This window comes from Candidatus Gastranaerophilales bacterium (assembly GCA_028693235.1).
GTDB lineage: Bacteria > Cyanobacteriota > Vampirovibrionia > Gastranaerophilales > Gastranaerophilaceae > JAQUVW01.
This window is the reverse complement of record JAQUVW010000001.1, coordinates 515,302-630,644: the sequence shown is the minus strand read 5'-3', so window position 1 is coordinate 630,644 and position 115,343 is coordinate 515,302. Positions and strand designations below refer to the sequence as shown.

103 protein-coding genes and 5 tRNA genes (2 of these 108 only partly in view) are annotated in these 115,343 nt (G+C 33.7%); 61 read left to right on the top strand and 47 right to left on the bottom strand.

Annotated elements, in window-relative coordinates; translation table 11 throughout:
- Nucleotides 1–678: the 3' portion of an FkbM family methyltransferase gene (locus tag PHV37_03060; GenBank protein MDD3237058.1), read on the top strand. 405 nt of this gene lie to the left of the window's left edge; only the last 678 of its 1,083 coding nucleotides appear in the window; its start codon lies off the left edge, out of view; the stop codon is at nt 676–678.
- Nucleotides 679–680: 2 nt separating this feature from the next.
- On the opposite strand, the gene PHV37_03055 is transcribed toward PHV37_03060, so the two are convergent.
- On the bottom strand, nt 681–1,673 hold the full coding sequence (locus PHV37_03055) for a radical SAM/SPASM domain-containing protein (protein ID MDD3237057.1): 993 nt from the start codon (nt 1,671–1,673) through the stop codon (nt 681–683).
- A gap of 132 nt (nt 1,674–1,805) precedes the next feature.
- Between PHV37_03055 and PHV37_03050 the strand changes: the two genes are divergently transcribed.
- Together PHV37_03050 and PHV37_03045 are read left to right on the top strand one after the other, a co-directional pair.
- Nucleotides 1,806–2,927 carry a DegT/DnrJ/EryC1/StrS family aminotransferase gene (locus PHV37_03050; GenBank protein ID MDD3237056.1) on the top strand — a complete coding sequence of 374 codons (1,122 nt, stop codon included), beginning with the start codon at nt 1,806–1,808 and terminating at the stop codon, nt 2,925–2,927.
- Entirely contained in the window at nt 2,927–4,093 is a 1,167-nt protein-coding gene (locus tag PHV37_03045) for a hypothetical protein (protein MDD3237055.1), read from the top strand. Before PHV37_03050 ends, PHV37_03045 begins: the two co-directional genes overlap by 1 nt.
- Before the next feature lie 41 nt (nt 4,094–4,134).
- Here PHV37_03045 and PHV37_03040 read toward each other — a convergent pair whose 3' ends face one another.
- Nucleotides 4,135–4,953 carry a glycosyltransferase gene (locus tag PHV37_03040; protein MDD3237054.1) on the bottom strand — a complete coding sequence of 273 codons (819 nt, stop codon included), beginning with the start codon at nt 4,951–4,953 and terminating at the stop codon, nt 4,135–4,137.
- A gap of 954 nt (nt 4,954–5,907) precedes the next feature.
- Between PHV37_03040 and PHV37_03035 the strand changes: the two genes are divergently transcribed.
- Both PHV37_03035 and PHV37_03030 read left to right on the top strand, forming a co-directional pair.
- A complete protein-coding gene (locus PHV37_03035) occupies nt 5,908–6,075 on the top strand; it encodes a hypothetical protein (protein MDD3237053.1) in 168 nt (55 codons plus the stop codon).
- Entirely contained in the window at nt 6,075–7,331 is a 1,257-nt protein-coding gene (locus tag PHV37_03030; protein MDD3237052.1) for an FAD-dependent oxidoreductase, read from the top strand. The genes PHV37_03035 and PHV37_03030 overlap by 1 nt, the downstream gene beginning before the upstream one ends.
- 36 nt (nt 7,332–7,367) lie before the next feature.
- On the opposite strand, the gene PHV37_03025 is transcribed toward PHV37_03030, so the two are convergent.
- Entirely contained in the window at nt 7,368–7,928 is a 561-nt protein-coding gene (locus PHV37_03025; GenBank protein MDD3237051.1) for a DNA-processing protein DprA, read from the bottom strand.
- A 93-nt stretch (nt 7,929–8,021) separates the two neighbouring features.
- Between PHV37_03025 and PHV37_03020 the strand changes: the two genes are divergently transcribed.
- Complete coding sequence (locus PHV37_03020) at nt 8,022–10,478, top strand: 3'-5' exonuclease (protein MDD3237050.1); 2,457 nt, start codon at nt 8,022–8,024, stop codon at nt 10,476–10,478.
- On the opposite strand, the gene PHV37_03015 is transcribed toward PHV37_03020, so the two are convergent.
- Genes PHV37_03015 through PHV37_03005 form a run of 3 tightly spaced genes read right to left on the bottom strand, consistent with a single transcriptional unit; the run spans nt 10,465 to nt 13,148 of the window.
- A complete protein-coding gene (locus PHV37_03015; GenBank protein ID MDD3237049.1) occupies nt 10,465–11,232 on the bottom strand; it encodes an RNA methyltransferase in 768 nt (255 codons plus the stop codon). The two genes, PHV37_03020 and PHV37_03015, sit on opposite strands and share 14 nt — an antisense overlap.
- Nucleotides 11,217–12,863: a M24 family metallopeptidase gene (locus PHV37_03010; GenBank protein MDD3237048.1), complete on the bottom strand. Its 1,647-nt coding sequence runs from the start codon at nt 12,861–12,863 to the stop codon at nt 11,217–11,219. Before PHV37_03010 ends, PHV37_03015 begins: the two co-directional genes overlap by 16 nt.
- Nucleotides 12,864–13,148, bottom strand: a complete 285-nt coding sequence (locus PHV37_03005; GenBank protein MDD3237047.1) for a peptidylprolyl isomerase — start codon at nt 13,146–13,148, stop codon at nt 12,864–12,866.
- Between the two features lie 71 nt (nt 13,149–13,219).
- Here PHV37_03005 and miaB point away from each other — a divergent pair, with 71 nt between their 5' ends.
- Both miaB and PHV37_02995 read left to right on the top strand, forming a co-directional pair.
- Nucleotides 13,220–14,539: a tRNA (N6-isopentenyl adenosine(37)-C2)-methylthiotransferase MiaB gene (gene miaB / locus PHV37_03000; protein ID MDD3237046.1), complete on the top strand. Its 1,320-nt coding sequence runs from the start codon at nt 13,220–13,222 to the stop codon at nt 14,537–14,539.
- 96 nt (nt 14,540–14,635) lie between these two features.
- Entirely contained in the window at nt 14,636–15,556 is a 921-nt protein-coding gene (locus tag PHV37_02995) for a hypothetical protein (protein MDD3237045.1), read from the top strand.
- 80 nt (nt 15,557–15,636) lie between these two features.
- Here the strand turns inward: PHV37_02995 and PHV37_02990 are convergent, their stop codons facing one another.
- Together PHV37_02990 and PHV37_02985 are read right to left on the bottom strand one after the other, a co-directional pair.
- Nucleotides 15,637–16,611 carry an SPFH/Band 7/PHB domain protein gene (locus tag PHV37_02990; GenBank protein ID MDD3237044.1) on the bottom strand — a complete coding sequence of 325 codons (975 nt, stop codon included), beginning with the start codon at nt 16,609–16,611 and terminating at the stop codon, nt 15,637–15,639.
- Complete coding sequence (locus tag PHV37_02985; protein ID MDD3237043.1) at nt 16,598–17,056, bottom strand: NfeD family protein; 459 nt, start codon at nt 17,054–17,056, stop codon at nt 16,598–16,600. The genes PHV37_02990 and PHV37_02985 overlap by 14 nt, the downstream gene beginning before the upstream one ends.
- A gap of 142 nt (nt 17,057–17,198) precedes the next feature.
- On the opposite strand from PHV37_02985, the gene PHV37_02980 reads away from it, so the two are divergent.
- Complete coding sequence (locus PHV37_02980; GenBank protein ID MDD3237042.1) at nt 17,199–19,043, top strand: ABC transporter substrate-binding protein; 1,845 nt, start codon at nt 17,199–17,201, stop codon at nt 19,041–19,043.
- Here PHV37_02980 and PHV37_02975 read toward each other — a convergent pair.
- The 4 genes from PHV37_02975 to PHV37_02960 form a co-directional block, all read right to left on the bottom strand.
- Entirely contained in the window at nt 19,036–20,091 is a 1,056-nt protein-coding gene (locus PHV37_02975) for an ATP-dependent endonuclease (protein MDD3237041.1), read from the bottom strand. The genes PHV37_02980 and PHV37_02975 overlap by 8 nt on opposite strands.
- 74 nt (nt 20,092–20,165) lie before the next feature.
- Nucleotides 20,166–20,930, bottom strand: a complete 765-nt coding sequence (locus tag PHV37_02970) for a DUF561 domain-containing protein (protein ID MDD3237040.1) — start codon at nt 20,928–20,930, stop codon at nt 20,166–20,168.
- Between the two features lie 117 nt (nt 20,931–21,047).
- Nucleotides 21,048–21,503, bottom strand: coding sequence for a hypothetical protein (locus tag PHV37_02965; GenBank protein ID MDD3237039.1), 456 nt, complete (start codon nt 21,501–21,503; stop codon nt 21,048–21,050).
- Nucleotides 21,504–21,602: 99 nt separating this feature from the next.
- The gene (locus PHV37_02960; protein MDD3237038.1) at nt 21,603–22,313 is read right to left on the bottom strand and encodes a pyridoxine 5'-phosphate synthase; all 711 of its coding nucleotides are present in this window, start codon (nt 22,311–22,313) and stop codon (nt 21,603–21,605) included.
- 113 nt (nt 22,314–22,426) lie between these two features.
- On the opposite strand from PHV37_02960, the gene PHV37_02955 reads away from it, so the two are divergent.
- Nucleotides 22,427–22,501, top strand: a tRNA-Asn gene (locus PHV37_02955).
- 243 nt (nt 22,502–22,744) lie between these two features.
- Here PHV37_02955 and PHV37_02950 read toward each other — a convergent pair.
- A complete protein-coding gene (locus PHV37_02950) occupies nt 22,745–23,719 on the bottom strand; it encodes an NAD(P)-dependent oxidoreductase (GenBank protein ID MDD3237037.1) in 975 nt (324 codons plus the stop codon).
- Nucleotides 23,703–24,977 (bottom strand): aminotransferase class I/II-fold pyridoxal phosphate-dependent enzyme, encoded by a 1,275-nt coding sequence (locus tag PHV37_02945; protein MDD3237036.1) that lies wholly within the window; start codon nt 24,975–24,977, stop codon nt 23,703–23,705. Before PHV37_02945 ends, PHV37_02950 begins: the two co-directional genes overlap by 17 nt.
- A gap of 192 nt (nt 24,978–25,169) precedes the next feature.
- Here PHV37_02945 and PHV37_02940 point away from each other — a divergent pair.
- Nucleotides 25,170–25,245, top strand: a tRNA-Val gene (locus PHV37_02940).
- Between the two features lie 168 nt (nt 25,246–25,413).
- Nucleotides 25,414–26,943 (top strand): DEAD/DEAH box helicase, encoded by a 1,530-nt coding sequence (locus tag PHV37_02935; GenBank protein ID MDD3237035.1) that lies wholly within the window; start codon nt 25,414–25,416, stop codon nt 26,941–26,943.
- A gap of 2 nt (nt 26,944–26,945) precedes the next feature.
- Here the strand turns inward: PHV37_02935 and PHV37_02930 are convergent, their stop codons facing one another.
- Nucleotides 26,946–28,547, bottom strand: coding sequence for a hypothetical protein (locus PHV37_02930; GenBank protein ID MDD3237034.1), 1,602 nt, complete (start codon nt 28,545–28,547; stop codon nt 26,946–26,948).
- Nucleotides 28,548–28,620: 73 nt separating this feature from the next.
- Here PHV37_02930 and PHV37_02925 point away from each other — a divergent pair, with 73 nt between their 5' ends.
- Entirely contained in the window at nt 28,621–29,547 is a 927-nt protein-coding gene (locus PHV37_02925; GenBank protein MDD3237033.1) for a 2-dehydropantoate 2-reductase, read from the top strand.
- A gap of 1 nt (nt 29,548) precedes the next feature.
- Here PHV37_02925 and PHV37_02920 read toward each other — a convergent pair whose 3' ends face one another.
- Entirely contained in the window at nt 29,549–30,001 is a 453-nt protein-coding gene (locus PHV37_02920) for a hypothetical protein (GenBank protein MDD3237032.1), read from the bottom strand.
- 341 nt (nt 30,002–30,342) lie between these two features.
- Here PHV37_02920 and PHV37_02915 point away from each other — a divergent pair, with 341 nt between their 5' ends.
- The 3 genes from PHV37_02915 to PHV37_02905 all read left to right on the top strand — a co-directional run bounded on the left by PHV37_02915 (nt 30,343) and on the right by PHV37_02905 (nt 34,455).
- Entirely contained in the window at nt 30,343–31,701 is a 1,359-nt protein-coding gene (locus PHV37_02915) for a hypothetical protein (GenBank protein ID MDD3237031.1), read from the top strand.
- Nucleotides 31,702–31,758: 57 nt separating this feature from the next.
- A complete protein-coding gene (gene hydG / locus PHV37_02910) occupies nt 31,759–33,180 on the top strand; it encodes a [FeFe] hydrogenase H-cluster radical SAM maturase HydG (GenBank protein ID MDD3237030.1) in 1,422 nt (473 codons plus the stop codon).
- Between the two features lie 117 nt (nt 33,181–33,297).
- Complete coding sequence (locus PHV37_02905) at nt 33,298–34,455, top strand: hypothetical protein (protein ID MDD3237029.1); 1,158 nt, start codon at nt 33,298–33,300, stop codon at nt 34,453–34,455.
- 114 nt (nt 34,456–34,569) lie between these two features.
- Here PHV37_02905 and PHV37_02900 read toward each other — a convergent pair whose 3' ends face one another.
- Nucleotides 34,570–35,469, bottom strand: a complete 900-nt coding sequence (locus PHV37_02900; GenBank protein ID MDD3237028.1) for a putative manganese transporter — start codon at nt 35,467–35,469, stop codon at nt 34,570–34,572.
- 166 nt (nt 35,470–35,635) lie between these two features.
- On the opposite strand from PHV37_02900, the gene PHV37_02895 reads away from it, so the two are divergent.
- The 3 genes from PHV37_02895 to PHV37_02885 all read left to right on the top strand — a co-directional run bounded on the left by PHV37_02895 (nt 35,636) and on the right by PHV37_02885 (nt 39,791).
- The gene (locus PHV37_02895) at nt 35,636–37,678 is read left to right on the top strand and encodes an MlaA family lipoprotein (protein ID MDD3237027.1); all 2,043 of its coding nucleotides are present in this window, start codon (nt 35,636–35,638) and stop codon (nt 37,676–37,678) included.
- Nucleotides 37,679–37,689: 11 nt separating this feature from the next.
- Nucleotides 37,690–37,965: a TIGR03905 family TSCPD domain-containing protein gene (locus PHV37_02890; GenBank protein MDD3237026.1), complete on the top strand. Its 276-nt coding sequence runs from the start codon at nt 37,690–37,692 to the stop codon at nt 37,963–37,965.
- 104 nt (nt 37,966–38,069) lie between these two features.
- Nucleotides 38,070–39,791 (top strand): hypothetical protein, encoded by a 1,722-nt coding sequence (locus tag PHV37_02885; GenBank protein MDD3237025.1) that lies wholly within the window; start codon nt 38,070–38,072, stop codon nt 39,789–39,791.
- A 30-nt stretch (nt 39,792–39,821) separates the two neighbouring features.
- Here the strand turns inward: PHV37_02885 and PHV37_02880 are convergent, their stop codons facing one another.
- Nucleotides 39,822–40,274: a C-GCAxxG-C-C family protein gene (locus tag PHV37_02880; protein ID MDD3237024.1), complete on the bottom strand. Its 453-nt coding sequence runs from the start codon at nt 40,272–40,274 to the stop codon at nt 39,822–39,824.
- Between the two features lie 107 nt (nt 40,275–40,381).
- Here PHV37_02880 and PHV37_02875 point away from each other — a divergent pair, with 107 nt between their 5' ends.
- Complete coding sequence (locus PHV37_02875) at nt 40,382–41,182, top strand: Mrp/NBP35 family ATP-binding protein (protein MDD3237023.1); 801 nt, start codon at nt 40,382–40,384, stop codon at nt 41,180–41,182.
- A 13-nt stretch (nt 41,183–41,195) separates the two neighbouring features.
- Here the strand turns inward: PHV37_02875 and PHV37_02870 are convergent, their stop codons facing one another.
- From PHV37_02870 to PHV37_02860, 3 genes are all read right to left on the bottom strand, one after another.
- The gene (locus PHV37_02870; GenBank protein MDD3237022.1) at nt 41,196–41,807 is read right to left on the bottom strand and encodes a GNAT family N-acetyltransferase; all 612 of its coding nucleotides are present in this window, start codon (nt 41,805–41,807) and stop codon (nt 41,196–41,198) included.
- 51 nt (nt 41,808–41,858) lie between these two features.
- Nucleotides 41,859–41,932: transfer RNA gene (locus PHV37_02865), tRNA-Arg, on the bottom strand.
- Between the two features lie 69 nt (nt 41,933–42,001).
- The gene (locus PHV37_02860) at nt 42,002–43,153 is read right to left on the bottom strand and encodes an 8-amino-7-oxononanoate synthase (GenBank protein ID MDD3237021.1); all 1,152 of its coding nucleotides are present in this window, start codon (nt 43,151–43,153) and stop codon (nt 42,002–42,004) included.
- Nucleotides 43,154–43,258: 105 nt separating this feature from the next.
- On the opposite strand from PHV37_02860, the gene PHV37_02855 reads away from it, so the two are divergent.
- From PHV37_02855 to PHV37_02845, 3 genes are all read left to right on the top strand, one after another.
- Nucleotides 43,259–43,546 carry a hypothetical protein gene (locus PHV37_02855; GenBank protein MDD3237020.1) on the top strand — a complete coding sequence of 96 codons (288 nt, stop codon included), beginning with the start codon at nt 43,259–43,261 and terminating at the stop codon, nt 43,544–43,546.
- A gap of 63 nt (nt 43,547–43,609) precedes the next feature.
- Entirely contained in the window at nt 43,610–43,852 is a 243-nt protein-coding gene (locus PHV37_02850; GenBank protein MDD3237019.1) for a hypothetical protein, read from the top strand.
- Complete coding sequence (locus PHV37_02845; protein ID MDD3237018.1) at nt 43,845–44,705, top strand: metallophosphoesterase; 861 nt, start codon at nt 43,845–43,847, stop codon at nt 44,703–44,705. Before PHV37_02850 ends, PHV37_02845 begins: the two co-directional genes overlap by 8 nt.
- A gap of 29 nt (nt 44,706–44,734) precedes the next feature.
- Here the strand turns inward: PHV37_02845 and PHV37_02840 are convergent, their stop codons facing one another.
- On the bottom strand, nt 44,735–45,319 hold the full coding sequence (locus tag PHV37_02840; GenBank protein ID MDD3237017.1) for a hypothetical protein: 585 nt from the start codon (nt 45,317–45,319) through the stop codon (nt 44,735–44,737).
- 117 nt (nt 45,320–45,436) lie between these two features.
- Here PHV37_02840 and pth point away from each other — a divergent pair, with 117 nt between their 5' ends.
- On the top strand, nt 45,437–46,006 hold the full coding sequence (pth, locus tag PHV37_02835; GenBank protein ID MDD3237016.1) for an aminoacyl-tRNA hydrolase: 570 nt from the start codon (nt 45,437–45,439) through the stop codon (nt 46,004–46,006).
- Nucleotides 46,007–46,349: 343 nt separating this feature from the next.
- Nucleotides 46,350–46,628: a hypothetical protein gene (locus PHV37_02830; GenBank protein ID MDD3237015.1), complete on the top strand. Its 279-nt coding sequence runs from the start codon at nt 46,350–46,352 to the stop codon at nt 46,626–46,628.
- A 79-nt stretch (nt 46,629–46,707) separates the two neighbouring features.
- On the opposite strand, the gene PHV37_02825 is transcribed toward PHV37_02830, so the two are convergent.
- Nucleotides 46,708–47,589 (bottom strand): sugar ABC transporter permease, encoded by an 882-nt coding sequence (locus PHV37_02825; protein MDD3237014.1) that lies wholly within the window; start codon nt 47,587–47,589, stop codon nt 46,708–46,710.
- Nucleotides 47,590–47,675: 86 nt separating this feature from the next.
- Between PHV37_02825 and PHV37_02820 the strand changes: the two genes are divergently transcribed.
- The 4 genes from PHV37_02820 to PHV37_02805 are packed head-to-tail and all read left to right on the top strand — an operon-like array spanning nt 47,676 to nt 51,718.
- Nucleotides 47,676–49,151: a phosphomannomutase/phosphoglucomutase gene (locus PHV37_02820; protein ID MDD3237013.1), complete on the top strand. Its 1,476-nt coding sequence runs from the start codon at nt 47,676–47,678 to the stop codon at nt 49,149–49,151.
- 8 nt (nt 49,152–49,159) lie between these two features.
- Nucleotides 49,160–50,176, top strand: coding sequence for a signal peptide peptidase SppA (gene sppA, locus PHV37_02815; GenBank protein MDD3237012.1), 1,017 nt, complete (start codon nt 49,160–49,162; stop codon nt 50,174–50,176).
- Nucleotides 50,177–50,180: 4 nt separating this feature from the next.
- Nucleotides 50,181–50,753, top strand: coding sequence for a Yip1 family protein (locus PHV37_02810; GenBank protein ID MDD3237011.1), 573 nt, complete (start codon nt 50,181–50,183; stop codon nt 50,751–50,753).
- 23 nt (nt 50,754–50,776) lie between these two features.
- Nucleotides 50,777–51,718: a hypothetical protein gene (locus PHV37_02805; protein MDD3237010.1), complete on the top strand. Its 942-nt coding sequence runs from the start codon at nt 50,777–50,779 to the stop codon at nt 51,716–51,718.
- Here the strand turns inward: PHV37_02805 and PHV37_02800 are convergent.
- Nucleotides 51,705–52,409: a hypothetical protein gene (locus tag PHV37_02800; protein MDD3237009.1), complete on the bottom strand. Its 705-nt coding sequence runs from the start codon at nt 52,407–52,409 to the stop codon at nt 51,705–51,707. The genes PHV37_02805 and PHV37_02800 overlap by 14 nt on opposite strands.
- 156 nt (nt 52,410–52,565) lie before the next feature.
- Here PHV37_02800 and PHV37_02795 point away from each other — a divergent pair, with 156 nt between their 5' ends.
- Genes PHV37_02795 through serA form a run of 3 tightly spaced genes read left to right on the top strand, consistent with a single transcriptional unit; the run spans nt 52,566 to nt 56,972 of the window.
- Entirely contained in the window at nt 52,566–54,203 is a 1,638-nt protein-coding gene (locus tag PHV37_02795; GenBank protein ID MDD3237008.1) for a tetratricopeptide repeat protein, read from the top strand.
- 16 nt (nt 54,204–54,219) lie between these two features.
- The gene (locus tag PHV37_02790) at nt 54,220–55,371 is read left to right on the top strand and encodes an alanine--glyoxylate aminotransferase family protein (protein ID MDD3237007.1); all 1,152 of its coding nucleotides are present in this window, start codon (nt 54,220–54,222) and stop codon (nt 55,369–55,371) included.
- Nucleotides 55,372–55,379: 8 nt separating this feature from the next.
- Nucleotides 55,380–56,972 (top strand): phosphoglycerate dehydrogenase, encoded by a 1,593-nt coding sequence (gene serA, locus PHV37_02785; protein ID MDD3237006.1) that lies wholly within the window; start codon nt 55,380–55,382, stop codon nt 56,970–56,972.
- An 85-nt stretch (nt 56,973–57,057) separates the two neighbouring features.
- On the opposite strand, the gene PHV37_02780 is transcribed toward serA, so the two are convergent.
- The 3 genes from PHV37_02780 to PHV37_02770 all read right to left on the bottom strand — a co-directional run bounded on the left by PHV37_02780 (nt 57,058) and on the right by PHV37_02770 (nt 59,063).
- Entirely contained in the window at nt 57,058–57,243 is a 186-nt protein-coding gene (locus tag PHV37_02780) for a hypothetical protein (GenBank protein MDD3237005.1), read from the bottom strand.
- 53 nt (nt 57,244–57,296) lie between these two features.
- Nucleotides 57,297–57,698 carry a hypothetical protein gene (locus PHV37_02775; GenBank protein ID MDD3237004.1) on the bottom strand — a complete coding sequence of 134 codons (402 nt, stop codon included), beginning with the start codon at nt 57,696–57,698 and terminating at the stop codon, nt 57,297–57,299.
- A 135-nt stretch (nt 57,699–57,833) separates the two neighbouring features.
- Nucleotides 57,834–59,063, bottom strand: coding sequence for a replication-associated recombination protein A (locus PHV37_02770; GenBank protein ID MDD3237003.1), 1,230 nt, complete (start codon nt 59,061–59,063; stop codon nt 57,834–57,836).
- Between the two features lie 148 nt (nt 59,064–59,211).
- Here PHV37_02770 and PHV37_02765 point away from each other — a divergent pair, with 148 nt between their 5' ends.
- From PHV37_02765 to nifS, 5 genes are all read left to right on the top strand, one after another.
- Nucleotides 59,212–60,372 carry an extracellular solute-binding protein gene (locus PHV37_02765; protein ID MDD3237002.1) on the top strand — a complete coding sequence of 387 codons (1,161 nt, stop codon included), beginning with the start codon at nt 59,212–59,214 and terminating at the stop codon, nt 60,370–60,372.
- Between the two features lie 37 nt (nt 60,373–60,409).
- The gene (locus PHV37_02760; protein MDD3237001.1) at nt 60,410–61,531 is read left to right on the top strand and encodes an LptF/LptG family permease; all 1,122 of its coding nucleotides are present in this window, start codon (nt 60,410–60,412) and stop codon (nt 61,529–61,531) included.
- Between the two features lie 172 nt (nt 61,532–61,703).
- Nucleotides 61,704–62,183 carry a hypothetical protein gene (locus PHV37_02755; protein MDD3237000.1) on the top strand — a complete coding sequence of 160 codons (480 nt, stop codon included), beginning with the start codon at nt 61,704–61,706 and terminating at the stop codon, nt 62,181–62,183.
- A gap of 152 nt (nt 62,184–62,335) precedes the next feature.
- Nucleotides 62,336–63,142 carry a Fe-S cluster assembly protein NifU gene (gene nifU / locus PHV37_02750; protein MDD3236999.1) on the top strand — a complete coding sequence of 269 codons (807 nt, stop codon included), beginning with the start codon at nt 62,336–62,338 and terminating at the stop codon, nt 63,140–63,142.
- Between the two features lie 21 nt (nt 63,143–63,163).
- On the top strand, nt 63,164–64,378 hold the full coding sequence (gene nifS, locus PHV37_02745; protein MDD3236998.1) for a cysteine desulfurase NifS: 1,215 nt from the start codon (nt 63,164–63,166) through the stop codon (nt 64,376–64,378).
- Here the strand turns inward: nifS and PHV37_02740 are convergent.
- Entirely contained in the window at nt 64,375–64,980 is a 606-nt protein-coding gene (locus tag PHV37_02740; GenBank protein ID MDD3236997.1) for a hypothetical protein, read from the bottom strand. The two genes, nifS and PHV37_02740, sit on opposite strands and share 4 nt — an antisense overlap.
- Nucleotides 64,981–65,083: 103 nt before the next feature.
- Here PHV37_02740 and PHV37_02735 point away from each other — a divergent pair.
- The 4 genes from PHV37_02735 (at nt 65,084) to PHV37_02720 (ending at nt 69,512) form a co-directional block, all read left to right on the top strand.
- Nucleotides 65,084–65,160, top strand: a tRNA-Pro gene (locus PHV37_02735).
- 22 nt (nt 65,161–65,182) lie between these two features.
- A tRNA-Pro gene (locus PHV37_02730) sits at nt 65,183–65,256 on the top strand.
- A 107-nt stretch (nt 65,257–65,363) separates the two neighbouring features.
- Complete coding sequence (locus PHV37_02725; GenBank protein ID MDD3236996.1) at nt 65,364–69,077, top strand: AsmA-like C-terminal region-containing protein; 3,714 nt, start codon at nt 65,364–65,366, stop codon at nt 69,075–69,077.
- Nucleotides 69,078–69,092: 15 nt separating this feature from the next.
- A complete protein-coding gene (locus PHV37_02720; GenBank protein MDD3236995.1) occupies nt 69,093–69,512 on the top strand; it encodes a hypothetical protein in 420 nt (139 codons plus the stop codon).
- Between the two features lie 57 nt (nt 69,513–69,569).
- Here PHV37_02720 and PHV37_02715 read toward each other — a convergent pair whose 3' ends face one another.
- A complete protein-coding gene (locus PHV37_02715; protein ID MDD3236994.1) occupies nt 69,570–70,700 on the bottom strand; it encodes a hypothetical protein in 1,131 nt (376 codons plus the stop codon).
- 162 nt (nt 70,701–70,862) lie between these two features.
- Here PHV37_02715 and PHV37_02710 point away from each other — a divergent pair, with 162 nt between their 5' ends.
- Complete coding sequence (locus PHV37_02710; protein MDD3236993.1) at nt 70,863–71,621, top strand: hypothetical protein; 759 nt, start codon at nt 70,863–70,865, stop codon at nt 71,619–71,621.
- A gap of 127 nt (nt 71,622–71,748) precedes the next feature.
- Entirely contained in the window at nt 71,749–73,026 is a 1,278-nt protein-coding gene (locus tag PHV37_02705; protein ID MDD3236992.1) for a nucleoside transporter C-terminal domain-containing protein, read from the top strand.
- 28 nt (nt 73,027–73,054) lie between these two features.
- Here the strand turns inward: PHV37_02705 and tgt are convergent, their stop codons facing one another.
- Nucleotides 73,055–74,170, bottom strand: a complete 1,116-nt coding sequence (gene tgt / locus PHV37_02700) for a tRNA guanosine(34) transglycosylase Tgt (GenBank protein ID MDD3236991.1) — start codon at nt 74,168–74,170, stop codon at nt 73,055–73,057.
- On the bottom strand, nt 74,160–74,615 hold the full coding sequence (ndk, locus tag PHV37_02695) for a nucleoside-diphosphate kinase (GenBank protein ID MDD3236990.1): 456 nt from the start codon (nt 74,613–74,615) through the stop codon (nt 74,160–74,162). Before ndk ends, tgt begins: the two co-directional genes overlap by 11 nt.
- A 166-nt stretch (nt 74,616–74,781) precedes the next feature.
- On the opposite strand from ndk, the gene PHV37_02690 reads away from it, so the two are divergent.
- Genes PHV37_02690 through PHV37_02680 form a run of 3 tightly spaced genes read left to right on the top strand, consistent with a single transcriptional unit; the run spans nt 74,782 to nt 79,910 of the window.
- Nucleotides 74,782–76,560: a tetratricopeptide repeat protein gene (locus PHV37_02690; protein ID MDD3236989.1), complete on the top strand. Its 1,779-nt coding sequence runs from the start codon at nt 74,782–74,784 to the stop codon at nt 76,558–76,560.
- A 54-nt stretch (nt 76,561–76,614) separates the two neighbouring features.
- Nucleotides 76,615–79,494 carry a DNA polymerase I gene (gene polA / locus PHV37_02685; GenBank protein MDD3236988.1) on the top strand — a complete coding sequence of 960 codons (2,880 nt, stop codon included), beginning with the start codon at nt 76,615–76,617 and terminating at the stop codon, nt 79,492–79,494.
- Nucleotides 79,494–79,910, top strand: coding sequence for a hypothetical protein (locus PHV37_02680; GenBank protein ID MDD3236987.1), 417 nt, complete (start codon nt 79,494–79,496; stop codon nt 79,908–79,910). The genes polA and PHV37_02680 overlap by 1 nt, the downstream gene beginning before the upstream one ends.
- 52 nt (nt 79,911–79,962) lie before the next feature.
- On the opposite strand, the gene pyk is transcribed toward PHV37_02680, so the two are convergent.
- Complete coding sequence (gene pyk, locus PHV37_02675) at nt 79,963–81,408, bottom strand: pyruvate kinase (protein ID MDD3236986.1); 1,446 nt, start codon at nt 81,406–81,408, stop codon at nt 79,963–79,965.
- Nucleotides 81,409–81,589: 181 nt separating this feature from the next.
- On the opposite strand from pyk, the gene PHV37_02670 reads away from it, so the two are divergent.
- Together PHV37_02670 and ruvB are read left to right on the top strand one after the other, a co-directional pair.
- Nucleotides 81,590–82,915 carry an ArsB/NhaD family transporter gene (locus tag PHV37_02670; protein MDD3236985.1) on the top strand — a complete coding sequence of 442 codons (1,326 nt, stop codon included), beginning with the start codon at nt 81,590–81,592 and terminating at the stop codon, nt 82,913–82,915.
- A gap of 29 nt (nt 82,916–82,944) precedes the next feature.
- Nucleotides 82,945–84,015, top strand: a complete 1,071-nt coding sequence (gene ruvB, locus PHV37_02665) for a Holliday junction branch migration DNA helicase RuvB (protein MDD3236984.1) — start codon at nt 82,945–82,947, stop codon at nt 84,013–84,015.
- Here ruvB and PHV37_02660 read toward each other — a convergent pair.
- A complete protein-coding gene (locus tag PHV37_02660; GenBank protein ID MDD3236983.1) occupies nt 84,012–84,464 on the bottom strand; it encodes a YhcH/YjgK/YiaL family protein in 453 nt (150 codons plus the stop codon). The two genes, ruvB and PHV37_02660, sit on opposite strands and share 4 nt — an antisense overlap.
- 239 nt (nt 84,465–84,703) lie before the next feature.
- Here PHV37_02660 and PHV37_02655 point away from each other — a divergent pair, with 239 nt between their 5' ends.
- On the top strand, nt 84,704–84,907 hold the full coding sequence (locus PHV37_02655) for a hypothetical protein (protein MDD3236982.1): 204 nt from the start codon (nt 84,704–84,706) through the stop codon (nt 84,905–84,907).
- Here the strand turns inward: PHV37_02655 and PHV37_02650 are convergent.
- Genes PHV37_02650 through PHV37_02640 form a run of 3 tightly spaced genes read right to left on the bottom strand, consistent with a single transcriptional unit; the run spans nt 84,904 to nt 87,781 of the window.
- Nucleotides 84,904–85,893 (bottom strand): GNAT family N-acetyltransferase, encoded by a 990-nt coding sequence (locus PHV37_02650; protein ID MDD3236981.1) that lies wholly within the window; start codon nt 85,891–85,893, stop codon nt 84,904–84,906. The genes PHV37_02655 and PHV37_02650 overlap by 4 nt on opposite strands.
- Nucleotides 85,894–85,907: 14 nt before the next feature.
- Nucleotides 85,908–87,134 carry a bifunctional 3,4-dihydroxy-2-butanone-4-phosphate synthase/GTP cyclohydrolase II gene (locus PHV37_02645; GenBank protein MDD3236980.1) on the bottom strand — a complete coding sequence of 409 codons (1,227 nt, stop codon included), beginning with the start codon at nt 87,132–87,134 and terminating at the stop codon, nt 85,908–85,910.
- Nucleotides 87,134–87,781 carry a riboflavin synthase gene (locus PHV37_02640; protein MDD3236979.1) on the bottom strand — a complete coding sequence of 216 codons (648 nt, stop codon included), beginning with the start codon at nt 87,779–87,781 and terminating at the stop codon, nt 87,134–87,136. The genes PHV37_02645 and PHV37_02640 overlap by 1 nt, the downstream gene beginning before the upstream one ends.
- Before the next feature lie 74 nt (nt 87,782–87,855).
- Between PHV37_02640 and folK the strand changes: the two genes are divergently transcribed.
- Both folK and PHV37_02630 read left to right on the top strand, forming a co-directional pair.
- The gene (gene folK, locus PHV37_02635; GenBank protein MDD3236978.1) at nt 87,856–88,368 is read left to right on the top strand and encodes a 2-amino-4-hydroxy-6-hydroxymethyldihydropteridine diphosphokinase; all 513 of its coding nucleotides are present in this window, start codon (nt 87,856–87,858) and stop codon (nt 88,366–88,368) included.
- A complete protein-coding gene (locus tag PHV37_02630) occupies nt 88,361–89,569 on the top strand; it encodes an aminoacetone oxidase family FAD-binding enzyme (GenBank protein MDD3236977.1) in 1,209 nt (402 codons plus the stop codon). The genes folK and PHV37_02630 overlap by 8 nt, the downstream gene beginning before the upstream one ends.
- A gap of 101 nt (nt 89,570–89,670) precedes the next feature.
- Here PHV37_02630 and PHV37_02625 read toward each other — a convergent pair whose 3' ends face one another.
- Entirely contained in the window at nt 89,671–90,408 is a 738-nt protein-coding gene (locus tag PHV37_02625) for a Bax inhibitor-1/YccA family protein (GenBank protein MDD3236976.1), read from the bottom strand.
- A gap of 146 nt (nt 90,409–90,554) precedes the next feature.
- On the opposite strand from PHV37_02625, the gene eno reads away from it, so the two are divergent.
- The 5 genes from eno to PHV37_02600 all read left to right on the top strand — a co-directional run bounded on the left by eno (nt 90,555) and on the right by PHV37_02600 (nt 96,586).
- Nucleotides 90,555–91,886: a phosphopyruvate hydratase gene (gene eno / locus PHV37_02620; GenBank protein ID MDD3236975.1), complete on the top strand. Its 1,332-nt coding sequence runs from the start codon at nt 90,555–90,557 to the stop codon at nt 91,884–91,886.
- A gap of 71 nt (nt 91,887–91,957) precedes the next feature.
- Complete coding sequence (gene lpdA, locus PHV37_02615) at nt 91,958–93,295, top strand: dihydrolipoyl dehydrogenase (GenBank protein MDD3236974.1); 1,338 nt, start codon at nt 91,958–91,960, stop codon at nt 93,293–93,295.
- 75 nt (nt 93,296–93,370) lie between these two features.
- On the top strand, nt 93,371–94,849 hold the full coding sequence (gene gatA, locus PHV37_02610) for an Asp-tRNA(Asn)/Glu-tRNA(Gln) amidotransferase subunit GatA (protein MDD3236973.1): 1,479 nt from the start codon (nt 93,371–93,373) through the stop codon (nt 94,847–94,849).
- A gap of 1 nt (nt 94,850) precedes the next feature.
- Entirely contained in the window at nt 94,851–95,708 is an 858-nt protein-coding gene (locus PHV37_02605; GenBank protein ID MDD3236972.1) for a tetratricopeptide repeat protein, read from the top strand.
- A gap of 104 nt (nt 95,709–95,812) precedes the next feature.
- Nucleotides 95,813–96,586, top strand: coding sequence for a hypothetical protein (locus tag PHV37_02600; protein ID MDD3236971.1), 774 nt, complete (start codon nt 95,813–95,815; stop codon nt 96,584–96,586).
- A gap of 39 nt (nt 96,587–96,625) precedes the next feature.
- Here PHV37_02600 and PHV37_02595 read toward each other — a convergent pair whose 3' ends face one another.
- The 4 genes from PHV37_02595 to PHV37_02580 form a co-directional block, all read right to left on the bottom strand.
- Entirely contained in the window at nt 96,626–97,471 is an 846-nt protein-coding gene (locus PHV37_02595; GenBank protein ID MDD3236970.1) for a hypothetical protein, read from the bottom strand.
- Between the two features lie 253 nt (nt 97,472–97,724).
- Nucleotides 97,725–98,225, bottom strand: coding sequence for an HAD-IB family phosphatase (locus PHV37_02590; protein MDD3236969.1), 501 nt, complete (start codon nt 98,223–98,225; stop codon nt 97,725–97,727).
- Nucleotides 98,203–99,405: a patatin-like phospholipase family protein gene (locus PHV37_02585; GenBank protein ID MDD3236968.1), complete on the bottom strand. Its 1,203-nt coding sequence runs from the start codon at nt 99,403–99,405 to the stop codon at nt 98,203–98,205. The genes PHV37_02590 and PHV37_02585 overlap by 23 nt, the downstream gene beginning before the upstream one ends.
- Nucleotides 99,406–99,502: 97 nt before the next feature.
- Nucleotides 99,503–101,638: a polyribonucleotide nucleotidyltransferase gene (locus PHV37_02580; protein MDD3236967.1), complete on the bottom strand. Its 2,136-nt coding sequence runs from the start codon at nt 101,636–101,638 to the stop codon at nt 99,503–99,505.
- Between the two features lie 196 nt (nt 101,639–101,834).
- Between PHV37_02580 and rsgA the strand changes: the two genes are divergently transcribed.
- Genes rsgA through hisS form a run of 5 tightly spaced genes read left to right on the top strand, consistent with a single transcriptional unit; the run spans nt 101,835 to nt 107,127 of the window.
- Nucleotides 101,835–102,854: a ribosome small subunit-dependent GTPase A gene (rsgA, locus tag PHV37_02575; GenBank protein ID MDD3236966.1), complete on the top strand. Its 1,020-nt coding sequence runs from the start codon at nt 101,835–101,837 to the stop codon at nt 102,852–102,854.
- A complete protein-coding gene (locus tag PHV37_02570) occupies nt 102,844–103,725 on the top strand; it encodes a polyprenyl synthetase family protein (protein ID MDD3236965.1) in 882 nt (293 codons plus the stop codon). Before rsgA ends, PHV37_02570 begins: the two co-directional genes overlap by 11 nt.
- Nucleotides 103,725–104,183, top strand: a complete 459-nt coding sequence (locus tag PHV37_02565) for a divergent PAP2 family protein (protein ID MDD3236964.1) — start codon at nt 103,725–103,727, stop codon at nt 104,181–104,183. Before PHV37_02570 ends, PHV37_02565 begins: the two co-directional genes overlap by 1 nt.
- Nucleotides 104,184–104,187: 4 nt before the next feature.
- Nucleotides 104,188–105,867 (top strand): GAF domain-containing sensor histidine kinase, encoded by a 1,680-nt coding sequence (locus PHV37_02560; protein ID MDD3236963.1) that lies wholly within the window; start codon nt 104,188–104,190, stop codon nt 105,865–105,867.
- A gap of 39 nt (nt 105,868–105,906) precedes the next feature.
- Nucleotides 105,907–107,127 carry a histidine--tRNA ligase gene (gene hisS / locus PHV37_02555; protein ID MDD3236962.1) on the top strand — a complete coding sequence of 407 codons (1,221 nt, stop codon included), beginning with the start codon at nt 105,907–105,909 and terminating at the stop codon, nt 107,125–107,127.
- Between the two features lie 106 nt (nt 107,128–107,233).
- Here the strand turns inward: hisS and PHV37_02550 are convergent, their stop codons facing one another.
- From PHV37_02550 to PHV37_02525, 6 genes are all read right to left on the bottom strand, one after another.
- Nucleotides 107,234–109,981: a hypothetical protein gene (locus PHV37_02550; GenBank protein ID MDD3236961.1), complete on the bottom strand. Its 2,748-nt coding sequence runs from the start codon at nt 109,979–109,981 to the stop codon at nt 107,234–107,236.
- 206 nt (nt 109,982–110,187) lie between these two features.
- Nucleotides 110,188–111,051: a methylenetetrahydrofolate reductase [NAD(P)H] gene (gene metF, locus PHV37_02545; GenBank protein ID MDD3236960.1), complete on the bottom strand. Its 864-nt coding sequence runs from the start codon at nt 111,049–111,051 to the stop codon at nt 110,188–110,190.
- Between the two features lie 9 nt (nt 111,052–111,060).
- Nucleotides 111,061–111,927, bottom strand: coding sequence for a site-specific tyrosine recombinase XerD (gene xerD / locus PHV37_02540; protein MDD3236959.1), 867 nt, complete (start codon nt 111,925–111,927; stop codon nt 111,061–111,063).
- A 28-nt stretch (nt 111,928–111,955) separates the two neighbouring features.
- A complete protein-coding gene (locus PHV37_02535; protein ID MDD3236958.1) occupies nt 111,956–114,034 on the bottom strand; it encodes a hypothetical protein in 2,079 nt (692 codons plus the stop codon).
- Nucleotides 114,035–114,206: 172 nt separating this feature from the next.
- Nucleotides 114,207–115,010 carry a hypothetical protein gene (locus PHV37_02530; protein ID MDD3236957.1) on the bottom strand — a complete coding sequence of 268 codons (804 nt, stop codon included), beginning with the start codon at nt 115,008–115,010 and terminating at the stop codon, nt 114,207–114,209.
- Between the two features lie 322 nt (nt 115,011–115,332).
- Nucleotides 115,333–115,343, bottom strand: partial view of a glycosyltransferase family 2 protein gene (locus PHV37_02525; protein MDD3236956.1) — the end only. 1,558 nt of this gene lie beyond the right edge of the window; the window shows 11 of its 1,569 coding nt (coding positions 1,559–1,569); its start codon lies off the right edge, out of view; it ends in the stop codon at nt 115,333–115,335.

The following is a 115,343-nucleotide window of genomic DNA, read 5'->3' as shown; positions in this document are numbered from 1 at the left end:
AAACACATATTTGAAGACATTTTTAAAAAATTAAATGATGAAGAATCTAAAAAAGTATTGTCAGATGTTCTTTCTTACCGAATAGTTGCTGACAACAAATATCTTAAAAATTATAAATTTATCCGAAAAGAACAGTACTTTGAAGATTTTATTAAATTGGGTGATGACGAAGTATTTCTCGATTGTGGAGGTTTTGATGGCGATACGACTGAAGAATTTATTTCCCGTTGCCCTCAATTTAAAAAGGTATATTTCTTTGAGCCATGTCTAGCAAATATGACAAAGGCTAAGTTGAGATTAAACAATAATCCTAAAATCGACTTTATACAAAAGGGTGTTTCTGACGCTACAGAAACTTTATATTGTACGTTTAATTCTGCAGCAACAACTATCGCTGATTCTGGAAATGAAGAAGTCGAAACTGTAAAAATTGATGATGTTATTTCTGACATTCCAACTCTTATAAAAATGGATTTAGAAGGTTTTGAAATGAAAGCCCTGGAAGGGTGCAAAAATACGATAAAAAACTACAAACCAAAGTTGGCAATATCCGTTTATCATAAACCTGAGGATTTTTGTGAAATATATACTTATATTATGAGTCTTAATCCTAATTACAAGTTATACTGCAGACATTATACGGAAGCAATGTGTGACACTGACTTTTTCTTTGTATAAATTTATTGATATTTTGCTATTAATTCTTGCTTGTATTCATCTACAGAAACTGTACTGGCACAGGACGGATAATTACAGATAGAACATATCGGATATTGTTTAAGATTTTCATTCAAATGTGCCAATCTTAACTCTCTGAGTTCATTTGAATTCCATATTTCTTTTAAACTTTTATCCTTTACATTTCCCATATAAACTTTTTGTAGGTAGTCAACACAACAAACTCCAACATTTCCGTTAGAATTTATCATAAGTTTATAGAAGACATCCGGACATATTTTTGCAATTTTAGTGTCGTTTTTTCCGTAAACAGAGCTTGTTTCGGTTTTAATTTTATCGTTGAGGTCAATTCCGGGCCAAATGTTTGCGGCGTTGTCTATATGCATTGAATCGCAAGAATTTTCAAATATGTTTTTAAATAATTCTTTTTCTTCTTGTGTAAAATAATCCCCATTGATTTTTACATGAATATGGCAATTTTTTCTGTTATCAAACAAATATTTTATATTTTCAACAATTTTATCGAAATGCACGTTTTGGTGTGAAAATTCCATATACTTTTCATTGCTCATTCCATAAATTGAAATTTCAATTTTATCTAAGCCGGAAGCTATTATTCTATCAGAAATCTCATGGGTTAATAACGAAGCATTTGTTGTCATTCCGACTTTTTCTGCAACATTTGCATCTTTTATAGCCTTAACCATTTTTGGGAAATTCTTATTAATTAAAGGTTCACCATATCCATACATATGAATCATTTTGATTTTTTGTTCAAACTCTTTTAAATCCTCAACAATCTTGGTAAACAATTCCCAACTCATTATTTTAGCATCAACTTGTTTTTTAAATTCTGTATTATTATAACAAAATGCACAAGAAAAATTACAAATTGTTGATGGGTCTATATATACCGTAAGAGGTGTATTTAATGGCAATAACGTATGTAGTGGTTTTCTATCTTTGCTTATTGGCATTTCAAATTTAGCTGTCATATGAGTCCTAACCTTTTTAATAGTATAAAAAAAGTCTACCACAAAAATAAATTTGTATTAGCCTATTATTGTGATAAACTTGTACTGTTAGAGTGAATATACAATTACAGTTATTATTTAAGGTTAATTTCTATGACTGATAATTCAGAAAAGATATTTGTAACGCAACCTTTGCTACCAAAAATAGAAGATTACGAAATACAATTAAAAAAAATATGGGAGTCAAAGTGGCTCACAAATATGGGGGAGCAACATAATCTTTTAGAAAAATCATTGCAAAATGTGCTAAAAGTGTCTAATGTATCTCTGTTCAATAATGGGACAATTGCACTTCTATCTGCTATAAAATCTTTAGATTTACCATATCAGAGTGAAGTTATTACAACCCCTTTTACTTTCGCTGCAACGCCTCACTGTATTGCTTGGAATGGTCTAAAACCTGTGTTTTGTGATATTGAACCTAACACAATGACCATAGACGCTGATAAAATTGAAAAAATGATTACCCCGAATACATCTGCCATTGTTGCCGTACATGTTTACGGATTCCCTTGTGATATAGAAAAAATTGATAAAATTGCTAAAAAACATAATCTAAAAGTGATATATGACGCAGCTCATGCTTTTTCAACTGAAATCGATGGTGTTGGTATAGGAAATTTCGGCGATATTACAATGTTTTCATTCCATGCGACAAAGCTGTTTAATACTATAGAAGGCGGCTGCTTAACTTATAAAAATCCTGAAATGTCAAAAGTTATATACAATTTAAGAAATTTTGGCATTCAATCAGAAGAACTTGTGGAAGCTATCGGTATAAATGGAAAAATGAATGAATTTCAGGCTGCAATGGGACTTGAAAATTTAAAAATTTATAAAAAAGAACAAGAAAAAAGAAAAATTGTAAAAAACTTTTATGATAAAAATCTAACTGGCATCAAAGGCATCAGAATTCCCCAAATGCCTAATAATACAACTAATTCTTATCAATATTATCCAATCGTTATTGAAGATGATTATCCTCTCGATAGAGATATGTTATATGAAAATTTTAAGTCTATTAATATAATGACAAGAAAATATTTCTACCCTGCTTGTACTGATTATGAATGTTACAAACATGATTTATCGGTAAAATTAACGGATTTATCAGTTGTTAATGATTTGAAAAATAAAGTTCTTTGTTTGCCTTTTTATGGAGATTTAACCGAACCTATTTTAGCTATAATATGTGAGAAAATAAGGAATTATTGATGGTAAAATTATATACAAAAACAATTCAAGAAAAACATACTAAATATGAAGTATGTGGAATGAGATTTTCAATAAAAAATAAAGAATATTGTAATAAATTAGCTGCTGAATTAGAAAAAGAAAAGGAATTACAAAATAATTTCGATATTGATTCATTGAAAAATGCCAAAAAGCTTATTCTATTTTTGACTCCGGGTGGTATAAAGATTAATGGTGGAATCTTGAGCATTTTTTCTTTATGTACAACTTCTCGAGAATTAAATAAAGATGCTGTTTGTATTTTATCTACATATCCCAATGATAAATATACATATGCTTATAATGATAAGTTTCCAAATAATGAACAAATTTATAGATTTTCTCAAATAATTGAAAATTGTAAAAACTTAGAGGAAATTATTGTTCATATTCCTGATTATTATGCAATGTCATTTTATAAAGCATTAAACAAAAATGAGTTAATTTTTTTCAAATCAATTAAAAATGTTCAATTAAATATTATGAATCAGAATATTGAAAATATGCCGGAAGTTAAAAAACTTAAATCACTATATTTGATTTCCAATAACGTAACGCAAACAGTCGCACATGACAGATATGCAACTCAAGAAGTATGCAATAAATTCAAGATGCCTACTCATTTATTTTCTGTTGAGATTGACTATACTTTATATAAAAAATATCCATTTGAAAAAAAAGAGAAAATCATTGTGCTATCCCCTGACGACAATAAAAATAAGTCTAAAATTGTTCAATCGTTAGAAAAAGAATTCCCGGATTGGAAAATTATTACAGTAAATAATATGTCATTTTTTGAGTATATGGATTTAATTTCACGTGCATATTTTACAATAACTTTTGGTGAAGGAATGGATGGATATTTTAATCAACCAGCCTATGTAGATAGCCTTGGGTTTGCTGTGTATAATGACCATTTTTTCCCTAATAAAGAATGGAAAGACCTCAATAATGTATATTCTTCATATACAGATATGACTGAAAATCTGCCAAACGATTTGAAAAAATTATACGAAAACAAAGAATTGTATTATAAAACAATAAACGAGCATTTCGAAAAACTAAATATAACTTATCAAAAAGAGAAATTTGTTTCCAATTTAAGAAACTTTTATTTTAAGAAATACGATTTTTTACCACAAGATTAAAGACATTATGTTGTTTTAAAGCTTATTTTTAAATTAATCCTTCATTTAGTGAAGAACTTTTCCCAGAATTTCAAGAAGAAAAAGCGAATAAGACCGAGTTTGGCTTGTATAATTTTGTTGCTTTCTTTAATGAATAGTTCAGACTTTTTGGAATACTCAGCGGCATTAGCATCAGCGTTGTAGCTTTCGTGTATACGCCAGAATGAGATTTTTTCATTGATATAATAGGCTGGATACACTGCTAAAATTTGACGCCAGAGCCAAAAATCAAGCCATGCAGGAATAGGTGTGTCAAAATCACAACTCATCAATATATCCCTTTTAACCATAACAGCAGAAAATGTGGCTAACGGGTTAAAAACTTTATCTTGTAGTGCAGGTAGTTTTATCTTGTTTCTCCCCTCAAAAGTAATATTGCAAGCCGATATATAGGACTGTTTCAGGTCTGTATTACCTATCAGTTGAATATCATTGCCAATTATAGCAACATTTTTATTTTTCTCAATAAGGGCTATTTTCTTGTCTAAGTAGTCGTTACGCCAGTAATCGTCACTCTCGCAAAATGCAATATATTCCCCTTGAGCCTTTGATAACGCTAGTTTTAGGGTTGCAACAAGCCCTTTGTTGGCACCATTTTCGTGTGTGTAAATGTGAATATAGTCATATTTTGCTTCATATTTCTTAATAATATTAAGTGAGCTATCTTTAGAACCATCATCTACAACAATGACCTCGAAATCACGATAAGTCTGTGCAACCAAAGAGTCCAGCGTCTCTTTGATATAATTTTCATAGTTGTAACTTGCAACTATTATACTTGCTTTTGGTTTATTCCGTTCATTATTTTTTGTTTTTTTCATAAATAAATTTTATCATAAAATATAAATTATGTTTTGTAGATAAAGTTTCGAAACGGTATATATTGATAACATCAACGTGCAATATTTGATACGAATAGATACATATTGATAATATAAATTGAAATAAGCTGTGTAAATATTATAAAATTAATGAAGTAGAATACAAATACAAATTATACTCGAGTAAAAATTTATAATCGTATTTCGTAAATTTTCTCTTAAATATCAGTTATGTTTTATATTATTGAAATATTAGTTGTTTTGTAGTTAAATCTACTTTTTAATTTAGTGATTATGGGTGTAAATAAAATAATGTAATCAGATAAAATAGTCTTAATTTATTTCTTTTTTTCACGCATAATATAATAGAGTTATCTTGATTTATATTATAAAGCTGGTACATTTTTATTACCTTTTATACTAAAGGCTCCTTCTTACATAATATATATTATCAATATATATCTTTTAGAATTAAAATCCACTGTAAAGACAGGATTAGTATAGATATTGTAATTTGCTTTTGTTTTGCATTTTTAGTCTTTTTAAATACACGGGAATATATTTCTTAATTTAATTATTTAAGTAATCCTTATTGACGAATTTCTGCAAAATTTAGCGTATGAGCTTGTAGGCATACTGCATATATTTAATTAAAAATTAAAGAGGCTTCAGAATGGTTTTAAATCGATTTTATCCTTATCTGATGACTTAATGTACCCAGAGTATTTGTAACGCCCTTTAAAACGTGTCTGGCTTTTAGTAATACATTTGCAAATAATTTTTCGATATTGTATTTTCGTGGGCAATTATGTTTATATTTTAACTTGTTACTATTCGATACATAATGATAACATACTAAAAGGTTATCAATATATATCTAATCGAATTAAGTTGTAAAAAACTTGCCCTTTAGAATTTTTTTTTGTAAAATTATATAGATTGGATAAAATAAACATGAATTTTATAACAACTGCGGTTCTCACAAATAATTTAAAAAAGAAAAAAGTTTCTATATTAGACACTTTTGAAAAAAAACTTTTGAGCCTTGAAAAACGCTCGCATCGTCCTAACGCAAGTGTAATTATAAGCAGGTTGAAAATTCTTGCTAACAAGGACTCATAATGAAAAGCTACTACGATGTTATTGTTGTTGGAGGCGGTACAGCTGGGGTTGCAACTGCATATATGGCTGCAAAATTGGGTCTACATGTGTTATTGGTTGAAAAAAATATCCATCTAGGCGGAACAATCACCTCCGGGCTTGTTATTCCTGCAATGAAAACAAACGATTTAGGCATAAATTCTACTTTCTTCAATGATTTAATTGAATTTGCAAACTCCTACGGTGCTCAATATACTTATATTGATGGCAACAAAGGGTGGTTTAATCCAGAACTTTTAAAAATAGTTTTGGACAAAATGCTCAATTATGTTGGCGTAGACATTTATTTAGCAACAAGTTTTAACAAAGCTAAAGAAAAAAATGGACGATTTGTCCTACATTTTTCACAAGAAATGTTATCACTACATTCCGAAACGAAATATCTTGTAGATGCAACTTCAAATGGTAAAATTTTTCAAAGTTTAAATTGTGAATTTTTAAATAAAGATAAGAATGAAAATCAAGCTATTACGCTGCGTTTTACAATGGCTGGAGTCAATTTGAAAGATTTTTCAGACTGGATAATGAAATTCGATTCAGATAGGAATGTTACGACCTGTGTAGCAGATATTCAAATCCACTTGTCCACTGCTTATACTTGGGACACTAATATAAATTGGGCCCTTAGACCTCTATTTACTAAAGCTGTAGAAGATGGTGTTTTAAGAGAAGAAGATACCGCCTATTTTCAGCTATTCACAATCCCAGGCATGCCCTCATCCATAGCATTTAACTGTCCAAGAATTCAAATAAATGATTGCGAAGAAAATTATCTCTCAAAAGCCGCTATAAAAGGACGAGAGCAGATATTTAGGCTGGCTGAATTTTGTAAAATTTATTTAAAAGGATTTGAAAACGCATATATTTCAAATATTGCCGATATGCTTGGTATTAGGGAGTCTAACAGGGTAAAAGGCAAACATATTTACACTGAATTTGAGCTTCTTGATAAGAAAAAATTTGACAATGTTGCTTTATCTTCTGATTATCCAATAGATATACATTCTATAAAAAAAGACGACAGCACATTGCATTTTACAAAAGGAAATTATTTTTTACCTATAGAATCATTGATTTCAGACAAATATGATAATTTATTCATAGCGGGTAGAGCACTTAGTGCGACCTTTAAAGCACAAGCAGCACTAAGAGTTCAGACGTGTTGTTTTGCAATGGGTGAAGCCATTGCAAAATATATAAAACAAAAAGAGACTTAAAAATAAGCCCCTTTTAACAGTTTATATTAAACAACATTAATCAAGATAGAAAGCTGTAACAACCTTATGAGAATCTTCCGCATGTCCAATTGCTTTGTGCAAAGTGCCAGATGTATGTGATAAGAAGCAAATAAGTTGTTGACCTTCGTCAATAATTTCTCTGTTACAAATTCTGCTAGCGTCAGCAAGTGTCATCATTGCTCTATCGGGGTGCTCAATAATATTAGGAACACCAATCAATTGGTCTTGAACGTCAGAAGGTTGTTGTCCGATTGTTTGAGGCAAAATGACTCTTAATTTATCAGGGTTAGCTTTCATTGCACCTCTGATTGCAGCAGCGTTTGTACCTGATGAACCTCCGCTTGTAACAATTGTATTGCCTTGCATTACAAGTGCATAAGCTAAAATTTCAATTATTTGTTGGTGCGTGATAGGAAGATTTCTACTTCCGATAATAGCAATGTTCTTGGCTGATTGTTGGATTGTAGCGAGTTCAACAGCTAGCATATCCAGAGTATTTGCACTTTTTTCATCAATTTTATCTAAATCGTCAAGCGGTACCATTATCGATTGGTCATTTTTCTTTTCGTCTGTCATCTTCAAATCCTAATAAACTAACACTTTGTATAAATATTTGTTTTTTGTATAATGTAATCATATCACAAATTTCAAAAAATAAAAGATACTACAATGGGAAATATTTTAGACGGATTAAACAGGGAGCAGAAAGAGGCGGTTATTGAACCAGAGGGTACATTACTTGTACTCGCAGGTGCAGGCTGCGGAAAAACGAAAGTATTAACAACCAGAATTGCTCAACTTGTGCAATCTGGGGTTTCTCCATACGAGATATTAGCTGTAACTTTCACCAACAAGGCTGCCAAAGAAATGGTTGAACGTCTGTCAAAAATGGTTGGTGAAGAAAAAGCAAAAAAAATGTGGGTCGGTACTTTTCATAGTATTTGTGGACGAATTTTAAGGACTGATATCGACAAATATAAAGACCCTGATAGTGGTAAAAAATACGATAAATCTTTCGTTATTTACGATGAAACTGACTCAAATGCAATCATAAAAAATGCTTTGAAAAAACTAAATCTTGATGAAAAAGTTTACATTCCCAAAGTTGTTAAAGCTGCTATATCAAATGCTAAAAACAAAATGTGGGATTCCTATACTTATGCTAGTCGAGCTCGTGATTATCGATCTCAAAAATATTCTGAAATATATTCTGAGTATCAAAAGCAACTTCAATTAAATAACGCCTTGGATTTTGACGACATGTTAATGCTCGCCGTAAAACTATTTGAAGAATCTGATGAAGTAAGAGAAAAGTACCACAACAGATTTAAGCATATTTTGGTTGACGAGTTTCAAGATACAAACATTTCTCAATATCAAATGATTAACTCTATATATACAAATGCAAAAACTGAAGATGAGCTAAATGGTCGTAGTTTATGTGTCGTAGGAGATGTCGACCAATCCATATATAGTTGGCGTGGTGCTGATTTTAGGATTATTCTTAATTTTCAGTCTTCGTTTCCTAAAGCAAAACTTGTTAAATTAGAGCAAAATTACCGTTCTGTTGAAACTATATTAACTGCCGCAAACTCAATCATCACAAATAACACACAACGTGTCAGCAAAAACTTATATTCTAACCTTGGAAAAGGTGAGATGATTCAGCTGTTTGAGGCTCAAGATGAAGCAGATGAAGCCTCATACATTATGCAAAATATCAGAAGACTTTTAAATGAAACATCAATAGGGCATATTGCTCTTTTATACAGGACAAATTCTCAATCAAGAGCTCTTGAAGAAGCTTGTATTGCAAATGGCGTACCTTATAAAATAGTCGGCGGATTGAAATTCTATGATAGGAAAGAAATTAAAGACATAATCGCTTATTTAAAACTTATTTACAACTCTGACGATTCGCAAAGTTTGCGTAGGATTATCAATGTTCCAAAAAGAAGCATCGGCGACACAACTATGCAAAAACTGATTAAGATATCTATTGATTCGGATATGTCAATCTACAAAATATTAGCCGATATAGATGAATATGATGACTTTTCAAATGGCATCAAGACAAAATTGAAAGGCTTTTATGGTCTTATAGAAGATTTAAAATCAAAGTGGGAAATGCTCGCTTTGCCGGAATTTATAACTACAATTCTTGATGAAACCGGTTATTTATCTGAACTTAGAAGCGAAGACACACCTGAAAATGAAGCTCGAATCGACAATTTGCAAGAATTAATAAATGTCGCAAAAGACTTTGAGCCACTAGAAGAAGGCAATGATTTGGGGGAATTTTTATCACAGGTTTCTCTTGTTAGCGATATTGACTCCTATAACGATGAAGCTGAAACTTTAACATTGATGACCTTGCATAGTGCAAAAGGACTTGAGTTTGATTATGTGTTCTTAACTGGTTTAGAAGAAGGCATTTTCCCGCACAGTCGTTCTCAAAACAGCCTTACAGAAATGGAGGAAGAACGCAGGTTAATGTATGTTGGCGTCACTAGGGCTAAAAAAAGATTGTTCATAACTCATGCAAAAAGACGTCAAATGTGGGGGGAATATAGGTATTATAACCAAAGTAGGTTCTTAGAAGAAATTCCGCAATCTGTAATAGAAAGTAACATATCAGATGCTGTGTCAATGTCTGGTTCTCACAGAAAAACATTCAATGCTGCTGTTGATAAAATGCGTTCAATGCCACAAAGAGAAACTTCTTCTGGCAGTATTGCCCCAACAAACTCTTTCGGAAGAGGATTTGTTGCTCCACAAAAACGCAAAGCTATGGTTGTTAAAGCACAGGCTAATATAGCAAAAAAAGCCGAAAAACAGGCTCAAGATGAAGAAAAAATAAAAAAACTGCTTGATGATAATCCGATAAAAAGAATGCTTGAAGAAAAAAAAGCAAAAGAACGTGCATTAGAAGAAGAAAAAGCTAAAAAGCCTCAACCTGAGATAAAAGAATTTTTCCAAGGCGACAGAGTTTTTCATTCAAAATTCGGCATCGGGCATATTAAAGATATAAAAGTACTTTCAGGTGCAAAAATGTATGTCGTAGACTTCGGTCTACAGGGCGAAAAAGCCTTAGATGCAAGCTTTTGCAACCTCAAAAAGTTTTAGTAAACATTTGATACATTGTAACGCTCACTGCGGTTGAAAGGTTTAACGATTCAACGTCATTTTTCATAGGTATAAGCAAATTTTTGTTTGCAAGGTCTATTAAGCCTTGAGTTAAGCCTGTAGCTTCCGAGCCGAACATTATTATGTTTTTTGCTTGAGTATCGATTTGTGCTGGTGTGATTTGTGCATTAGAAGCCAAAGCCGTCGCAATATAGTTATAATCTTTAAATTGATTTTTAAGAGTGCTTATATCAGTTGTTATTACTTTTACTTTGAAAAAATTGCCTGCAGAAGACCTTATCACCTTTGGATTGTAAATATCAATAGTGTTACCTATCAGCAATATATTTTCAAAACCGAAAGCCGCAGCACTCCTGATTATTGTGCCCAAATTGCCTGCGTCTTTAATATTTTCAATTAAAAATATGTTATTGTTTTTGACAATAGAAATATCGTTTGGTTGTTTATGTGCAATCGTTACAATATTAGAGGGCGAATCAGTCGAACAGAGTTTCTTTATTACAGCTTCTGTAACAAAAGTGGCATGATTATCATTAATTTGATTTTTACAGCTATCAGTGACAAAAACATCTTCTATTTTTATATTTGCGTTCAAAATTTCTTCATAGGCTTTTTTGCCTTCAACAATGAATAAGCAAGATTTTTCACGATACTTTTTTTGAAGAAGTTTGGAATATTCTTTTATTTTTGAATTTGAAACACTTGTTATTTCTTGCATTACATAGCCTGCCATTCTTCGAAATATTCTCTTTCAATGTCTGATAACATAGAAAAATCAACAAGTTTGGGTTCAAACTTAAATTTTGAAAGTGTATTAATTGAAACTTTACCATTAGTTATTGAGCTATAGACTGTATTTTCAAGTCTAACGCCGCCATAAAGTGGTTTATAAATCCCTGGTTCAATTGAAAAAACAGCATTATGAGTAATCTGTTTTTTTGACAAATCAGATGGTGCTAAAGCAGGAGGCGTTTCGTGGACATTGAGCCCGACGCCATGGCCTGTCGAGTGATTAAAGGAAAATCCTGCCAAATTGGCTTGATTTATGACATCTCGAGCCTTTTTGTCTATATCATACCAAGTATTTCTAGTTGTATAAGAAGCTTTGTATGCGGTGAAAAAAGCCTTCAAAACAGTTGTATAAACTATTTTTTGATAATCAGTAGGAGTCCCTTTAAGAAAAGTTCTTGTTATATCTGTAGCATAGCCACCTTCGTAATAACCGCCACAATCTACGAGCAAAAAGTCACCTTCATTAACAAAAAAATTATTTTTAGGGTGAGAATAGTGTATAATAGAAGAATTTGTACCCGCTGCTATTATTGGTTTAAAACTCAAGCTTTGTGCTTCATTATTGTAAAAAGAGTCGACAAGTGCATCATAATAATCAGTTTCAGAATATATTTTATTTGAATTAATCATATCTGAAATAATCATCAAAGCGTTGTCAGCCCGTTCAAACGAGGATTTGAAGTGTTTAAGTTCACTATCATTCTTTTGTGTTTTTAAAGTCGAAATATTGCTGTATTGAAGATTATTGCTTTCGTCTATATTATACAAATCATAAGTATTTATAGTCTTCTCATCTATTTTTACAGTGGCGTTTTTGATAGATTTTAAATCCTCGTCAAAATTTTTCAATGGTAAAATTTTAAAAGTTTCGCTCATATTTTCATCGAGATTTATATTACTATCAGTATAAAGTTTGACAGTGTGCTTATCAATCAACATTTTGGCATAAAATGACGAACTATATGGAATATCATAAGAGCGAATATTTGTTAAATATGCAATATCTTCCAGAGCAGAAACTACAATTGATTCATTTTCTGCCAATTTAGATGATATTTTTTCGAGCTTTTCAGAAGCGGTTTCACCTGCAATGTTTTTGTCTATCAAAAATAATTTTTGCTTTTCATTTTTATATTTTTTTTGACCAAGAGAAAAAACCGGGTCAAAATCTAAAATTTTAAATGTTATATTCTTCTGCTCTAATTCGCAATTTAAAGCGTTCAAAAATGCACTTGAGATTTTTTTGCCAACTACTAAAAGTACAGAATCATTTTTAAGGCGAGTTGCAAGTTCTTTGATATATTGTTGCCCCATCTGTAATTTTACGACATCTACAATGCTCGTATCAACCTCTAAATCGGCTTGCTCATGATATCTACCATCAACAAATTGAAATACCTTTTCAGAAGTCAAAAGAACATCACCCGTTGAGCCTGAAAAGCCTGTTACAGAATATCGGGCATTTTTTTCAAACTGATTATACTCTACCAAAAATTCGTTTGTAGAATTTATAAGTAGAGCATCAGCATTGTATTCTTTTAAAAAGTTTTTTAGTTTATTTATTAATTCCATTTAGTCCTTTGTATCGGTCAGCTTTATCAAATGATAACCGAATTGTGTTTTTATTGGGTCAGAAACTTCACCGACTTTCATCGAAAAAGCAGCATCTTCAAATTCTTGAACCATTTGTCCCTTTGTGAAAAACCCTAAATCACCGCCGTTTGCACCTGATGGGCACATTGAAACTTCTGATGCAACTTGTGCAAAATCTTTTCCTTCAAGAATTTCTTCTCTCAAACTTTTAGCTTCTTCTTCTGTTTTAACCAATAAATGGCTCGCTCTAACGTATGTAGGCATATTTACTCCTATCTGTTATAAAATTTTAACGTAGTTAGTATAACACATTTTTTTCAAGTATAATATTAAGCATGAAGAAATTATTTATACAAACACTCGGATGTCAGATGAACAAATCAGATAGTGAAAGAGTTTCCGGAATTCTTTCACACTTTGGCTACGAAAACACAAATGAGCCCAAAGATGCTGATTTATTGATTATAAACACTTGCAGCATAAGACAACTATCAGCTGATAAAGCTTACAGCCAAGTTGGTTTATGGGGTAAATGGAAGAAAAAACGCCCCGAGCTAAAAATCGGAATTTGTGGCTGTGTAGCTCAACAAGATAAAAAAAACATTCAAAAACGTGCCCCATATATTGATTTGGTTTTCGGTACTCATAATATTTATGAGTTGCCATCTCTTATACAACGAATAGAAGCAGGCGAAAAAGTTTGTGCAATCACTGAAAAAGCTGTCACTGATGACGCTAACAAATTTAAAATAGACAGAGCCAAAAGCGTAAATGCTTGGATACCTATTATTGAAGGTTGTAACAACTTTTGTACATATTGTGTTGTCCCTTTCACTCGTGGTCGCGAAAGAAGCAGGCAAATGGACGAAATTATCCAAGAAGCTAAAAACGCTATCTCTGCCGGATACAAGGAAATTACCCTCCTCGGTCAAAATGTCGACAGCTATGGCAAAGATTTCGATGATAACAAATCAACTCTCGCTAATTTGCTAAGAAATTTGAATAAAATAGACGGCAAATTCCGCATAAGATTTGTAACTTCATACCCTACTGACATAACTGATGATTTGATTGATGCAGTTGAAGAATGTGACAAAGTTTGTGATTACTTCCATATTCCGATGCAATCAGGCAATTCTGAAATTTTGAAAGATATGAACAGAAGATACGACCGACAACAATATGCTCAAATCGTAAATAAAATCAGAAAAAGATTCTCTGACGTTGCTATAACAAGTGATTTTATAGCCGGTTTCCCGGGAGAAACAGAAGAACAATTCTTAGATACTTTATCCGCAATAGATGAGTTTGAATTAGATTACCAAAATACAGCCGCATATTCGCCAAGGATTTACACTAAAGCAGCGAAAATGACCGACAAATTTGTCGACGAAGATACAAAAGCTAAAAGGCTTGATATTTTAAACGAAAAAAACCGTGAAGCTTGCCTCAAATCAAACCAAAAATGTATTGGCAAAACATTCGAGGTATTAATAGAAGCAAAAACCGATAAAAACGGAACCATCTTCTGCAACGGCAGAGCTGGCAACAACAAGCTCATTCATTTCGTTGCACCAGACAGCAATATCGGTGATTTCGTAAATGTAAAAGTAACAAAAGCTCAAACTTGGTGCTTATATGGCGACCTTGCTTAATATTTCTTAATATTACTAAGCAAAAAAGCAATTTCTGTGAGTATATATCCTTTATATATACATAAGAGAGTATTACCAACACAGGAATTTAAAGAGATGACAACTTCTATTAGTAGTATTTCAGCTAATTATGCTGACTTATTTAAGCTAAAATCAACACAAGGCACTGATTCAAGTGATATCAATATCCCTTTGAATGGCAGTGGTCAAGATGGTGTTACTGATGCGTTCGGAACTTCTAACGCAGTTAAATCAACACAAATTGAATCTATGGTTTCTTCACTTGTTCAAGATGCTGCTCATATGGAAGAAGACGCAAGTGAAAACTCTTTAAGAACTCTAAAAACAAGATTGAATCTAATTCAAACAATGGGCGGTGACGATATTGATGTAGCCTCCATATTAAATAAAGCTTTGGCAAAACTTCCTGTTGCGATGCAAAAACGTGCATGTGAAACACTTGGCGTTCCAGAACCTGAAAATGATGCGAGTATTGACTCACAAAACTTCAGTCCGGTTACTAAGTTCCAAGCAGCGGTTGGCAAAATGCCTTCTGTTATTAGAAATGCCGTTGATAAAACAACAAATGCCGTCAACACCGCATTCAGCAATGCTTCTGCACCAAATATTAACGCAGAAGGTGCAACACAAAATGGTGCAAAATTAGCACAAGTTGCAAGCCAAACAGCAAGCTCTATGGGTTCACATGGCTGGTGCTTAAAAGGCGTTAATAATTCATTAGAAAAAATGTATGGATTCCGTTTGGGTTACCCTTCAGCATATATGGCAGCAGATGGACTAAGACAACACTCTGACCAATTTAAAGAAGTTTCAGCTTCAAAAGCTGATTTGGATAAACTTCCTGCAGGTGCAATTGTCGTTTGGGACAAAGACGGTGACAACCCGCATGGACACATTTCAATTTCATTAGGAAACGGATACGAAGCAAGTGACCACGTTGCAAAACAATATAAAAATATCAGCAACAGCTTCACAGTATTTATTCCTCAAGACTAAGCTCTCTCATCTCTCTCTAATCTTATATCTCAAAAGGTGCCTCTATTTGAAGCACCTTTTTAATTTTGAAAAAATTAATATTATTTGCCTGAGTCAAGCATTTGTTTAATTCCGTCAATAGAACTCAAAATGCCAGAGGCTTCATAAGGCATATAAACGACCTTATTGTTTTCACCTTCGACCATACCTTTCAAGGTTTCAAGATATTTCATTGCGATTAAATATTTGTCAGGTTGACCGTGACTTTGAATAGCTTCAATAATCTTTTGAATTGCTTGTTTTTCACCATCTGCTTCCAAAATACGAGCTTGAGCATTACCGTCAGCTCTTAATATAGCAGCTTTTTTATCACCTTCAGCTTTATTTATTTCAGCTTCTTTTTGTCCTTCAGCTTTCAAAATTGCAGATTTTTTCAATCCCTCAGCTTCTAAAATAGAAGCACGCCTATCACGTTCAGCTTTCATTTGTTTTTCCATTGCCGCTTGAATGTCTGCAGGTGGAATAACATCTTGGAGCTCAACCCTGTTTACTTTTACGCCCCATTTATTAGACGCTTCATCAAGTATTGCTCTTAATTTTGCATTAATAGTATCTCGAGAAACCAATGTTTCATCTAAATCGAGTTCGCCTATGATATTTCTCAATGTAGTTTGCGTTAGTTTTTCAATAGCTTCAGGCAAATTTTGAATTTCATATACTGCACTTTTAGGGTTTACAATTTGAAAATATATCAAAGCATTGATACTGATTGATACATTGTCTTTTGTAATCACGTTTTGACGAGGAAAATCATAGACACATTCTCTCAAGTCAATACGTTCTCTTTCAGCTATATAGGCATAATTTCTACCATCTGCACCTTTTGCAACTTGTTTCCAAAAGACTCCTCTTGGTGCTTCAACGATAGGAATAATAAAATGTATCCCTGAATCCAACACTTTTTCAAACTTTCCTAGTCGTTCGATAATGATAACTTCAGCTTGTTTCACAATTTTAAAGCCTTTAAGAGCCAATAAAATCACGAATACAAGAAGTACAATACTAATTACACTCATTATTATTCTCCTTTATATCTTTGAGCGGTTCAACCTTCATAACGATACTGTCGTTAGAAATTATTTTAACTTGACTATCCGGTTCTATAGTGCAATCATAATCCGTCCGAGCGTCCCATTCTTCCCCATATATGGCAATTCTTCCGGAGGATTTGGTAACAGGTGCAATTACAGTTGCATTTTTACCTATATATTTTGCTTCAATACCTGTTTGTTTATCATTATTATTAAATTTGCTTAGTAAATACGGTCGTATGAAAAGTATTAGCAATATAGTTGCCACTGCGAAAGCAATAGAGTGGAACATAACCGAAAAGCCAATTGCAGCAACAATCGCCGTAACAAAAGCTGCGACAGCCAAACATAAAAAGAACATTACCGGTGTAAACATTTCAATTATCAAAAGAACAATTCCTGCAATGCACCAAATTTGCCAAATTTCCATAATAGCCTCCTGTCCATTCAAAGTATATAGAGATTTTTAGCTTTAGTCAACAATATCATACTCATCAGCTATATTATTTTGAAGAATTTTGTGTTAGCTTTAACTTATGCATAAAAGATTAGGGAAAATTTTAGTCATAATTGTGCTCATAGCACTCGTTTGTGTTGCTTGCTTCAGAATTGACAAGCCTGATACAAATGCTTCAGATGATAATGGTAAAAGTGCTGAAATCACAAAATCAAGCGAATATAGGGAATTAAAAACTCTTACGATAAACGGTACAGATTATATGTTGTCACGAGGCGATGTCGGTCAATATGGCGGCGAGTTTGTCACTTCAACCATTGGAGAAGGCCCTAAAACATTTAATCCTTGGGAATCAAAAGATGCAACTTCTTCTCAAATTTCTGATTTGATGTTCGACTCTCTAGTTACAACAGATGTCTATACGGGACAAGTTATTCCAAAACTTGCAAAGAAAATTCAAGTTTCAAAAGATAACAAAACCTATACCGTAACATTGAGAAAAGGTGTAAAATGGTCTGACGGCAAGGAAATTACAGCTGATGACGTCACGTTTACTTGGAACAAAATTATATTAGGTGGTTTTGGAAACATTAGTACTAGAGATTCGATTTTAATTGATGGGGTTCCTCCTGAAATTAAAAAAATCGACAAATATACTATTAAATTCACAACGCCAAAACCGTTTGCCCCATTCCTAAGACTTATGAGTGTGCCGATTGCACCGAAACATGTTTTCGAAAATGTCATAAAAAAAGGTAACAGATATTTTGATTCTTTTTACGGGACAACCACTAAACCAGCTTCGTTCGTAACTAGTGGACCTTTTAGGTTAAAAGAATATGTACCTGCTCAAAGAGTTGTTCTCGTCAGAAATCAAAATTATTATATGATTGATGAAAAACACCAAAAGTTGCCTTATATAGACCGCTATATCTTTTTAATCGTTGGCGATTTAAACAATGAGCTTTTGAAATTTGAATCTAAAGAACTCGATATACTTGATTTGAGAGGCAAAGATGTTGCCAGATTTAAAGAGCTTGAAAACAATTCGGATTATAAAGTCTACAATCTGGGACCTAACACTGGCACTATGTTTTTGATTTTCAATATGAACGATAGAAAAGCCTCAAATGGCAATTATTACGTGATGAAAAAGAAACAGGCATGGTTTAGAGATAAAAATTTTAGAACCGCCGTAGATTATGCCTTAGACCGTGACAGTATGGTCTTTAATATTGCAAACGGAGTCGGGCAACCACTATTTACAGCCGAATCGCTCCCATCTATTTACTTAAACAAAAAGCTGGAAAAAGGTCACAAAACTGATATTGAATATTCAAAAAAATTGTTAAAGCAGTCAGGTTTTTACTGGGATAAAAAAGGTATTTTACACGATAAAAAAGGTAATATTGTTGAATTTGACCTACTTACCAATGCTGGCAACACTGAACGTGAAGCAATCGGGGTAATGGTAAAAGAAGACCTTTCTGAATTAGGAATGAAAGTTAATTTTAAACCTATTGAGTTTAATTCACTTGTGAACAAATTGACGAACAGTTTGGACTGGGAATCAACAATAATGGGCTTCACAGGTAATGCTCTTGAGCCTCACAGCGGACAAAATGTTTGGTATTCTTATGGTCCATTACATTTGTTCAATAAAAGACAACCAAATGAAAAAAATCCCAACTTATTTCCATGGGAAAAACAAATTGATTCTATATTTGATAATGCTGCTTTGAAATTGTCGTTTGCTGAAAGAAAAAAGCTATATGACCAATATCAACAAATTGTCTATGATGAAAGACCTATCATATACTTGTATTCTCCTTTGAGAGTCAGTGCTTTGAGGAATAAATTCGGCAATATTTACCCGACACAACTAGGTGGAGTTATTCATAACCCCGAAGAAATTTATGTAAAAGAAGACTATAAAATCAAGACAAAAAAATCTAAATAGATTTAATTTGTTCTATTATTGTTGAAATTTCGTCTGAAACATCGGTTTTATATTTTGCGTTGTCGGCAAGAATTTTCGCAAAATGTGCCTTTTGAAATTCGCCCAATCCTCGTGTCCTATATATCATTGAAATATTTTCACACATCTTATTCTGATTTTTTATATCAGACATACTAACTTCTTCAATATCATAAAAATGCGTATTGAACGCCCTTTTTATAAGGTTTTTTGAGACAATGTCTTCAAACTCCCCGTTTTTAATAACTGTGCTCAAATCCTTTGGCTTTAATACTTTTGTTATTTCGGAATGAATATTACTTGCATCAGAATCAAGCAAAATAAATATTGGAAGTTTAACTATATTTCGTAATTTAACGTACAACGGTGGAAGCTTACTTTTTCCACCGGCTCCAATAATGTGAATACCATTTTTATCAAAATCATAGCCCAATATTTTAGCAAAACATGGGAGCAATATTTCCTCTGTAATGCCCTCTACAAGAACAAGCTTCTCGATAGGGTAGTGCAAAAATTCTTTTTCTCTTAAAGACTTGGCAGCTGAAAAAACATCAATATTTGTTCTTATACCGCTCTTGTAGACATTTGACAGCTCTTTTAACAATCTGATATTATCAACCATTCCATTTTTGTCAGCAAATCTATCAACAATATTTAAAATTTCTAATTTAGCTGACATTAAAATATTTGTATAATCATCTTCGCTGGTAAAATAACGAGAATCGAGTATTTGCAGCAAATTAGATGTATTGTGAAATGCTTTTACGTGTTCAATCTCTTTTATTGACTCGTTCCATATAGTTTCAACTAATTTTACAAGTTTTTCAGGAGCCAAAGCCTCAATTTGTGACTTAGATAATTGAGGAGATATTAAATGTCTATACAAAATATCTTTATATACACGAGGATACTTTATCGATGGGCGTTTGAAACGTGTCAGCCTATCTATACTAATAACAAAATCCTCGATTGTCATTGGCTTATATTTGATTGTTTCTTTTATATCTATAGTTATTTGTGTATTTTGCAAACTCACTCCAAATATGAAACTTTAAACAAAGAAGGTATGCTAAGCATACCCTCTTTTAATATTATAAATTAGAACTAAGCATTTAGCAAAGTTTTTTCTGAAGATGCGTTGCGAGTTGCATTTTCAACTAAAGTTCTGATAACAGCAATCATAGCTATTGTAGAATTTAGTTTATTAACACAAGACCCCACACCAACAGCACTCGCACCAGCAGCAAATGCCATAGGAGCTGTTGTTGTTGTAATTCCACTTGCTGTCATTATTGCGATATCTGTATTTCTAGCCAATTCAATTGTGTTTGCAATAGAAACTTGTGCGGTTTCCAGCAATCCTCTGGCACCAGCAGATTGAGCTGTAACTGTAGCAGCACCTTCTGTTTGAATTAAATCAACATGCAAATCTTCTAGTCTATGAGCCAATTCAATTTGTTCAGCAATTTCGATATGCCCGGGGATTGTAACTGACATGAATATTTCTTGATTACCTAAAAGTTCTTTTGTATCTTTTACAATTTCAAAAACTTGTTGAGCTGAAACTCTTTTACCATCTCTATACATAGTGTCAAAGTTACCGATTTCAATAGCATCTGCACCGTATTCAACAGCTTTGGCAAGTTCTGCCGGAACAATAGATGAAACCATTACCGGAATCGTTGTAATTTCTTTAGCCATAGAGATAATATCTTTGCTGAAAGCCACATCAACGGCAGAAGCCCCAGCTTGTTCCGCAGCAGAAACTACATTTTTGATATTTTCAATATTAAAATTGCCGATACCTGCAATAACTTTGATTGCTCTTTTTTCTGAAATATGTTGTTTTAAAATTTCAATTCTGCTCATTTTTACCTCCATGAACATATACTACTATTAAGTCAAGTTGATTATATCACAATTTTATACAAATAAAAAATAATCCGAAGATTGAACAACGGATTATTTTAAAAATTTTATTATCAATTATTTTGTTATTGTAGGAGTTTGAGTCCATCTATGGTCAACGCCTGCTTTTCTTTCATTTGCATTCAAAGAAGCTGTCCAGAGGTTTGCAGCCAATGTCGTAACACCAGCCATAACGCCAACGACTTTAGGCATATTGCCTATTTCTTTTTTCTTAGCAAGGCGAGCAATTGTAGCAATAGTAAATGCACCCGAACCTACGAAAAAGCCCTGTCCTATTCCTTTAAATGTCGATTTAGTGTATTCGTTGATATTTACACCTATTTTTTTACAACTACCGATAAAGTCTTTAATCTTTTGAACAAAGCCTTTTTTCTTTGGGGTAGTTTGCAAGTCAATTTTATCAACAGGTGTTGATGTTTTTAAAGCAGCAATTTGTTGTTGCGGACGAGGAGTCATATTCTCCAACAAAACTGATGGTTTATTATCGATTTGTGTATTGAAATTTACTGTCATAATTAACCCTTTACACTTATTCTTACTTGTAATAAAACAAAACATTAAAAAATTTGCTAATTTTAACGCTTAATGTAATAAATCGTTAAGATTGAAAAACTATTGTATAAGATTTTTCATATCAATTATAGCACTTTTTAACCCTTTGAAAATAGCCCTAGAAATTATGCTGTGACCTATGTTTAATTCGTTTAGTCCTTTGATTTCACGCATTCTATAAACATTTTCATAGTTTAGCCCATGCCCTGCATTTACTTTTAGTCCTAAATTTTGAGCAAATTCTGCGGCATGCTTTAGTTTTTGAAATTCTTTTTCTTCATTTTCAGAGCCAAAAGCCTCAGCATAAGCACCTGTATGGAGCTCAATAAAAGGAGCACCACAATCAAATGAAGCTTTGACCTGTTCTTCGGTAGGATCAATGAACATGCTGACCAATATTCCCGCATTAACGAGAGGTTGGACGTATTTTTTCATTTTATCCAGCTGTCCTGCAACATCCAAACCACCTTCTGTAGTAAGCTCTTGTCTTTTTTCAGGAACCAAGCAACAACACTGTGGCATTATATCTAAAGCAATTTTTTGAATTTCATCAGTAGCAGCCATTTCAAGATTGATATTACATGTTAAAACTTTTTTTAATGTATAGACATCCGCATCTTTAATATGTCTACGATCCTCACGAAGATGCACGGTGATGCCATGAACATCTGTTTCTTGACAAATTAAAGCAGCATCTAAAACACTTGGTTCTCCCGCTCCCCTTGCGTTTCTAAGAGTTGCAACGTGATCAATATTTACACCCAAAAGCATATTTGACCTCCTTGAAAATATCCTACAAATAAATTATATTACAAATTTATAGAAAAAAGGTATTTACAAGAAAAATTTTTGTAGTTATAATGTAACCATAGCTTAAAGGATATTCCTCGGTAGCTCAATGGCAGAGCATTCGGCTGTTAACCGAAGGGTTGTAGGTTCGAGTCCCACCCGAGGAGCCATTTAAAAAGGTTTGATTAATTTCAAACCTTTTTTATGTAATTTGACATCAAACAAAGTGGCTTGACTTATAATCACTTAATTTGTATTTTTCTCAGCTACCTTACCTCCGAAATTACCGTCTATTGTATATAGGTAGCCGTCTTTAACTTTTTTCCAATGCTTTTTAGATGCAACTGTTACATGGTTATTTGTACACTATTATCAACATCAACAAAAACGCTCATTTCTTTATTGTTTTATGGTTATAATTTGATACTTGATAATCTTTCCAAAGATGCTATAACATCTTTTTGCCTTTCACCATTAAAATCAAGGTTCGAGGTGACATGATGTACAGCATAAAAGGTTGGATCAAAAAGTGGTTGCTTTAATCTTAAAAGATTTGAAACTAAGGTTGATATAAGACCTATAAATTTGCCGAAATACAATGGAAGTGTAACAGTCTTGAATTTTTTGTCTGGAAAATATTTTTTTGCAATGGAATTGTAATAATCATCAATTGATGTAATTTCTCTATCTATTATATTTATAGCCATCCCATCAAAATCTCCAGACATGCTTACACCGACAATTGTTAATGCGACATTTTTCACGTTAGCCAATGGCCATCTGTTTTTACCATGCCATTTCCCAAAATGAATAATATATGGTGATGATTTTAAAAACTCGATTACTCTGTTTTCTAAAGTTTTGTCCCCATCGCCATAGACAGCTGCAGGTCTTATAATAACGTATTTTGAGGGAGGTAAATTTAAATTCAGCCACTTTTCTGATTCAATTTTGTATTTTGGATACGGGTTGAGCGGATGAGCTTCAAAAGGTGTTGTATCCTCTTTAGCATCAAGAAAATCCTTTATTCCATATACATCAGTTGATGAAATGTATATTATTTTTTCAGTAGGGACAGAAGATAGATATTTTATCGGTTCAAAATTAATTTTTTTAAATTTTTTATCAGAACCGATATCAGAAGCTAATCCTGCAGCATGCACAAGAATTTGAGGCTTTAAAGAACCTAAAGCCTCAAAAAAATCCTTTGGATTTGTAATATCGCATTGTAATAAATGAACATTATCAAGTTTTGTAAGCTCTTGAGGGATGTTTTTATGGACGACAGCATATACTTTCCAGCCTACTTCTATATATTTTTTTACAATATTTAATCCAATAAATCCCGCAGCTCCGGTGACTACGACTGTTTTACTTGATAACTCCATATTTTTTACCTAATTCAGCTATAACTTCTACTGCCTTATCGATTTGTTCAAAAGTCAAATCTTTCATAGTACAAAGTCTTAAACGACATTCTTTTCTGCGAACAGCAGGATAAGTCACAATGTTGACATAAACGCCATTTCTGCGAAGTTCATCATACATTTTAAACAAGGTAGGTTCACTATATATCATAACAGGTACTACAGCTGATTGCGAATGACCAATATCAAAACCTTGTTTGATAAGTTGAGATTTAAGATATTCTGTTTTTTCAATTAATTCTGCACGACCTGCTGTGTCGGTTTCCAATAGTTTAAATACTTCATTTAACCCACCGGCAACTGAAGCAGGCATGGCTGTTGAAAAGAAATAGCTTCTTGAATATAAACGCAAATATTGAATAAGTTCTTTTGAACCTGCACAATAACCGCCAAGCCCTCCCGGACCTTTACTTAGCATTCCTACATTTAAGTCAATTTTATCCATCACATTATAGTGTTCCGATGTACCTTTTCCGGTTGGACCGACAATACCAACGCCATGAGCATCATCGACCATTACTCGACAATTATATTTATTGGCTAATTCTACTATCTTATCTAATTTAGCCATATCACCATCCATAGAAAAGACGCCATCTGTAATAATTAAGCGTCCTGTTTGTTCTTCCGGTAATTTAGATAAAATTCTTTCTAAGTATTTCATGTCAGCATGAGGATAGATTTTGATATCTGCACCAGATAGACGACAACCATCAAAAATAGAAGCATGATTTGCACTATCATTTATAATAACGTCGCCAGGACCACATATAGCGGAAACGATTCCTACATTTGCACCATAACCACTCGGGAAAACGATACAATCTTCAGCATCATAAAATTTAGCAATTCTTTGTTCCAGTTCTTTATGAATGTCAGTAATTCCGGCGTAATTAGAAACCGCCCCCATTCCATAACCAAATTTTTCAAGAGCTTCTTTTGCCGCTTGCATAACTTGCGGGTGAGTAGACAAATTCAAATAGGAATTCGAGCCGAGCATAATTACCTTATGAATGGTACCATCTTTTTCTCTTATCTCAGAATCAGGTTGAACCTTGTTCATTGTAAGCATGCCCAAAGCCTCATTGCCAGTAAGCACACCACTGTTTAAAACATCATTTAATCTATATGTTTTTTGGAATAAGTCTTCACCTTCCAAAGTAGTAGTAAAGTCTTCAAATTTAACATTTACACATTTATTCTCTTCTGAGGTAATCAATGTTTCCGCCTTCCTATATATAATAACGAATTACTCACGTGGAAAAATAATAGCATAAAGCTATTATCTATGCATTTATATGACAAAATGTTTCGAAAAGACAGCTACAAAATGCTATCTTTTGATAAATTTTATCTTTATGATATTATTATTTAGTCGTAGTTCTTGCAAGAAATTGCAGAAATACAAATAGGGCGATTGGCGCAGTTGGTAGCGCACTTGAACGACATTCAAGGGGTCACAAGTTCGAGCCTTGTATCGCCCACCATAAAAGCCAAATGACTTTTGTTATTTTGGCTTTTATTTTATACTTTGGACTATTTTATTCATAATGTTTTTGTATTATTATTAATCTGTTCAAATGAAACCAATCATGTAACTTTTTTACTCTTTTACATAGTTGGAAAAGTAAAGAGTATTTATAAAAGGAAAAAACATGATTACAGACCAGATTAATGACTTCGAAGAAGAAGTTAGTAGTTTTACATTTGATGAGTTGAATTTATCATCAGAAATTTTGTCAGCTATTGCTGAAATGAAATTCACAACGCCATCTTCTATACAAAAAGAGGCTATCCCTCGAGTATTAAACCATGAGGATATAATCGCTCAAGCACCTACCGGCAGCGGAAAAACAGCGGCATACGCCATTCCTGTTTTAGAAAAAATCAACAAAAATTCTACATCAATTCAATCCTTGATTTTGTGCCCGACAAGAGAGTTAGTAATTCAAGTTCACAAAGAATTTGAAAAGCTAACAAAATATATGGAATCGATAAAAGTTGTATCTGTATATGGCGGACAAAATATTGAAAAGCAGTTCAATGCATTGAAGAAAAACCCTCAAATTGTTGTTGCGACACCGGGTAGATTGATGGACCATTTGAGAAGAAATTCTATCTCTTTAAAAGATTTGTCAATTGTTGTCTTAGATGAAGCAGACGAAATGCTTGATATGGGTTTCCGTGAGGATATCTATACTATTTTAGAAGATACTCCGGAAAACCGTCAGACTGTCTTATTTTCAGCGACCATGGCAAAAGACATTATTGCATTAACTAAAAAATTTCAAAAAACTCCTTTCATTATTGACGTTAGGGACAATCTTTTAAATGCCCCCAACATTGCTCAATATTACTTAGAAGTAGTTGAAAAAGAAAAACCCGAATTGATAACAAGGCTTTTAGAATTACATAATTTAAAACTCGTTTTGATTTTTTGTAACACTAAATCTAACGTAGATAAACTTGTTGAGATTTTAAAATCAAAAGGATATTTTGCAGATTCACTACACGGTGATATGAACCAAGTGCAACGTGAAAAAGTCATGAAAGGCTTCAAAAACGGGTCGGTAAAAATTCTTGTAGCAACTGATGTTGCAGGTCGTGGAATAGACGTTAAAAATGTTCAATGTGTTTTCAATTACGATTTACCTCGTGATGATGAAGATTACATTCACAGAATAGGTAGAACCGCACGTGCAGGCAAATCGGGCATCGCATTTTCGTTAATATCAAAAAGACAAGCTTCTTCATTAAAAAGAATTGAACGAGCTAACGGTTTAAAAATTGAAAAAGCTGATTTACCTTCTGTAACAGATATCAGTAATGCAAAATTTGTAAATTTTTCAAATGAAATAAAAGAAATGATACAATCAAACGACCTCACAACTTGCATTTCTCAAATCAATTCACTTGTTGACGAAAACAATTCACTCTTGGAAATAGCTGCAGCTTTGCTTAAAAATTCACTAAAAAGAGAAGCAATGAAAATCAACAAAAAAATCGAATTTACAGAAGAAGAATACGATGACTCAAGAGAATCTAAACGTGCTTCTTTTCCAAGACACAGAAATAGAAATTCAAAACCATCTTTTAAAAGAAACGACAAAGCTTCAAGTTTTAAGCCAAAATTTTCAGGAAGCAAAAAGGGTGCGTTTTCAGGGAAAAGAAAGAGAAGCAAATAACCTTATTTGTCTAACTCTTTTAATGCATTGATACCATTATCTACATCCTCCTTACTAAATGGACGTGGGTCACATTTAAACTTGAAACCATACTGAAAGGAAGAAGGAGTTTGTAGGCATAGGTGTTCATAATCACCGGAGATTGCTATAATCCCGTGCTCAACACCTGATGGTATAACTAACATATCACCGGGGTTTAATATTTTAACATCAGTTTTATCTCCAACCCTTGTGTACATTGAAGCATGACCTTTAGTCAAAAGATATGTTTCAACCATTTTTTCATTATCGTTTTTAGGATTTTTGTGTACATGAATTCTTTCTGCAGGACGAACTGAATTGAAATCACGTATAATACCATTTTTATCTGCTGCGGCAACCCTTGAGACCCCGACACAAGGAGAGCCTTGGTCTGTCCACTCTGAGGAGTTTGTAATCCATTCAGTAGCAGCAGAGTTAAACTGGTTCATTTTGCCTTCTTGAGCGTAGACAGCAATTCCCGGATAAGCTGCCACCAAGCCTGTTAAATCGAAACCTGATTTTGTTGTTTTTTCCCAATTATTTATAATGGACTCTTTGGTTTTGTCATCAAAATCTGTGAGTTCATCTAAATCTTTTTTAAAATTGTCTAAAGACTGAAATTTCGACCAAGCATAATGGTCTTCAGACATTTGCTCTAAGATGCCAACATAATTCAATTTTTGGATAGTATCACGTCCGATTGATTTTATATCTACAATATCCAATTCCCCGGGATTTTGTTTATATGAAGAATTAGCTTGCATTGTCCGTGCATATAATTTTAATAAATCTAATTTTTCTCGCACACCTATATTACTCATGCTCATTATAGATGAATAAAATTCCGATGGATTTTTTGTTGTAAATTTTACAAATTTTTCGTCAACATCTTTTATTAAACCCTGTTGTTTCAAATCATCATAATTATCAGCTACAGCTTCTCGATGAACGCCCGCATCATATATTTTTATATTATTGTCAACAAGCTGATTAAAATAGTCTTGATGACTGGATTTTACAGAGAAACGCTCATACCAATCAGGCTGTTTTTCGTTTGTAACAACTAACGGATTGCCATCAAGAACTTCTATGGCAGCACGGGTGCCACCGGAAATAAGAATTCCACCTGGTTTATCAAGTTGATATTCTTTTCCATCGACAGTGGTAAGTCTTAGATTACAACCGGATTGTGCTATAACTTGTGTATCATTAGGATGATTGGTTGCAGATTTCAAATATTGCTTTGCATCGTCACCATAATACACAACAGTATTTGTAGCAGGGTCAACCAAATATCCGCCGTCGAATCTTTTTACAATTGGAGAGCCATCTTTATTCAGTAAAATAGCTTTTCCAATAATTTCTGCTGTCAAATTATCATTTTGTGCTTTTTTTGCAGGGTCAACACCATAAGTATTCGAGTAATAAACTGATTTTATTGCATCATCAGCTTTTGAAAGATGTTCTTTTACTTCATCTTCACAACTCATTTTTCCTTTAAAAGCACAATTTTCCGCACATTTTTGTGCATAATAAGAAGGATATACGGCATTATTCAAATTTGTCGTAGGAAATTTTAACATTTTACACCCGATACATTATTTATATTAAAACTCAAATATAAAATTAATTGCCTATTTGTGTAATAATCGTGATATGAAAAAGAGTAATTTAAAATATTTAATAGTTGGTAGTGGCTCTGTTGGAACCGCTATAGGAGCTTTTTTATATAAAGCAGGTAAAAATGTCGTTTTAGCTGCACATAACAAAACATTGGATGACTTGAACAAAAACGGGCTTTGCGTAATATCTGATGTAGTTGAAAATGGAAATTATCATATTAAAACTATTGATTCTGAATCATATTCTGATAAAGCTGATATTATATTTGTATGTGTCAAAAGTTATTCTATTGACTCAATACTTCCATTTTTGAAAAGAGTTATTCATAAAAATTCTATAATTATTCCTATTTTGAACACCTTTAAAACAGGTGAAAAAATTGCGGAAGAAATAAAAACTTGCACTATATTCGATGGATGTATCTATATAATAGCAAGCAAACCCAATAGATGTACACTTTTACAAAAGACAGAGCTTTTTAAAATTGTATTTGGTCCTATCAAAAGTCAATTTACCGATAACTCTACTATTAAAGCAGTTATATCTGATTTAAACGATGCAAAAATCGAATGTAAATTCTCAAATAATATTGACAGTGAAAAGTTCAAAAAATTCTCATTAACCTCAGCTTTTGCATCCACTGGGGCATTCTATGACATTACAACAAAAGAAATGCAACAGGATGGCAAATATAGAAATACTTTAATTCAACTTTTAACCGAACAAAAGACTCTCTCCCAAGCAATGAAGCTGGATATTGATATTGACATTTTAAAAGATAACTTGGCTATAATTGACGAATTCAATCCCGAATGCACGGCTTCTATGCAAAGAGATTTAAAAGAACGCAACGAAAGTGAAATTTCAGGGTTATTGTTTGACGTTACAGAACTCAGCAAAAGATACAATGTTCCGATGCCTGAATACAATAAAATTGCAAATCATTTCAAAGGTATATAGTTCAAACTGATTGTATATTTTTTTTCTTTTCTTCTGCTTTTAAATATAAAACACCACCGAAATGCAATAGAAAAGTAAATATTATTGACTCAAAAAATAAAACACATATTAAAAACAAAAACATATCTATTGAATTAATCGGCAATAAATCAGGCTTCAAATAAGCTACAATCATAGAAATAAAAAAGCCTAAAATATAATAATAAAAAGATGTTTTTAAATACATTGATTTAGGAATAGGATGCTCGAAGTCTTTTGCATATATACCACCTGCAATTACGGCTGCAAAAAGAACAAAATTAATTCCATGCAAACCCAACAAAGCAAAACAAGTACCAATAGCTATACCTATTATCATTGCCAATAAAACAATATTGAACGGTTTAGAAAGCGGTTTTTTAGCTAACTCAAGTATTTCACCACAATCATTCTCAAATTCATGCAATCCTGACATAAACACCTCTATTCAATTTTAAACATATAGCAGAAATTTATATTATAATAATATACCTTTTTTGAAGATATTTCAAGAGCTACTACACTTATAGAGCAAATAGCAAAATTTTTTTTTACTGACTTTTATACAATTGACAGAAAGTAATATTTAATTTAGTATTACCCTAAAGGAATATTAATGCATAATAACAATAGCAACACAATGAATATGATGATGTGCAGCATGCAAGGCTCAAGCAGGCTGTTTAATTTGTTGCGAATGTGATTTCTAAACGAAAATTAATTGAGCCGCCTGCCTATACAGACGGTTTTTTTGTGTAGAAATTTAAGGGAAATATTATGCTAAAAGTTCAAAATATAAGTAATCAAAATTGTAAAAATAAAAGTAGAAATCAAAATTTTAAAGGTGCGAAAAATGTGCTCTTTTCAACTCTTGACAAAGGTTTGAAGCCACTTGATACCTTTATAAAAATGCAAGAAAATTTATCCAGTACAAGATTTGTTCAAGATACCGCAACAAATTGGGCACCAAAAGCATTGTTTACCAGAAGCAAGGCTGATTTGGCAGAAATGAGCTTCCTTGAATTTTTAGAATCTGCAATTTTTTACTTCGCACCTGGCTTGATTGGTGAAAATATTTTAAGAAAGGCACTCACAAAAAAGCTACCTAAAGACTTGAAACAACACGTTGCTAAAACTGCAACTAATATTTTGTCAGATAAAAAGCTTGTCGAATCAGGAGCATCAAAAAAACTACTTCCGGTAAAAGCAGGCATATTGCTTGGGTGTACGTGTATTCCGGCTGCTGAATATGCTTTAAGCTTTGCTAAAAATTTATTCACCCTAAAAGTATTCAAAACAGCTGATTTTAAGGATATAGCTAATTTAGACAAAAACAAAAATAAAAAAAGTGCTGAATCCGAAGAACACAAAATAAAAGTAAAAAATAGTGCAAAATCACATATCGCAGGTGCAATAGGTGTATCCCTAGCAGGTCTTATCGGTGGAATTACATTAGCTAAAAAAGGTGGGGATTCTGACGTTTTACAAAAAATAAGCAAAAATATCCTTGAACCAGGGTCATATTTAGCGGATAAGTTACCAAAAAATAAAAAATACACACAAAAACTCGGCAATTTTCTAAAAGATTATGTAAACCTTGATTTTGACTCTAATAAAGGGAAATTGGCATTAAGCAAAGGACAATTGGCGGCAACAGCAATTACCGGATTTTTTGGCTACTACAGTGCAGCAAAAGACCGTGACCCACTTGATAAACTTGAAGTATTAACAAGAGTTCCGCTCGTTGTTTTCTATACTATTTTCGGGAGCTCCTTGTTTGAAAATGGATTTAAACACCTTTTATACAAAAAAAATGCATTCCCTAATTTGATAAAAAAGACACCCGACAATATCTTAAAAGTCCCGACAAGAGAAGAATTACCTGAAATTGCTAATAATTTAGCTAAAAAGCTAAAAGACACAACTCCTGAAGCCGAATTCAAAAAGCTCGTAAAAGGTAAAGCCGTAATTACCGCCATTCCATTTATGTTCAGTCTTCTTTTTATGGGACTCAGTTTGTCTGCTATAAACAGAGTTTGGACACAATACAGATACAATAAAATCAATGCAAAACAAGATAATCAACCTGCAAGAAATTCAATAACTCCAAAGGTATTCTCCGTTTTTGACAAATAAAACTGATTGAATTCTTAGCATTTTAGTATTATAACTGTGTTGGAAACGGAGCGAAATATGTATAATTCAAAATCACATAATGCCGATGAATTTATTGATAATGCAGAAGTTTTAGAAACTTTAAAATACGCAGAAAACAACAAAAATAACGTAGAATTAATCGACGAAATTTTAGAAAAAGCAAAACTTGCAAAAGGCCTTACACACAAAGAGGCTGCCGTCTTGTTAGATTGCCAAATACCCGAAAAAAACCAAGAAATCTTTGCATTAGCTAAAGAAATTAAACAAAAATATTATGGAAACAGAATTGTATTGTTTGCCCCATTGTATCTTTCAAATTATTGCGTAAACGGGTGCGTTTATTGCCCTTACCACGCTAAGAACAAACATATTCCTCGTAAAAAAATGACACAAGACGAAATCAAAGAAGAAGTTATTGCTCTTCAAGATATGGGACACAAAAGACTCGCTCTTGAAACAGGCGAAGACCCCATCAACAACCCAATTGAATATATTTTAGAATCAATCAAAACTATTTACAGCATTAAACACAAAAATGGTGCAATAAGACGTGTAAACGTAAATATCGCTGCGACAACTGTGGAAAATTACAAAAAATTAAAAGATGCTGGTATCGGAACCTACATTCTATTCCAAGAAACTTACAACAAAAAATCTTATGAAAAGCTTCATCCGACTGGTCCTAAACACAACTATAATTACCATACAGAAGCTATGGACAGAGCTATGGAAGGTGGGATTGATGATGTCGGTTTGGGCGTATTGTTTGGGCTTGAACTATTCAGATATGAATTTGCTGCACTGCTTATGCATGCTGAGCACCTTGAGGCTTCATTCGGCGTCGGCCCTCACACTATATCAGTACCTAGAATTCGACGTGCTGATGATATAGACCCTTCAACTTTTGACAACGGAATTGATGATGAAACCTTCGCTAAAATCGTTGCTTGTATCAGAATAGCTGTACCTTACACAGGAATGATTGTTTCAACAAGAGAATCTCAAAAATGTAGAGAAAAAGTCTTAGAGCTTGGCATTTCACAAGTTTCAGGCGGTTCTAAAACCAGCGTTGGCGGTTATGCTCACCCTAAAAATGAACAAGAAGAAGAAACTGCTCAATTTGACGTCAACGACAGACGTACTCTCGACCAAGTAATAAAATGGCTTATGGAAAAAGGTTATGTCCCCAGTTTTTGCACTTCTTGCTATCGTAACGGAAGAACAGGCGAAAGATTTATGGAAATTTGCAAACAACAACAAATCCACAACTTCTGCCACCCAAATGCAATTATGACTCTAAAAGAATATCTTGAAGATTATGCAAGTCCAGCGACAAAAACAGTCGGCGACGAACTGATAAAGAAAGAAATTGACATCCTTGAAGTTGAAAACTTAAAAGGTAAGGTTAAAGAAAACGTATCAAAAATCGAAAAAGGACAACGTGATTTTTGTTTTTAAGCTTTTATTGCTTTTTATAATTTTTATATAACTTAATATTTGAAATAATTTGGTAAAATTTTTGTTTATAAACTTCTTTATTAATATGGATATTATTAATGTTTAAAAGAGAGAATTATGGGATTTGGTTTTAGCAATAAAATTATTTCTGCAAATATTAAATTAGATAGTAAACTTGCAAAGTATCTTACTTTTGGCAATCCGTCTGCAAATGGCGTCATAGGCTTGAATTCCGTTGTTTTTCCTCAAAGCACAGAGAACTGTAGCAACAATAAATTTGATAACGGATACAATATTAACGATATAGAAAATATATTTCAAGGTACTGAACGAGATAGTGCGAAAAAGATACTTTCCTTGAGCAACCTAAACAAGGATAATGATGACACGATAAATAAAGAAGAACTTTCGGAAATGATAAAATCAATTGACACTGATGCAGATGGAAAAATATCGAAAGAAGAGTCATCACAATTCAGATACTCAAATAATTTACAATCTTCATTGTCAGAAAAAGATGTTTTTAATTATCTTAAACGAGTAAACGGGCAACAAAACAAAACAGTTAATCCATATAAATCAAACAATATTGAAATGTCTAAAAATAATACAGGTAATGCACCGGAAATAGTTGAAAAATTTCAAAACAAAATTGATAATGAGTGGACGCAAAAATTTCCAAATCTTGCAGATAATATAAAAGAAATTAAAAAAATATATTTAACCTATGGGGCAGAAATGGCGAAAGACATAGGAATGACTGATGAACCACGAGAGGCACTTGCTAAAGATACTTGTGGTGGGGCTTATGACTATTGGGAACATGAAATAGGCGTAAAATTGGACGGTTCAATCAATGACCAAGAATATGTAGAATTGGCTCATGAACTCACACACGCTATTGATTATGTAGACACAGATATGCAATCAGGAATAAATTACACTGGTGGCGACATGAAACGTGGACAATGGGGCTCATATAGCACAAGTGAAGAATATAAATCAGCCTTATATTCCGATTTAAACAACATAAAAAATCTGGATGGAAATGACAAAGATTACCAACTGCTCGCATCTGACATCAATTATATAGAACCTAATTTAGCCAATTATTCATCTGAAAATAAAAACGAAATGTGCAGAAGAACATCAACAGAAAGTTTCGCCGTAATAGGCAGCTATATTTTGAATGATAGCAACGGGAAACAAGCTGCTATGAAAAAACTGTTCCCGAGCACTTATCAACTTGTACTTAAGCATATACAAGAAGCCTAAAGTTTATATTTATTAATAATAAACAAATTATTCTAAAGAATATAATTTAAATACGATTAATTATATTTATGATGTAAGCAAAATAAGCCATATAATAAGAGCTACAAAATAAAACTATATAACTATTGAAATGTTCAATAGCTGGATTAAAACACCTGCTATTGCACTAATTGCAAATAATAATGTAATTATAAATAAAGTATCAGACAATTTATCATTTTTTCTAATTAAAACCAATAGTCCTAAACCTGCTCCCGAAGCCAATCCTGCAATTGTAGCCCCAAAGCTTATTGCACCCTTGATATACAACATTGTAATCAAAACAGATATTGCACAACTCGGAATTAAGCCGATTATTGATGCAATTACAGGTTGCCACAATGAGTTATTCAACAACAAATCATTCAAATGTGAGCCGTATTTAAAAATTGCAAAATTCAAAACAAGCAAAGTGAGCAATATGAAAACAAAAATATGAAATGTATGTTTTAACGGATGAATAAATATATTTTTTTTCGTGAAAACTTTAGAAGAACAACATCCGTCTTGTTCTTCAATTTCTTCTGCATCATTTTCGCAATTTATATTTTTAGGTTTCCAAATTATATCAATTAAATAACCTGCAGCAACTCCAATCACAACTTTTATTGCAAGCAATGGAGCTACAACCTTATAACTGTTTGGGCAAGCCAAAAGAGTAGGTAATGCCTCATCTGAGGTAGATAAATAAACAGCCAACAATGTACCTTTAGAAATTAATCGTCCAATATATAGACTACTTGCAATTACTGAAAAACCGCATTGGGGAACCATCGCCAAACAACCACCGATTAAAGGTCCCAAGGCAGTTGAATACTTTGGCAATTTAGTAAGTTTTTTGCAAAAATAATTTTCAGATAACTCGATTATCACAAAAATGATGAACAATGAGGGCAAAATTGAAAAACTGTCATTGATTGCATCAAGTGCGTAATCGGGTATATATGTTGCTAATTTTACAAACTCTGTAAACATATTTAGATTTTACAACAAATGTATTAAATAAAAAACAACAAACTTTTTAACAATACCCGAAAGACTAAAGTTAATTACTAAATGCCATTATCCCTCTACGTAGAATGGAAAATATCATAATATTTCCTACACTGTTTCAAAACAGTAATAACAGATTAGAGGGGACATGTTTAAAAAGAAAATTGCATTAGTCTTAATGCTGACATACTTGATGAGTGGCTGTTTAGACCTTGCCATGGCCGCAGAAAGCACTACAAAATATCCTGATTACGCAAAAGCTTTTTCCGGAGAAGACAAGTTTGAAAACTACAACAGAAAAATGTATCAATTTAACACTAATATAAATAAATTTATACTTAAGCCCATCAACATTGTCTGGGCATCTATAATGCCAAAATATGGAATTGAACGAATAAAAAACGTTTATACGAATATAGAATACCCCAAAAGAGCTGTAAGTTGCCTATTACAAAAGGATTTTTCAGGTGTAAAAGATGAAACATATAGATTTTTGTTAAATTCAACCATCGGACTCGGAGGGCTCTATGACCCCGCAAAAAGCAAATTTAAAATTGAGCCGCAGCAAGACAGCATGGAACAAGTTCTGTCAAAATGCAAAATCCCGCAAGGACCTTATATCGTACTTCCTTGTGTACCGCCAAGCAATGTAAGAGGTTATGTCGGGAAAGTTCTTGACTATGCTTTAACTCCGAGCACTTATACTTTTGGATTGGTACCAATGATTGTGAAAGCAGGTTTTATGGCAAACAGAACCACCTGTGCTCAAAGTTTGTTGTCGGGCTTAGAGGGGAATTTTGCTGACCCTTATGATATCGCAAAAAAATTATCAGGCATCGACAATTATATAAAAAATGAGAATCTTGATAAAAAAGAAGTTATAGGACAAATCGTTGAGGGACAATCGATACCAAAAAGTGAGCCATTTGAGAATGAACTAATAGAACCTGATATGAAACTTGCTGACTATGCACCGCAAAATCCTATAGTTGACTCATTAAGAACCTCCTTTTTTGAATCAGACGTGAAAAAATCAATGTGGTCTGATATGTCGGTTTGGAATCAATCATTTAACAAAAAAGTCAAATACGATTCAGTAAAATTGTATGAAGGGAAAACGCCATACAAATTCAGATATATTCTACAAAAAGACAAATCGGCACCAATTGCGGTATTTTATCCATCAATCGGAGAAGGGGCATCTTCACACCATTCAGTAGTATTTGCGAAAATGTTTTACGATTTGGGATATTCGGTTGTAATTCAAGGAAGTGCTTTTCAGTGGGAATTTGTAAAAAGCTCACCTACAGATTATCGCCCCGGAAATCCGTACAAAGATGCTCAACTCGTTAGACTTGTTACAAATGAAATTTTCAATAAACTAACAAAAGAAAACAATATTACACCGAAAGATAAGATTATTGTAGGTACATCTTTTGGTGCAATGACTACACTTTTCGTGGGTGCTCAAGAACACGAAAAAGACACCCTTGGTGTAACGAAATATATCGCTATTAGTCCGCCAATTGATTTACTGTTTGCGATGAAAGAACTTGATAAAAATGCAGCAGAATGGAATATAAATGACGAAAATGTAAAAGAAAGAGCCGCAATTGTTGCAAGCAAAATTATGCAAGTAACAAAAGCTATGACTGATAATGACCCGAACAATGACCCTAAAGAATTGCCTTTTACAACTGAAGAAGGAAAATTTACTATAGATTTTATTATGAAACAAAAACTTTCTGACGTAATTTACACAATAGAAAACGAAAATAGAAGCAAAAAAACTGCAATTTACAACAAAATTAATGACATGAACTTCAACGACTATTTGCAAAATTATCTAGTTTCTTCGCTTGAAGATAAAAACACACCTCTTGAAAAGCAGTTGCATATGTCCTCTATTTCCGATTTTTTAACAAAAAGCAACAATTATAAAATTTATGAGGCAAAAAATGATTATTTCACAAGTGTCGACCAAATTTCGTGGTTAAAAGATATTACAGGTGAAAAAACGGTGATTTTAGAAAACGGCTCGCATCTTGGATACTTATATCGAAATGAATTTCAATCGTCATTGAAAGACACAATAGCAATTGAAAATCTTCACAATACGCCGGAGCTTGTAAAAGCTGAATCAAAACAAGCTATGAACGAAGAAGATAGCAAACTGGAAACTGTAAAATAAGGAAAATAATTATGAAAATAGAATACACTCCCAAAGGTGTTTGCTGTAAAAAAATAAAGATTGAAATTGAAAATAACATCATAAATTCAACAGATTTTTCAGGTGGTTGTAGTGGAAACCTATCTGCAATCTCACAACTTGTAAAAGGAATGCACGTAAATGATGTTATAAATAAGCTTGAAAATATAAAATGTGGAACAAAAGAAACAAGTTGCCCGGCACAACTTGCAATTTGCCTGATGGAATACGCAAAACAAAAAGAACCACAAAAAGTTACTAACAAATAATTACAAATTGTAACAACTTTAACAAATATGTGCTTAAACCCTAAAGCCAATGAATATATGACCGATATATTAAAAGTATCGTGAATTAATGTAAGGTGAATGTCATGGGTTTAAATGAGGTAAATTATTTAAAAACGACTGTAAGCGTTGACTCTTTGTACGGAAAGACTCTTACAGAAGCTCAAATTAAAGAAGTTAAGGAACTTGCTGAAGGTGGTTTTACAAAAGATGAACTGGCTCAAATTACAACTATGGGAATAGATACAGCTCCTTTACTGGCAAATTTTCAAGAAAGCACTACTAAAGAAACGAAAGATATTTCTGCAATAGTTAAAGAATTGCAAACAAAATACGCAGCAACTGCCGGCGGTAGCGACCCATACACCTCAAACAATCCACAATTAATTGCGTTTCAAAAGGCATTAAAAGATGGAGTAATTGCCGATTTAGGCAAAACATATTCTAAAAATGAAATTGTAAACATAATAAACCAAGTATTTCCAAGCGTAGGTATCTCTCTCAATGACGACGGCAGTTATAACTGCCCGATTGGTCACGACGCTACAGCTAAAGAAGTTTACAACCAGTTTGTTAAAGATTTGAAATCTGCCTCAGGATATACTGAGCAAATCCAAGCTTTACAAACACAATTAAGCTCATTAAATTCACAAATAATATCAAATAATAACCAAATTGAAGCCTTAAAAGGCACTGTTGAACAGCTTCAAAAAGAAATAGAAAAACAAATTGACGCTGCGATTGAACAAAGTGAAGAAATCGCTGATGAGCAAAAGAAAGATGCTTCAAAAATTGTAAGCGAAGAACTCGACAGATATACCCGTGCCGAAGGCTCTATGACCTATGATGATTTTAAAGGGCATTTATCAAACCGTCTAAACTCATTGTCTGCAAGCGGTGATACGAAGCTTTCGCAAGTAATCAACAAAATGGTCGATGCCGAAAATAAAATGGGAACACTAAAAGGCTACCTAGACAAAATGGGCACGCTTATAAAAGCTAATACAAATCTTGCAAGCAATGCCAGCAAACTATCTGACCAAGTAAATGATTTGGTAGAAAAAGAAAAAGAATCTGCAGCAAAAGATGATGAAAATTGCAAACGATGCGACCCGATTGGTTTCTCGCAAGGTGGCAATCGCTATGACTTCTTCGTTGACAAGGATAAAAACGGTGATTTGAGTAATGAAAATGAATTTTTAGGTGCAAAAAACGGCTGGAATGAAATGGCAGCATTAGACGCAAATAGCGACGGTAAAGTATCTAAAGATGAACTTGCGGCAAGTGATTTAAAAATGGTTGTAACAGATTCATCAGGTAAACAAACAGTCAAAAATGCAGCCGATGTATTCAAAGACGGTGACTCAATCAACCTAAACAGTTATGATGCGGTAAACAAGGATATGTCTAACGGAAACACACTTCTTGGAACATACTCATTAACATTCAACGGTGATAATGTAGACAATGGATATAACACCTTGGATAACGTCGATTGGCTAAGAAATAACTACAATTTCTCTGACAGGGACAATGGTATAAATGATTTCGCAAAAGACAAAAATACTGCTGCTAAAGCAACTGATTTCAGTAAAGTATACAGTGAATTTGAAAATAATTATACAAACCTTGAAAAGAAATTAGAAACAGCTTGGAGCAATTTGGGAATAACCCGAAGCGATGTAAAAAATGCTATTCAAACAATCGGCAAGTATGAAGGCAAGGATAAAGCAAAAGATATCGAATCAAATTTCAAGGAAATTGCATTGAAAAAACAAGAAGAGAAAAAGAAAACAGAACAGACATAAACAGATAACACGAATATCAAGAAAGAGCTCTTATAGGGCTCTTTCTTCGTTTAACAGCTCATCAGCAAGTTCAGCAGCTGTTTCAACAAATCTTTCACAAGGTCTGGTTTTGTAATACTCTGCGTTTCTGACAGACGGTATAAAACCGTCAGACCCTTTATTTAAAAGTTCTCGGCATATTATTGTATTATGATTTGCCTTAAACTGATTTGCTAAATCTTGAATCAACTTATAATGTTGTGTCTTGACCTCGTCATCAGCTGGAGAAGTATAACCTTTTTTCAGCCCAGCAATCATAAACAAAGAGCTTACGGCACCACAAACTTCACGTAATTTTCCCATTCCGCCTCCAAATGATGATGCTAATTTAAGAGCCTCGTCTTTTGTTAGCCCGATTTCTTCTGCAAACGGCAAAAGAACTGACTGTGCACAGTTATACCCTTGATTAAAATATAATTTTGCCAATTCTGATTTTTTTACCATTAAAAACACCTCTCGCAAACAGAATACCACAGACGTTATAATAAAAAATGTATAATTTCAATTCTGCATCACTTTTTTAGAGTACAATGAAAGAAAGGAGATAAATTATGGACATTCAAAATCAAGATGAAAAAATCAATGAGAGATTAACAAAAATAAAGAACACAATTGTTGTACTATCTGGCAAAGGTGGCGTAGGTAAAAGTACAATAGCTGCGAATTTAGCAGTAAGTTTATCTTTAAAAGGCTTTAAAACAGGCTTACTTGATGTTGATGTTCATGGACCGAGTATCCCTACTTTATTTGGTTTAGAAGGTGCCGCTCCAATGTCTGACGGAGTATCAATAATGCCTATTGAATACAATAAAAATCTTAAAATTATATCAGTTGGGTTCATGATAGAAGATAACACAGCACCTATTATTTGGCGTGGACCTGCAAAAATGGGATTTATAAAAGAAATGATGAGCGAAGTTGAATGGGGTGAAATTGATTATTTAATCGTAGATTGTCCTCCTGGCACTGGAGATGAGCCTCTATCAGTTATCCAAACCCTTAAAAACTTAACAGGTGCCCTAATTGTTACCACTCCTCAAAAGCTTGCAATTGTTGATGTTAAAAAATCAGTTAATTTCTGCAAAAAACTTAACACACCTATTTTAGGCGTCATTGAAAATATGAGCGGATTTGTTTGCACTCACTGCGGTGAAAAAGTTGAAATTTTCAAATCAGGCGGCGGAGAAAAAATGGCACAAGAAATGGATATAAACTTCCTAGGTAAAATACCATTAGAAGCTGATATAGTTGAAGCCGATGACAACGGTGAGCCATTCTTAGAAAAATACTCAAAAACTCAAACTGCAAACGAAATGAACAAAATCATAGAAAAAATTATAAATGCAAAGTAAAACAAATTTATAATCAAAATTCAAGTAGCATGTGAACAACAGATGAATCATCATTTCGATACAACAAAGGTACAAGTCGTTTATCAACCGGTTTAAATCCAAATTGTTTATACATATCTATAGCAATTGGATTTTCAGCTTGTAGAAACACTCGTTTGATGTGCTTTTCTTGAGCTTTATCAAGCATTTTATTCATAAGAATTTTGCCAATTCCTTTGTTTTGGAAATCATTATTTACGTATAAATTTGCAGCAAATGCATCATCCTGATTTAAAAATTCAATTTGTGAAGTTGCGATAATTTTTCCTTTTTCAGAATTATCCCTGACAATAAAAGGAACAATCCTGCCACTATCTATTGAATTAATTAGCTGAAACTCCCACTTTTTCGCATTATAAGGTTCTTTAGATTTATCCCATTGCAAAAGATGCTGAACAAACTCGCCCATGTCTTTTGTACCTGCAACAAATGTTTTTAGAGCTGGAGAATTGCCATTAATTTTCTTTGAGGATACAAATACATCAGTAGAACAAGCAGAAAAAGCGACTTGCGATTTTCCCCTTAAAGCCACCTTTGAAAAATTACATAAAGAATTTTTATATGCAGAAAATTGATTTATTGCCATATTTATACAAAGGTTATGAAAATAAAAATTGCTAAATCAGCATAAAAAAAATACCCTGGAACAGATTCGAACTGTTGACCTACCGCTTAGAAGGCGGTTGCTCTATCCAGCTGAGCTACCAAGGCATTTAATCTTTTTCATTCCTATGAAATTATCTTAACACATAAAATTTTTCATGCAAATATTTTTTATGATTAGTTGAGTATGCCAGATATAATTTCAGGAATATTTCGAATTTCATCCAAAGAAATATCTGCCCGCAAAGACAATCTAAGGCGAGCTGTATTGACTGGGACGGTAGGATGCCTGATTGGCAAAACATAATAACCTGAATTTTGAAGTTCTGAAGATACTTTGACCGCAATTTCATTTTCGCCAAGTATAACAGGTACAATTTGTGACGCTCCTAAGGTATTCAAACCCCTTTGCTGAATTAAATTTCTAAAAATTGAAGCTGTTTTCAAGAGATTTTTTCTTAAATCTAATGTATGAGGCAAAATATTTTCCAACACAAATTTTGAAAAGACGATATTAGCTTCGGGAAGTGCAGTTGAAAAAATAAAACTTCTCGCTTTATTAGTCAAATAATCGATTAAAACGCTCTTTCCAACTACAAAAGCACCCACTGAACCAATAGATTTTCCAAAAGTAGCGACTATAATATCTACCTCATTTAGCAAATTTTGAACTTCCGCTAAACCTAATCCGTTTTCGCCAAAGACACCGAAAGCATGAGCTTCATCTAATAATAAAATAGCATTATATTTATTTTTTAGTTCAACAAGCTTTTCCAAGTCTGCGATATCTCCATCCATGCTAAACACGGACTCTGAAGCTATTATCGCAGTTTCATAGTCATTGCGATGCTTTTCCAATAAGTTTTCCAAATGTTCATAGTCAAGATGCTTATACCGATAAAAGTTTGTTCCGCTTAGCTTTAAACCATCGACCATGCTGGCATGATTTAACTTATCCATAAACAAAACATCTTTACTGTCCAAAAGAGAAGAAATAAGCCCTACATTGGCGTGATAGCCACTATTAAAAAGCAATGCCCCTTCTTTTTGAAAAGCATTTGCTAAATAACTCTCTAATTTTTTATAAGAAGAAGTAGTCCCTGTTAGTAGTCTGGCAGAAGCAGAGCCCATCGGAAGTTGAAAACGAGAATAGAAATCAGACAATATCTCTTTATTTTCCGCTAACCCAAGGTAGTCATTTGAAGATAAATTAAGCAATTTTCGCTCATTAGATAAAACATACTTCCCGACCTTCTCAATATCAGCAACCAAACGATTACAAGAAATATCCTTAAGTTTATTAATTTCTGATAAATATTTTTCTAACATAATTAATATTTTAACACGTCAAATGTTAACATTGTAAAAATAAATGAAAAACATGCAAAAAAATTGTTATATTTGTTTTTATATATATAAGCAAAGGAAAAAACTATGGGTATTGATGCAATTCAAGCCTACAACCCTTTTATGAAGAAAATAAATGCAGTACAAGGGTTTGGCAATAACAATCAACAACCAAAAGTAAATGAGACACAAGGTGCGGCTCAACCTATTAACTTTGGTGGATTAACATCAAAGCAACCTGTTGATGCAGTTGCCCCTGCTAATGCAAGAGCTAATTTCGAAAACGGTTTAGCAGCAGGTGACCAAGCAGGAATGGCTGTCTCACACAATGGAAAAGACGGAGTTGCCGGTAGCAAACTTTACTTGATTGGTTAAAATTAATTTAATAGCAAATAAGAAATCAGTGCCAACGCACTGATTTTTTGTTATAATTTTCTTATGAAAAATTTATTCAGATTATACGAGTGGGACGATGTTCCCGAACAACAAATGATAGGTGAAATTTTAATTGAGGCAGGAAAGATTAACCTAAAAAATCTTTCAATGGCTTTAGATGCACAAAAATTTCAAAAAATGCCTCTCGGCGAAATTTTTATTTTAATGAAAACCATCACAAGAGAAGACTTGGAACAATCCTTATTAGTTCAAGCTCATATAAGGAAAAGATTAGAAAATGTTTAAATTTATAAAAAAGTTTACTCAATTTTGTTTAATAATGTTTATGCTTAGCAATCTTGCTTTAGCAAAATCGCATACTGTTTCATTCGCTCAATTAACTGATATCCACTATTCGCCCGACGGAATCACTTCAAGTTCAAGAGATTTGAGCAAAAGTAAAGCGAATTTAGGATTTGCAATAACTTCACTGAATAAACATTCTAAAGACATTGACTTTGTTATGTTCTTAGGGGACAACATTGATAAATCAAGAACCGACAGCATGATGGGGTTTTTGAAAGAAACCCAAAATGTTGAAAAACCACATTATTTTGTACTCGGGAACCACGATGCCTACAAGCTTTCAGGAATCCCTAAAGAACAATATATTAAAGCTGTTCAGCTATACAATCCGTATCAAAAAAGCGATAAACCGAGTTATTATTTTTACCCTGACAAAAACACTATAGCTATAGTTGTTGACGGGGCTATGCAGTTTGCCCCAAGTGCACATGGCACTTATACCGAAGAAACAATAAAATGGCTCGACAATGTATTGACTGAAAATCAAGATAAAGTTGCACTCATATTCCAACATTTTCCTCTAATTCCGCCTTATGAAAATTTTTCACACAGAACATTAGAAGCTGACCCATATTTTGATTTGCTGATTAAACACAAAAATATAGCACTAATTTCATCAGGGCATTACCACGATGAAAAAGTCACAATTGACAAAAATGGTATTTATCACATTTCAGTCCCATCATTATTAAGTGAACCTAACATTTACGAAATAGTAAAAGTAACATACGAAAAAAAAATATTCAAAACTCCGACTGAGGTAAAAGTTGAGATAAAGAAGATAAGGATATAAAGATTGATTTTAAGCAAAAGAGAAGCCCGTTAAAGGGCTTTTCTTTTATTTGAATGAACATATTCTCGAGCACAATCAAACATTGAGTTCACGAGCCCCACATTGGCTGTAAGATTTATCCCCGAATTCTGCAATAGTTGCTTCAAACGAGTTTCCCAATATGGATAGATTTCCTCTTTTGAAATATCGAGAACCTGAGCTATTAACATAAGTTCTTTCCAATCAAGTGGTATTGGTCTTGCACCTCTTAAAATATCAACGATTTCAACACGTTTTTTTCTGGGAAATGCCTTTAGAAATTGTACTGTTGATAATTTTTGTTCAGATTGTTTTTCTCTTAAAAATTCAACGGCATCATCAATAACAATAGGTTCTTGCGGAATTTTGTATTCGACAAAATCTTCCGGTGCAACGTCCATAACAACTGAAATTCGCTCAAGCGTTGTACTTCTTGTTGAAAACGGAATGGCATTATCAATAAGATTGTAAACATATGATAAAGTTACGCCTATCATTTGAGCAAAATCTTTTTTGTGAAGATGGGTTGATTTCAAGAAATCAAAAAGCTTTTGGCTACTTTTTAATTCTACAATTGATTTACTTTTGGTTGACATAAGTTTCCTCCCTCTAATAATATTTATATGATTACTTTATTTTTAAATTTTGTTAATGGTAAACAGGTCGTCTTGATAGACTAATTGTTTATTTGCCACATAAACTAGGGAGTTAATATGAAATTAATAGTAGGACTCGGAAATCCGGGGGATAAATACACAAACACAAGACATAATACAGGTTTTATATACATAAACGAATTAGCCAACAAATGGGACTGTGGGTTTAAATTTGAATCAAAATTCAAAGCAGAAATCGCAAAGACAGAAAAGTTTGGCGAAAGTATTTTGCTCGCTAAACCGCAAACTTATATGAATTTGTCAGGGGAAGCGGTTAGAGCTTTATTAAATTTTTATAAAATAGATACAGAAGACATTTTTATCGTATATGACGATATTGCAATGCCGGCGGGGGCTTTGAGATTTAGAGCAACGGGCTCTGATGGGGGACATAACGGGATTAAATCAATTATTCAAAACACCGGCACTCAAAAATTTGACAGATTAAAAATAGGGATTGGCCCCCAACCTACAGGAATGCCCTCTGAAAATTTTGTACTGGGGAAATTTACAAAAGACCAAATTGAGCCACTGACAAAAGCGATAAATAGTGCTATGGACGCCACAGAAGAATACTTAATAAACGGTTTAAACAGTGCACAATGCAAATATAACTGTAAAGGTTAAAAAAAAGACAAAAAAAAGAGGGCATATATTGCCCTTGCTGTCTGGAATTAAGAATAGTTGGAAGTATGAAAAAGATTTTAATTATATATAACAACTTTTTGAGTCCTTCCGCAATTAGCCACCTAGTTATATTTTCAAATATACATGTGGATAATAAGAAGGAGCACATTAAGTGCTTTTAATACACTTAATACTACAACCAGTGTTTAAGACTCTTTACAGCTTTATAAAGTTTTTATACCCATAGGGGTTGACAAATAATTAATTGTGATTAATAATAAAAGCATAAATAAAGTGTAATTAAAACACTTTAGATTTAACAAGACTCCGAGGAAAAGGAAAAATGAAAGTAAACACTATTAAAAATTATACACCAACTTTTAAGTCATCTGTACTGCCATACCCAGAATATGCAAAAGGCTATTCAGTTTCTCAACAAAATGCTCAAAAAACTGATGCTCTTGCTTCTGACCCAGTTACAGCTCTAGTAAACAAATTCGCTAAAGCATACAGATTATTGTTTACTCCTGAAATAACAAATTCAGCAAACAATATCAAAAAAGGCATAGATATCGTTTTTGATGACAAACAAGTCGGTCAAAAATTAAACGAAGTAGCTTAATAAGCTTAAGACTACAATCATTACACAGCATATTTTTTTTACAAACATTAATAACATTATAAACATTTTAATTTTTAACTTATTCGTTATAAACCCATTTTTTACGAATAATCCACTGAATTACGGTTAGTACAGAAATAAATATAAACAAAACATAGGCAATGGCAGACGCTTTGCCTATATTAAAATATTCAAATGCATTTTGATATAACCAAAATACCAAAACATTCGTAGCATTATTTGGACCACCTTGCGTCATTAAATAAATCAAGTCAAATACTTGAAAAGATGAAATTGTTGTGATTATTAGCACAAAAAATATCGTAGGACTCAATAATGGCAATGTTATTCTAAAAAATGTGGAACAACTCCCAGAGCCATCCATTTTTGCAGCTTCTAATATATTGCTATTTATAGAACTCAGTCCTGCTAAAAAAATCACCATATTGTAGCCGACCAATTTCCAAACAGATACGATAACAATTGCAACCATTGCCGTAGCGGGTTCATAAAGCCAAGAAATATGTGTTTTTAATATAAAATTTAAAAGCCCGATATTGGGGTCGAATATCCACTCCCAAACCATTGCTATAACTATCATTGGGGTTATAAATGGTAAAAAATATGCTGTTTTAAAAAATTCTGAAGCTCTGATTTTATTAGCCAGTATAGAAGCTAAAACCAAAGGAACGATTGTCCCAAGAATGGTCACAGCAATTGCAAAAATCACAGTATTGTTGAACACTTGCCAAAAATTTTGACTGCTGAACAATTCAAAATAATTTTTGAAACCGACAAATTTTGGCATATCTAAAAGATTCCAATCAGCAAAACTTAATGAAAACGAAGCCAAAATAGGAATGATAATAAAAATAAGCGAGCCCAGAATGCATGGTGCCAAAAAACAACATGCAAATATAGAATCATCTTTTTTGTTTGTCTGAAAGTTACTGTTCTTCATCTTTTTGCTTTTATTATATTTATTTCTTATAATGAGTATAATATTATTAAAACGTTAAGACAAGGGATTTACAAAGGGAGAAATTAATGGCTGTCACTCATAAATTTACAGCATTCGGCAAAAATGATATTCGAGGCATATACGAAGAAGACGTAACCGAAGAACTTTTTTATTATGTAGGTAAAGCTTACATTAAATATTTAGTAAAACAATCAGGACAAAAAGCTAAAGATATATGGGTTTCAACTGTAAGAGATGCAAGATTGCACTCACCTTCACTCTCCAAAGCATTGATAAAAGGTGTCACCCACATGGGAGCAAACGTAGTTGACATGGGGCTTGCACCAACACCGATGGGATATTATTCAGAGTTTGCAGGCATTCCGTCGACCATTACCAATAAACAAAAAATTATGGGGTCATTGATTGTCACGGCAAGCCATAATCCTAAAGAATATAACGGATTAAAAATGACTTACAACAAGGCTTCAATTACAGAAAACGGTATAAAAGAAATAAAAGAACTTACTATTGACCAAATATCAACAGATGAAACGGCTCCGAGGTTCGGTCTTACAAGAAAATTCGATATAATCCCTGAATATATTGACTCTATGACAAAACAATTTCCAGAAATAGGCAAAGGCATAAAAGTTGTTGTAGACAGTGCTAATGCAACTGGAGGACTGGTTGCTCCTAAACTATATAATGAATACGGTTGCGAGGTTATAGAGCTGTTTTCGGAACCTGATGGAAATTTTCCAAATCACCACCCAAACCCAAGCGATGAAAAAACCTTAGAAGCAATAAAAGCAAAAGTTGTTGAAACGAATGCTGATTTAGGCATTGCATTTGACGGAGATTCAGATAGAGTAGGGGTTATTGACTCAAAAGGAAATTATCTTACAGGTGATAAACTGCTATTGATTTATGCTCTTGACGTAATTAAGGATTTAGTCAAACGTGGCGAAAAACCTGCCATAGTGTCGGAGGTAAAATGCTCTCAAGTCTTATACGATACAATTAACAATAATGGTGCAAATGCAATCATGTGCAAGACCGGACACGGATATATCAAAGACAAAATGAAAGAAACTAAAGCAATTTTAGCCGGCGAAATGAGCGGACACATGTTCTTCAAAGACAGATATTATGGTTTTGACGATGCTATTTACGGCGGTTCCAGAATAATTGAAATAGTTGCAAAAAATAAAATGCAAAACCCTGACTTTAAACTTGAAGACTTACTTGAACCTTTCACAAAAGTATTTACATCAACAGAAGTCCGTTACCCATGCCAAAACGAGCTTAAAGCAACAGTATTGAAACTTTTGACAAAAAAAATCGAAGACAATAAAGACGTCTTTGGTGCTCCTATAAAAGATATAATCACATTAGACGGGCTTAGGATAGTCTTTGCAGACGGCTTTGCACTAATCAGGCAAAGCAACACAGAGCCTGTTTTTACATTAAGATTTGAGGCTAAGAATAAAAAACAAGCAGAACAATATAAAAAAGCAATGATTTCAATGCTTGAAAAATGTATAAAAGATTGTCAATAGGATTTAAAATGAAAAAAAACGTATTTGCTATAATAATAATTTCATTATGCACATTATGCCTTATTGTAGGACTAGTGACCAAAAACACGAACGGCGAAAAATACACAAATGATTCGCCTAAAGGTAAAATGAGCAACGCCTTCAAAAAAAGTACCAATAAAATCGCTTTGGTTTCGCTCAACGGTGTAATTGATTCAAATTCTAAAACAAATGCTTTTTCCAATGAATTCACTGCTCAATCTACATTAAAATCTTTAAAAATGGCAGGTAAAGACAATGAAATAAGAGGCATCATAATAAAGATGAATACACCTGGGGGCACTGTAGGAATGTCTCAATGTATTTATAACGAGGTTTTAAGAATTAAAAAAACAAAACCAGTTGTAGTGGTGATGGAAGATGTTGCGGCAAGCGGAGGATACTACATAGCCAGTGCTGCCGATAGAATTTTTGCAATGGACGGGACTTTAACAGGTAGTATCGGCGTAATATTCTCAACAATGAATTACCACCAACTCTTGACCGAAAAACTTGCAATTACGCCGAACGTAATAAAAAGCGGAAAATATAAAGACATAGGCTCTCCTTATAGAGCAATGTCCTCTGAAGATAGAAAACTTTTGGAAGGAATTGTTGACGATTCTTATTCTCAATTCATTTCAGCTATAGAAAAAGGCAGAGTCACAAGAAACGATAAATATACTGCTCACAAACAAAATTTGGCCGACAAAACTTTAAGAAAATATGCTGACGGACGTATTTTTACAGGCAGACAAGCATACAAATTGGGATTTATTGACTCTTTGGGTGACCTAACAGACGCACAAAATGCCATAGGGACTATGGCTTCTGAAAAATTCGGAACAGGAAAAGATGTTATATTAGTACCCTATACAAAAACATCAACTTTTGCCGAAGCAATTTTAGGTACAACAGAAAGCATCTTTACCCCTAAAGATTACATTGAATCATTTATCCCGACAAGCATCAAATTAAGTAAAAGACCTCTTTATCTTTGGGAGTAAGAGAATGGAAGAATATTTTAAAAACATATATTGCGTGCTTTGTGAGCCGAATAAAGCCTTTGAAGAACTAAATAAAATAAATATGAGTTCGTCACAAGCAGCATTTACAATTATTTGGGTGAACATATTTCTATATTCATTAAAATATATATGGTCACAACACATACTCGTTGCTTTTATGTATATAGTAACATTATTTTTCTATCTGATAAGCGTCTTAATCGGCTGGCTAATGTTGGGCGTCTTTTTTGAATACATAGCCAAAATATTTGACAAATCAGGCAATTTAAAAAAGCTTTTATACCTTTCTTCTTACGCTGTGTTACCATGGATTTTTTTGGCACCGTTGGAACTTTTGAAACGCTCATCAGACATAGGCTATTTTTTAGGAGTGATATTGGAGCTAATAATATACTTTTGGACAATGTTTCTATACGCAAAATCGCTTGAAATCACTTATAATTTAAAATTTACACGAGCAGTTATGCTTATATTTTTACCCACCGTCGTTATGTTATACAGCATTTTTTGGACAATAGGTTTCATCACTAAACTCGGTTATATATTTACTGTGTAGATATATAATTTGAGATATTTAATATGAAAAAACTATTCATATTGTTTAGTATTTTTTGCTGTGTAAATATGCCACAAAACCTTGCAATCGCGGCTCCAAACAGCTCGCAAGTTAGTCTTTCAAACATAGAAAGCCAAGTTTTCGGGTACGAATACAAAGGTGAGAATGACGGAACAAGGCTAACAAGATTAGAAAACTTTTTATATGGGAAAGTGCAGACAGGAAGCAATGAAGCCAGAATAAAAAAGCTATCATCTGACGCAGGCATCATTGATTCAACAGAATTGGCGACTACCGGTGAGGCAGGAAGCACAGGAGGTGCAGCCCCTACAAATGTACCTATGTCAAAAAAATATGCAAAAGAAGACCCTTCTGTAGAATACCCTATTATAGATGAAATTGAACAAACTGTCTTTAATAGAAATTATAACGGAGAGAATGTTTATGCAAGAGTCGAACGCCTGGAAAAACAGGTATATAAAACAACAAATGGAAATGACGATTTAAGCAACCGTGTAAATAAATTAAGATTATCGGTAATAAAAACAACTCCGAATGTATTTGATGAAGACACATATCCCGTTTATTCAGATGATGATGAAATAATAAGCGACCACACCGCCGAATCTTATCCAACAAGAACTGCAAATTCCTATAATTATTCTTCTCCGAGTAAATCGAGAAACAATTATCAATCACAAGAAATTACAGCATTAGAACAACTAATGCTCAAACAATCTTATCCGAGAGAAAACGAAAACACGAGATTAGACAGATTAGAAAATAAAATATTCAAAAGAAGTTTTTCTAACGATGACAACACAACTCGTATAGATAGAATATCGGCAGCATCTACCGCAAAAAAGAGCTCCCAGTTATATGACAACAATAAATTGATGAGAAATTTAACAACGGGAGCTCAAATTGGAGGAATTTTATTGATGATACTGGCTATGATTCTGTAGTAAATCGACCACGTTTATTATAATAGTCAGTACTAACAGAATTAGATTTATCAGCTGTTTGATTTGCAGACTGCGAAGTATTTAAGCTTTCGCTCTTATTTTCAGTATTTTTATGCTTCTTCTGATAAGCACTATCACCTACTTTGGAACCCAAATCATATCCGAGCATAGAAGCCCCGACAAAAGCCAAACCTGATAAAATAAAGCCTGTTGCCATCATTACTTTATTTTTGGATTTCGCAGACATGTTTCCGATAGTTTTAATATTTTTCCCTAGTTTTTCAAGAGCAAACTCAGTTAAATTATCACCTTTTTGCCTTACGATTTCTTTTGCAGTCTTTGATTTCATGAGCTTTTCAGCGGCAAACATAGCTGACATACCGCCGGCTTCATGATACAAAGTTGCTTCTTTATTTTCCGAAGTAGCTACCCGAATACCAGCAGCACCAATTAACAAAGGATTAACCAGTTTACCTGCAACATTCAGTGCTTTTGAGCCAAACGATGTCGATTTTTCAAAGGCATCCAAAGCTGTTTTCGTTGTTTTACCAACAGAATTATCCAGTTTTGAGACCTTGTCAACCAGACTCCCTGTTTGAGCTAAAATAACCGGAGCCCGCCCAATGTCGCCATGTTTGACTTTATCAGTATTTCTTGCAATAAAAATTGCACTAGCAAATGCGTTAGACATTTTTCAATACCTGCTTACCTAAATATAAACTTCACTTTCCAAGTTAATAAACACATTTGCGATACAAAAATTGCTTATTTTATTAAAACAATTTACAATTGTTAAGAAGGTTGGAAAAAGCTTAAAAAACTGATATAATTTTGCAAAGAGAGATATATGACAAAACAAATTATATTCGGATTATTATGCATAGTTTTTTTAGTAATCATATATAAGATATTCAGAGCATTGAGCGAAAACATATCTCTGGACTCTGAAGATAACGATGATGGCTACTATCAGTCTGTCCAATCGCAGATTGAAGCATTGAGAAACGCAGGACAATGGCAAGAAGCCTTTAATGTTGGTAAACAACTGCTTTCCCAAGCTCCGCAGAATGCAAAAGCAAGATTAATATATGCAAAATTGTTATATGACGCTGAAAAATATTATGACGCAATAGGGCATTTAAACTTGATTGTACGAGGAAATCCTGACAATATTGATGCAATATTGCTGATTGGAAATTGCTTAGTAAAAACTAAACAATTCAATAAGGCAGTAACTGTTTATAAAAAACTTATAGATAAAAATCCAAATAATATCAATGCACTATACCAACTAGCAGATATTTATACTCAAAAAAAAGAAAAACACGCAGCTCTTCAATTATACAAAAAAATAATTACACTTACTGAAGATGAAAAAGAGAAAAGAAGCCTTCAACTTTCAATAGCCAACATCTATTTTGAAACAAGAGATTGGGCAAACTTGAAAAAAGAAGCAAACATATTGATTGAAGCATATCCAAATGATAAAACAGTCTTACTTTATTTAAAAAAAGCATATTTGATTTGCGAAGAGTATAAAAATGCTATTGAAACTATCAAAAAAATTATAGAAATTGAGCCCTATAACAACAACTTGTACGAAGAAATTATAGTTCTGTCCTTAAAATTAAAAGACTATGAAACAGCCTCAGAATTTGCTGAAAAATGTTTGGAGCTAAAAAACGGAAACAAACCACGTATTTTAAACTACATAGCTAAAATAAAGATAGAACAAGGTCAAATTGATGAAGCAACAATACTACTCCAAGATGCAATAAAAGAATATCACCACGACAATGATTTAAAAATATCACTTGCCAATACATACTGTCTATTAAAACAATATGAAGAGGCTATATCCATATACGAAGATATGCTTGAAACCGCTGCCACGCAAGAAATGGAAGATTTAAAAACACAACTCAGCGATATTTTCTTTGCTTATGGAATATATTTGTTTGATAATGATAACGTAGATGTAGCTTTTACCATGCTCAATAAGGCTATAGAACAAAATCCTTCAAACCCAAATTTATACAAAGGCTTGGGGGATATAAATGTAAAGATAAAAAACTACAACGAAGCTACAAATTACTACAAAACAGCACTTGAGGTTTCACCGGAAGACGCAGAAACCTACATCAAACTCGCTGATACTTACTACGAGATGGACAACTTGTTAGAAGCAAAAAAATACTATCAAGATTCTCTATTGATAAAACCGGATAATGTAATTGCCCATGCTGCTCTCGGCGTAATATTCGCAAAACAAAAAAACTCTACAGCAGCAATTGACGCATTTAAAAAAGCTTTATCGATTGATTCACAAAATGTTAATATAAGATACAATCTTGCACTTGCCTATGAATTGGCAATGAACACAGATAAAGCAATGGCAGAATACAAAAAAGTACTCGAAATTGATCCTTACCATACAGAATCAAAGAACAATTTAGAACTACTTCAAAATATGTACAAACAGTAAAAACGGAGAAGGAATTATGAAAGACAAAACATTTTTAATGATCCCCGGTCCTACACCGGTACCGGAAAGAGTCTTGCTCAACATGGCAAAACACCCTATTGGACACAGAAGCAGCGAGTTTTCGGCAATTCTTTCGTCGGTTTATGCTGATTTAAAAGACATTTTCCATACGAAAAATGAAGTTTTAGTTTACACAGCAAGCGGAACAGGTGCTATGGAAGCTGCTTTATCAAATTTGGTAAATGAAGGAGATAAGGTCCTTTCACTTGTAATCGGTAACTTTGGTGCAAGATGGGCTAACATTGCTAAATCATTGGGTGCTGTCGTCGAAAAAATCGAAGTTGCACCAGGTAACGCAATCAACCCTGAAGACTTAAAGGCTAAATTAGACGCTGACGTTAACAAAGAAATAAAAATTGTTACATTAACCCATAATGAAACAGCAACAGGCGTTACAAACGATGTAAAAACCTTGGTTGATTTAATCAACAAACACGGTGCCGTCTCAGTTGTTGATGGTGTTACAAGCCTTGGTGCACTTGAATGCAAGATGGATGAATGGGGCATTGACGTTCTTGTTTCTGGCTCTCAAAAAGGATTTATGATACCACCGGGATTATCTTTCTTGGCTGCAAGTCCAAAAGCTTGGGCTCTTCATGAAAAATGCAAACACCCCAGCTTCTATTTTAACTGGACTACCAACAGAAAATCCGTGCTTGATAATTCAACAGCGTTCACACCTGCTGTCAATTTGTTTGTAGCTCTAGAATCCGCTATTGCAATGATGAAAGAAGAAGGCATTGACAATATTTGGGCTCGACACGCTAAAATTGCAAAAGGTTTAAGAGCTGCAGTTAGAGCAATTGGTCTAAAATTGTTCGTTGAAGACGACAAAATCGCCAGCAATTCAATTACAGCAGTTCTTCCACCTGAAGGTGTAAGCGTGCCTGATATAAGAAAAATTTTAAAGAACGATTACGATATAGTTGTTGCCAACGGTCAAAAAGAACTAAAAGACAAAATATTCAGAATGGGTACACTTGGTTTTGTTTCTGAAAGAGATGCAATAACTGCAATCGGTTCACTTGAAGCAACTTTATATAAACTCGGATACAAATTCGAATTAGGTACAGGCGTTGCCGCACTTATTAAAGCACTGAATTCATAGGAGAAATAATGAAAGTTTTAATTACAGATAAAATAAATGAAGCTGCAGGAAAAATCCTTGACGGCGTTGCTGATGTAGATTTTCTACCAACAATGAGCGAGGATGAACTCGTTGAAAAAATAAAAGATTACGACGCAATGATGATTAGAAGCCAAACTAAGGTTACAAAAAAAATCATTGACGCTGCTAAAAATTTAAAAATTATAGGCAGAGCAGGTGTCGGTGTAGACAATATTGATATTGAATCAGCAACTCAAAAAGGTATCATTGTTGTAAATTCACCTGATGGAAATACAAATGCAGCAGCTGAACACACAGTTGCCTTAATGCTTGCAATGTCGAGAAACATTGCGGCCGCTGCAGCCTCAACTAAAAAAGGTGCGTGGGAACGCTCTAAATTTACCGGTAACGAAGTATTCGGCAAAACACTCGGCGTTATTGGACTCGGAAAAATCGGTTCGCACGTTGCAAAAGTAGCGCTTGCATTGGGAATGAAAGTCGTCGTTTGCGACCCTTATACTACAAAAGAAATTGTAGAAAAAATAGGTGCTCAATACGTTTCCAACCTTGATGAATTCTGGGGAATGTGCGACTACATCACAGTTCACACCCCAAAAACTAAAGAAACTGCGTATTTAATTAACAAAAACACTCTAAACCGAATGAAAAAAGGCGTAAGAATAATCAACTGTGCAAGAGGCGGGATTATCGATGAAAATGCATTGAAAGAAGCTATTGAAGCAGGTCAAGTTGCAGCTGCTGCTATTGATGTATATGAAAACGAACCACACATTGAAGAAAGTCCGCTGTTGAAATGTGAAGGAAATGTTTTGATGACTCCTCACTTAGGAGCAAGCACAAAAGAGGCTCAATTTAACGTAGCAATTGATGTTGCAGAACAAATCAAAGATGTTTTATCAGGCGGTTCAGCTCGTGCGGCAGTAAATATACCGGCGTTAAAACCGGCAGTTGTGGAACCTGTCAAAGATTACATGAAAATAGCAGGCGACTTGGGTGCACTTGTCGCACAACTTGCTAACGGAAATATAAAATCAATACAAATGACAGTTTCAGGAAATCTTGCAGAGTTAAATGTTTCACCTTTAGAAATCGCTGTTATAAAAGGTATTTTCTCAACAATGCTTGAAAACGTAAACTACGTAAATGCACCAATAATCGCAAAAGAACGTGGTATTAATGTTTTAACAACAAAATCACCTAAGGATTGTACTTTTATCGGCTCAATTTCAATAAAACTCACAACTGATAAAGGCGAAAATGTCGTTACGGGAGCAATGATAGCAGAACACATGCCAAGAATAGTTCAAATCAATCAATACAATATGAGTATTGAAGTTGAAGAACACATGTTGTTTATTCCTCACGAAAACAAGCCATCTATGATTGCAAAAGTAGCCGCTGTAATTGGGGAATCAAGCATCAATATCAGTCGCATGCAAGTTGCACAAAAATCAAATAAAGAAGATAATGTTTCAATTATGATTATTAACACTGAAAGTGCTGTTGAAGATTCAACTCTTAACAAAATTGAAGAAATCGATGGTATTAAAGATGCAAAATACATCAAACTTTGCGACTAATAAAATCTTAAACAAATAAAAAAATGGACGACTCCTTTTGGAGCTCGTCCTTTTTATAAACAACAATTTTTAAATTAAAATCTAATTAAGCAATGAAGTTGTGACCGAATTTGCTTGCTCCTACGAAATAGCATTCTTCAAGCATAGTATTCAAGCTGTTATAAACTTTTTGGAAAGGTCTTTTTTGAGAACCTTCTAAAGCTCTTGCTGTTTCAGAATATACATCAATTGCAGATAATGAATTATTAAATATTGATTGTTCAGTTGTCATTTTTATTTCTCTCTTTCGTTAAAATTTTTAATCTCTCGTGTGGTTTAGTTTTATTAGTCAGCCATATAATTGAATTCGTTTTTGATTGAATTGTCTACAGCTTTTTGTACGCTTTCTTCTTCTGCGGTAACTGCTTGGTGTTGAGTTTCAATTTTCTTTTGTTGAAGGTCTAATTTATTTTGAGCTGCTTCTAATTGAGCAAGTTGTGAATCGAATTGAGCTAAAACAGTAGAGTCGAAAGTAGCGATTGTCGGAGCTGTATCTTGGTCAGCGTCTGAAGAATTTAATTGAGCTGCGACGAAGCTTTCAACGACTTGGGTTCTTTGAGCTAAAACATCTGCGTTTTGAGTAGCTAGTAATTGTTGTTTGCCCATTAAAGAAGTTAAGCTATATTCTAAATCAGATTTTCTAGCTGTTAATGTTAACAATCTAACTTGATTTGATGCTACTGCCATTTTGAACCTCTTACTTTTACTTTACTTAGTGCTTACTCTTATATAAAAACAAAAAGTATATACAAATTGCCTTTTTTGTATATACTTTAGGTTACATTTCTTAACATATAGGTTTAAATAGCGTATTAGCTTGATTTATATAAAATACTTTTTGTCTTTTAGTTCATCGGGCATAAATTGTTGTTTATATGATGGATTAGCATGGGAATAGACATACCCTTTGCCGAAACCGTATTTTGAGGCATCTTTGTAATGTGCATCGCGTAAATGCATAGGAGGAGGAAAATTTTTTCCAGAATTTATATCAGAAATAGCTGAATCAATAGCAACTATTGCTTTGTTAGATTTTGGAGCTCTTGCCACGTACTCAACAGCTTGAGCAAGAGGTATTCTAGCTTCAGGCAAGCCTAAAAGTTCAGCAGCCTTATGAGCATTCATGGCAACAGTCAAGGCATTGGAATCGGCATTACCTATATCTTCTGCCGCACAAACGATTAAACGTCTGGCTATAAATCTGGGATCTTCTCCCGAAACAATCATTTTAGCTAACCAATATATAGCGGCATCAGGGTCAGAGCCTCGCAAACTTTTTTGAAACGCTGACGCCATATCATAATGCTCTTGACGAGAATAGCGGATTGATGAGGTTTGGGCTAACTCTTCCAATATTTTCAAACGCAAAAATCTTGTACCTGACTTTACATCAGAGGCAAAATAGGCATTTTCCAGTAAATTAAGAGCAGAGCGAGCATCGCCTCTTGCATAATTCACAATATACTCATAGACATTAGCTTCAATTTCTATCGGAGTATATTTGTCTTCTAAATACGAAAAGCCTTTTTTTATAATCGTAATCAAACTATCATCGTCTAAAGGATTTAATCGAATGACTTGGACTCTTGAAATCAAGGCGGGAACAACTTGAAAAGATGGATTTTCAGTCGTTGAACCGATTAAAAACAGCGTACCATTTTCTAAATATGGCAATAAGGCATCTTGTTGAGTCTTGCTATAGCGGTGGATTTCATCAATAAATAAAATGGTTTTTTGCCCGTAGACAAGCTTATCTTTAGCGATTTGAACGGCTTCTTTAATATCTTTAATTCCAGAGGAAACGGCACTAAGCTCTATAAAATTGCTATCGGTGTGTTTAGCGATAAGCCTTGCAAACGTCGTTTTTCCACACCCTGGAGGTCCCCAAAGGATAAGCGAAAATAAACGTTTTGATTTCAACAAATTAATTAAAGCTGAATTTTTTGAGATAACATTTTTTTGTCCCAAATATTCTTCTAATGTTTGGGGCCTAAGAATTTCTGCTATAGGAATTTGTTTATTATTTTCTTTTAATGTATCAAATAAGTCCATTGTAATCGTTTTTTAAGTTTTACCTTTTTTTCAAAAAATTATATATAATATATTTTAGCATTAATCTTGGGGAATAAACATGAATCGCAAATTTTTCGTATATATATTAATAATATTCTTAATCGTACTACTTTGTTCTTTTATATTTGTGAAGAAGCAACACGCTGAAACTAAGAAAAACATTACGTTTTGGACGTTACAAATGGGAACATTTGACAAATATATCAATAAAATAATTTCCGACTATGAAGCAAAAAATCCTGATATACACATTACGTGGGTAGATGTTCCATACTCTGAAGGGGAAAAAAGAACGTTAGCCTCTATGTTAAGCAACACGCCACCTGATTTGGTAAATTTAACACCTGAATTTTCAATACTTTTAGCTCAAAAAAATGCACTATATAAAATTCCTAAAGATGTAATGTCAGAATATGTCCCTACAATATCAAAACAATTAAATTATGAGGGGGAATATTTCGGCATTCCATTTTACGCAACATCAGCATTGACTTTTTATAACAAAGAACTACTGGATAAAGCAGGAATTACAAGAGTTCCTGCAACTTACGACGAAATGAATAAAGATGCTCAAATCATTAAAGATAACACAGGAGCATTTGTAACAATGCCTGCATTGACTGAAAACGACACCTTTTTAAAAATATTGAATAAATATAATATAAACTCACCCGGTTCTGTTAATTCAGCAAAAAGTTTGATGATATTTAACGACTACAAAAACTTATATCAAAATAATTTAATCCCAAAAGAATCAATCACACAAAGCCACAGGGAAGCTCTTGAAAAATATATGGCAGGTCAAATTGTTATACTCCCTGCTGGGGCTAATTTTTTAAATATAGTTAAAGAAAATGCTCCAAAAATATTTGAAAACACGAGGGTTGCTCCTCAATTAGTGGGTGACAGCAGACAATATGATTTTTCTTTGATGAATTTCATTGTGCCCCAAAAAGCTAAATATCCGAATGAAGCTATAGATTTTGCAAAATATTTAACAAACGAACAAAACCAACTTGAACTTGCAAAATTGACAACTATTTTGCCTGTAAACAAAAAAACATTGCAAAACAAATACTTTACAACAGACAGCGAGTCTGACATCTTCGCAAAAGCACGTTTCATAAGTTCTAATCAACTAAACAACATACAGCCACCCGTGCCACATACAAAAAACCAGAAAGAACTTTTAACTTTAATTAACAATTATATTCAACAAATTTTGCTGGCAAAACGCCCCACTCAAGATTTGTTAGATGAACTTTCAGCAAAATGGCAAAAATTATAATTTTGAAATACCGAATATTTGATTTAAAATAAGAAACATGGATTTAAAAGATAAAGTAACAAAAATATCTATTTTAGATAAATATATAATTAAACAGGTTCTTGAAGTATTTATATTTGGAGTCGTAATCTTCACTTCTATTATATTTGCCTCAGACACATTTATCACGCTAATCAAACAAATTTCTTTATATGGAATGCCGTTTAATGTTGCTTTAATGATAATTTTATTAAACCTTCCGGCGGTAATTGTAATGACAATCCCGATGAGTGTACTGTTTGCAACCGTTATGACTATAAATAGGTTGTGCCTTGCATCAGAAATCACAATAATGAGAGCTTGCGGAATCAGCATCGGGCGGATAACAAGACCTATATTTATATTTGCGGCATTGATGGCATTGTTAACATTTTTTATCAACGAAACAATAGTCCCGGTCACAACAGCACAATCAAAAACGCTTGCACTTTGGGCTTTTGGACAACGAAATATTCCTCACGGGAAAAAGAATTTTACTCTGAAGGAATTAAACAACGGAAACCAAATAAAAAGGCTTTTCTACGTTGAAAATTGCGGGAAAGACGAATTTTTTAATGTTTCGATATTGGATTTATCAGACCCAAAAACAATTCAAATACTTCAAGCAAAAACAGGCAACACCTCTGATGATGGTTTAGTTTTTCAAAATGCCTCTGCTTATACCATTTCAAAAGCAGGTAAAACACTAAACACATCTTGGATGGGTGAAACAGTTGTCGATTTTGGGATAGATATGAAAGAAGAATTAATCCGTTCAAATGATGCAAAAGATTTGAATCTTTTGCAATTAGCACAAAAATCAGCTTTAAAAACAACAAATCAAAAAGATAAACAAAAATATATGTTACTGTTTTGGGACAAAACTGCACTCCCTGTTACAACAATAGTGCTTGTATTACTTGGAGTTCCATTGGCTGTAACACCGCCCAGAGTACGTTATAACCGTGGATTTTTATTCAGTATTTTAATTATATTCTTTTATTATTTGATACGTGCGTTATCAATTTCATTCGGGGAAGCAGGCATGATTACTCCATTCTTGGCGACGTGGGCACCTAATATAATCCTCGGCACCGTGGGATATATTTTATATCACAAAAAGGTATATACAATATTCTAATAAGACATACCAAATGATATACCTTATCTATACAAATTAATTTTCCTTACTATTACTGCTTCTAAAACGATTTGCATTAAGTTTTGTAACGCAAATATGATATAAAAAGGCAATATTCAAAACCCAAATGTGTTTATTAAAGTACGAGAGGTACAACACAAGGATTAGAGAAATGGGTTACGCATTATTTACAGCAAGAAAGCTGATGCTCCAAACAAGGTTGAATAATTACAACTATCGTTTGATGAGCGTTTCAGAACAAAGAAACCAGATGGTAGAACAAGAAACAAATCTTCAAATGAAGAGTAGTTTCAATTCATCAACAAACAGCATCTTTTTAGCGGATCAACAAGAAAAAATGTACAATGACATTTTAACAAAATCACAAAGCGGTGAATTGGATTCAGGTGCAGTTGATCAAGCTCAACAAAAACTAGAAAATTACATCAATAAAATGCAAGCACAAAGCCAACTTCAATCATCAGCCGACGCTTCACAATTAAAAGCTATTCAAATGGTTGAAAACCAATTAGACTTACAACAAAAGAAATTGACAACACAAATTCAAGCAACCACAGCAGAAATGGAAAAAGTCGAACAAGCAGAAGAAAAAGCAATCGAAAAATCAGCACCAAAATACGGTGGGGGTTAATAAACAACTCGATAGCAACAAATTTATCAAGAAGGATCCGAAAGGGTCCTTCTCTTTTGCGTAAAAATAAAATTAATAAATAATTAACATTAAGTAAGAATCTACATATTTGGAGTAAAATAAATGTGTAAAAGAATAAATAGGAAACGGCTATGTGGGATTATACAGATAAAGTTATGGAATTATACAGAAATCCGAAGAATGTCGGCTCTATTGAAGATGCAGATGCAATCGGAGAAGCCGGCTCTCTTTCTTGCGGAGACATGCTGAAAATATATTTAAAACTTGATGAAAAGGGAATTATTACAGATGCAAAATTCCAAACTTTCGGCTGCGGCTCTGCAGTTGCCAGTTCAAGCATTTTGACAGAAATGGTAATAGGCAAACACATTGATGATGCTAGAAAAATAACAAACCAAGAAATAGCTGAAGCTTTAGGCGGATTGCCACCAGAAAAAATGCACTGCTCTGTAATGGGGCATGAGGCACTTGAAGCTGCAATCGCAAATTTTTATCACGAAGATGTAAAATGCCCTGAAAAAGGAAAAGTTATATGTAAATGCTTTAATGTAACACAAGAAACGATTGAGTCAGAAATAAAAGCAAACAATTTGAAAACCCTTGAAGATATCATGAATTACACAAAAGCAGGAGGTGCTTGCGGTAAGTGCCAAAACGAAATAAAAAGAATTCTTGATGAAACAATTCAATCTGAAAAACCACTTACAAAAACGCAAATGATTTTAAAAATAAACAATGTTATTGATAAATATATATCATCAGAATTAAGAAAAGACGGCGGAGATATTGAATTGATTGACGTTGAAGAAAATAAAGTTTTCGTAAAATTAAGCGGAAAATGCCAATCTTGCAACCGTTCTCAATTAACTTTGACACATTTTGTAGAAGCTACATTGAGAGAACATATCAGCCCAAACATTGAGATAATCCAAGTATAAATTCATCGATAGGAAACAAAAATGAGTGACGAAAAAAAATTAATATACCTAGACAACAACGCAACAACAAAAGTTGATGAAATAGTTTTAGAAAAAATGATTCCATATTTCAGTAAATTATATGGAAATGCGTCCAGTATGTACGATTTGGGTGCAAAATCTGCTCAAGCAATTAAAGCAGCAAGAGAACAAATGATGGGGCTATTTAATGCAAACGACCCCAAGGAAGTATTTTTCACCGCATCAGGTTCTGAAAGTGCCAATATGGGTATTCGAGGCATTTTAGCAGCGGATACAACAAAAAAGCACATCATAACAACAAAAGTAGAACATCCTTGCGTTTTAAACCTATATAAAAAGCTTGAAAAACAAGGCTATAATGTCACATATTTAAACGTTAACTCTGAAGGTGCTCTTGACTTAAACGAGCTAGAAGAAGCTGTAAACGAAGATACCGCATTAGTCGCTGTAATGGCTGCAAACAATGAAACCGGCATAATATTTCCTATTGAGAAAATTTCTCAAATCGTAAAAAGTAAGAACCCAAAAACAAAAATATACGTTGACGCAGTTCAAGCCGCAGGAAAGATATCAATAGACGCTCAAAAATGGAATGTCGATATGATTGGTGTATCCGGTCACAAATTCCATGCCCCAAAAGGAATCGGGGCTCTTTATGTCAAAACCGGGACACTTTTTGTACCACTAATTGAAGGTGGTCACCAAGAACGCGGGAAACGTGCAGGAACAGAAAACGTCCCAAGTATCGTTGGCATTGGACAAGCAGCTGAATATGCTTTAGCTGGTTTAGCTGACGAATCTACCAGAGTAAAAGACTTGAGGAACAAACTTGAAACAAGTATATTAAAAACAGTGTTTAACGCCAGATTAAATTCTTCACTAGTAAACAGAGTGCCAAACACAACAAATATTGGCTTTGAATACGTAGAAGGCGAGCTTATCCTATTACATCTGGGCGACAAAGGTATTTGTGCAAGCTCCGGAAGTGCCTGCACCAGTGGCAGTCTAGACCCCAGTCATGTCCTAAAGGCAATGGGCGTACCTTTTACAGCCTTACATGGAAGCATTAGATTTAGCCTAAGCAGATTTACAACAGAAGCAGAAATCGACTACACTATCAAGGTTCTACCTGAAATTATCGAAAAACTAACCAAAATTTCACCGTTCCAAAGAGAATTAAAAGAACTTAAAGATGTAAAATCAGGAAATGACTAATATTTAATTTTCAAATAAGCTTCAAGATTAAGGTCAAGATTGCCGTATATAATACGAATATAGCGGTCTTCTATAACATCAAGTCTTGAAAAATTAATTTCTCTTTGATGAAAATCTTCTTCAGTATGATGAGCCAAAATTGATGCAAATTTTGTGCTACCTTGAGAGAGCTCAAAATAATAGTTCCCATCAGCACCTTTTATATTCGAAAGTTTATAATACCCCGGTTCAATTATCGCACCATTGTCATCATAAACAGGGGCAGAAATCATAACAGTTGGAGTTTGTTGAACTTTATCAAAAACCGCTTGAAGTTCAGAAAATTCTTTAATTGAGTCTTGTGAAGCTTGAGGAACAGGACATAAAGGCTTTACTTCGGGCTTTTTTCGTTCCCAAAACCATTTTTTCTTATTTTTAGCTTTTTCTTTAATTGCTTCGAGTGTTTTGTCAAACTGCTCATCAGAAACTTGTTTTTGACCTTTAAAAGGATCTGAAAATGTATTTGTCGCATCCCAAGCATCAAAAGATTTATCCAAAGCTTCTTCAGAAAATGCCGGAAGTGCAAAAGCAAGCATAAATATAACAATTAATAATTTTTTCATAATACAATTATTAATGTTAAAACTCGAAAAGTAAACCTATAAAAAATGTATAAAATTTGTATTGAAAAAATTTTGTGGTTTAATTAAAATATAAAAGTCGGCTCGGGACGTAGCGCAGCTTGGTAGCGTACTACCTTGGGGTGGTAGGGGTCGCAGGTTCAAATCCTGTCGTTCCGACCAATTTATTAATAAGAATAGAAGTCGGAATGTAGCGCAGCTTGGTAGCGCACCGTGTTCGGGACGCGGGGGTCGCAGGTTCAAATCCTGTCATTCCGATTTTTAAGTGTTATAAACTATTTTTAACCTTATTTCCTTGTTATAAATCACTATTTGTTATAAAATAAACACATAAAATCTCTATTAATATATAGACTGGGGAAATTATGAAGATTAGTATTCTAAAGAAGTTGGGCATCGTCGCATTTACTATATTTGCGGCATTTTATATAGCGTTTTTGCTTATTTTACCGAATGTAATAAATATAAATAAATATAAAAGTGACATTCAACAAAACGTGCAAAAAACAGCTAATATCAAAATAGATTTTTCTAACGCAAAAATAATCACAACCCCGACATTGAAAGTTGGAGTTAAAGCTGACAATTTAAAAGTAAATTATATGGATAATTCTGAATTATTCACAGGTAAAAAAGCAAGTGTTAAAATTTCTTTACTTCCTTTGATAACAAAAACTATAAGGATTTCTAACATTGATATTCAATCGCCCAAATTGAGATTAGAGGTTGTTGACAACAACAAACTAAAAATTGAAGAGCTTTTTGCTTCAACAGAAGATGAAAACACTCCGCCTCAAGAACTCCCCTTTAGAATATCAAACAAACTTCCGGTTATAAAAATTGACCAATCAGAAATTTACATCTCTGATACAAATACCAAAAACACTATTAAGATTGTATGCAAAAAACTTCAAATTGATAAAGGTGAATTAAACAAAAAAGTAAGGATTAAAACAATCGGGAATATTTACGCAAACAAAGACAAAAATATTTCTTACAATATTAATCTTGATACTTTTTTACCACCGATAACACAAGAAGAAGCTAATAATGAGATAACCACTCAATTTATCAACCCTATAAATTCTTTCATTAAATTTGCACCTACTGCTGATATTTTGTGCAACCTAAAAGTAAGAGAGCACAAAGATGGAATTCATCTCAAAGGTCTTTTCAAAGCAGATAACATGACCTTGACTATTAAGGGCAAAAAGCTTCCAACAAGCTATATCGTGATGAAATTCAAAGGGCACAAAACAGATATTGACTCTTTACTTCACCCGAATGAAAAAGAACAAATTAAATTTAATGCTTACTTAAACACAAGTAGTCACCCAAAAATCGAAGCTATAATTAATACAGACAAAATTGAACTAAATAGCATAAAAGATTTGATTGAAGCGGCTTTGGACACCTTTTCTATTCCAAATCAGCTTAACGAAATCAATATGCAAGGTTATATAATCGCAAACTTTAACCTTGAAACAAACCTTAAAAAGTTAAAATCAAACGGAAATTTAATTTTAGCAAACGGTGGAATTTCCCATAAAAATTATTCTGCAAAAATAACAAATGCAACGTCAAACATTGATTTTACAGATAATAAAATTCAAATAAAAGATACAAAAGCCCTCATAAACGGTACAATGCTAAAAGCTGAGGGGACAATCCTTTCAGACGCTACAACAGACATCAAAATATCGACTAATCAGTTGGGAATAGCAGGCTTATTCAACGCATTTTCGCCACTTGATATAAAAAAGGCTTACGCAATAAACAAGGGCTCATTAACACTTTTAGCCAACATAAAAGGGGCATTAGATGATTTAAAACCCGAATTGCAACTTGAATTGACAGGACTTAGTGCAAAAGACAAAATTAACAATATTGTATTAACAAATCAACTTTTAAAAACGAATATAAGAACCGATAAAGAGGCTTATAAAGGCAACATAATCTCTCAAAAAACTTATATTGGTATTCCTAATTTCGACATAACCATTAAAAACCCACAAATAAAAGCTGATTTTGACACTAAAGACATTACAATTTCACCATCAGAAATTTTGTTTAATTCTTCACCGATTTCACTCTCAGGAAAAATTAAAAACTATGTAAAAACTCCTGACATTCAGATTGAAGCAAAAGGCAAGCTAAAAGCTACAGATTTAGGGAAATTGCTACCAAAAGAAGCAAAAGGATTTGTTTTACAAAAAGGTGCTATTCCTTTATTAATAAACGTAAACGGAACTCCTGACAAAATTGATTTTAAAGCTCAATTAATCGCTGACTCTAATAATAATTTTTCACCTATTACAGTCAACAAATTGGTAGGCAAACCAAGCATAATCAATGCCTTTATTCAACTTAACGGAAACGAATTAAACATAAAAGACATTGGTCTTTATGAATTACAAACCGCTAAAAATGTAAAAAAATCAAATAAAAACGACTTGTCCGACAGTTATAAAATCGCACAATTAACAGGGAAAATCACGCATCTTGACAAAAAAATGCCTAGAATACAGAATATAAAACTTCATTTGCCAGCAGCTTTATCTGTTTCAACTCCTGCTATACAAAATTCAAAATTAAATTTGAAGGGAACTTTAGCGATTGATGGACCGATTAATAACCCTAAAGCAAAAGGAAATATAAATATTTCATCTGTTACGTTGCCTGATATTTTGACAAAAATTCAAAATATTGATTTAAACCTTGATGACTCTAATATAAATGCAAAAATTGACAATATTGACATTAACGGCTCGAACTTAAATATTGACGCAAATGCAAAACTTAATTTCACAAATGTTTTCACAATCAGCAAAATGACAATTTCTTCTTCAAATTTTGATTTGGACAATGTTATGAAAGCCTCAGAAAAACTTGCAAAAATAACTGGCACACAATCATCTCAACAAGTAGGAATGAATATTCCTGTCAAAATTTTTAACGGTTACGGGACAATCACAAGATTAAAATCAGGAAACGCAATACTAAACGATATTTCCAGCGATTTTCGTCTAAATAAGAATGTGGTCTACCTTGATAATCTCAATGCGAAAGCTTACAACGGCAACATATCAGGAAAAGCAACATACAATCTTTCAAACTTTATAACAAAAACAAATATAAAAGCACAAGGGATTGATGCAAATCCTGCAGTAAGTGCTTTCTTGGCTTTAAATAATCAACTTTTCGGAACATTGAATTTTAAAGCAGATGTTGTTTTAAAAGGACTAACTTATCAAGAACAAATAAAATCGTTAAAAGGTAATGTAGATTTCAATATTGAAAACGGTCAAATGGGGAGCTTGGGACAACTTGAAACTTTCTTAAAAGCTAACAATTTGGTTTCTCAAACCTTTATCAGTACATCTTTAGGTGGCATAATAAACACAATTGCCCCATATAATACAGGCAATTTTGACTACCTAAAAGGGACCGTGCACTTGCAAAACGGTTACTGCATAATAAATGAAATCAAGTCGTCAGGGGATAATATGTCGCTTTACATCGACGGAAATTATAATCTTTTAAACAATTACGCCAACTTGATTATAAAAGGAAGACTATCAGACAAGGTGGTTGCAGCATTAGGACCAATTGCAACATTTTCACCAGAAAAACTATTAAGCAATATTCCAAAATTCGGACCTGCGGCGGTAAGCATTCTGCAAATCTTTAATACACCTACGACGCAAGCTCAATTATCACAAATTCCGCCATTGACAACCGATGCCCATTCACAAGAATTTAAAGTATTAATCAACGGAGATATACAAAAACCAACTTTCGTAAAATCATTCCAATGGCTTACTACTCCTGCTGAAATACAAAACACACAAACATCTTTAAAAGATTTATTGAAAATTCAAACTAATATAAACCCCAATCCACCAGAAGTTGTTATTCCCAAAACAAAAGAAGAAGCAATTCAACAAATTAAACAAAACGAAAAAGTTCAAGAACAATTACAAAAAATTCAACAAAATGACAAAGTGCAAAAAATACAACAATTCGGTAATTTATTAAAATATTATTCAGAAGAAAAGAAAACTACAGTAGGCAATTAGGCAAAGGAGACAATTATGAAAAAATCACTTATTACATTGCTTGTTTTAGCAACAACAACTGCTTCTATTGCAACAGCAGCAACTAACCCTTGGAATGTTATGAAAAAAGACTTGAAGAAAGCAAACCAAGAAACAAAAACCAAATATAAAAATATTGGTGAAAATTATAAGAAAAATGCTTCAGAACAAGCAAAAGCAAATAAACAAGCCAGAGTAAAAGCATTGCAAGCACAAAGAGAGGCAGCTATTGAATCCATTGATTCTAAAATCGCAACAAAAAAACAAGCAATTAAAGCTGTTAAAAAACAAAAATTGAGCCAAGCTCAAGAAGCCGCAAAACTCAATGTTTTACAAAGAGAACTTAACTATCTTGAGCAAAAAAGAAATACAATTAAATCAAATTACAATAAACAAATCGACGCTTTAAAGATATAAAAAAAGCCATATAAACGATTAAAAAAGCCCCTTAAGTGGGGCTTTTTACGTTTTAAACTATTGGTGATACAAGTGATAGCCTTCATTATATGCATCTACAACTATTTTAGAAAAATGTTTAGCCGTTGACCAATAAGAAGTATGGGCACCCATAAAAGTATGCCTGCTCTTTACATCTGATTTATCGTATATAAAACCAGAAACAGGGTCTATGTTCATATTTGTATAAAGAGCGATTTGAGCAGGGGAAAGATTTTTTGTGGTAGGGAATCCGAGAGGGTCTTCGCTATAATTTACAGTAAGCCAAAACATATTATTTTCGATAAGGTATTCATATAACAATTTATTATAATAGCTTAGCTCATAATGAGGGTCTGACAAATCGGAATAGAATAAAACCAAAGGACTTGCAAAATTCACAATCCCTTTTACAGCATGCTCAGGAGCACAAGATGTATTTGTATAATAATCTATATTGTTATAATTTTTTTTGAATAAATCAGAGTTAATATTAGGTATCAAATGTCCCGTAGAACTAAACACTGCAAGTTTAGAATCAACAATTGCAGAAATACAAGTATTTCTTTTTGGATTTTGTTTAACATAGATTTTTTCACCTTGAGAAATTTGAGTTTTAGAGAAAAAATCATACAAGTTAATGTACGTTAATTTTGAAAAAAGATACTCATAATTAATGAAAGTACCGGCACTATATCCAAATAAAACAACGTTTTTACCAGCTTTATATTCTGCTTGAACTGTTTGATTTAACTCGTCAACTATTGGTGACATATTATGAGGTTTTTGAACCCAAATTGCATCGTGCATACAATGGGCAAAAAAAGCACGAACGGCTTGAGCGATTTTTGGACTGGCTAATTTTATAAAATCTAAGCCCGCATCAACTGCACTTATTTCTTTTGAACTTGCTTCACCCCAAAAGAAAGGAACCGCAGTACTTTGAATTGAAATTTTGCCATTATTTAATAATTGTTGTTTTATCAAGGCATCATTTTCAAATCGGTATTTCAACTGAGGATGTAGCTTATCAACCCCATTAAAAAACCAATTTTTCATTTTTACATCATTGTTGTTTGAGCCATTAATATAAATAAAAGAAATTGTATCCTGAGCAAAAACAATATTACCCAACAAAAATACGGCAAATGATAATATAATCTTTTTCATAAAAACTCCTAAGCAAAATATAATATATAGATTATAACAATCACAAGATTGGCGGGCAAGTAAAACACACTTTAAATAGTTTTTAAAATATGTTATAATCTGAAATGTTAAAAACATTAAGCGAACATAGACTATAAATATACATAAATAAGGAATGGAAAAATGAATACAAAGAAGTTAGTATCCACGCTTTTAGTATTGGCTTTTGTAGGAATGAACGCACCTATAGTTAGTGCGGCTACAATTGATGAAACAAAAATTGAACCTGTAGCACAAACTTGTGAAACACCTTCAATTATTGAACATTTACCAACTTATAAAGGCTCATCAGTCAATATCGTAAAAGTATCCTCAAATAGTGCAACAGTAATAGCAAACAATGTTTTAAAAGTAACTTTCACCGGTAACTTCAGCTCTAAATCAGCAAAAGATTGCGACAAAATATCTTTTGTCTTAAATGACGGACTAAAAACTGTTGAAGGAAGAACTTTGTTACCTTGCGGAACCCAAATAATAGGAACAATCCAGCAGCTTCAAAAACCAAAATGCTGGAACAGAAGTGCAAAAGTATATATACTTTTCGACGAAATCGTCCTTCCTAATTGCGGAAGAATTCCAATGTGTGCAAAAGTTTACTCAAAAGACCAAGCATTAAGAGCATCTAAATGGAAATCTTTCGGCAAAGCAGCAGGAATAACAGTTGCGGGTTTTGGCGTTGGTGCTGGTCTAGGTGCTGCAATTGGTACTGCAGGAAAAGCAAGTATCGGTTGTTTAACATACGGTATGCCAATTGGTGCAGGAGTTGGTGCTATAGTCGGCTCTGTAACACCTGGGCTACAATATACAGCTAAAGAGGGTAAACCTATATATATCCAGCTTGTCCAAGATTTAACAATCTGCAATACAGGTTGTACACCTTAGTTTTTGCAAATACTTTTATTAATATTCAAAAACATTTTGTTACGATAGTGGCAAAATGTTTTTTTATGATGGGATTTTATGCTATAGTTGAGTATCGATTTTTGAAGACTTTGTGTGAGAGGTAAAAATGGAAAGATTTTTTGGCATCATTGGTATTTTAGTAATGCTACTCATAGCATTTTTAATGTCTAATAACAAGAAACGTATAAACTACAAAACCGTAGGAGTCGGGTTATTATTACAATTCGGACTTGCGGTATTTGTTTTAAAAGTACCAATCGGCAAAGCAATTTTTGCAAACATAGGATTTTTTATCCAAAAGATACTGGAATTTGCCCAAGAAGGCTCAAATTTCGTGTTTGGACCATTAACCAATAATCCTACAAGGATGGCAGAATTATTCGGAGCAAAATCCAACATTTTTGCACTACAGTTAATCCCTGCATTGATTTTTATGATGATATTGGTGAATATACTTTATTATTACGGCATAATGCAAAGAGTTATAGCGGTTCTAGGCAAAGCAATGAACAAATTAATGGATGTTAGTGGTGCTGAAGCTTTATCAAATGTCGCGAGTTCTTTTGTAGGACAAATTGTCGCACAAATAATGATTAAACCTTATTTGCCGAATTTAACTCGTTCAGAAGTTTTAGCTTCTATGACAGGAAGTATGGCATGTATTTCAGGCGGAGTTATGGCAATTTATGTTGCAATAGGCATTCCTGCTCAATATCTTCTTGCAGCTTGTATAATGGCGGCTCCGGGGGCACTTGTTATATCAAAGATTATTTATCCTGAAACCGGAGAACCTCAAACAAAAAGCGAATTCAAAATAAGAAAACGCCGAACTGATGTAAATGTGCTAGACGCAATTGCAAAAGGGGCTAGCGAAGGTATGAAAGTCGGCATAAACGTTATCGCAATGATTATAGCACTTGTTGCGTTAATCGCAATGGTTGATTGGTTCTTGGGCAAATTCGGCTGGAGCTTGCATACATATTTACACATGAATTTATCTATGGTTGGAATTGACCTTGAACATCTTTCTTTAAAAATGATTTTGGGCAAATTTTTCTCAATATTTGCATACGTAATGGGCGTACCAATGAATCAGGCAAACGAAGTCGGCTCTTTGTTAGGTACCAAATTCGTCTTGAATGAAACTTTAGCTTATTTTGACTTGGTTTCTATAAAGAATTTAATTTCAGAAAAAAGTTTTGTTATCGCAACATTTGCACTCTGCGGCTTTGCTAATATCAGTTCTGTCGCAATACAAATTGCCGGTATCGGAGAACTTGCTCCAAACCAAAGAAAGAACTTAGCCAGAGTCGGAATAAAAGCATTGATAGGTGGCACGCTTGCGTCTTACATATCAGCGTGTATGGCAGGAATTTTATTATAATTTATAATTAAAAAACAATAAAAAAACTTTACTTAAAGCAGTTAATATTTTCTTCATAAAATTCAGGAAATCTGTCATCAAGAATACTTTGACGCATACGTTCCATCAAGCTTATTAAAAATCTTGTATTATGAATAGACAAAAGAATAGCTGCATTGCTTTCACCCACACGGTAAAGATGCCTTATATATGCTCGTGAGTGATTTTGACAAGCATAACAATCACATTTTTCATCAAGAGGTCCTGCGTCACGCTCAAATTCTTTATTTTTGATAATTTTTCTACCTTTAGAAGTAAAGAAAGAGCCATGACGAGCATTTCTGGTTGGCAAAACGCAATCAAACATGTCGACACCACGTTTTACACCTTCTAATAAATCCTCAGGAGTCCCAACCCCCATCAAATAACGAGGTTTTAAACGAGGTAACAAAGGTGCTGTCAACTCTACAAAGTGATTTTTGATATCAGTAGGCTCACCGACACTAACGCCACCTATGGCATAACCAACGGCGTCATATTGAGAAACAACACTTGCACATTCTTTTCTCAAATCATCAAAGAAAGCCCCTTGACAAATTGGGAACAAAGCTTGATCTTCTCGGGTATGAGCTTTCCAACATCTTTCAAGCCATCTGTGCGTACGTTCCATAGCTTTTTTAGCTTCCTCATAAGTACAAGGATATGGGGCACATTCATCAAACGCCATTGCTATATCGGAGCCCAAGTCTTGTTGAATTTCCATAGAGACTTCCGGGTTCATATAATATTTAGAACCTGTTTTCGGGTCAGTAAACTTGACACCATCTTCAGATATTTTTCTCAAATGACTAAGACTGAAAACTTGAAACCCGCCAGAGTCAGTTAAAATAGGCTTATCCCAATTCATCCATTTGTGAAGACCACCGAATTCTCTTATCAATTTATTACCGGGTCTCAAAAAGAGATGGTAAGAGTTAGAAAGAATAATTTGAGGTTTTGTTTCCTTTAAATGGTAGTTTGTAAGCATTTTTACGGCAGAATTAGTACCGACAGGCATAAATACCGGAGTTTTTATATCACCGTGAGGAGTGTGCAAAATGCCGGCTCTTGCACCTGTATGTTTACATTCTTTTTGTAGTTCATAATTAAAAAATTTATTGGACATCGATGATTTCCTGTAATGGAGTTTTCCAGTTGTCGAATATTTCACCTTTAGTGAAATATATAGCGATTTCACGCTCTGCGCTTTCAGGACAATCGGAACCATGGATAACATTTACTTCCATGTTTTGAGCATAATCAAATCTGATAGTACCCACTTCCGCATCTTGAGGATTGGTTTTTCCCATCATTTTTCTGGATTGTTTAATAACATCAATACCTTCAACCACCATTGCGAGAATAGGACCGGAAGTTATATATTTAACAAGCCTTGAATAGAATGGTTTCTCAACATGTTCAGCATAATGTTTCGCAGCCATTTCTTGAGTAGGGGTCAACAATTTCATACCAACAATCTTAAACCCTTTTTTTTCAAACCTAGAAACTATCTCACCAATCAAACCTCTTTTTACACCGTCAGGCTTAATTGCAATAAATGTTCTTTCCATGGTAAATCTCCAATATAACCTACGCTTCAGAGCAGGAAGCACCAAACCTTATTAGAGCACATAAATATATTTTTTTCAAATATTTAGCGTTAATTTTTTCGTCACGGCATGCGTGATTATTCAGCTTTAATAATTTATGATATAATACGGGACAAAGAGGATTATCATGACAGAATTCAATACAAAGCTTGAAACAGCACTGGCACAAATAACAGAGAAAAATTTCGAGAGTGCACTATTGGGATTACAAGAGCTTCTAAAAGAAGATGGGACTAACATCGAAGTATTAAAATCGATTGGTCTTTGCTATGTAAATCTTAACAATTATGATGAAGCCTACAAATATTTTTCTAAAATACTTGAAATTGATAAAGAAAACGCCTTGGCATTATATTATATCGGCGTAATCTTTGACGCTAAAAAAGACATTTTAAAAGCAAGAGAAGCCTTCAAAAAAGTTATAGAAATGCGTGCTGACTATGTTGACGCATACAAGAATCTTGCAATTGGATTTATGAAAACCAATGAACCGCATAAAGTATTGAATTTTGCAGAAAAACTAAAAGAACTAGCACCTGAAGATTATCAAGTTTATTACATATTAGCAATGGTAAATTTGGGACTAAAAAACAATAAAACAGGAGCAGAATTACTAGAAAAAGCGATTGAATTAAATCCTGAAAGTTCAATGTTATACAATAATCTCGGCACAGCAAATATGTCACTCAAAAATTCCGAAAAAGCTTTAGAATGCTTCAAAAAAGCGATAGAGCTTGACCCGTCAAACGCAGTGGGCTACTACAACATAGGTATTGCATATCAATCTATGCACCAACATCGAGAAGCTTATTGGAATTTAAAAGAAGCCTATGAAAAAGACCCCAATCCTTTTTATCTCAATGCTGTAGCACTTGCGGCTTTTAACTCACAAGATTGGGAAGACGCAATCAAGTATTACAACACTTTGACATATTCAAACCCTGAAAAGCAAAACTATCAATTCAACTTGGCGGTTTCTTATCAAGCAATAAAAGACTACAAAAAGGCTTGTAGCATACTTGAAAGCCTTGCACTTGTAAACCCGCAAACCTCCGTTTTTATGGAGAAACTTGCTGAAATACAGATTGAAACAGGAAATCTTGAGGCTGCAAAAAACATTTATGCAAACCTAATCAACAAGGGAAAAGTCCACGCAAACATGTATTATCAATATGCAATGCTTTGTGCGAAGACAAACGAGCTTGATAAGGCTGAAAATATCCTGAAAAAAGTTTTGAAACTTGAGCCTGATAACGCAATAGCCCACAAAGATTTGGCAGTAATTTATCTTACACACAGACTTTTTGATTATGCAAAAGATGAATTTGAACAAGCATATAAACTTGATAAAAACAGCCCATTTATTCTGTACGAATATGCAAATTATTACCACGTTATGAATGATTATAAAGAGGCTCAAAAAATATATAACAAGCTTTTAAAAATGGAGAACCTTCCTGTCTCTATGCTTGTTGCGATAGGTGAAAATTACGCATCAATGCACAAACTCAAAGATTCAATAGAGGTATTACAAAAAGCCAGAAGCCTTGCACCTCAAGATATAAACATAATGCACAATTTAGCAAAATCTTATTTTATGAAAAAGAAATATGATATCGCTCAAAAATTGTTAGAAGATGCTTATTTTATATCACCAAGCGTTGAAGTTGCAAATTCACTTGGGATTTGCCTCATGAAACAAAAAAAATATGATGAAGCTCTTCGTCAATTCAAACTTGTAAACGCAAGCTATCCTGACAATACCCCCAATTTGTTAAATATGTCAAAATGCGAGATTGAACTCGGGCAAAAAGATAAAGCGATTGAATACCTGAACAAGATAATTGAAATAATCCCTGAATCAGAAGAAGCTACAGAACTTTTAAATACATTAGCAAACAAATGAAATTAACTTGCCCAAATCTGATTTTTCCCTTAAAATAAAGCTAAAGGGGAGAGTATGGGCGAAAAAACATTAGTACTGATTGACGGGCACGCTGTTGCATATAGATATTTCTTTGCACTTGAGCGAACAGGAATGAAAACATCATCAAATCAACCGACGTGGGCTGTTTTCGGCTTTTTTAAAGCACTTTTTGATATGCTGAAAAACAAAGATATTCATCCTGATTCTATCGCTGTAGCTTTTGATGTGGGCAGACAAACCTACAGAGTCGAAATGTACCCTGAATACAAAGCAAACAGGGAAACAATGCCGGATACTTTACATAGTCAACTAGGCTTAATTATTGAGGGGCTAAAAGCCTTCAATATCCCTATTTTTACCAAAGAAGGCTATGAGGCGGACGATGTAATCGGCACCATAGTTACAAAAGCAAAACAATTAAGACACAAATCAATCATTTTGACAGGCGATAAAGATTCCTTTCAACTGATTGACAGAGATGGTTTTATTTCGGTTTTAATGCCCTCAAAAGGTGAGCTCGTTATGTATGACTGGTACAAAGTCCATGACAAAATGGGCGTTTACCCCTATCAAATCATTGATTTTAAAGGGCTTAGCGGTGATACCTCTGACAATATCCCAGGAATTAGAGGAGTTGGCGACAAAACTGCTTCAAAATTATTGAGTCAATTTGATAAACTAGAAGAAGTTTATGCCCACATTGAAGATGTTTCAGGCAAAGCTCTAAAACAAAAACTAAAAGATAATGAAGATATTGCAAAACTAAGCAAAGAATTAGCCACAATTCAAAAAAATATTGATATTGATTTCGACTTTGAAACAACAAAACTTGAAAACCCGAATGTAGAAGAAGTAATAGAGTTTTTCAAAAAAAATCAATTATATAGCTTTTTAAAAAATATCGATGAAATAATGAAACCTTTCAAAATTGATATCCCCAAGCAAGAGAATACAGAAAAAGAAACAACTCAAACAAGCCTAATTGTTCCTTCTCAAGGTCAATTGCAATTAGGATTGGGAATTGTATCTCAACTAAATACAATATCTGAAAAAGATTACAAAATTGAAAAAATTGTCATCGATACCGAAGGAAAACTTGATGATTTAATAAAGAAACTAAATACTCAAACACTGTTTTCAATCGACACTGAAACAACGTCCCTAGACCCTTTAGAAAGCGATTTGGTGGGAATTTCAATCGCCTACAACGAACAAATAACGGCTAAAAATAACAGGGTTAAAATCATTGATACAAATGAAAATAAGACCTATAGCTACTACATACCGCTTTTCCATCAAGTTGGAGAACAACTCAACTTAGAATATGTAAAAGAAAAACTGTCGCCGGTTTTATCCGACGAAAAAATATCAAAATCTCTTCAAAACGCTAAGTTTGACTATAATGTTTTAAGAAGAAACGGCATGAATTTAAACGGCATTATTATAGACACGATGCTCGCAAGCTACATTAAAGACTCATCAAGAAAACACGGGCTAAAAGTCCAAGCAAGCGAACATCTCGACTACATAATGACTGACTACGAGGAACTTACGGGCAAAGGGAAAAATGCTATAACAATGGAAACTGTTCCAATTGAAGACGCTGCAAATTACTCTTGTGACGACGCTTTTGCAACTCTTGAACTTTCAAGATTTTGGCAAAAAAATCTCGACGATAAAGAACTTGATATTTTATACGATATAGAAGTTCCACTTACTCTTGTCCTCGCCGAAATGGAATGGAACGGCGTAAGCATTGACAAAGATTATTTGAAAGAGCTCGACGTTGAAATAAATAAAAGCTTGCAAGAAGTCGAGGCAAAAATATATGAAGAAGCAAAAGAAGAATTCAACATAAATTCCCCGAAACAGGTTGGCGAAATTCTTTTTGAAAAATTAAAGCTCAAAGGTAAAGGTAAAAATAAGACAAAAACCGGCTACTCAACAAGTGCCAAGGTTTTGGAAGAACTTGCAGAATACAACCAAATTGCAAAGGATATTCTTGAGCAACGCCATTTAAGCAAGCTAAAAACCACATACATTGAAACTCTTCCACAGCTTATAAGCCCTATTGACCAGAGATTGCACACAAGTTTCAACCAAACTATAACCTCAACGGGTCGGCTCTCAAGCTCCAACCCGAACTTGCAAAATATCCCGATTAGAACAGCTCTCGGGAACCGAATAAGAGGAGCATTTGTCCCAAAAGATAAAGAAAATGCAGTGATATTGTCTGCCGATTACTCTCAAGTTGAATTGCGTCTTTTGGCTCACTGTGCAAAAGATGACAATTTAATTGAAGCCTTTTGTGAGGACGAAGATATCCACACAATAACTGCCGCAAAAGTTTTTGAAGTGCCGATAGAAGGCGTTACAAAAGAGATGAGAAGAAAAGCAAAAGCCGTAAACTTTGGAATTGTGTACGGTCAATCACGCTATGGATTGGCGTCAAGCCTTGGTATAAGCTCCATCGAGGCTCAAATATTTATCGACAAATATTTTGCAACTTACCCACAAGTTAAAGAATATATGGAAAACACAATTAAATTCGCATACGAACACGGTTATGTTGAAACAATATACGGAAGAAAACGCCATTTGGCAGCTGAATTGACAAGTGCAACAAGCAAAATACAAGAAGCAGCTCAAAGAGCCGCTATAAACGCCCCAATTCAAGGAACTGCCGCTGATGTCGTAAAAATAGCAATGAACAAACTTCAAAAAAGCCTGTTCGACAATAATCTTAAATCAAAAATAATCTTACAAGTACACGATGAACTTGTTTTAGAAGTATTGAACACAGAACTTGACGAAGTTAAAAAACTTGTTGTCAAATCAATGGAGCTCGGTCAACCATTTTTAATCCCCTTAAAGGTAGATATTGCAGTCGGTAAAAGCTGGATGGAAAATTAATGATAAAAAATTTAAAGATATTTTTATTGATATTCTTCCTATTTTTTACAGCCCAAATAACACCTGCAAAAACCGAAAAAATAAAACCTGAAAAATATAACAAAACATTTTTGACCTACCTTGACTGTATAAAAAAATACCAAATCAAACCAGAGGACTTATTTTTCATAACCTTAGCCGCTTTAACTAAAAATCAATACGAAGTCAAAGAAATAGAATACAAGGCTGGAAGCATTTTATTCAAAGCCGAAGACGATGAATTTTTAGTTATTGTTTCGCAAATAGATAATCAAAATACATTTATAAGAATTTTACCAACGGACAACGAATATGATTTTCAACCTCAGTTAATTGAAAACATATACAGTTACATCGACCAAAACGCCAACTCAAAACTACAATTACCAATAAATTAAAGCACTCCTTATCAGAAGTGCTTTAAATATTACTTTTGAATATTATTTATATTTATCTTTCTGTTGGAGCACCGATTCTATGAACTCTTATAAAATTGGTTCTACCGGTAATCAATTTTGGAATTGAACCGACAATAATAATTCTTTCATCTTTTTTGAATTCTGTATTTTCATAAATATATTCATCAATTTTGTTTAACAATTCAGCATTCAAAACAGTATCCCAATCTTTTTGGAAAGCATATATATCCCAAAACAAATTCAAACGGCGACAAGTAGTTTCCAAATCAGAAATTGCAATCAAAGGCACGCTTGGTCTGAGTTTGGCAAGCAACCTAGGAGTATATCCGGTGTGTGTAAAAGCTAGTATGGCTTTCGCATGTAAGTCTTGAGCCATTTTAACGGCAGCATTTGCAATTGCTTGGGGAGAAATTTCATATTTATCATTAATTTCCAAATCAAGATTAGAAAGACAGAAATCGCAATTTTCGACTCTGTCGGCAATTGTTCTCATCATTTTAACAGCTTCAACAGGATGTTTACCGGAAGCAGTTTCTCCTGAAAGCATAACAGCATCAGTTCCGTCCAAAATAGCATTAGCAACATCACTAGCTTCAGCTCTCGTTGGAATGGGTTCTTCCATCATTGATTCAAGCATTTGAGTTGCAACAATACAAACTTTTCTTGCTCTAATTGCTTTGTCGATAATAATTTTTTGAGCAATCGGAACTTCTTCAGGCGACATTTCAATCCCCAAATCGCCACGAGCAACCATTATACCATCAGCAGCATCCATAATTGCGTCTAGGTTTTCAACAGCTTGCGGCTTTTCTATTTTAGCAATAACAGGAATAAATCCGCCGAACTCTTTTATATATTTTTTTGCAAGTAATATATCAGACGCTTCTCTCACAAAAGATAAAGCGATATAATCTGCATTTTGCTCAATCGCAAATTTGATAAACTCTACATCTCTTTCAGTAACGGCGTCCAAGCTTGCTGTAGAACCGGGTAGATTTAAGCCTTTTCTTGATTTCAAAAGCTCACCATATACAACCTTTGCCGTAACTTTTGTTCCTTCAACTTTTATAACTTCAAGTTCAATTTTGCCATCATCTAAAAGTATTTTATCACCTGATTTGACATCATTAGCAATTCCTTTGTAATCAACAGGAATAATACTTTTATCAGTTTGGTCGAGAGCAGCCTCAAGAACGAGAATTTGCCCTTCTTGTAAAGAAACTGGTTCCAAAAGATTACCGACTCTTATTTTTGGTCCTTGTAAATCAACTAAAACCGGATTAAAATTTTTAAGTTTTTTAGAAGCTTCTCTTACAGAAGCAATTCTTTTAGCATGGATTTCAGCAGATTGATGAGAAGTATTAATTCTGAACATGGTGGCACCGGCCATAATTAATTGTTCAACAATACCTTCCTCATCGGTGCTTGGTCCCAATGTGGCAACGATTTTTGTTTTTGCACGTTTAATTTTAGACATACTAATGTTCCTTTATATGATGTAACGATTTTACCATTTTTTACTAATTCTAGAGTTATTATATTTCAAATATTTATTTTTGCTACAAAAAAATTTATTAAAAAAACAATGGATTTAGAACACCTTTACTTGAGTTTTTGTCTGGGTTAGAATTGAAAAATAAGATTTAAGAGGAGAGAATATGGAAGCGATACACTCATTTGTATCTCAGAATGCAATATTGCTATCTGGCTTGATATTAATCATAGCCTATATATTTATTGCCCTTGAGAAAATTTCAAAAGTTACAGTAGCATTACTCGGAGCAAGTGCCACTATATTATTGGGGCTTGTATCTCAACACAAAGGTCATGACGGAATAAACCCATTGTATTTTATAAATTTTGTCGACTTCAATGTTGTATTTTTGCTAATAAGCATGATGATTATTGTACATATTTCAGCAAGAAGCGGAGTATTTAATTGGATAGCAATAGAGCTTTTAAAGCTGACAAAAGGTTACCCAATATGGGTTTTGATTGCATTAGCATTATTTACTGCAGTTGCTTCTGCATTTTTGGATAACGTAACGACTGTTATATTGATTATGCCTGTCACATTTGTAATAGCCAAAGAACTTGAACTTGATGCAATTCCGTTCTTAATAACAGAAGTTTTGGCATCTAATATAGGAGGCACTTCTACATTAATCGGTGACCCTCCGAATATCATTATCGGTAGTAAAGCCGGTTTTTCATTTATGACATTTTTAAATGAATTGACAGGAATTGTGTCAGTAATACTTATCTGTGCAATAGCAATCATGGCGTTTATATTCAGAAAACAACTAAAAACTGCACACGAAAATATGCAAAGAGTTGCTACTCTTGATAATTCATGCACAATTACAGACAAAGCTCTTATGATTCGTTCATTGATTGTTTTGGGTTTAGTAATCTTGGGCTTTGTAACTCACGATATTACCCATATCGAAACATATTTAATTGCAATGCTTGGTGCAAGTGTGCTACTCATATTTGAAAAACCTGAAGAAATATTGCCGCACGTTGAATGGAATACTATTTTCTTTTTCATCGGCTTATTCACAATAATCGGCGGACTTGAAGCTTCTGGAGGCATAAAGCTTATTGCTCAATGGGTTTTAGATGTAACCCACGGAAGTGAAACAGCTACAGCGATGTTGATTTTATGGGCATCAGGAATTTTATCAGGTATAATTGACAATATTCCTTACACTGCGACAATGGCACCTTTAATTTATCAAATCCAACTTGTAGAAGGAGTTCACTATGCTCACCCTCTATGGTGGTGCTTATCACTCGGAGCATGTCTTGGAGGCAACATGACTATTATAGGAGCTGCGGCTAACGTAATTGTTTCAGAAACTGCGGCTAAACATAATTGCCCGATTTCATTTATGAGATTTTTAAAATACGGCGTTATTATTACGTTTATGTCTTTAGTATTAAGCTCAATCTATATTTATTTTAGATTTTTAATTCATTAACAATTTAAGAAAAACAAAGGATATTAGCATTGGCAATATTTTCAGATGACGAAAAGAAACAGTCAAAATCAGTTCCAAGAGAAGAAGTAACTTCTCAACAAACTGATTTTGACATGTCATTTGAAAATAATATTCGTCCAAAAACTTTCGATGATTATATAGGTCAAAGCTCTTTAAAATCCACTTTAAAAATATCTATTCAGGCTGCTAAAAAACGCGAGCTTCCTTTAGACCATTTACTTTTTTATGGTCCACCAGGACTTGGGAAAACCACTCTGGCAAGCGTTATCGCAAATGAAATGGACTCACAAATAAAAATAACATCGGCTCCTGCTCTTGAAAGACCGAGGGATATTATCGGAATCTTGATGTCATTAAAAGGTGGAGAAGTCTTGTTTATTGACGAAATTCATCGTTTAAATAAAGTTGCGGAAGAAATTTTATATTCTGCGATGGAAGATTTTTGCCTTGATATGACAACAGGCAAAGCTCAAACTGTAAAAACATTAAGAGTTCCTGTCCCGAAATTCACTCTCATCGGTGCTACAACTAAAGCAGGTTCGCTTTCTGGCCCATTAAGGGACAGATTTGGCATTATACACAGGCTCGAATTTTATACCCTTGAAGAATTAAAACAGGTAGTTTTAAGAACAGGGAAAATCCTAAATATAGAAATAACAGACTCAGGAGCAACAGCAATCGCTAGACGCTCAAGAGGAACTCCACGTATTGCAAACAGGCTTGTAAAAAGGGTTAGCGACTTTGCACTTGTCAAAGCTGACGGCATAATCGCAGAGGATATTTCAAACGAAGCTCTCGACACTTTGAAAATAGATAAATACGGGCTAGATAACACTGATAGAGCCCTAATGTCATTGATTGTCGAGAAATATGCAGGCGGTCCTGTAGGGCTAGAGACACTGGCTGCAGCACTCGGCGAAGACTCAAAAACTATTGAAGATGTTTATGAACCATACCTTTTACAAGAAGGCTTTATTCAACGAACACCAAGAGGACGCAAAATCACACCTTTTGCCTGTAAATGTTTGGGGTACAAAAACATTTCATTGCAACATTCTTTTTTTGAAGAAGGAAATTAGATTTTTATTTTAAAAACTGCTTTTTTGACTTTTGAGCCTAGCTCGTTCACAGCAATTGAAGGCTTGTGAGCGTCAGAGGGAAAGAATATAAAAAAGTTTGTATTATCAGCTTTTACAAAATCAACGTCACCATTTAAAAATTCAATATCTTTTTTATCATCATAAAATGTATATTGGCTGCATTTTTTAACGTCAGAATACCCGATAAGCTCCTCACCCTCAATCACCATCTGGATATCAATATATTTTTTATGTGACTCAGGTTTAGAACTTGAGTCTTGTTTTGTAACATATTCTTCAATATTCACATACAAATTCTCTTCATCTATATAATATCTTTTCGGCTCCATAGTAGACAAATCATGCTCGGATATAAATTGTTTAACTGTTTCGAATTTATCATTTAAAGAAATATACATTTCAAAATTTTCTATATTATCAACTATCATAGCGTTTCCTCCAAATATAAAGTTCTTTAAAGACAATGTTAATATTAATTTTACAAAAAGGCAATTATTGAAATAAAAAATACTTTATATATACACGAGGTCAAAATATCACATTTAGATTTCGAGAGAAACTGATAGCAAACAGCTATAACAAACTCTTTCCAAAAAGTGAGAAAAGGGCACCATTGCAAATGCAAAATGGGCTCAGTTATACATACATAATTATCTAGGTGAGGAAAATGAACGAACGAGAATTAAACACATTGACGGGGGTTATTGCAGATCCGGAGAAGAACGTCTATGATTTGTCGGACAGAAAAAATAGGGAAGAAATTCAAAGAATAATAAGAATTTTTGACATAACACAGTCACAAGAAATCAAGCATCGATTGCTATCGATAAAGAATCTTGCAACATTCAGACTGGTGCTGAGCAACAATTAACCTGCGGGTCTAAAGGCTTGAGGATAAGTATAATCTTCCTTGAAGCCGACTGCCCGATACATTTTAATAGCAGGGTAGTTTTCTGTGTCAACAGAAGCGTTAACTTCAACAAGAGGCAGACCTTGATTCATTGCAGAGCAAACAATGTTGTCTAAACAAGAGTGCAACAATATTTTACTGTAGCCTCTACCTCTAAATTTTTTGTCAACAGCAACTAATGGAATATTTCCGATTTTTGCATTTGTTAAATTTGCAAAGCAGAAGCCAACTGGTTTATCTTTGTAGAGCAACACTTTCGTTTCTTTTGCAAGGAATTCGCCGTAAATACTGGAGGTAATTTTTTCAATAATGTCACGAGTCCCGCTTATAGACTTAAATCTGGTATCAAAAAGAGCATCAGAACGGTCTTTAAAAGCATTGTGAATGACTTCAACAGCTCTGTCAAAATAGCTCAAATCCCAATCAGCGATAGTCAATTGATTATCCAGTGTGGGGAGTTGGACATTTTTTAATATTTTTATGCTACCAATATTGTTTAAGGCAAATCTGACGACAGAATGCCCTACCAAATGGAAATTATAATGTGTAATTTCTCTTACAAAATCAGCTTGTTTACCAAGCAATGGATATGTAACAACTTTTTGTGTAATAACATCTCTTGTCACTTCCAAGAACTTTTCAATCAACAATCTTCTTTTGTGATTAGCATTTTCATCATTTATAGTATGAATAATATTAAGCTCAACAGATTCAGAAATAACAGTCGTATAAGCCAAAAAAGCAGTAGGAATATTATCTTCAAACAAAATCAAACATTGGATTAATTCATCTTTCACATATTTGACAAAATCATCATAATCAAGAGGTTCAAGCTCGAATAAATATTCTGAAACAGCTTTTGATTTAAAATCATTATAAACACCGGCAAATGTTCTGTAAAATTTGTCAGAATAAGGTTCAACAGTATAAATCATGATATTTGCCATAAATTTCTCCGTAATTAAAATTTTATCAAATGATGCATTTTTGTTGCTTTTGTTTTTATGTATTTTTCATTGTATTTATTAAGCTCTGGAGTCAAAGCAACTCTTTCAGCGACTTCCAAGCCATAACCTTTTAATCCGATAATTTTTTTAGGATTATTCGTAATAAGCTTAAATTTAGTATAACCCAAATCTATCAAAATTTGAGCCCCAACGCCATAATTTCTCAAATCAGGTTCAAAGCCAAGAGAAACATTAGCTTCAACTGTATCTTGCCCTTTTTCTTGTAAATTATAAGCTTTAATTTTGTTAACAAGCCCGATTCCTCGACCCTCATGCCCACGCATGTAGACAACAGCACCTTTTCCGTATTTATCTACAGCTTTTAGGGCAGCTTCTAACTGGCTTTGGCAGTCACAACGCAAGCTGTGGAATATGTCACCGGTTAAACATTCACTATGGACTCTAACCAATGGAATTTTGTCTGAGCCGTCATCTTTGACTAATGCCACTTGTTCTTTTCCGTTCAAATTATTGACATAGCCGTAAATCTTAAAATCACCGAACTCTGTTGGTAAATTAGCAACAGCTTCACGAGTAACGAATTTTTCATTAGTCAAACGATATTTTATGAGTTGTTCAACGGTTACAAATTTAATGCCATGTTTTTTAGCGAACGCAAACAAATCGTCACGGCGAGCCATAGAACCGTCTTCGTTCATGATTTCGCATATAACACCTGAAGGAGTAAGCCCGGCAAGCCTTGTTAAATCGACAGCAGCCTCTGTATGACCTACACGCTCCAAAACGCCACCTTTTTTAGCTATAAGAGGGAATACATGTCCGGGTCTTCTCAAATCTTTTGCAACAGTATCATTAGAGATAGCGACCTCAATGGTTTTAGCCCTATCAAAAGCAGATATACCGGTTGTTATGCCATATTTTTGGTCAGCGTCAATACTTTGAGTAAAAGCTGTTTTTTTAATATCCGTATTGTTTTGTACCATAGGTGAAAGCCCAATAGCAGAAGCTTTTACAGGAGTCATCGCAAGACAAACCAGCCCTCTACAATTAGAAACCATAAAGTTTATGCCTTCCGGAGTAATTTTGTCTGCAGCAATTATTATATCACCTTCATTTTCACGATTTTCATCATCAGCAACAATAATCATTTTGCCGTTTTTCAAATCTTCAATAGCTTCAACTATAGTATTAAATTCAAGTATATCTTTATTTTCGGACATTATAAAAAGCCATTCTCTTTCAACAAGTTTTCATCAATTATTGTAGCACTATTATTCTTCAATAACAAAAATTTTTCAACATATTTAGATAGCATATCAACTTCAATATTGACGTAATCGCCTTTTGAAAGAGTTTTCAAATTTGTATGTTTCAAAGTTAAGGGAATTGTAGCTACTGAGAATTCAGAATCTTTAACCTCTGATATAGTAAGACTAACACCATTTATAGCGATACTGCCTTTATGAATCAGGTATTTTTTGCAAGATTCATCAATATTAAAAGTTAAGATTTCAGAAAATCCATCAACTTTTGCCCCGAGAAATTTCGCCTTACAATCAATATGTCCTGCAACAAAATGACCACCGAGCCTTTCTGTAAGCAAAAGAGCTTTTTCAAGATTTAAAGAAATGCCAACTTTAATATCAGAAAAAACAGTAACTGATAACGTTTCATTTGTTAATTCGGTCTTAAAAAAGTCATGCCCAAATTCAACAACAGTTTGACAAACCCCATTGACAGAAATGCTGTCGCCAATTTTTACATCCTCAAGAAAACTTGAAGAAACAGAAATCGTCAACTCCGCTCCTTGGGCGGAACTTTTGATTTGTTTCAACGAACCTGTTTCTTCTATCAAACCTGTAAACATAGAAACAATGTACCACAAATTATGTACTTGTAAAAGTTTATAAAAAATAATAAAATAGAAACAAAGGAGCACAAATGCCAATAGCATATTTATGTTTAGGGTCAAATATTGAAGACAGAGTCGGATACATTCAACAAGCTACGAGCTTGCTTATTGAATCAAAACTCTTGAATTTAATACGTAGCTCTACAATGTACGAAACCGAGCCTTGGGGAAACAAGGAACAAAATTGGTTTTTAAATGCAGTTATAGAAGTCAAAACGAAACTTCCGCCACGAGAGCTTTTAACATTATGTCTTGACGTAGAAGCAAAGCTGGGACGAAAACGTGACCCTAATAACCAATGGTGCCCTCGAACTGTTGATATTGATATTTTGTTATACGGAAATGAAGTTATTGAAGAACAGGATTTAATAATCCCTCATAAACACTTACATGAGCGAGCTTTTGCACTTGTGCCTTTGCTTGAGCTTATTCCTGACTATATACACCCTAAATTACATAAATCACTGATAGATTTACATGAGGCTTTAGAATATCCTGAAGATATCTATCTTTACGGAACCAGATTTGAATTTAATGAATAAAAAAGTTGCAATAATTGGTGGAGGACCCGCTGGAGCCCTAGCTGCAATATTTTTAGCTCAACAATCTAGAGCTTTTGATATAACAGTTTTTGATGTCAAAAAACCGCTTTCAACACTACTTCCAACTGGAGGTGGACGGTGTAACCTAACTTACTTTGAGCCTGATAACAGAGAATTAGTCAAATTTTATCCTCGAGGTGAAAAGTTTCTTCTTTCTGTTTTTTCTCAATTCAATGCATTGAACACAATAGAATTTTTTGAATCAATCGGCATTGACACCTTTGTGCAAGAAGATTCAAGAGTTTTCCCGACCTGCGAAAGTTCAAAAGAAGTTTCAAAAATATTAAATTATCTTTTAAACAAATATGAAATACACGTCAAAAATGAACTAGTCACATCTATAAAGCAAGACAACACATTTATAATTGAAACCGAAAGCAAAAAATACAACTCTGACATTGCAATCATTGCAACAGGAGGCAAAGGAAACGGTTTTAAAATAGCAAAAGATATGGGGCATACAATAATAGAACCGAAGGCAGCTTTAGCTCCTCTAGAATTAGCAGAAAACGAATTTTATTCTCTGTCAGGCTTAACATTAAATAAAATAACCTTAAATGCGACATTTGAAGGGAAAAAAATTGCAAAAGTATATGATGACATGCTATTTACCCACAATTCTATTTCGGGACCTGCGATTTTTAAAATATCTTCAATTTGTGCTTACACAAATTTTTCAAAGGAAAAACCTTTAAAATTGCACCTGAATTCTACAGGACTAACAGAAGAAGAAATAAAAATTTATATAACAGAATTAATAGAAAAATTCCCAAACCGAAGCTTAAAAAATGCAATTTCGCAACTGTTACCCCACAAACTGGGAAATTTAATTATAAACAAAATCGGAATTGACCAAGAAAAACGAATTACGCACCTTACAAAAGAAGAAAAAAACAAACTTGCCCACAATATCTCAAATATTGAAATGAATGTAATTTCGAAATCAAAAGGCAAAGAAATCGTAACAGCAGGTGGCATCGCACTTAATGAAATCAACAGCAAAACAATGGAATCAAAAATCATAAAAGACTTATATTTTTGTGGTGAAGTTGTTAATATCGACGGATTTACAGGCGGCTTCAACCTCCAAAGTTGCTGGTCAACTGCTTTTGTCGCCGCAAATGCAATAATTAAAAACTAATCAAATAATTTTTCCTTTGTCACCAACTTTTCTTTGCATAGTTATGAAAAACAAAAGGACACAAGCGTTTGCCGTGTCCTTTGATGTAATTTTTGATTAAATTATCTATCTCTTAATTTTGAAAGCAATCTTAAAATCTCGACATATAACCAAACAATGGTAACCATCAAACCGAAAGCACCATACCATTCGTAATTTTTCGGTAACATTTGGCGAACACCTTGCTCTACAAAGTCAAAATCCAAAATCAAATTGAAAGCAGCTATTGCACAAACTATTACACTAAAAGCAATCCCGATTGGACTGGAACTATAAATAGCAGGGATTTGTATATGAAAAAAGCCGGCAATAATGCTTATAAAATACAAAATCGCAATTGCAAAGGTAGCAGTGATAATTGCACTTCTGAATTTTTCTGTAGCTCTTATAATATTAGCCTTAAACAAAATAGCCATAGCTAAAACAGCCATAAAGGTCAAAGCAACTGCCTGCACGACAATTCCCTTAAATTGAGCCTCAAGAATTGACGACAAACCACCCAATAATGCACCTTCTGCGAAAGCATAAACCGGAGTTAAAACAGGAGCCCAATCACGTTTAAAAATAATTGCAAATCCTGAAATCAACCCAATTACAAGTCCCGCCATCATTAGCATATTGACTTTGTCCATATATCCTAATGTAAATTGTTGCCAAACAGCAGCACCTGAAGCAATCATAATAAACATACACAAAATAAGTTTATTCATTGTGCCTGAAACAGTCATCGGTGCTCCTTCTATAGATTGGACATCACCGACAACACCTTGCGAAAATACAGGGTTTTTGTTTTCCATCATAATTATTTCCTCCTAATGATAAATACCAAATAATTTTCATGATGAATTATAACACATAGCCGAAAAAATAACCTCATTATTTGTTGAAAAAACCATCGCAATATGAGATAATCCCCGTGTGTCTTTTCTAATAAAGGAGAATAATTATGCCAAGTTACATTGAAGATGTCAAAGCTAGACAAATTCTGGATTCAAGAGGTAATCCGACTGTAGAAGTAGAAGTAAAATTATCTTGTGGTGCAACAGGACGTGCAGACGTTCCATCAGGAGCTTCAACCGGAAAATTTGAAGCAATTGAGCTTAGGGACGGTGATAAAAGTAGATTTGACGGGAAAAGTGTATTGCAAGCTGTAGAAAATGTAAATACAAAAATTGCACCTGAAATAATCGGGCTAAACGCCGCAAACCAATACGAAATTGATACATTAATGATTAATCTTGACGGAACCGAAAACAAAAGCAGATTAGGTGCAAATGCAATACTTGGAGTTTCGCTCGCAATTGCGAAAGCTTGTTCTGTAGCTTACGAAATGCCTCTATATAAATATCTCGGCGGTCTAACAGCAAACACGTTACCTGTTCCAATGATGAATGTAATAAACGGTGGAGCTCACGCTGACAACAATATTGATTTTCAAGAATTTATGATTGCACCTGTTGGAGCTATCAACTTTCAAGAATCCATAAGAATGGGAGCAGAAGTTTTTCATTCATTGAAAAAAGTTTTGAACAAAAGAGGAATGGCGACTTCAGTCGGCGATGAAGGAGGATTTGCTCCCGATTTAGATTCGAACGAAGAAGGAATTCAAATAATCCTTGAAGCTATTTCTAATGCAGGTTATACAACTGATGAAATAAAAATTTGTTTAGATGTTGCCTCCTCTGAATTATACAAAGACGGAAGATATGTACTTGATGGAGAAGGTGGAAAATCATTCTCAAGAGAAGAAATGGTCGACTTTTTAGCCTCTTGGGTAAAAAAATATCCAATAATCTCAATTGAAGATGGCATGGCGGAAGAAGATTGGGAGGGATGGAAATTATTAACCGATAAAATCGGAGATAAGTGTCAACTCGTTGGAGATGACCTTTTCGTGACAAATACAGAAAGAATTAAAAAAGGTATTGAAATGTGTGTCGGAAACTCCGTTTTAATAAAAGTAAACCAAATCGGCACTTTATCTGAGACCTTAGCAGCAATTGAAATGGCTCATTCTGCAGGCTATAGTGCAGTTGTTTCACACCGTTCAGGTGAAACAGAAGATACCTTTATTGCGGATTTAGCCGTTGCTACAAACTGTGGCCAAATCAAAACAGGCTCAGCCTCACGTTCAGACAGAATTGCAAAATATAACCAACTAATCAGAATTGAGCAAGAATTGGGAAGTGCAGCAAAATACTTAGGACTTGCAGCTTTCCAAGGTCAAAAATCAGGAAGTAAATGCAAATGCGGTTGCAATAACTGTAATTGCGAATAGCAAATTTAATATTAGGCAAAAATCTCTCTCTTATTGTATAATAACCTTAATTAGTAAGTGAGGGATTTTTTATGTTTGATATTGGTGTTATAGGCTCAGGACCCGCCGGATATTCTGCTGCAATAAGAGCCGCTCAAAAAGGACTGAAAGTAGTAGTTTTCGAAAAAGATAAAGTTGGAGGAACTTGTTTAAACAAAGGCTGTATCCCCACCAAAACAATGATTAAAAACGCCGATACCATAACCGAAATACGCAACGCATTGAATTTTGGAATTGAAGTCGACATAAAAAATATCGACGAAGGAAAAATGAATGACAAAAAAAATATTTTGGTCGAAAAGATAAGAAAATCTCTAACTCAACTTATCAGCTCATACGGAATTGAAATAGTCGAAGGCGAAGCAATCATAAAAAGCAACAATGAAATTAGTGCTGCAGGGAATATTTATGAATGCAAAAATATAATTATCGCAACAGGCTCTAAGCCTAATATATTTAAATTTGAAGGTACCTATAAAAAAGACTTCATCTTAACTTCTGATGATATTTTAAAAATGAATAAATACCCAGATAACATTATGATTGTTGGTTCTGGGGCTATCGGCATAGAATGGACAAGGATTTTTTCACAACTCGGTAAAAAAGTAACATTAATCGAACTTGCCGAAAATCTTATTCCGCAAGCAGATATTGACGTTTCGGTCAGAATTGAACGTATTTTCAAAAAAAATAAAATTGAATATTGTAAATCAACCTCAATTAAAAATATTGACGAAAAAACTGTGACTCTCACAAACGATAAAATATATACCCCTGACGCAATTCTTTTAGCTACGGGCAGGTCAGCTAATTTGCCACAATCTGATATAGAAATAAAATATTCAAAATTTATCGATATTAACGGAAATTACCAAACCAACCACGAAAACATATATGCAATCGGCGATATAAACGGGCTTTCAATGCTAGCCCACAGTGCAATTTATCAGGCTATTTGTTTAGTTGATTACATTACAGAAAACAAACAAAATTCTTTCGACAAAAAACTTGTACCCGCAATAATATATGGTTACCCTGAAGTTGCTTGGATTGGAGAAAAAGAGCAAGATTTACAAGAAGGAACCTACAAAAAAGTTTCAGTTCCTATAGCCGCTCTTGGGAAAGCCAATACGGACGGCAAAACAGAAGGTTTTATAAAAATTCTAGCGACAGAAGAAAAAATCTTAGGTGCACACATCATTAGCGAAGAAGCCTCCGCAATGATTCAAGAGTTTGCTATTGCAATGGCTAATAATATGCCTCCAAAGGCGATTTCAAAAGCCATACATGGGCACCCGACCTACGCAGAAGGTATTTTTGAAGCAATAATGTCACTTTCAGGCGAAGCTATTCACCTCCGTAAGAATTAAACTATATAAAATACTAAACATTTTTACTTTTTTAAACTATAATAAAGACAATAACAGACATGAAGGATTGAAAAATTGGATATCAAAGAACTAATTACAAAAACAGCTACTGAACAACGCAATGCCCTTCTAAACAAAGAAGTTTCAGCAACTGAACTTACTCAAGCTGTGATTGACAGAGCTCAATCAATCGATGAAAAAATAGGTGCATACAACTCTCTTACAACAGATTTTGCACTTGAAACAGCAAAAAAAGTTGATGAAAAAATAGCTAATAACGAACAAATTCCAGCTCTTGCAGGTATTGCTCTTGCTCTTAAAGATAATATCAACCTCAAAGGCTACAAAACAACCGCTTCAAGCAAAATATTAGAAAACTTTGTATCACCTTACGATGCAACTGTTACAAAAAAATTAAAAGAAAATTTAATTCCGATTATCGGAAAAACAAATCTCGATGAATTCGCAATGGGTTCAAGTAACGAAAACTCTGCAACAAAACTTGTTCACAACCCTTGGGACTTAAACAAAGTCCCCGGCGGAAGCTCTGGTGGCTCAGCAGCAGCTGTTGCTTCAGGGCAAGCGACCCTTGCTCTCGGCTCTGACACTGGAGGAAGTATCAGACTTCCTGCAAGTTTTTGCGGTTTAGTTGGATTAAAACCCACATACGGACGTGTTTCAAGATACGGCTTAATCGCATTTGCTTCTTCTTTAGACCAAATTGGTCCATTCGCTCACAGCGTAGAAGATGCTGCTTTGCTTTTAAATGCCATTTCAGGTTATGATGAAAAAGATTCTACGTCTTTAAATCTTGAAGTTCCGGACTTTACTAAAACATTAAAAAACGGAATAAAAGGACTTAAAATAGGAGTCATAAAAGAATTGATAAGCGAAGGACTTTCTGACTCTGTATCAAAAGCGATTCAAGATTCTATTGAAAAATATAAATCTATGGGTGCTGAAATCGTTGAAATTTCACTTCCTTTAATCAAACACTCTATTGGGGTCTATTACATCATCGCAACAGCTGAAGCAAGCTCAAACCTTGCAAGATTTGATGGCGTAAAATACGGTCACCGCACAGCGAACCCGGAAACCCTCATTGAAATGTATAACAAAACAAGAGCGGAAGGCTTCGGTGCGGAAGTAAAAAGAAGAATAATGCTTGGCACTTATGCGTTGAGTTCTGGCTATTACGACGCTTACTATAAAAAAGCTCAACAATTACGTCGTTTGATTAAAAATGACTTCGACAAGGCTTTTGAAAAAGCAGATGTGCTTCTTTCACCGACTTGCCCATATACAGCTTTTGAAATAGGCTCTAAAGTTTCAGATCCTTTAAGCATGTATTTAACAGATATTGCGACTATTACAGCAAACCTAGCAGGAATCCCTGCAATGAATGTTCCATATGGACTTGATGAAGCAAATATGCCAATCGGTATTCAATTGTTGGCTCAAACTTTAGACGAAGCGAAATTGTTACAAACAGCTTATTCTCTTGAACAAGCAGTTAATTTTAATCAAAATAAACCTGAGTTAGTTAAAGCTTAATATGAAAATTTCAAAAAAATTATTTTTAAATTTATTTTTAATAGTTTTATTAGTCGCAACCGCTACCACTGCGTTTGCGGCTGATTATTCATTCAAGGCGATTGAATTATACAATCAAGGACTCTACTACTATCAAGCAAAATCCTATAACAGTGCTATTTATTCTTATAAAAAAGCTCTTGAAATTCAACCTGATTTTACAGATGCCTACTACAATCTAGGGATAACTTATGAAATAACTGGTCAATCAGAAAAAGCTATTCAAGCATATTCAGCGGTATTGAAAATAAACCCATACGACTATGATGCGGCACTTGAGTTGTCAAAAATATGCTATAAACGCGGGAATTACCAAACAGCTTTAAAATACGCAAATTTAATCCCACAAAGTTCTCAAAAATCAGCAGAAGCTTCAAAAATGAAAAACGATTGTAATTATGCAATAAAAATCCAAAAAGAACGAATGACCAGAATGAAATCGAATGTCGCTAATCCAAACAAGCGAGTGGTATTAGACAAATTCGCTTCCCCTACAGGAATTGCCGTCGATTCAAAAGGAAATGTTTATGTTGCCTGCTTCGCAGATAGTTCAATAATGAAAATCTCGCCCTCTAAAAAAACATCTCTGTTCGTTAAAAGCAAACTAATAAATGGTCCCATCGGTATGGCTATCGACCGTTTTGACAACTTATACATTGCGAACTATAACAACAATAACATAATTAAAGTCATTCCCAACGGGCGTGTATATATTTTCATGGAAAAAATCTACAAGCCATATTATTTACACATCAAAGACGACGTTTTATATATATCAGAGCAAAGCAGCAATGTAGTTATGAGATACCCTCTCAAGTAGACCTATTATTTAATGTTAAGCATTGTAACAATATATACTTTTTATGCATGAGGGATATATTTTTGGGTTTTATATAATTGTAAGGTTATATACAGGAGCTATTTATGACAAGTATCAATCGCGTTCAATCAGGTCAAACAGGTGATCTTGGAACAGAATACGATGTGCAATGGAATCGTTATAAAAAAAGAGCACGTTCAATGGGCTACACCGATTTTAAGAGTAGCTTGTTCTGCTCAGGTACTGACGGCAACTCAGTCCTTCAACGCATTGAAAATCATATCGAAGGTGACGACACTCTAGGTGACGGCAATAATGCAAATCTTGTAAGCTGGGATAAATATCTGCAAAGCGAAAGCAACAAAAATGATATTTTGTTCGAAAACAAAGACGACAGCTTATTCACAAACATAGATTTTACTAAAGGGCAATATGCAGTTTATGACGAACAAGGCTTTACTGAAAAATTAGGCATGAGCTGGGAAAACGGCAAACCTTACGATGTTTTTGAAGTAAATCAAAATAAAATTAATTTCTATGATTTCGTTTTCGGTGGCGTATCTGACGGAAAACAAACAGATGCAACTTTCAATCTTTCTGAATGCGACAACGCAAAATGGGGCTTGCAAAATTATACAATAAGAGAAGTTGACACAAGCTACTGGGGCAAAGTTGAAAACACTGACAACTATGAAAGCATTCTTTCTCACGACACTTTGAAAACTATTAAACAAGCGATGCCTCAATGGATGACAAGCGAAATCAAAACTCAATTGAGCAAATACGAAGAAGGCTCTACTGAATATTGGTCTAAATACTATGAACTAGCAATAAAACTTATGGACCAAGAAGGCATTTACTCAGGACAATATAAATAAGCCGACAACATAATAAAAAGAGGTATCATTGATACCTCTTTATTTATATGATTGAACTATTTTTCTTACAATAGAAAGAAGTTTTGAGGTAACTTCTTCAATATATTCTGATGTTGTTAATCCATTTACAACAACATCTGCGATTTGCATTGTAGGTCTAATATATATTTGAGCCGTTGCATTTACATCAGCAAACTGCATATCAGCAGCTTTTCCAACTTTTCCACGCATTTCAGCTCTTTTGTACCAACGTTCCTTTAGCATATCGAATGGCGTAAAAACATAGACCTTGATATCATGAACATCTATAAGACTTTTATCCAAGACATAAAGCCCTTCATTTAGTACAATTTGGGCAGGTTTTTTATAAATTGAATTTGGTCTGCTTTCACAAGTTACAAAATCATATTCAGGAGCATTTACACCGCAACCATTTTTCAAGCTAACAAGATGAGCTTTCATCAATTCAAGATTTATTGCATCCGGAGTGTCTAGACTAAAACCTTTTTCAAAAAGTTTTTCATAACTTCCTGCTTCTCTTAGCTCTTTTGCAGTATCAAAATAATAATCGTCACAACATACTGTTGTAAAAAGTTCTTCTTCTTTTTGTTCAACAAAAGCTTTTGCCGCATTATTAACAAGTGTCGTTTTACCTGAGGCAGATTCACCGGTAATGCCAATCAAATAAGTTGAGGATTTCTTATTTACAATAGTTTTTACTAATTTTAGTAGAAATTGTTCATTTATATTTAAAAAAAGAGGTTGTTTCTGAGCCTTATCTTCTGCGATAAGCTTTTTAACTGCCTCTACTATTTCAAAAATCATATTAATCTTATTTTTTTGTGATACCGTCTCATCTTCGGCACAATTAACTGTGTTTATCATCAGACCCTCATCTATAGCATTCCCATAAAATAATTATACCCGAAGCAAAATCTAATTTGGATATTTTTTTAAGAATAATACGTAATATTTAACAATCTGAAATATAATTATAAATGTCAAAATACGAATTAAAATTCAAATACGGAAGATTATTTTTTTTTAAGAGCTGCTTTAGATTATCTCTGGCAAACACAACATCAGAAAGCTTTGCAGGCTCAAAATCAGGTCGCCCGTCACCCGCAAAGATGATTGTTTATCCTTGCTCTTTAAGATGCATAACATATTTTTCTTTGGAAACACCGACCTCAGAATCAAAATATGAATCATCTTTTTGAGGAGGATAAAGTTTCAATCCTGTTTCCATAGAATAAGAAGAATTATTCGCTAACAAAGGAATATCAAACTGCTTATCTAGTCGCGATAAAACCCTATTTATGTAATAATCGGCACCAGCACTCACTATATGAAAACCCATTTGCTTTTTTGAGCACAAATTTAAAGTTTCGACAAAACCATCTTGAAACTCCATTGTATCAATAAGTTTAAGAAGCTCTTGCTCTTTAATATGTATCTTGGAAAAGACTCTGTGCAAAGACTCAACATGAGAGATTTTACCTTCCTTGTAATCGTCCCAAGGTTTCATATCTTTTTTTGTCAGGATTGTTTCAAAGGCATAAGAAAAAAAATCTTTCTTAGTTATAGTTCCGTCAAAATCAGAAACTAAAACATACTTATTGTTGATTTGCTTCGACATATTCTTTTAATTCCAACAGCTTTTCTTTTATTTCTACCATCAACTCTTTAACTATTTTCAAACAAAGAGGAATATTTTTCAATTTTTTTGAATGTAAAAAGGTTGTTTTATAATAATTTGAAAAGAAAATTTTCTTTAAGTATTTTACTTTTTCTGATATCTTTTCATCAATAAACTCACCGGAAACAAGCAAATCAGTAATTAGTTCATAAACAAAATCTTTGGCTTCCGGAATATTTTCAGAAGAAATAGCAAACTCCAATGAATTTAGCAAAGAGAGCAAATTTGTATAATAAGGAATTAGTGTTTTCTTTTTCTCAGGCAAGGACTTCTTAAAATAATCTATCGTTGTTTTATAGCCGGTTTCAATGAGCCAATCACGTTTTTCTTTAGGCAAATTAAAGTCAAGAAGCAATAAATCTTTCGCATCAATAACAACATAGTCATATTTATCTTTGTGATTATATGTCATCAGCACATTTTCTGTACAAAAATTCGTAAAAGTACTAAACACAGCATTGAAATAATCAAGCGGTTTTTTTATGTTTACGCACTCATGGCAACCTTCTAATCTAAATTCTAAAATTCTGTCATCTGTATTTTCAAGTTCTGCGTCAGTTTTCCACAAAGGCCAGCTTTTTACTAAATCACCGTCGATTAAAAAATGTTCGTTAAGTTGTGTAGGTTTCATCAAGCCGGGGAAAGAACAGGAGATTTTTACAGCTTCTGCGACTTCAAAATCAGGAGAATTTGAATTTGAAAAAACAATTGTCCTATTATTTTGCAAGTCACTCGTTAAAATATATAATTTTTTATCTAAATCACGAAAGGTGATCGGAGGATTTTGTCCTTTTTCGTATTTATCGCCATAGAATTTTTTTTCGAATAATTCACGCAACCAATTAACAAATACTTCACCTTTACTTAATGAAATATCTCCATTCAAATTAAGATTTATATCTCGAAATAAATTCAAATTGATAGTATAGCAAATTTCTTTCAATTCAGAAGGAGTATATCCAAGCAAATATAATGTAGCAAAAACTGAGCCGACAGAAGACCCGGCAATGGTATCAAATTTAATATTAAGTTCTTCCATAGCCTTGAATGCACCAGCATAAGCTATTCCTCTAACGGCACCTCCGCCTAATATCAAATTATAATTTAGCGATTTGTTCATTATATTGCCTCGAATCTAACTTTACCAATAATACTAAAAAATAGCCCTCTATGCAAATAAAGGACTATTTTTAACATTAATTGAATAACTTAATCTATTATTGGAATTTAGCTTTTTCTTCTTCAGAAACGCCCTTAATAGTCAAATTTACTCTGCCTTTATCATCAATTTTGACAACTTTGACAACAACTTCTTCACCGACATTCAAGTGACCTTCAATTGTATCAATTCTTTCTTGGCAAACTTGAGAAATATGAACCATACCGTCTTTTCCAGGAGCTAATTCAACAAAAGCACCAATCGGAATAATTCTTACAACTTTGCCTTTTAGAACCATACCTGCTTCAGGTTTGAACGTAAGGTCTTTAATCATTTGAATTGCAATATCTGCACCTTCGCCATCGTTTGAAGTGATAGTAACAACGCCTGAATCTTGAATATCGATTTCAGCACCAGATGCGTCAATGATACTACGAATAGTTTTTCCGCCAGGTCCGATAACCGTACCGATATCAGCAACAGGAACAGTCATAGTCATAATTCTAGGTGCGAATTGTGAAAGTTCAGCAGGTTCTGTGATAGCTTTTCTCATTTCACCTAAGATATGCAATCTACCATCTTTTGCTTGATACAAAGCATGTTTTAAAGTTTCATTAGGAATACCTTTTGCTTTCATATCCATTTGAAGAGCAGTGATACCTTCATCATTACCTGTAACTTTAAAGTCCATATCACCTAAAAAGTCTTCAATACCTTGGATATCAGTCAAGACAACAGGTTCATAGCCTTCTTCTTTAATCATACCCATAGCGACTCCGCCAATCATTGATTTAACAGGAACACCTGCATTCATCAAAGCCATTGAAGACCCGCAAGTTGAAGCCATTGAAGTTGAGCCGTTTGATTCAAGTACATCAGATGTAACTCTAATTGTATAGCCAAACTCTTCTTGAGATGGAAGTGCAGGAATATTAGCTCTTTCAGCCAAATTTCCGTGACCTACTTCACGACGCCCAGGGCCTCTTAACGGTTTTACTTCACCAACTGAAAAGCCTGGGAAGATGTATTTATGCATATATCTTTTTTCTGTTTGAGGGTCAACGCCATCAAGCTCTTGAGCCATTCCGGGACCAGCTAAAGTTGCAACTGACATAACTTGAGTTTGACCTCTTGTAAATACAGCTGAACCATGGGCTCTTGGCAAAACACCAACTTCACACCAGATTGGACGAACTTCTTCAGGTTTTCTACCGTCAGCTCTAACGTGTTCTTCCAAAATCATTTTACGCATTACTTTTTTCTCAGCAGCTTTGAATTCTTCTGCGACAAAGTCGATACCTGTTTCTTCAATCATAGTTTTGATTGCATGGTCATCTGACAAAGCTTCGATTTTTTCTTTAACAAGTTTTTTAGCTTCTTCAAGTTTAGTTTGTCTATAAGCTCTATCGAAGTTGTGATAAGCATCAACTATCATATCGTGAGCTGTTTCATTAATAATATTTTTAAGTTCAGTAGTATCATAAGGATTAACAAATTCTTGTTTTACAACGCCGCATTCTTGAGCGAATTGAACTTGTGCATCACATTGATTTCTTATTTCACATTGAGCGAACTCAACTGCAGCCATAATATCTTCTTCGGTAACGAATTTACATCCTGCTTCAACCATGATTACAGAATCATGAGTACCTGATACAACGATATCTAAATTTGATTTTTCAGCTTGTTGATGAGTAGGGTTAGCAATAAAGTTTCCGTTTTCATCACGAGCGACTCTAACAGCACCTATAGGTCCTTCAAAAGGAGCACCTGAAAGCATTAAAGCAAATGAAGCACCCAACATTGCCAATGTATCCGGTTGATTTTCTTGGTCATAGCTGAATAATTGTGCAACGATTTGGATATCATTTCTGTAACCTTTAGGGAATAAAGGTCTGATTGGTCTATCAATCAATCTATCAACAAGGATAGCTTTATCAGAAGATCTGCCTTCTGAACGGTTATACCCACCAGGGATTCTACCGATAGATGACATTCTTTCTTCGTAATCAATTAACAATGGGAAAAAGTCGATTCCGACTCTTGGTTCTTTACTAACTGTAGCGTGGACGAGGAGCATCGTATCTCCACATCTGACTGTGACAGATGCAGTAGCTTGTTTAGCATACTTTCCTGTTTCAACAGTCACGAGCTTTCCGCCTATAGTAAGCTCTTTTCTTTTGACATCAATCATTTGATTCTCTTTCTTTTTTTTCACTTCTAGTAACAAATCCATTATACAATAAAAAGATTTTTTAGATAGCCTATATTAGCAAACTTAAAAAGTTATTTTTTAATTAAAAAAAAGATATATTTCAAACTATAAAATTCATAATAAATATTCTTACATTTGTTGCCAGTTTTTTACTATTAAGCTAAAATAAATCCGTATGCAAGGCAAAGTTTTCAAAATACATTCTGATTTTTACTACGTAAATACTGGACGTGGTGTTTTTGAATGCAAAACCAGAGAAATTTTAAAAAAACAAAAAGCTGAGGTGGTAGTCGGTGACATCGTTGAGTTAGAGCAAGAAAATTTTGACTCAATGCAAGCTTTTATTCTTAAAATAGTTCCAAGAAAAAACTTTATAACACGCCCTAAAGCGGCTAATATTACGCAAGCTATTATCGTTTCGGCATTAAAAGAACCTACTCTTGATTTTGAACAACTTAACAGGTACATTGCACACTGCGAGTATCATTCAATAAAACCTGTTTTGTGCTTCAACAAAAATGATTTATTAAACGAAGATTCAACTATAAAAAAAATAAAATCCATCTATGAACCTCTAGGCTACACCATTATATTCACTTCCGCATTAGAAAAAATAGGGATAGCACCACTAAAAGAACTATTAAAAAATAATACTTCGATTTTTTGCGGCTCATCAGGCGTTGGCAAATCGTCCATTATCAACATAATTTCAGCAATAAACATAAAAACAAAAGAAGTTAGTGAAAAAACAGGACGTGGCGTCCATACGACAAGGCATTGCGAAATCATTCCAATAGACGAAACATCTTCCGTTGTTGACACTCCCGGATTTTCACATCTTAAATTCAACTTTCTGATGCCCTATGACGTACAAGATTTATTCAAAGAAATTAAAAAACACAGCAAAAATTGCAAATTCAGCAACTGCCTACATAAAACCGAAACCGATTGCAACGTAATTGCAGCCATCGGGGAAATAGATAAGTCCAGATATGATAGCTACATTAAGCTCGTTAATGAAGCGATGGAATTCAAAACTAAAATCACTTATAATAGTCAAAAAACTGAATCACGAACCAAAGAAAATAAAAACAAAATTATGACAAAAATTTCCGCTAAAAAGCGTAATACCGCTAGGAAAACAAACAACCAAAAAACTGACAAATACATTTTGGAGCAAAAAAATGACCTATAAAGAAGACTTTGACAATTTGAAAAATATTATAGAAAAACATCTCGACAAATATATTCCGGTAGATTATCCAAATGACATTTTCAACTCAATGAGATACTCTACTCTTGCAGGCGGCAAAAGGCTTCGCCCCGTCATCACACTTGAAGTGGCAAGAATGATTTCTGGCTCTTTTGAAAAAGCAATTCCGACAGCTTGTGCAATCGAAATGCTACACACTCAAAGTCTTATCCACGACGATTTACCCTGTATGGACAATGATGACTACAGAAGAGGCAGACTAACAAACCACAAAGTTTATGGCGACGCAACTGCAACTCTCGCAGGTGATGCCCTTCTAAGTTTTGCCCCTCAATTAATTTTACGAAAATCTAAAGATATACTTTCTGCTGAACAAATTTTAGCAGTCCTTGATGAGTTTTTCACTGCAGCAGGTGTATATGGAATCATAGGAGGTCAAGTCGTTGACATAGAATCTGAAAAGAAAAAAATCGATGAAAAAACTCTCGACTATATACACGAATACAAAACCGCTAAATTATTCACTCTTGCCTTTAAAGCAGGTGCAATTATTGCAGGTGCGGATAAAAAAATAATCGACGATATGGTCACGTTCTCACAACTTTTCGGGCACGCTTTTCAAATCTACGATGACATTTTGGACGAAATTGCTACACTTGAAGAACTCGGGAAAACCCCCGGGAAAGACAAAACTGCCGAAAAAAACACCTACACTTCAATGTTTGGGCTTGAAAAAGCTAAAGAACAAGTTTATACTCTATGCAATTCTGCTTGTGATATACTTAAAAAGAACAATTATTCTTCACCAATCCTGGAAGGAATTATTAATGACATAAAAGAAAGGATTTCTTAATGTTCCAATCAGCCAGTTTTCAAATATTATTCACAGGCATTACATCTGCTATGCTCGCTCAAATTATAAAATTTGTCGGGTATTTGATTACTCATCGAAAACTAAACTTTCAGCTTCTCGCTACAACAGGCGGTATGCCAAGCTCTCACAGTGCCGGCATGGTATCTTTAGCTACAATGGTCGGATTTTTATCCGGATTTAATTCGGTTGATTTTGCTGTAGCAACAGGGACTGCTCTTGTTGTTATGTACGATGCTGCAGGTTTGAGACGAAATGCAGGAAAAATGGCTGCCTCTTTAAACAAAATTATGGCTGACTATTATGCTCACCGTAAAACAGACCCCAACGAAAAGCTAAAAGAGCTTTTAGGGCATACTCCTTTCGAGGTTCTTATCGGTGCAATATTCGGCGTTGCAATGGCTGCCTTGTATTACACTTATTTATTTAACTTCAGTTAAAAAAATGGATAATTTTAAAGTTCTAAATAATATTGAAGATTCAATTCTCGTTATTTCAAATAATGGAAAAATTCTGTTTGAAAATATTGCAGCAAAAAAACAATTCGGCTCATTAAAAGATGTTGAAAAAATAAAAAAATATTTCAATATTAATATCTGTCTTTTAAATCCTGACAATTTAAAAAGTATCACTCCTTTAGATTTAGCTTTGGAATCTAAAGAAAATTTTTCTGCACATTTAACCTACCAGCAAGGTAAAGATGAATATTTGTATTTTAACGTATCCTCAGTTGCCAGAAAAAACTATAAAGTTCTAATTTTCAAGGATATTACCGCAATCACAAAATACAACCAACTAAACTTAAATTTGTCTTCTCTTAATCAAAAATATAAAATATTGGAAAAAGAAAATACTACATTTGTAAAGCTTAAAGAAAAAGCACAAGAACAAGCTCTAAAAATGGCAATTCTAAACAGAATTTCTATGATTATCAGAGAATCCAACGACATAAATACAATCATCAAATCAACATTAAGCGAAATTGAAGCACTACTTGGAGCATCTAAAACATATTATGCAAAAAAAAGCGGTAAGTCTTTCAAAATCGAAGCGATTATGCCAAAGAAACACTCGAAAATTATAAACAAAAAAATCGAATTTGATGAAAACACACTATCTGAACTAAAAACTAAAAAGCCCTCACTATCAGCTTGCATCAGAGAATACAAAGGAGCAAGAGAGATTCTGAGTCACAATACGAAAAGAATAATTATACCTATTCACTATAAAACTAAACCTCTAGGCGTAATAATAGCGTTGACAACTCAAAAAGATATTTCCCAAGATACGATAGATATTCTCGAATCTATCGCCACGCAACTTGCTACATCTATAATGCAGGCATCTTTATTCGATCAAATCAAAAGAAAAAATTCTAAGCTCCAAAAAACACTTTCCGAACTAAAAGAAACACAAGTTCAATTAATCAATTCTGAAAAAATGGCGTCACTCGGTCAACTCGTAGCCGGCGTCGCCCACGAAATAAATACACCATTAGGTTCCATTAATTCAAATAGCGATATGGCAAAAAGAATACTCTCAGCAGATAACTTTGACAAAAAGAAAACAGATTTATTGAAAAATCTCAACTCTATTGACCATGAAGCAATAAAAAGAATCAGCAATATCGTAAAATCCTTGAAAAAGTTTGTCAGACTTGATGAAGCAGACCTTCAAGAAGCCAATATCAACCAAGAACTGGATTTGACTCTACAACTTTTGACTCATGAAACCAAAAATAAAGTTGATATAATAAAAAATTATGGTCCAATACCAAAGATAAATTGCTATGTTAATATGTTGAACCAAGTATTTATGAACCTGATTGTAAACGCTTGCCAAAGCATAACCGAAAAAAAAGTCAAAGGCACAATCACAATAACAACAAGCTTTGACAATGGTAATCTCAAAGTATCATTCAAAGATACAGGAACAGGCATCAGCAAAAAAGCACAAGCTAAAATATTTTCAACAGGTTTCACAACAAAAAGAAAAGGTATAGGTACGGGTTTAGGACTCGCCATTTCAGAAAAAATTATCCAAAAGCACAAAGGCTCAATATCTTTCAACTCTAAAGAAGGAGAGGGCAGCGAGTTTATCATAGTTATTCCGGAAGGAAAATAAAAACTATGTTTATAATATAATTATTACACGAGGTATATTATGGCAATAAAAGCACAAAAAGGAACTAAAGATATTTTGCCAAGCGAAATCGCTACTTGGCAAAAAATTGAAAACGCAGCATTTGAAGTATTTACTCAAGCAAATTGCAAAGAAATTAGGACTCCTATATTTGAAGCAACCGAACTTTTTGAAAGAGGAGTAGGCGACACAACCGATATCGTAAACAAAGAAATGTACACCTTTGAAAAAAGTGCACGCTCTTTGACATTACGTCCTGAAAACACTGCCGGCGTTGTGAGAGCATATCTGGAACACAGCATGACAAGAGAAAGTGCTCCTATTAAACTTTGGTATAAAGGTCCGATGTTCAGATATGAACGCCCTCAAGCAGGACGCCAAAGACAATTCCACCAAATAGGTATGGAAATGTTCGGAATTCAAGACGCTTCTGCTGATGCTGAATCTATTAGCTTGGCTACAAAATTTTTAAACAAGTTGGGACTCAACGACCTCACTGTCGAGATTAACTCATTGGGTTGCAACAAATGTAGAGCCGAATACAAAGAAAAACTTATAAATTCAATGGCTCCATACATAGAAGAAATGTGCGAAGATTGCAAATCCAGATATGAAAAAAATCCACTTAGAATTTTAGACTGCAAAAATGAACATTGTATAAGTTTAATGACTGAAAACAAGCTTCAAGAACAAGTTTCTAAAATAAATCTTTGTGATGAATGTTCAACTCACTATGAAGAATTAAAAAAACATTTGAATGCTTTAAAAATAAAATACGTCGAAAACAGCTTCCTAGTTAGAGGATTAGACTATTATACAAAAACCGTTTTTGAAATAAAATCAAACAACCTCGGTTCACAAAACGCCGTTTGTGGGGGCGGTCGTTATGACGGTTTAGTTGAAACCCTCGGAGGTCCGCACACTCCTGCTGTTGGTTGGGCTATGGGAGTTGAGAGATTAAATGCTTTAATAGAACAAGTTGAACCTCAAAAAATAGACTATTTCGTAGTTTCAACGGATATAACAGAAGCCTTAAAACTGACAAATGAGCTCCGTAACAACAATTATTCAGCAGATTTTGACTACTCTAAACGCAAATTCGCAAAACAGCTTGAAAAAGCCTCAAAAATTGCAAACAACGCGATTATTTTAGGTGAAGATGAAATTACAAATAATACATTAACAATTAAAGACTTATCAACAGGCGAACAAAATAAAATATCAAAATCAGAACTTTTTTAAATAAAAAACATTAAAAAACAACAAAAGCGGGAAATTAATTTCTCGCTTTTATTGTTTGAACAGTTAGATTATTAAATAATAAATATAGCTGAATTTTTCATCTTTTCTATTTAACTTGCATAATATCCATGTAGTTTTTAACTGCACCTTTATCCCAGCTAACATCTAAGCCTAAGGCATTCAAGTCCATTCTTGTTCTATCTTCAGGGTTCAAGAACATTTCAGTAGCCATAGCTTCCTTTAACTTTTCAGCATCACGATCTCGGACTTCTTCTTTTTTATCACCTGCAGTACACATATATTCGTAATCTTTTACCGTAATTGAATTTGCAGTATCAGGATTTGTAAGTCTTCCATTTTCATCAAATTCAGCAGGATATGCTTTTCTTGAGATATTTCCACTTGCTTTCATACCGCCTACTTCGGTAAGAATGTCGTGAGAACCGTTATACATACCTTTCAAGTCACTTATACCAAATGGTTCAAAATCGCTTGCAGTAGTATTAGTAGTTGTCATATTCATTAATTGCAAACCACCCGCTGACATTCTGTTTCTTGTCCACAAAATACGAGCCTCAGGGTGTTTCTTTTGTTCAGCTTCTATTAAATTTTTAACATCTGTATCATAAGGAGTACCTTCCGCACCACCAGAGATAATCATAACCGGTACGTCTAATTTTTCACCTTTACCCATTTTGTTTACAGAGGAAATTGTATCTAACAACTTGCTATATGCTACAACGCAAGTATCAAAACCTTTTTGGCTATCCATTCTTGATGCCATAGTAAACATCGGCGTATTTTCATTTATATCATCAATATTGAATGTACCAAAGAAATTAGGAGCACCAGCCAACAATGGAGATGGTTTATCATTATTTTGGGCAGCATCTTTTAATAACGCAATAAACATTTTTTTGTTGTGTACTTTGTCTTCAGCGAATTTAGCAGGATCAATTTTTGAAACATCATCACTAACATCATTTAAATATGGACGGATTTTTGTATCAACATCAGGACCTAAAAGCTCAGCAAGTTTTGCATTTATTCCATGTATGTTTCCTTTTTTAGTTTTGTCATTAGGGACACCATAAAGGACTTCTCTTGTTGATGCTTCAGGAGCTTTGTCTACACCATTTGGGAATGAAACAAGTCCCTTATTTGATTGTCTTAATTTTAATAAAGTGGTTAAATCTTTACCAGCTAAATTCTTCTCAGAAATTTCATCGGTATAACCTTCAGAAACCGCACCAATTTTTGACGCCAAAGCAACACTGAGAGCAGCTGGGTTCATAAAGTTAGAAGTAAAACCAAGTCTTTGGTTTGGAGTGCCAAATATTTCTTTTCCGTCAAGGTCTTTTTCTTCAATAAACGCATTGTTTACAATATCTGCTGCATAGCCACCATAGATAGTGTTATAATATGATTTTATGGTTTTGGAATCCCAAACTCTGCCTTGATATCCTTCTCCGATATTGTGAATAGGAACTGCAGTATTATCAGCCATTTTTCTCAAATATTCAGCCGTATCTTTTGAGCGGGCACCGTCATCTTCTTCAGCAATTGAAACTAATCTCATTTTGGCAATCAAACCACCTGATTGCCAAGCTTCATGAGCAACCATTTTGTTCGGAGCATCTATAGACGTGCCATCGGCATGTTTCATTTTACCTTCTTTTGCAACTGCCAAAGCTTCATATACAAGATTGTCAAATTGTCCCATACGAACTTTTTCAGGATTACCTTTCAAGTCAGCATAAACCGTAGCATTTTTACCTGTACCGCCAATTAGTTCATTATCTTTATAGTCAAAATTCTTATCATCATTTAAGAACAAATATTTTTGACCATCAACGACACCTTCAAATGCTCTAAAATTTGCACCATCTGACATTTTGCCTGAATATACCAAATCGAGTTTTATTTCAGGATAATATTTTTTGCCATTGTCATCAGTTTTAGTATAACATTTTGAACGATAAGAATAACTACCATCTTCATTTTTAGTAAGAGTTCTTCCAACTTTGTCGCCATCTTTAAATGCAGCATCAAACAATGGAGCTACTGCATAAGTATCTACACCTTGTTTTGTATAAGCTTGAGGAGCTTGTTCTGCAATATCTTTTTGTCCACCGGCATTATTAAACTGGGTTTCATAGCTTACAGACCACAATCTTGCATCTTTTTTATCAATAGGAGTCATTTGAGATTCGCCATTGACAGCACGGCTTATTTCAGCCTTCATTTTTTCGATAGTTTCAGGTTTTAATTCTTTTTTAGAATCCAATCCTTTAACCCACAAATCACCCCAAACAGGTTCTTCTTCTGTTGTAATTTTTCTACCGTTATCAGTCTTCATTTTATTTCCTAAAATATGAAAGCCTTCCATCGCTGTAATTATTAACCCTGATTTCACAACCGAATTTTTTATAACGCTTGTTTCTTCAGACAACTTCGTTATTTGTGCTGATAAGCCCTTTATTGCACTTGAATCAGCAATGTTTCCTGACATTTTTGTTCCGATATCAGAAACACTGTCTGCAATTTTTGAAACCATTTCATCTTTTACACCATTAATAGCTTTCATTGCAGCTTTTTGATTAAAGACAAGAGCTACCGGAGTTGCTATCAATGCTGCAACGCCACTATATTTCAAAACATTATCCAAAACACCTGAAGATTTTTTTTCTTCTGCTTTAGAAGATGTAAATATGTCTTTTTGAGGCGTCTTATCAACAGCATTTTGATTAATTGTTGAAACCGCAACCGGTAATTGACTCACAACAGGTTGTGCAGGATTGTTTGTTATACTAGCTTGTGGTTTTGCAATCAATGCATCCAAATCGATACTCATAATAACTCCTTATAAATACAATAAATAAACAGAAATAATAGGTTTGGCGAGCTCCTCAAACTCTTGAGAGCGTATTTCACCATCAGATATTCAAAAAAGCATAAAAAAATTATTTGTTAGTCTCTCTAAAAAATATTCTTTTATAACTCCCCGATTTCTTTATTATAGTTAAATTATGCACAAATAAAAGTTTTTTTTACAAAAATTTACAATACACTATTTAAGATAGTTTTAACAGGTTCAGCCTTGTTTAATATATAAAAATGCATACCTTTTACACCAAAATTGACCAAATCCATAACTTGCTCTGAGGCAAATTCAATACCTATTTGCCTTATTTCTGCTGCGTTATCTTGATTAGAATTTAATTTTTCTAACAATAAATTAGGAACATGCACTTTACACATTTCAACCATTCTATTCAATTGTTTTACATTCGTAATCGGTAGAATACCCGGAATAACAGGAATATTAATACCTTTTTTACGTATTTTATCAACATATTTGTAGAAATACACATTATCAAAAAACAACTGTGTAAAAATAGCAGACGCACCCTCATCAACCTTCTTTTTCAAATAATCAATATCACTATCCAAAGAAACAGACTGTGGATGTCCTTCCGGATAACCGGCAACTGCAATGTTCAAATTAGTTCTTGAGGAGATAAATTTCACCAAATCTTCCGCATGCTCAAAATCAGAAAAAACGCACTCTTCATCTTGAGGCAAATCACCTCTTAGAGCCAAAACATTTTTTATATCATCAGCTTCAATTTTTGAAATATAATCCAGTACGAATTTTTTATCTGCATTAACACACGTAAAATGAGGCATGACCTCTAAGTTTAAAGTATCTTTAATTTTCAATGCAAGCTCCATTGAATTCGACTTAGTCGAGCCACCTGCTCCATATGTCACAGAAATAAGACTCGGATTATATTCTTTTAATTCAGTCAATTCGTTCATTAAATATTGACTTTTTTCGGCAAAATCAATCTTGGGAGGGAAAACCTCAAATGAAATCGCTGGTTTTTCGTTTCCGTAGGAGTATATTTCTTGCAAATTCATACTTTATCCTTATTTGTTTATAGAAAAATAAACATCCTTGAGTCGTTTTTTACTTACATGCGTATATAATTGAGTTGTAGAAACGTCAGAATGTCCCAAAAGCTCTTGAACTACCCTTAAATCAGCACCATTTTCCAACAAATGTGTGGCAAAAGAATGTCTGAGAGTATGTGGCGAAATATGTTTGTCTATTGAGTTTCCCAACTTTTGTATTATAACATACACATCCTGCCTAGTGATTTTTTTACCTTTTTGGTTAATAAAAAGATAATTAGATGTTGTTTTATTTTTTAAAAGATACAATTCTCTTTCTTTTAAATATTTATTTACGGCAATCTGAGCACGGTGTCCGATAGGAACAATTCTTTCCTTTGAACCTTTCCCAACGCAGCGGACAAAATCAGAACGCAAATCAATATTAGGCAGCTTAATATTAACAAGCTCTGAAACCCTCAATCCGGCGGCGTACAGCAGCTCAAAAATAGCTCTTTCGAACACATCTAAATGCTTATTTAGTATAGAATCAATTTCTTTTATTGTTAAAACTTTCGGTAATTTTTTTTGTAATTTTGGTTGTTCTATGCTTAAGGTAGGATCCCTCTTGACATATTCATTTATTGATAACCACGAAAACCAACCTCGCAATGAAGCTATTTTTCTAGAAACGCTTGTGGGCGAATAATTTTTATCTCTTAACTTTTTTAAATATAAATTAATCGAACTGCGTTCAATATCCTCAAAGCATTGAATATCTATGGAATTTACAAACTCAATAAAATAAGATAAATCACGACGGTACGCCTCAATCGTATTTTGAGCCAAACCTCGTTCTATCTCCAAATATTCAAGATATTGAGCTATGTAGTGAATAAACATAGCTCAATTTTATCATTTTGATTATATATTACAAGTTTTTCATAACCGATTTTTCAAGAGAATCAGCTTTTGCAAACAACGCATCCAAAGATGATGTGTCTTCTTGAACATCAGGGAACTGTGTAGGTTCTGTAGATGGGACATATACTCTTTGACCTGATATAGATTGTTTTGATTGAGATTTATCATCTTCTTTTTTTATTTTTTTTGCATCAATTGCATCTTGAGATAGATTTTGTGCACCTTGTGGTTGCACAGGTGAATTATTTTGTTTTTGAGCTGGCGTTGGTGCATTATTTATTGATGTATTTTGAGCATTAGCTTGCTTATTTGTCATCATATCTAAATAATTTGTAGAACCGTCTTTTGAAGCATTTGCGGGGGTTGTGTCTATTGTAGACTTACCTTGTTTTTCAGCCTTCTTTTTTGCTTCTTCATTTTTTACTTCTGTAGGAGTACCAAAAAGTCTATGACAAAGTTTCATTACAGGCTTCATTAACATAGGAGATATAGCAAACATCATCACAATAAATCTTAATGTACCACCACCGATACCTCTTAATTTATTGGCAAAATTACCTTTTAAAGGATTTTTTTCGAGTCCTACAGCCAAAACGGATGCCGTTTTTCGAACTAACTTTTGTAAAATATTTCCATCTTTTTTAGCTGCTTTTAATGCAGATTTATAAGCTTGTTTTGCTTCAGGTGTTGCCGCTGATAAAGCATCTTTTGCTGCTTTTGCTAATGATTCTATATTTTGAGGTTTTATTCCCCAATTTTTTAAACTTGCAGCCTTATACATCAACCCACCTGCAAGGGGTAACATCATATAAGACCCCATATCTGATACAGCCTCATCAGCAAAAGTAGAAACTCTTTCACCTTTTGGTGCATCTTGAGTTTTATTCATTACACCGTTATAGATGTATAGCCCCATCAAATAGCCCATTGCGGTCTTACTGGCAACCCCATTAGACATTGCTTCAATTCCACGAAGAGAAATTTGTTGCAATTTTTGCCCTGCTTTTGTTGTCGCAGTATCACCATTTAATATTGCATACTTTTTAATAGCTTCGGCAAGATTTACCTTTTGCCCCGCCATAAATCCACCTTCGGTTTGTTGGATAATTTTAGCAAATTCACTGTTTTCCCCGAAAGCTTCTAAGAATTTGTTTACATCTTTTATTTTTCCGTCTTTTCCACGGAAACTTTTTGTAATTTCTGAATATATTTTTTCAAAATTGTCAAACTTGCTGGAATCATCAGCCGCAATTTTTCTAACAGCATCGACCAAATCATCGACATTATCAGATTTTGTTAATTTTTTTAAAGTGGAAGAAAGAATTTCTGTTTTACCATCATTACTTTTTAAGACTTCTTCAATTACCGATTTTCCGTCCTTTGTAAGACCTTTTTCAGTCAAGCCTCTCAAAGCTTCAAATATTTTAGATTTATCAGCTTTTTTTAAAGGTGAAGATTTAATATCGGACAATAATTTTTCAACCGCAGTCGCATCAACTTTTCCCTTTGTTAGTTTTTGCAAAGCTGAATAAACATCTTGTTCTTTGAGCATAGCTCTCAATGTATCTGTAGCAGTATCTAGGACTTCGCCCTTGGTACCTCTCAAAGTTTGCTTAACTAATTGCAACTTAGGAGTTACAAGATTTTTTTTATCTTTTAAAAATTTTGTCAAACTACTATTTTCAAAAAAGTTTTTTATACCTTTGACCGCACGATTATTGTCAGCAAAGTTTTTAAAGCCTTCACCTATTGATTTTGCAACTTTATTATTTGCCAAAAAATCGTCAATTTTGTTTGTTAATTTAAAGAAATTGCCGTTTTTTATGGCTTTATTCAATACGCCACTAAGTCCAAATACAACGCCAAGAGCCCCAAGAATTGAAATTATAGCTTTTTTAGGATTTTTTGTATCTACCCCAAAGCTGCTGAGCATAGAACCAACAAATGAATCTTGAGCCGTCTCTTTTACTGCAGTGCCAGCTTTTTGAATACTTGCTTGCGTTTGCGGAGACAATTGATTCAAATCATATCCCTGCATATTGACAGGATAATTATATTGTTGATTATTGGAATAATTTACGGACATAAATAACCTCTAATAATACCTAATATAATAAAAACACGGCGAAAGGTTTTATTGTCTTATTCTTAGTATTAATATAAAGTTTGTTAACAAAAAACAAAGACAACAAAAAAGACGGTCAAGCATTCCGTCTTTTTCGTATTTATAAATCTGGTTTAGCAAGGGTGACTATTTATTAGCCGTTAGCGAAGATTTTGTAAGTTGTTTCGATGTTTTTATCAATAACCTTTTTAACTGAATCAACTTCTGTTTCTATCGCTTTGTGTTGAGTTTCTACTTGTTTCAATTCAAGGTCAAGCATTTTATCTTGAGTTTGAAGTTTCAAAGTAGCTGCTTCGTATTGAGTTTCTGCAAGATTGTCATCAGCTGTGTACAAATTATCTTGGATGACATCTGAACCTTGCCAAGAGAAACTATCATAGCTATCAGTTTTATTGTTGTATTGATTCAAATACAAACCGCCGCCTCTAAGAGCATTTTGGAATACGTACGGATTTGAAATATCTGAACATACATTGATTTCGTAACGATCTTCGGCTCTTGATGTATCAGCTACAGTTGATTCTGTACCATCAGAATTTTTAACTGTTTTTGTAGGATAAGCGTATGATTTTGTTGATCCGTCTGCTTGAGCAACAGATACGCTTGAAAATCCTGCCGGTAAGCTATTGGCATCAGGAACTACCATTCTGCCTTGGTTGTCAGTTACGATGTAAGATGCACCGAGACCTGATTTGCCGATTGCTGTTAAGCCGTTGTAGCTTAATACTTCTGTTAATGTTTCATTTTCGTTACCGTTTACATCAAAGACATACATCATTTGTTTGTTTGAAATCTTTTGAGTGTAATCAGTAGCTAATTGTTCTGCTTGCATTGACAACACAATTTTTCTTTGAGAAATTGTTTGAGCTCTGTATTCCAAGTCGCTCTTTCTTGCTGTCAATAAAAGTAATCTTGCTTGAGATGATGCTAAACCCATAATTTAAAACCTTTATTATTTAACCACACTTATATAAAAACAATTTTTATATACTAATTGCATAAAGGATATATATCGTTACAATAGTTCACATTTATGCTTAGACGAGTAGTGATAAGCCTTTCACACCTTTTTATTATATTTTCACATACCCTTTTGAAAGCTTTTAACTTTCCCTTACTCTATTTTTATCGGTAAATTTAATGATTTCTTAAGCTAAAAACATTGTTTATTAAGCTTTTGTTACAATACGAAATGAAAAAATCACGAAATAAAAGCTATTTGTGAAAACAAATAGCTTTTATTCTTATTATACCGTTTCTTACTTTTCTT

What these genes read in the sequence shown, in the direction of transcription:
- PHV37_02995 (MDD3237045.1), top strand. Translation starts at nt 14,636, where the DNA reads ATGACAACTTCTATTAGTAGTATTTCAGCTAATTATGCTGACTTATTT.
- eno (MDD3236975.1), top strand. Translation starts at nt 90,555, where the DNA reads ATGCCAAGTTACATTGAAGATGTCAAAGCTAGACAAATTCTGGATTCA.
- PHV37_02585 (MDD3236968.1), bottom strand. Translation starts at nt 99,405, where the DNA reads ATGAACAAATCGCTAAATTATAATTTGATATTAGGCGGAGGTGCCGTT.
- rsgA (MDD3236966.1), top strand. Translation starts at nt 101,835, where the DNA reads ATGCAAGGCAAAGTTTTCAAAATACATTCTGATTTTTACTACGTAAAT.
- PHV37_02930 (MDD3237034.1), bottom strand. Translation starts at nt 28,547, where the DNA reads ATGTTAAAATTTCCTACGACAAATTTGAATAATGCCGTATATCCTTCT.
- PHV37_02655 (MDD3236982.1), top strand. Translation starts at nt 84,704, where the DNA reads ATGAACGAACGAGAATTAAACACATTGACGGGGGTTATTGCAGATCCG.
- PHV37_02690 (MDD3236989.1), top strand. Translation starts at nt 74,782, where the DNA reads ATGACAGAATTCAATACAAAGCTTGAAACAGCACTGGCACAAATAACA.
- PHV37_02760 (MDD3237001.1), top strand. Translation starts at nt 60,410, where the DNA reads ATGGATTTAAAAGATAAAGTAACAAAAATATCTATTTTAGATAAATAT.
- PHV37_02925 (MDD3237033.1), top strand. Translation starts at nt 28,621, where the DNA reads ATGAAAAAGAGTAATTTAAAATATTTAATAGTTGGTAGTGGCTCTGTT.
- PHV37_02860 (MDD3237021.1), bottom strand. Translation starts at nt 43,153, where the DNA reads ATGTTAGAAAAATATTTATCAGAAATTAATAAACTTAAGGATATTTCT.
- PHV37_03035 (MDD3237053.1), top strand. Translation starts at nt 5,908, where the DNA reads ATGAATTTTATAACAACTGCGGTTCTCACAAATAATTTAAAAAAGAAA.
- PHV37_02680 (MDD3236987.1), top strand. Translation starts at nt 79,494, where the DNA reads ATGATAAAAAATTTAAAGATATTTTTATTGATATTCTTCCTATTTTTT.
- PHV37_02605 (MDD3236972.1), top strand. Translation starts at nt 94,851, where the DNA reads ATGAAAATTTCAAAAAAATTATTTTTAAATTTATTTTTAATAGTTTTA.
- PHV37_02660 (MDD3236983.1), bottom strand. Translation starts at nt 84,464, where the DNA reads ATGATAGTTGATAATATAGAAAATTTTGAAATGTATATTTCTTTAAAT.
- PHV37_02560 (MDD3236963.1), top strand. Translation starts at nt 104,188, where the DNA reads ATGGATAATTTTAAAGTTCTAAATAATATTGAAGATTCAATTCTCGTT.
- PHV37_02895 (MDD3237027.1), top strand. Translation starts at nt 35,636, where the DNA reads ATGTTTAAAAAGAAAATTGCATTAGTCTTAATGCTGACATACTTGATG.
- PHV37_02670 (MDD3236985.1), top strand. Translation starts at nt 81,590, where the DNA reads ATGGAAGCGATACACTCATTTGTATCTCAGAATGCAATATTGCTATCT.
- hisS (MDD3236962.1), top strand. Translation starts at nt 105,907, where the DNA reads ATGGCAATAAAAGCACAAAAAGGAACTAAAGATATTTTGCCAAGCGAA.
- PHV37_02740 (MDD3236997.1), bottom strand. Translation starts at nt 64,980, where the DNA reads ATGAAAAAATTATTAATTGTTATATTTATGCTTGCTTTTGCACTTCCG.
- PHV37_02645 (MDD3236980.1), bottom strand. Translation starts at nt 87,134, where the DNA reads ATGTCCGAAAATAAAGATATACTTGAATTTAATACTATAGTTGAAGCT.
- PHV37_02720 (MDD3236995.1), top strand. Translation starts at nt 69,093, where the DNA reads ATGAAAAAATCACTTATTACATTGCTTGTTTTAGCAACAACAACTGCT.
- PHV37_02810 (MDD3237011.1), top strand. Translation starts at nt 50,181, where the DNA reads ATGGAAGAATATTTTAAAAACATATATTGCGTGCTTTGTGAGCCGAAT.
- serA (MDD3237006.1), top strand. Translation starts at nt 55,380, where the DNA reads ATGAAAGTTTTAATTACAGATAAAATAAATGAAGCTGCAGGAAAAATC.
- PHV37_02970 (MDD3237040.1), bottom strand. Translation starts at nt 20,930, where the DNA reads ATGAGCAGAATTGAAATTTTAAAACAACATATTTCAGAAAAAAGAGCA.
- PHV37_02820 (MDD3237013.1), top strand. Translation starts at nt 47,676, where the DNA reads ATGGCTGTCACTCATAAATTTACAGCATTCGGCAAAAATGATATTCGA.
- PHV37_03030 (MDD3237052.1), top strand. Translation starts at nt 6,075, where the DNA reads ATGAAAAGCTACTACGATGTTATTGTTGTTGGAGGCGGTACAGCTGGG.
- PHV37_02770 (MDD3237003.1), bottom strand. Translation starts at nt 59,063, where the DNA reads ATGGACTTATTTGATACATTAAAAGAAAATAATAAACAAATTCCTATA.
- PHV37_02550 (MDD3236961.1), bottom strand. Translation starts at nt 109,981, where the DNA reads ATGAGTATCGATTTGGATGCATTGATTGCAAAACCACAAGCTAGTATA.
- nifS (MDD3236998.1), top strand. Translation starts at nt 63,164, where the DNA reads ATGAGTGACGAAAAAAAATTAATATACCTAGACAACAACGCAACAACA.
- PHV37_02715 (MDD3236994.1), bottom strand. Translation starts at nt 70,700, where the DNA reads ATGAAAAAGATTATATTATCATTTGCCGTATTTTTGTTGGGTAATATT.
- PHV37_03005 (MDD3237047.1), bottom strand. Translation starts at nt 13,148, where the DNA reads ATGCCTACATACGTTAGAGCGAGCCATTTATTGGTTAAAACAGAAGAA.
- PHV37_02590 (MDD3236969.1), bottom strand. Translation starts at nt 98,225, where the DNA reads ATGTCGAAGCAAATCAACAATAAGTATGTTTTAGTTTCTGATTTTGAC.
- PHV37_02780 (MDD3237005.1), bottom strand. Translation starts at nt 57,243, where the DNA reads ATGACAACTGAACAATCAATATTTAATAATTCATTATCTGCAATTGAT.
- ndk (MDD3236990.1), bottom strand. Translation starts at nt 74,615, where the DNA reads ATGGAAAGAACATTTATTGCAATTAAGCCTGACGGTGTAAAAAGAGGT.
- PHV37_02985 (MDD3237043.1), bottom strand. Translation starts at nt 17,056, where the DNA reads ATGGAAATTTGGCAAATTTGGTGCATTGCAGGAATTGTTCTTTTGATA.
- hydG (MDD3237030.1), top strand. Translation starts at nt 31,759, where the DNA reads ATGTATAATTCAAAATCACATAATGCCGATGAATTTATTGATAATGCA.
- PHV37_02875 (MDD3237023.1), top strand. Translation starts at nt 40,382, where the DNA reads ATGGACATTCAAAATCAAGATGAAAAAATCAATGAGAGATTAACAAAA.
- PHV37_02805 (MDD3237010.1), top strand. Translation starts at nt 50,777, where the DNA reads ATGAAAAAACTATTCATATTGTTTAGTATTTTTTGCTGTGTAAATATG.
- PHV37_02905 (MDD3237029.1), top strand. Translation starts at nt 33,298, where the DNA reads ATGGGATTTGGTTTTAGCAATAAAATTATTTCTGCAAATATTAAATTA.
- sppA (MDD3237012.1), top strand. Translation starts at nt 49,160, where the DNA reads ATGAAAAAAAACGTATTTGCTATAATAATAATTTCATTATGCACATTA.
- PHV37_02960 (MDD3237038.1), bottom strand. Translation starts at nt 22,313, where the DNA reads ATGCTTTTGGGTGTAAATATTGATCACGTTGCAACTCTTAGAAACGCA.
- PHV37_02775 (MDD3237004.1), bottom strand. Translation starts at nt 57,698, where the DNA reads ATGGCAGTAGCATCAAATCAAGTTAGATTGTTAACATTAACAGCTAGA.
- PHV37_02800 (MDD3237009.1), bottom strand. Translation starts at nt 52,409, where the DNA reads ATGTCTAACGCATTTGCTAGTGCAATTTTTATTGCAAGAAATACTGAT.
- PHV37_02915 (MDD3237031.1), top strand. Translation starts at nt 30,343, where the DNA reads ATGCTAAAAGTTCAAAATATAAGTAATCAAAATTGTAAAAATAAAAGT.
- PHV37_02890 (MDD3237026.1), top strand. Translation starts at nt 37,690, where the DNA reads ATGAAAATAGAATACACTCCCAAAGGTGTTTGCTGTAAAAAAATAAAG.
- PHV37_02840 (MDD3237017.1), bottom strand. Translation starts at nt 45,319, where the DNA reads ATGTCAACCAAAAGTAAATCAATTGTAGAATTAAAAAGTAGCCAAAAG.
- xerD (MDD3236959.1), bottom strand. Translation starts at nt 111,927, where the DNA reads ATGTTTATTCACTACATAGCTCAATATCTTGAATATTTGGAGATAGAA.
- tgt (MDD3236991.1), bottom strand. Translation starts at nt 74,170, where the DNA reads ATGTCCAATAAATTTTTTAATTATGAACTACAAAAAGAATGTAAACAT.
- PHV37_02650 (MDD3236981.1), bottom strand. Translation starts at nt 85,893, where the DNA reads ATGGCAAATATCATGATTTATACTGTTGAACCTTATTCTGACAAATTT.
- PHV37_03050 (MDD3237056.1), top strand. Translation starts at nt 1,806, where the DNA reads ATGACTGATAATTCAGAAAAGATATTTGTAACGCAACCTTTGCTACCA.
- PHV37_02850 (MDD3237019.1), top strand. Translation starts at nt 43,610, where the DNA reads ATGAAAAATTTATTCAGATTATACGAGTGGGACGATGTTCCCGAACAA.
- PHV37_02535 (MDD3236958.1), bottom strand. Translation starts at nt 114,034, where the DNA reads ATGTCCGTAAATTATTCCAATAATCAACAATATAATTATCCTGTCAAT.
- PHV37_03055 (MDD3237057.1), bottom strand. Translation starts at nt 1,673, where the DNA reads ATGACAGCTAAATTTGAAATGCCAATAAGCAAAGATAGAAAACCACTA.
- PHV37_02755 (MDD3237000.1), top strand. Translation starts at nt 61,704, where the DNA reads ATGGGTTACGCATTATTTACAGCAAGAAAGCTGATGCTCCAAACAAGG.
- PHV37_02795 (MDD3237008.1), top strand. Translation starts at nt 52,566, where the DNA reads ATGACAAAACAAATTATATTCGGATTATTATGCATAGTTTTTTTAGTA.
- PHV37_02565 (MDD3236964.1), top strand. Translation starts at nt 103,725, where the DNA reads ATGTTCCAATCAGCCAGTTTTCAAATATTATTCACAGGCATTACATCT.
- PHV37_03025 (MDD3237051.1), bottom strand. Translation starts at nt 7,928, where the DNA reads ATGACAGACGAAAAGAAAAATGACCAATCGATAATGGTACCGCTTGAC.
- PHV37_02990 (MDD3237044.1), bottom strand. Translation starts at nt 16,611, where the DNA reads ATGAGTGTAATTAGTATTGTACTTCTTGTATTCGTGATTTTATTGGCT.
- PHV37_02935 (MDD3237035.1), top strand. Translation starts at nt 25,414, where the DNA reads ATGATTACAGACCAGATTAATGACTTCGAAGAAGAAGTTAGTAGTTTT.
- folK (MDD3236978.1), top strand. Translation starts at nt 87,856, where the DNA reads ATGCCAATAGCATATTTATGTTTAGGGTCAAATATTGAAGACAGAGTC.
- PHV37_02880 (MDD3237024.1), bottom strand. Translation starts at nt 40,274, where the DNA reads ATGGTAAAAAAATCAGAATTGGCAAAATTATATTTTAATCAAGGGTAT.
- PHV37_03020 (MDD3237050.1), top strand. Translation starts at nt 8,022, where the DNA reads ATGGGAAATATTTTAGACGGATTAAACAGGGAGCAGAAAGAGGCGGTT.
- PHV37_02630 (MDD3236977.1), top strand. Translation starts at nt 88,361, where the DNA reads ATGAATAAAAAAGTTGCAATAATTGGTGGAGGACCCGCTGGAGCCCTA.
- PHV37_02830 (MDD3237015.1), top strand. Translation starts at nt 46,350, where the DNA reads ATGAAAGTAAACACTATTAAAAATTATACACCAACTTTTAAGTCATCT.
- PHV37_03040 (MDD3237054.1), bottom strand. Translation starts at nt 4,953, where the DNA reads ATGAAAAAAACAAAAAATAATGAACGGAATAAACCAAAAGCAAGTATA.
- PHV37_02530 (MDD3236957.1), bottom strand. Translation starts at nt 115,010, where the DNA reads ATGGGTTTAGCATCATCTCAAGCAAGATTACTTTTATTGACAGCAAGA.
- PHV37_02705 (MDD3236992.1), top strand. Translation starts at nt 71,749, where the DNA reads ATGGAAAGATTTTTTGGCATCATTGGTATTTTAGTAATGCTACTCATA.
- PHV37_03010 (MDD3237048.1), bottom strand. Translation starts at nt 12,863, where the DNA reads ATGGAATTAATAAATAAACTAAAAAACTTTTTAAAAGAATACAATGCT.
- PHV37_02845 (MDD3237018.1), top strand. Translation starts at nt 43,845, where the DNA reads ATGTTTAAATTTATAAAAAAGTTTACTCAATTTTGTTTAATAATGTTT.
- PHV37_03045 (MDD3237055.1), top strand. Translation starts at nt 2,927, where the DNA reads ATGGTAAAATTATATACAAAAACAATTCAAGAAAAACATACTAAATAT.
- PHV37_02725 (MDD3236996.1), top strand. Translation starts at nt 65,364, where the DNA reads ATGAAGATTAGTATTCTAAAGAAGTTGGGCATCGTCGCATTTACTATA.
- PHV37_02625 (MDD3236976.1), bottom strand. Translation starts at nt 90,408, where the DNA reads ATGATGGAAAACAAAAACCCTGTATTTTCGCAAGGTGTTGTCGGTGAT.
- PHV37_02600 (MDD3236971.1), top strand. Translation starts at nt 95,813, where the DNA reads ATGACAAGTATCAATCGCGTTCAATCAGGTCAAACAGGTGATCTTGGA.
- PHV37_02790 (MDD3237007.1), top strand. Translation starts at nt 54,220, where the DNA reads ATGAAAGACAAAACATTTTTAATGATCCCCGGTCCTACACCGGTACCG.
- PHV37_02710 (MDD3236993.1), top strand. Translation starts at nt 70,863, where the DNA reads ATGAATACAAAGAAGTTAGTATCCACGCTTTTAGTATTGGCTTTTGTA.
- PHV37_02825 (MDD3237014.1), bottom strand. Translation starts at nt 47,589, where the DNA reads ATGAAGAACAGTAACTTTCAGACAAACAAAAAAGATGATTCTATATTT.
- PHV37_03015 (MDD3237049.1), bottom strand. Translation starts at nt 11,232, where the DNA reads ATGGCAGGCTATGTAATGCAAGAAATAACAAGTGTTTCAAATTCAAAA.
- PHV37_02900 (MDD3237028.1), bottom strand. Translation starts at nt 35,469, where the DNA reads ATGTTTACAGAGTTTGTAAAATTAGCAACATATATACCCGATTACGCA.
- metF (MDD3236960.1), bottom strand. Translation starts at nt 111,051, where the DNA reads ATGAATTTGCAAGAAATATACTCCTACGGAAACGAAAAACCAGCGATT.
- polA (MDD3236988.1), top strand. Translation starts at nt 76,615, where the DNA reads ATGGGCGAAAAAACATTAGTACTGATTGACGGGCACGCTGTTGCATAT.
- PHV37_02580 (MDD3236967.1), bottom strand. Translation starts at nt 101,638, where the DNA reads ATGATTGATGTCAAAAGAAAAGAGCTTACTATAGGCGGAAAGCTCGTG.
- miaB (MDD3237046.1), top strand. Translation starts at nt 13,220, where the DNA reads ATGAAGAAATTATTTATACAAACACTCGGATGTCAGATGAACAAATCA.
- PHV37_02965 (MDD3237039.1), bottom strand. Translation starts at nt 21,503, where the DNA reads ATGACAGTAAATTTCAATACACAAATCGATAATAAACCATCAGTTTTG.
- PHV37_02885 (MDD3237025.1), top strand. Translation starts at nt 38,070, where the DNA reads ATGGGTTTAAATGAGGTAAATTATTTAAAAACGACTGTAAGCGTTGAC.
- lpdA (MDD3236974.1), top strand. Translation starts at nt 91,958, where the DNA reads ATGTTTGATATTGGTGTTATAGGCTCAGGACCCGCCGGATATTCTGCT.
- PHV37_02855 (MDD3237020.1), top strand. Translation starts at nt 43,259, where the DNA reads ATGGGTATTGATGCAATTCAAGCCTACAACCCTTTTATGAAGAAAATA.
- nifU (MDD3236999.1), top strand. Translation starts at nt 62,336, where the DNA reads ATGTGGGATTATACAGATAAAGTTATGGAATTATACAGAAATCCGAAG.
- PHV37_02950 (MDD3237037.1), bottom strand. Translation starts at nt 23,719, where the DNA reads ATGGAGTTATCAAGTAAAACAGTCGTAGTCACCGGAGCTGCGGGATTT.
- pth (MDD3237016.1), top strand. Translation starts at nt 45,437, where the DNA reads ATGAAATTAATAGTAGGACTCGGAAATCCGGGGGATAAATACACAAAC.
- pyk (MDD3236986.1), bottom strand. Translation starts at nt 81,408, where the DNA reads ATGTCTAAAATTAAACGTGCAAAAACAAAAATCGTTGCCACATTGGGA.
- PHV37_02595 (MDD3236970.1), bottom strand. Translation starts at nt 97,471, where the DNA reads ATGATAAACACAGTTAATTGTGCCGAAGATGAGACGGTATCACAAAAA.
- PHV37_02570 (MDD3236965.1), top strand. Translation starts at nt 102,844, where the DNA reads ATGACCTATAAAGAAGACTTTGACAATTTGAAAAATATTATAGAAAAA.
- PHV37_02640 (MDD3236979.1), bottom strand. Translation starts at nt 87,781, where the DNA reads ATGTTTACAGGTTTGATAGAAGAAACAGGTTCGTTGAAACAAATCAAA.
- PHV37_02920 (MDD3237032.1), bottom strand. Translation starts at nt 30,001, where the DNA reads ATGTCAGGATTGCATGAATTTGAGAATGATTGTGGTGAAATACTTGAG.
- PHV37_02870 (MDD3237022.1), bottom strand. Translation starts at nt 41,807, where the DNA reads ATGGCAATAAATCAATTTTCTGCATATAAAAATTCTTTATGTAATTTT.